This window comes from Pseudoalteromonas sp. SCSIO 43088 (genome assembly GCF_023650795.1).
Taxonomy (GTDB): domain Bacteria; phylum Pseudomonadota; class Gammaproteobacteria; order Enterobacterales; family Alteromonadaceae; genus Pseudoalteromonas; species Pseudoalteromonas shioyasakiensis.
The window spans coordinates 1-115,343 of record NZ_CP072676.1; the positions used below are offsets into that span (position 1 = coordinate 1).

Sequence of the window (115,343 nt, forward strand, 5' to 3'; positions counted from 1 at the left end):
ATATGTGCAAAGCGATAATGCGTTTTTCAACATAATTCCAATCCGTAAGGTCTTTTGACAAAGCTAGCTATACAGTGCTAGCTTACTCGCGTTTTTAAATGTTCCTTTTTTTTATAGCAAGCAACAAAAAGCTGCGCAAGCAATTTTCTAATATTTTTTTACAAGAGTGTAACAATATGAACATCCTTAAGGAGCAAAAGACTAAATATCAAACTTCAGCTTTTTCTTTGGTATTTGGTTTATTTTTCGCATCATTTGGCAGCAAAGTCTATGCAAATGATCAACAGCAAACGTTGGTCTTAGTCGGCGGATCTTTGACCACCTGCTCAAGTATGAGCCCTAAAAACTGTCTTTCTAATAAACAGATTAGTGGCAAACAAACTAATCAATATCGATTAAATAATGATGCTTTATCTGCAATAAAGACAAATTGGCCAACCAAGAATAAAAAAAATCGTCAGCAAACGCTTAAGGTATTAGCACAGATTGCACGTGAAAAGTCAGGCGTGATCACCAAAAGTGATATTTTATGGGCATGGCGTGATTTAGATAACAAGTTACTAAACGAACTCACTGATTCAGAATACAACTTTGTCATAGACTCACTTGAAGTCGCTGTATTAAATACAGATTCTACCCGCCAAAAAGAGCAGGTTAGTACAAGTGATAATAACGAACGTGCAGCCAATGATATTTTAGACTTTGTTGCTGCTTCATTAAAAACAACCACCGAATCACCAACAATTTTAGCGGTAACGGCTTCAAGCAGAGACCCATATGAATCAGCTGACTTTTATGAAGGGCTATTAGACTCTACTGGTGTAGAATCAAGCTGGTTACCTCTAACCCCCGCCTTAGCAAAAGCGATTACCAGTAAGCAATGTGAGAGTTTGGATTCTTTACGCACTGACTCTATCGGCGTTTTTAATCGTGAGACAATTTACCCTGATCGAATTAAGGCCGAAAAAGCGCTTTGTGATAAAGGGGTCGATCATTTAGTTAAACTGATTGAAAACGCGACGGGGATCATGTTTAACGGTGGCGATCAGAGTTTAACCAGAAAAGTACTGTTTGATGATAACGGTAAGCAATATCCTTGGACTCACGCAATTTTACAAAGACCATTACTTGTTGGCACAAGCGCAGGTACAGCGGTGCAAAGTGGTGGTAAAAATGCCTACGGCACAGTGCCGATGATTTCAAATGGTACAAGTTTAGCGGCAATGCGAGAAGGCTCGTTTGCGGTGTCTGCGCCGAGTGAGCGCTGTGAAAATGAATGCGGTGATAAGATTTCGGCTGATAGTCTTACCTATGAAAAACAAGGTGGACTTGGCAGCTTTACTTATGGTGTTCTTGATACACACTTTAGCGAGCGCAACAGAACAATGCGTTTGGCAAGATTACTAGCAGATACCGGGCAACAGCATGGCTTTGGCATTGATGAGACCACCGCCCTTGTATCAATTCGAGCTGGTGAAACCGCACTAATGACGGTGATTGGTAAAAGCGGTGTCGTGCATGTTAAATCTGACGCTAAAAACAACGGAGCAATCAGTTATTGGCCTGCTGGTGCAGTTATTGATGTAACAAAGGATGGTTTTACTCTAGCTAAACGAACTGTTGATAATGCACTCCCTAGTATTAAAATTCCGCCACTGCCAATGCAGCGTTTTGGCACTATTTTTTCAGATGCTAAATTACGTTCGCTTGTACAAGCTATGTGTTTAACTCAAGAACAACAAGCAGTCGCTCAGCACGATGAGTTTTTATTGGACTTAAATGCCACTGACAATACTCATTATTACCGTGTAAACACCAGTAGTACAGGCTGTGCGGTAGAAAACTTAGCTTTTAAAGTTAAGACATTTTAACGATGTAAGGTACTGAAAAAGTAGTGGATTATTTGTTCATTATTAGTTAGCGTAAGACTAATAATGAACAAACCATGGAATGGGGTTATGAAATATAACGTACTACTTTTATTTATTTTTGGCTGTTTATTTGCCTATTTATCTATACCAGTCATAGGTTATGGCTCGGCTATTGCGATTCCAACCGAAGTACTTTCAACCCTTTATGACTTGTCACCTAACTTTGCTTTATCAATGGTTGATATCGTTACTTTAGGTCTTCCTTTATTAGCGTTACTCTTAGTATTTTTACTCATTAGTAAGTCCCTGTACCTTAAAGATAAAGCGTATTCATACTTTATATTGCTGACACCATTTTTAGCGCTCCATTTATATTTTGCTGTTAACACCTTTTCTGCAAATATTGATAACAACACTTTACTGACTAGTTTGCCTAAGTATGTATTACTAGTGCTATTTGTTGCGCTTTTTTCTACGCATAAAAAACCAAGTTTTAGTTGATGTAAGTCATACGCGAAACTTCAACATATAAGCTAATCTGTAATTAATCAGTGAACGAAGTTGGTAACACAATGAAAAAATTACTGCTATTAACAAGTGGGGGTGATTGCCCTGGGCTCAATGGGGTGATCAGAGCGGTGGTTAAAGCAGCCGAACATGATGGCAATTGGCAGGTGTATGGTAGCCGAAGAGCATATTGTGGTGTGCTTGAAAAGCCAAATGATATTATACACTTAACCAGTGAAGTAGTGGCGGGTATTCATGTTCGTGGTGGAACAATTCTCGAAACTGTTAATAAAGGGAATCCTACCGCATTTCCTGCTGAAATAGCGGGTGAACAAGTGTTTATAGACCGCTCTGATGAGTTAATCAGTATTATTAAGCAACTTGGTTTTGATGCCGTTATAAATATTGGTGGTGATGGTTCACATAGGGTATCTCAGCACTTATTTGAACATGGCTTAAATATCGTAGGCGTGCCAAAAACTATTGATAATGACTTATATGGCACTGATTACACAATTGGTTTTCAGACTGCTGTCGATACAGCCACCGAAGCCATTGATCGTTTAATACCAACAGCGCAAAGTCATAACCGAGTGATTGTGACTGAAGTAATGGGGCGCGATGCCGGTTGGATTTGTTTGCACTCTGCTATTGCAGCTGGCGCAGAAGTCGCACTTATTCCAGAGATTCCTTACGATATTGAAGCTATTAAAGCCAAACTAACATCACGATTTGATAAAGGCCATGGATTTGCCAACATTGTCATTTCAGAAGGAGCAAAACCTGTTGCTGGTGGTGTTGTTAGTAAACAATCAAATGAACTTGGTTACGAAAACCCAGTGCTTGGTGGCATTGCTGAGCAGCTTGCTTCACAAATACGTGTGGCGCTAGAGCTTGATGTAAGAGTAACCGTATTAGGGCATATTCAACGTGGAGGCACACCTAATGCGTTTGATAGGGTGCTTGCGGCAGAGTTTGGGGTGCAAGCATTCGAGCTTGTTAAGAAAGGCCAGTTTGGTTTTATTCCTGTCAGTAAAGACGGTGAAATTAAACCAATCAGTTTAAAAGAAGCTACTTCTGAATATCGCGTCATCCCTCTAGAACATTCTTTAATTGCAAGTGCCCGCGCAATGGGCATGTGTTTAGGCGAATAATCTGCGAATTGATATAACTTCAATTCGCATAACTAATAGTTTTAAAACAACTTTCTCAGTTACGTTCGTAATAATTCAATTAGCAATTTATTTATTGCACAAAATTCATGCGTTAAAGCAAGCATTTTATTTAATGTAAAGTTCTTTAAAGATGGTTGATCTGTGCCTTTTTTAGTTTAGAATGATCGTTCACTCTAAACTAAGGAACTACACATGCAGCGCTCTCGCATTCCATTTTTTGCAGTGTCAGCTTTGGCTGGTGCTGTTTTATTATCAGGCTGCGGCCAATCAGAATCGGCTCAAGGGCAAACGCAGGCAGCTCAAGCTGTTCCTGTAGGCGTTATTGAGATGCAAAGCAAACCACTTACACTAACTAAAGAATTACCGGGTCGAGTGGCTGCTTCACGTATTGCGCAAATTCGTCCGCAGGTTAACGGTATTATTCAGTCTCGTATGTTTGTTGAAGGTGCTGAGGTTGAAAAAGGCCAAGCTTTATATCAGATTGACCCATCTACATTTGAAGCTGAAGTAGCAACTAGTAAAGCCGCTATTACTAAAGCTCAAGCAAGTATTGCAAATGCCAAAGCAAAAGCAGAACGCTATAAAGAGCTATTGAGCATCAAAGCAGTAAGCCAACAAGATTACGACGAAGCTGATGCAGCATACAAAGGTGCAAAAGCTGACTTACTGACAGCTCAAGCGCAGCTTAAAACCGCTGAAATCAATTTAAACTACAGCAAAGTGTTAGCGCCAATTAGTGGCCAAATTGGTAAATCAGATGTCACTGCCGGTGCCCTTGTGAGTGCAAATCAAGCAACTGCATTAGCAACCATTACTCAATTAGACCCAATCTATGTTGATTTAACCCAGTCAAGCAGTGAACTAACACGTTTGAAAAAAGCCATTGCTGCGGGTGATCTTGATAAAGATGCCGCTTTACATTCAAAAGTTGAATTAAAGATGGAAGACGGCAGTACTTATCAACATAAAGGTACATTGCAATTCTCTGAAGTGACTGTTGATCCAAGCACAGGCTCAGTAACCTTACGTGCTGAATTTCCTAACCCTGAAAAATTACTGCTGCCTGGTATGTATGTTCGTGCAGTGATTGTTGAAGGTGTGAAAAGTGATGCGATTTTAGCACCACAACGTGGCGTTAGCAGAAACACAAAAGGTGAGCCTACTGCCATGGTTGTAAGCAAAGACAATACCGTAGAAGCACGTGTGCTTAAAACTGATCGTACTGTTGGTTCAAACTGGTTAGTGACAGATGGCCTAAACAGTGGCGATAAGTTAATTGTTGAAGGTTTACAGAAAATCCGCCCAGGTGCACCAGTCAATGCAATGCCTGCAGAATCAGCAGCTAACAGCCAGTAACGGAGAAACTTAATGTCACGATTTTTTATTGATCGGCCCATATTTGCGTGGGTGCTTGCTATCGTTGTGATGCTGGCAGGTATCTTAGCAATTAGAAGTTTGCCGGTTGCGCAGTATCCATCAATTGCACCACCTGCAATTAGTATTCAAGCCACATACCCTGGTGCGTCGGCCCGTACTCTAGAAGATACGGTTACACAGGTTATTGAACAAAAAATGAAAGGGCTAGATGGCTTGCTCTACATGTCTTCAACCTCTGAGTCTAACGGCTCAGCGACGTTAACCTTAACCTTTAGTGCAGATACAGACCCTGATATCGCACAGGTTCAAGTACAAAACAAATTGTCGCTTGCAACACCGTTATTACCAGAAGAAGTACAACGTCAAGGTGTCTCGGTTGCAAAATCCGCTCGTAACTTCTTAATGGTTGTAGGCTTTGTATCTGAAGACGGCAGTATGAACAACATCGATATCGGTGATTATGTTTCATCAAACGTGCTTGATATTATCTCGCGTGTAAACGGTGTCGGTGAAGTGCAGCTGTTTGGCTCTCAATATGCAATGCGTATTTGGTTAGACCCAGCTAAATTACTGAAGTACTCATTAACTCCTGCTGATATTAGTGCTGCAATCAGTGCTCAAAATGCACAAGTTTCAGCAGGTCAATTAGGTGCGTTGCCAGCAGTAAGTGGCCAACAATTAAATGCAACGGTAACTGCACAAAGCCGCTTACAAACACCTGAGCAATTTAGAAATATTTTTGTAAAAACCAATGCTGATGGTTCAGTTGTTCGTTTAAGTGATGTTGCTGATGTTGAATTAGGTGGTGAAAACTACGGTGTTGTTGCGCGTTTTAACGGCAAACCGGCATCAGGTTTAGGTGTTAAGCTTGCCAGTGGTGCTAATGCACTTGATACAGCTGATGGCGTAAAAGCGGCCCTTGCTGAACTTGAGCCTTTCTTCCCTGAAGGTTTAACAACGGTTGTTCCTTACGATACGACGCCATTCGTCTCACTTTCGATTGAAAAAGTTGTCAGCACTCTAATCGAAGCTGTTGTGCTGGTGTTCTTGGTCATGTACTTATTCTTACAGAACTTCAGAGCAACACTTATTCCGACTATTGCAGTACCTGTTGTATTGCTAGGTACGTTTGCTATCTTGCAAGTGTTTGGCTTCTCAATTAATACCTTAACCATGTTTGCGATGGTACTTGCCATTGGTCTACTTGTAGATGATGCAATCGTCGTGGTTGAAAACGTTGAACGTGTAATGACCGAAGAGAACTTATCTCCTCTTGAGGCAACACGTAAATCAATGGATGAAATCAAAGGTGCCCTTGTTGGTATTGCGATGGTGCTGTCGGCAGTATTCGTGCCTATGGCGTTCTTCCCTGGCTCAACAGGGGTTATTTATCGTCAGTTCTCAATTACCTTGGTAACTGCGATGAGTTTATCAGTACTTGTTGCATTGATTTTAACACCTGCTTTGTGTGCGACAATGCTTAAACCAAGTCATGTACATAACGATAAATCTTTATTTGGTCGTTTCTTCCTTGGCTTTAACCGTGGTTTTGACAGAACGAACTCGGGTACACAAGGTTTTGTGTCTCGCATGATCAAGCACAGTAAACGCTATTTACTTATTTACGGTTTAATCGTGGGTGGCATGGTGTTTATTTTCTCACAATTACCATCGGCATTCTTACCAGATGAAGACCAAGGTATTTTGTTTAACCAAGTAAGCTTACCTGCCGGTGCAACAACAGAGCAAACTTTAAAAGTTGTTGAAAAGATGGAACATCACTTCTTAGAAGAGCAATCAGAAGCGGTTAAGTCTATCTTTACGGTAACAGGTTTCAGCTTTGCAGGTTCTGGTCAAAACGCGGCAATCGGCTTTGTGGGTTTAAAACACTGGGATGAACGTCAGCGTCCTGATCTAACCGTCGGTGCGGTTGCGGGTAAAGCCATGGGATACTTCTCAACGATTAAAGAAGCGTTCGTATTTGCTTTCCCACCTCCTGCGGTTGTTGAGCTTGGTACTGCAAACGGTTTCACCTTGTTCTTACAAGATAGGGTTGGTCTAGGTCACGAAAAACTACTTGAAGCACGTAACATGTTTTTAGGTATGGCTGCACAAAACCCGGTGTTATCAGGTGTGCGCCCGAATGGTCAAGAAGATAAACCTGAGCTAGAGCTTGACATTGATTTAGCGAAAGCCGAAGCATTAGGTCTTACTCAAGCAGATATCAATAATACGTTATCAACGGCTTGGGGTAGTAGCTATGTAAATGACTTTATTGACCGTGGTCGTGTGAAAAAAGTGTACTTACAAGGTACGCCTGAATCACGCATGGTGCCAGAAGACTTAGATGAGTGGTATGTACGTAACGCCAATGGTGACATGGTGCCATTTACAGCCTTTGCTCACTCTTATTGGACATATGGCTCACCGCGTCTTGAGCGTTATAACGGCTTTTCAGCGATGGAAATCCAAGGTGCGGCTGCACCCGGCTACAGTACAGGTCAAGCGATGGCTGAAGTTGAGAAAATGGTTAAGAAGTTACCACCGGGTGTATCGTTCGAATGGACAGGTATTTCATATGAAGAACGTTTAAGTGGTGGTCAAGCGCCATTACTTTATGCACTTTCATTGTTGGTTGTATTCCTATGTTTAGCGGCGTTATATGAGAGCTGGTCAGTTCCTGCAGCAGTTATGCTTATTGTACCGCTTGGTGTATTTGGTGCGTCGATTGCGTCATTTGTATTTAATTTATCAAACGATATTTATCTCCAAGTGGGTCTCTTAACCACCATAGGTCTGGCATCAAAAAATGCCATCTTAATTGTAGAGTTTGCTATTCATAAAATGGATGAAGGTATGAAACTTGTCGATGCCGCGGTAGCAGCTATTCGTCTACGTTTACGTCCAATCTTTATGACATCAATGGCATTTGTGTGTGGTGTACTACCATTGGCAATTGCATCAAGTGCAGGCTCAGGTGCACAAAACGCACTAGGTATTGCTGTTATTGGCGGTACTCTTGCGTCATCGACAATTGTGGTAATTTTTGTGCCGCTGTTCTTTGTACTGGTGCGCCGAGTATTCCCAGGCAAAACAAAATCAACTAATGAGGAGCAGGCATAATGAAAGCTAAACTTATCTCAGTGTCTGTTGCTGCACTGATGTTATCTGCATGTAATATGGCGCCAGATATGGAGCAACGTGAATTACCCGTTGCTCAAAACTATGATATCCAAGGTACAGCGGGTGATATAAATGCGCTCAATTGGCAGTCATTTTTCAGTAATGCGCAACTTCAACAGTTGATTGCGCTCACACTTGAAAACAACAAAGATATTAAAACTGCTGCACTGAATGTGCAGCAGGTTAGAGCAATGTATCAGATTGAAGATTCAGCGCTTTACCCAAGCATTGATTTGAATGCATCGGGTACGCGTCAGCGTCTTCCGGCAGATTTATCTGGTACTGGTCAAGCAACTATCTCTGAAAACTATACAGCAACTGTAGGCTTAACCGCTTACGAAATTGATCTTTGGGGCAAAGTACGCAACCAATCAGAGCAAGCATTACAAAACCTATATTCGGCTGAATACAGTTTAACCAGTGTACGCATTAGTTTGATCTCCGAATTAGTGAATGCATGGCTTAACTATGCGACGGATAAAGAGCTTTTGGCACTTGCAAACGAGACTTTGAAGTCTCAGCAGGAGTCTTTAGAGCTAACTCGTAAGACATTTGCTCTAGGTGCTGCTTCTCAGTTAACGCTATCGCAACTTGAAAGCACAGTAGCAACCGCTAAAGTCGATATTGCAAACTATCAGCGTTTACTAAAGCGAGATAAAAATGCCCTCGATTTTCTAGTAGGTAAAACCGTCACTGCAGATTTATTACCAAGTGAAAGTATAGATGATGTACTTAGTTTGCCTGATGTGCCAGTAGGGTTACCGTCTGAGCTATTGACTCAGCGACCTGATATCAAAGCTGCAGAGCATGATTTATTGGCTGCCAATGCAAACATTGGTGTGGCAAAAGCAGCATTCTATCCAAGCATCAGTTTAACCGCGAATGCGGGGACAGCTTCAGCTGACTTGAGTAATCTTTTTGACTCAGGCTCAGGTACTTGGAGCTTTGTGCCTTCGGTAAACTTGCCTATTTTTAATATGGGTCGTAATCAAGCCAATCTTGATGTTGCAAAAGCACAACAAGAAATGGCAATAACCAGTTACGAGCAAACCATTCAACAGGCATTTAAAGAAGTCTCAGATGCCCTTGCTGACCGTGAAGGTTATATGCATCAGCTAGATGCCCTTAATGACTTGTATCAAAGTAATGAGCTATCTTTTACTTTATCGGATGCACGTTTTCAAAAGGGCGCAGACAGCTACTTGCAAGTATTGGACGCACAACGAAATTGGTACAGTGCAGGACAACAGTTAATTTTGGGTAAGCAAGCGTATCTAGCGAGCCAAATTAATTTGTATAAAGCACTAGGTGGCGGCTGGAACGCACAAAAAACTGTGCAATAAATCAGCAAAAGCATAATTTATTTAAGGTTTTGCAGGTTCTTAGTTGTTTTGACTCTCCTCAAAGATTAAGATCCTGTAAACCTTGTTTAAATTAAAGTTAACCCTAGTCAGTAAAGCTTGGAGAAACCATGACGCAAAAAACGAAAAGACACAATGATCCTGCGCTTGCTGAGGCAAGACGTAATCAAGTGCTTTGTGCCGCAGCGGATTGTTTTCGACGTAAGGGTTATCATGGCGCGGGAATGGCCGAAATTTCTAAAACCGCGGGTATGAGTGCTGGTCATATCTACAATTACTTCGCCAGTAAAGAAGCAATTATAGAATCGATTGTTGAGCGTGATATGGAAGAAATGTTCTCAATCTTTAAAGAGTTTGCTGATAAACCCGGCGATCGTGTCACTGTATTACTTGATGGTCTAGGCAGAGGCGTTGAGCGCCATACCGATTTGAATCAAGGTGCGCTTGATTTAGAAATGCTCGCCGAAGCTGCTCGTAATGAAAAAGTGGCTAACTTATTACGTGAGTCAGATAGCCACGCTCGTGACTCTATGCGTGAATTATTAGTGGGTGAAAGAGGGCCATTACAAGGCACAGCACTTGAAGAAGTCAACGCCCGTATTGAAGTCATGTTTTCTGTGATGGGCGGCTTGTTACTGCGTAAAATGCTCAACCCAGATTTAGATATTCATGAGTTACTTAAAGCGCTACGTCCAACAATGAAAACCTTGTTGTTACCCTTTGAATAAAGCGCTTATTAAAAGCGCTCTATAGACCATTGGATTGCCATAATGGCAATTAGCACTGAGCCTGCTGGCATAATAGCTTTTTTGTACCAAGTGTTATTTCTAAGTAGCATTAGCAGTGGTAAACAGATTGCTAAAATAACCAGTTGACCAATCTCAACCCCTAAATTAAAGGCTAAAATACTCATTAGTTGGTATTCATTTGATAAACCAAGCTCACCTAAAACACTCGCAAACCCCATACCGTGTAATAGACCAAAACAGAATGTGATCCAGCCTAAACGCACTATCATTGGCCAAATATTATTTATTGCAGCAAATAATACAGAAAGCGCGATACCTAATTCTACCCATCGGGTGTTTGGCGATATGATATTCATAGCAGTCGCTGTGAGGGTAATTGAGTGAGCAAGTGTAAAAGCGGTGATGATCCAAGCTGTATCAATTAGAATTTGTTTTTTAGACTCGACACGTTGCCACTCGCCTTGCTTACGAACTAACACACAGCCCAGTAATAGCGCGATTAAAAACAAGATATGATCGGTGCCCATCCAAATATGTAATATGCCTTGATGTACATATTCAATAAACGTTGTGGTGAAGCTTTGCTCATTAAAGTTTATAACTTGTTTTGGCGTATTTTGTTCAAATACGCGGCTTGATTTAGCAATGGCAGCAATTGCTTGATGATGCTCATCTATATCAAATAGGGTAGTGTAATTAACCGTTATAGAACTATCAGATGGACAATCAACTTGTAGTGGCACATGGATATACGACTGATTAAAGTGGTTATCTATACTAAGTGCACCATCAAACGTGACCTGACAGTTTTGACTTTGTTGTAACACATTAAAATGGCTATTTAGATAGTCTAATACTGCTTGCTGATGTGATGTAATTTCATACCATGTAATTACATTATCCTGATTTTTATCGAAGCTGAGCGCTTTATCGAGATCATTCACCGAGGCTTGCCAAGAGCCTACTAGTGATAGCTTATTGCTCGTTTGTTGTTCTAAATTTAGATAAGCGGTGCTTTGCTGGTGGGCGTGACAGATAGAGCTAAAAATTAATAGAAATAGCGTAAACAACAACGACTTTTTCATTTTTATTCCTAAGATAATACAAGGAGACGAGTCTAATACTCGATTTACCGCCTATTTTTTAAGGCGGATATAAAAAGAGGCTGTCAGTATAGCAATTACAAAGGTTTATCTACTAGGTCATTTATCTTAGAAATACTGGCTTTGCTCGTATTTATAAATTGTTTCTACGCTTTGAAAGATTAGTTAGCATCGAGTACAGCTGTATAAATAATTTCACTTGGGCTACCTGATTGTGATCCGCCAATTGGCTCACGGCTTATTGCAAGTAAAGTGATATTTTGTGGTTTAAATAATGCGTTTCGGGCAATTTCTTTGCTATCTGTTTTTGGCAATAAAGCAATAGGGATGGCGCTCGGGTGGCCTTTTAAACGGATCCACAACTGGTAATCATAATCAGTTTGTAAACTCATGCCACTAGCCGCTTTAAGTAAAATACTGTGATGGCTTATTTCTAAATTCCAAACTGGATTATTTGCTGAGTCATAAAACGTTACCGAGTGAGTGATTTTATCACTAAACGACTCTTGCGGTTGCCAAGTAATTAATACCAACACAATACAGACCGCTGTTGCAATAGCAGCCCAAGCCTTAAATATTCCAAAGTTAGGGTCTTTTGCTTTCTTCTGTGTTGGTAACAAAAGTGGGTCAATCCGTTTTGTTATTTTATCCCAAACTTGCTGATCAGGTGGGTTAGATTCAATCGCGTTTTCTAGGTTTTTTATATGTCTTTGCCATAGTGAGGTTGCGTATCGGGCTCGAGGAGAAGTGCGCATTAAGCGGCTAAATCTATCTCGGGCATGGCCATGTAAAGTGCCTAAAACATATTCTGCTGCAAGTAAATTAAGTAGCGTTTGGTCATCGTATTTCATAACGAATTAGGCTCGGGTTGATTTAAATTTTTAACGAAAACTCTACTAAAAACCTGTGATTATTAGCATGGCTTTTAACTTAGACTAGCAGGGAAAGAGTAGTTGGCAAATCTATCCAATTGTTTCTATGTAAATTATTGTAAGTTATTCATAAAATAGTGAAAAAATGTCCTAAACTAAATTAGTAAGCTTTTTTATAAATGCTAAGTTACTGATTTTAAATAGCCAGTAGGGGTAATTTAACGGCTTTTACTGGAGTGAAACTTGCAACGTGTTATGCAATTAGAATAACAAGGAGTGATTATGTGGGCAGCATTTAGTTACTTAGCTTTAGCGATTGTATTTATAATTGCGGCTATTCGGGTAGAAACTGTTTACTTTGCGCTGTTTTTTTATTGGACGGCTTTGTCGTTGCTATTGGTGAGTGGCGCATACTTTTTTAATATCGCACGTATTTTCAGAAAACGTGAAAATGGCGTTATTCCTATCTATATTCGTTGGGCTTTTATTCCATTTTTATTGGGTGCACAACTTTACAATGCTTGGTCGAGAAAACACGACAAAGTGCCACCATTACAACAAATTAATGAGCATTTATTTTTAGCCTGTCGTTTATTTCCTTCAGATATAGACACCATGAAAGAAATGGGTATTACAGCTATTTTAGATGTAACTTGCGAGTTTGATGGCCTTGAATGGTCTTCTACGCAAGAGAATATTCGTTATTTAAATATCCCTGTTCTTGATCATAGCGTGCCAACACGCGCGCAACTACACCAAGCGATTAATTGGATTGACCATCAAGTAAAAGCAGATAGACGTGTCGTAGTTCATTGCGCTTTAGGGCGTGGCCGTTCAGTATTTGTGATGGCAGCTTACTTACTTAGCCAAAACAAAGATGCCGATGTCCACCAAGTACTCGCACAAATTAAAGAGACACGAGAAACTGCAAATTTAAACAAGCGCCAGCTGCGTCATCTTGTGCGTCGCCATCGAAGAGGTGACTTACTAATCAAAAATAAAGCTGTGCTCATTGCTAATCCTGTTTCTGGCACAAAACTGTGGGAAGCTAAACGTAAGCAAATTACCTCTCGTTTGTCTGAGTATTACGATTTAACTGTTTACACCACGTCAGAACAGGTAAATGGTACTGAGTTGGCCAATGAAGCACTTGAATTGAACCCTGATGTAGTCATCGCCTGTGGTGGCGATGGCACAGTAACAGAGGTTGCAAGTGTACTTGTAAATACAGAGTGTAAACTGGGTATCATTCCTTTAGGTACTGCCAATGCGCTCGCTCATGTGTTGATGGGTATACAATCGAAGCTTATTCCTATTGAGCAGGCTTGTGAGCTGATAATTGAAGGGCAGGCGAGTCGGATAGATACCGCTGTATGTAATGGCGAGCGTATGTTATTACTTGCAGGAATTGGTTTTGAACAAAAGATGATTGAAAAAGCCCATCGTGATGCTAAAAATGAGTCTGGGCAATTAGCTTATTTACAAGGGTTTTGGCAAGCATTAGGTGAACATGAAGCTCAAGACTACGTTGTTACTCTTGATAATAACGATGAGCAAACAATCAATACCACCAGTTTAATCATCGCCAACGCCGCACCATTTACTACCTTACTTGCTCAATCTGCAGGGCAGCCAGATCATCAAGATGGTTTACTTGATGTAAATTGGCTAACACCTAGTGCCGATTCTAAAGCGAGTACCTTAAGCATTGCGGAATTAGTGTTCTCGAGCATTACGCAAACTAGTTTTGCCATTAACAGTCACCACACAAATGCTAAACGAGTAACAGTAAGCGCAGAAAAAGGATTGAGCTATGTTATTGATGGTGAGGTGAAAACCGCAGATAAACTAGAGGTGGAGATATCACCGAAATCGCTTTCGGTGATTGTAGCTGCTGAAGATTAAGTGGTTACTTTTTGATGCTTTTCCATTGGAATATGCCATCATCAGCTTGGTCATTATTGATAAAGGTATCAATATATAACTGCTCTACTTTTTCTCGTGCCCAAGGGGTCTTTCGTAAAAATTTAAGGCTCGACTTCACACTTGGGTCATTTTGAAAGCAGCGTACGTCTACGTGCGCTGCCATACCTTGCCAACCAAGTTTTTCTTCAAGTTTAGTAACGATGTCGGCTAGTTTAACGCCATGTAACGGATTATTTGGTTGATTGTCCATGATAAATCTTAGGTTATTTGCAACCGCGCAATAGTACCCTATCTGTGCGTTTTAAGCTAATTGACGTGAATCGTTTTCGCTTGTTTAGGGTAAATAATCTCGCCATTAGCATTTAGTCTGAGCCAAGCCAAATCACTGTTTGAAAAATTAGGCTGTTTAGCAGTGCAAATTAACCTAATATCGCCAACGGCAATATACGCGCCTTCGGTATAGCGTTTATTTTCATACCAACACACTTTTTGATTGTTTAATGCCTCTTGACCATCAAGCACGATTAGTGGTTTTTCCTTTGCTAGTGCTTGGTTTAGAAACCCTAAAGTAAACAAAGTACTTAACAGTAAAATTTTCTTTAACAAAATACGCCTCCCGTTGGGCAGATCTGTATAACTACACTAAGCTTATGACAAGGAATAAATAATAAAAAGGTGAACACATGCAATTTGATAAAAATATGATCGACGAACTAACCCTGCTTGCAAAATTTCCTCGCAACTCTCAAATGCAGGGAATTAAAATTCATTCCGATGCCGAAAGTTCAATTAAAGATGCAGCAAAACGTCTTTATGATAAAGGTATTACAGATAGTCCTGATGGGGGCTACTTAACCGACTTAGGCCTCGATTTAATTAACCATGTGAGTGTGATTAACTCAGCACTTAGATAAAATATAAAAAAGGCCCGAAGTGTTCGGGCCTTTTTAACTACAAATCTTAAAGCTTAAATTGCATCTGGCTGATTTTGTGGTGCAGCATCAATAAAGGCATCAAGTTTATTACATTGCTCATATACCGCAGCAATTTTAGGGTACTTGGTCATATCAACTTTAAAGCGCAAGGCATTAAATACTTGCGGCACTAAGCACACATCAGCAAGCGTTGGTTTGTTGCCCACACAAAAAGTGTTCGCTTCATCAAGTAGTTTTTCGATACTCTCAAAGCCCACTTCTACCCAATGCTTATACCAGGTCGTTTTTGCTTCTTCATCAACACCAAGATCGTTAGCTAAGTACTTTAATACACGCAAATTATCGATAGGGTGGATATCGCACGCTACGGCATAACATAAATTACGGATCTGAGCTTTTTGCCATGCATCACCAGTCAACAAAGGTGTTTCTGGATGAGTTTCTTCTAGCCACTCTAAAATAGCCAGCGATTGCGCAAGCAATCCTTGCTCAGTTTCAAGTGCTGGCAATAACCCTTGTGGGTTCTTAGTTAGGTACTCGTCGCTTTGTTGCTCTGATTTTAATAAATTAACCGTCACTAACTCGTGATCAATGTTCTTTAAATTAAGCGCAATGCGAACTCGGTATGCAGCTGATGAACGAAAATAGCTATAAAGTTTCATTATACGTCCTGTTTACCTGTGAAATGTTTTTTAATAGTGCGCCAACAATCTGTGTAGTTAGGCTGACGCTCTTTACCTTCAAGGGCATATTTAGTTGGTGAAATAACGTAACGCGATTCGAACATAAATGCCAAAGTGTTTTCGTAGCGTTGTGGTTCAAGCTCAGCATTTGATGCTTTTTCGAATACATCTGCTTCTGGACCATGTGGCGACATACAGTTATGTAAACTAGAACCACCTGGTACAAAGCCATGTTCTTTGGCATCGTACACACCTTCGATTAAGCCCATAAACTCACTCATAATATTACGGTGGTAATAAGGTGGGCGGAATGTGTTCTCAGCCACCATCCAACGTGGAGGGAAGATAGCAAAATCGATATTAGCGACACCTTCTGTACCCGATGGTGATGTTAATACAGTAAAGATTGATGGATCTGGGTGATCGTAACTTACTGTATTCATAACATTGAATCGAGCAAGGTCATACTTGTAAGGTGCACTGTTACCCGTCCAAGCAACCACATCTAATGGCGAGTGGCCAATATCACAACGGAACATATTGCCATTGAATTTAGCAACGAGTTCAAAATCACCTTCAATATCTTCGAAAGCCGCTACAGGGTAGTGGAAGTCACGGTCATTAGCATAACCATTGGCACCCACTGGGCCGCGCTCTGGTAAAATATAGGCATGGCCATAGTTTTCACAGATGTAGCCTCGTGCTGTATCGGTGAGCAAATCAACTGCGAACTTAATGCCACGAGGAATTACGGCAATTTCTCCTGCACGAACGGTTAGTTGCCCGCACTCGGTTCTAAGTAATAGCTCACCTTGTTGCGGCACAAATAACATTTCACCATCAGCATTATAAAAGTAACGGTGTTGCATTGATTTATTAGCGACATAAATATGAATACCAATACCTGTTTGTGCATTGGCACTGCCGTTGGCAGCCATAGTGACTAAACCATCTATAAAATCAGTTGGCTGTGCTGGAATTTCAATTGGATCCCAACGTAACATTGTCGGTGGTGTTGGCACTTCTGTAATAGGAGCGGTACGAATAAGGCCATTATCAATTGGCGTGTAATCACCTTGTATTACTGACGGGCGAATGCGGTAAAACCAAGTACGACGGTTATCAGCACGGGGGGCTGTAAATGCCGTTGTGCTGAACTGCTCTGCATATAAATCGTATTTAACTTTTTGCGGGCTGAATTGACCGATAGGTAATGCACCGGATAATGCTTCGGTTTCAAATTCATTACCAAAGCCTGTCATATATTGTAATTCGTTATTCATCACTAGACTCCTGAAAGGTTTTAGGTAAGATACTCTCATGTGAGACTAAATTCAAACTACACTGAATTTACTTGTGTAAATATTCTTTGACAGTAGTGCAGCCATGACGACAGATAATCAAACAACGCTCGATTTAAAACAGTTCTTACCTTATTCATTAACCAATATTGCAATGCAAATGAGTGAGCAGTTTAGTGAGCTATATCAACAGCAGTTCGATTTAACCGTGCCACAATGGCGTATAATTGCGAATTTGGCCCAATATGGCGAGCGTACTGCCAAAGAATTATGTGATATGGCACAAATGGATAAATCAACGGTGTCTCGTGCAGTAAAGTCGCTATTGACCAGAAACCTTATAATAGCCAAAGAAAACCCTAAGGATAAACGCGCAAATTTATTATCACTATCCGTTGAGGGGAACCGTTTGCATGAACAAATTGTGCCATTAGCAAACGAGTGGCAAGCCGGTTTAGTGAGTGACTTAGATAGCCAAGAACTTAAACAATTTATGAACACTCTTAGTAAGCTTTCCAATCACTTAAATAAAAATGTGTAATTCTGTAATCAAGGCTTTATAGCAATTGATTTAGACAATCGATACGTATATGATAATGGCTATCATTTACAATTAGAAACTTGGATGTCCCCCTATGAAATTAGCGTTAAACACCGTTAAAACACTAGGTCTTAGCCTAGTATTAGCATCTACTTTTATTGCCCAACCTGTATTGGCAAATGGCCCAATTGGTGAGCACGTTAATCATCTAAAAGAAAATTTAAAAGATTACTCAGAAGACGTTGAGTGGATGATCGGTAAAGTTGACACCATGGTTACCGATTATGAAACAAAAGGCGCAAAAGCAGTTAAAAGCGATGATTTAATTGAATACTGGGAATCAGTAAAGTTTCACAGTGCGATTGAAACGAATTATGTACCGGTTTATGCATCAATCTGGCAAGGCATTTATGGTATCAAAATGGCCATTGATGACAAAAAACCAGCAAGCGAAGTACGTGAGCACCAAAAGGCCTTAAATGCTGCCTTGTGGCAGGGTCTTGGAGCTGTTAAACTTGCTGCCGACTTCCAGCAAAAAGGCTTATTAAAAGCTGTAAAAGCAACTGCTTCTGAAACAATGACGCAAAGCGCTACTATCGATGAGATCAAACATAAATTAGACCGTGTTGTTGCAAAATACGCAGAACGTTTAAGCGATGAAGCAACGCAAATTGTACATGATACTTACCTTCACTTATTCGAAGGTGTTGAAGGTACACTTATCGAAAAAGATGCGAAGTTAGTAGAAGTTCTCGAAAAAGATTTTAACGTAACCCTGCCTAAAGCTATTTCTGACAAAGGGTCTGTTGACCAAGTACGTGCAGTGGTTGTTGATATGCAAGAAAAACTAGATCGCGCTAAGGTGTTACTAGAAGAAGCCGAAAAAGCACGTAAGGATGTATTTTAGTGAAGCGTAGGACCTTTATTCAAGGCCTGGCTGCGTTTGGGGTAGTGGGCGCAATGCCACTACCTCTTTCTCGTGCCTTTGCAGCCTCTGCTGCAAGCCCAATTTCAGTGAAAGACTTACCGGCCCTAGAGGGTGACTTAACCTTATATTTAGGCCGTGGTGAAGGTGGTTTGTACGAAAACGTACTGCAATCAATCCAAAAGAAAAACCCAAAACTTAATTTATCTATTCGTCGAGGCCCAACTGCTGCACTTGCCAACATGATTGTGGCTGAAGCGAAAGCGGGTGTTAAACGTGCTGATTTATTTTGGGCCGTTGACTCAGGCGCGATTGGCTTAGTAACAGACGCAGGTTTAGCTAAACCGCTACCAAGTGACTTAGAAGCGCAATTACAACCGCAGTTCCGCTATCCGGGCTGGGCACCTGTAACAGGTCGTATTCGTACATTGCCTTATAATACTAAGCGTTTATCAAAAGATCAGATCCCAGATAGTATTATGGCAATTGCTGATAGCGATTTATCAATTGGTTGGGCACCGGCTTATGCATCATTCCAATCATTTGTCACGGCAATGCGTATTCTTGAAGGTGAAGATAAAACGGCTAAATGGCTTAAGAAAGTTCAAAAACGTTCGAAAACCTATGCCGGAGAGCTTGGCGTAGTGATGGCCGTTGAACGTGGTGAAGTGGATATTGGTTTTGCAAACCATTATTACACGTTACGTCTTAAATCAGGTAAACCAGATGCAAACCTTGATCTTGCTTTTACCAATCAAGATGCCGGTTGTTTAGTTAATGCATCAGGTGTGTTATCGCTGACAGATAACCCGAACGCAATGAACTTTATGCGCTACTTACTAAGTTCAGAAGTACAAAGCTACTTAGCACGTGAAGCCTACGAAATTCCATTGATCCAAGGTATTGATCAGCCAGCTGGATTACCAGCCTTAACGGATGTGTCACCGCCGAAAATCGATTTAACTCAATTGGCAGATTTAAGGCCAACCCTCGACCTTATGCGCAGTAGCGGTGTTTTATAATGCGCATACCTGCTTCTTATCCCATGGCGCTGCTTGCAGCGCTTTTGGCGTTAGTGCCAGTTTATATTCTGATCACTTTAGCAAGTGATGCGACGGCTGTTTTTGATAGTCACAATTTAAAAATTCTAGGTAACACTTTATCACTTATGGTGTTAACTGTTTTAGGCTCTATTTTAATTGGCGTGCCTCTGGCGTTTATTAGTGCCTATGTTCAACTTCCTTTTAAAAAGCTTTGGCTTGTTTTGTTTGCAGCTCCACTTGCTATTCCAAGCTATATTGGTGCGTTTACTTTATATGCAGCTTTTGGCCCCGGTGGTGAAATTAATCAGCTGTTAGGCTTTGAAACTCCGCCTATGTATGGCTTAACGGGTGCTGCCATTGTAATGACGCTGTACACGTTTCCATTTGTAATGCTAACAACGCGTTCGTCTTTACTTAGTCTAGATGCCAGCATGGTAAACGCGGCTCGCACTTTAGGTATGTCGATGCCAATGAGTGTGTTTAAAGTCATATTACCGCGTGTAATAAACGGTATTGCGGCGGGTTCATTACTGGTTGCACTTTATACTCTGTCCGATTTTGGTACACCGGCAATGATGCGCTTAGATACCTTTACTCGCGTGATCTATGTTGAATATAACGCCTTTGGTCTAAGCCGAGCAGCGATGTTATCGCTACAATTAATGGTGATTGTAGGCTTTTTACTGTTCATCGAATCACAAATTAAAACTGCTTCTGAGCGCCACGGTAGACCGCTAATGTTATTTCCATCTAACGGGCAAAAGTTAGCAATGTTAGTGACTTTTCTACCGGTTTTATTACTTGCAATTTGTTTACCGTTAGCTATTTTTACCCTTTGGCTTGCCCGCGATGGTGTTGCTGATTTTGATTTCAGCATTGCGTGGAACTCAGCATATGCATCTGGCATTGCTGCTATTGTCGCTGTTGTGGTTGCTGTGCCTGTAGCTCATGCTGCCTTAAGTGGTAAAGTAGGGCGCATTATGGAACGGGTTACTTATTTCGGATTTGGTATCCCGGGTATAGTGATGGGTACTGCACTTGTTTATGGTGGCCTGCAATTACCGCTTTTATACCAAACTCTGGCATTATTAGTTATTGCCTACGTGCTACGCTTTTTACCGCTGGCAGTTGGCTCTGTGCGTACAAGTACAGAACACTTAGACTCGAGTTTAATCAAATCGGCACGTGTATTAGGTGCCAGCCCTCGTGAAGCATTTATGCGTATTACCTTGCCTTTAACACTACGCGGTATCATTGCTGGTGCAGCCTTGGTATTTTTAGAATCAATGAGAGAGCTTGAAGCGACCTTGTTACTTGGCCCAACAGGCTTTGAAACACTATCAACCTATTTATGGCGAGTTTATGAAGCAGGTTATTTCGGTCGCGCAGCCATTCCTGGGCTCTTGTTAGTAGTGATATCAGCATGTGGCTTAGCTATAATGCTCTCAGGCGAAAAGCGCAGTCAATTAGAACATTAAGGATCAGTTTAATGCTATCAGTTAGTAAGCTGTCTATCGATTATGGTAGCAATCGTGTGGTAAGTGAACTTAACTTATCACTAGGGGAAAGTGAGATCCTCATGCTAGTTGGTCCAACTGGCTGTGGTAAAAGTACAATTTTACAAGCGTTAGCTGGGCTTATACCTATCAGTGAAGGCGAAATTAATTTAGGCTCATGGCGAGCTACCCCAAAGTTAAAAGTTCCACCAGAAAAACGTAAAGTGGGTATGGTATTTCAAGACTTTGCGTTATTCCCGCATTTAACAGTGCAGCAAAATATTTGCTTTAGATTAACCGATACCTCAAAAGCTGATCATTGGATTAAGTTACTGGGTCTTGAAGCATTTCGTGATAAAAAGCCCGCTACTTTATCGGGTGGTCAAAAGCAGCGTGTAGCACTTGCCCGTACATTAGCTCACGAACCAGACTTTGTATTGCTTGACGAGCCGTTATCAAACTTAGATGCAGCTTTAAAAGACACCCTTCGTTGGGATATTCGTAATGCATTAAAAGATGCGGGAGTACCTGCTATTTGGGTAACTCATGACCAAGAAGAAGCCTTATCTGTCGGTGACCGTGTTGGCGTACTTAAAGAAGGCATTATTCAGCAAATCGATACTCCTGAACGCTGTTTTAGCTTACCAAGCAATCGCTTTGTAGCGCGCTTCTTAGGTGAAGCAAGTTTCATTGCCGGTAATTGTGAAGGTGATATTGCCACAACTGATTTAGGTAATGCACCAGCGATTAGGGTTGATCATGATACTGCAAAAGTTGATGTATTACTTCGCCCTGATGATATTCACCTTATTCAAAATGCAGCTACTAGCAACGGTAAAGTGACTTGGGTTCGTTATGAAGGTGGCAGCCGTTTATGCGCTGTAAAATTAGCGTGTGATACTGTAGTGACAAGCCGTGTTAGCCATGAAGTGATGGTACGCCCAGGTGATGCAGTGCATGTATCTATTAATACAACACATCCACTTGCGGTTTACGCAGCTTAAATAAAAATATCTTTGCAGGTCTCATTGGCCTGCATTTTTTAGAAAGCTTTCAGCTGTCAGCCATCAGACGCAAATAAAATCTGCTACCTAGCAACTTGCTAACTTTCCCCTAGTAGCTTTACTCTCGTAACTAGCAACTCGTTAACTTCTCCAAAACGTAAAAAGCCCGCCAGTAGGGGCGGGCTTTTGTTTTATAACAAGGTTAACTCGTTATTAGAATGTGTAACGTACACCTACACGCATTTCCCAAACTGATGCACCGCTTTGAGTTGCAGTTTTACCATTGTTAGGGCTGAAGTCAGAGTATACGTAACGACCTTGGTCATCGATTGATGTTTTGATCATACGGTTACCAACGAAGTTACCTTTCTTAAGTACGCCCCAGTCATCATTTAACATATTTGTTAAGTTATCGATAACGAAGAATACTTCACCTTTGTGACCAGGCATGAAACCAGGTAACTCTTGAGTCATCTTGAAGTTAACTTTAGTGAACCAATCAGCATTTTGGCTGTTACGACCAACGATTTCACCACGTTCAAGGCCTTGAGCAGAAATCCACTCATTGAACTCAGTTACTTCTTCTGGTGTCATGTCATAAACAACGTTAGGGTCATTCACTTCTGGGATATACATTAGCTGACGGCTGCGGTTTGAGTTGCTATCACCCCAAACACTGTCGCTACCGTTATATGTATAGCTGTAAGGAAGACCTTTGAATGTTTCGCTGAATAGGTTGAAACGAGTGTTGTAACCATCAAACAATTCAGTTGTGTAGCCTAATGTCATAGTAAAGCGGTGCGGGATCTCGTAATCAGATGTGTGTGCACCTGGATTAGTAGGATCGTAAGTCGCCATGTTACCGTAGTTTGAGCTAGCTACCGAGCTAGTCATAGGGTTAACGTCTGTTGAGTCAGTGTAAGCATATGCTAGTTGTACGCTAATACCGTTATCAAAACGCTTGCTCATTGCAGCAGAAATGATGTGAGACTCACCACTGTCACCACTTACGTTTGTAAGTAATAAGTCACCGCTACGGCCTTCGATAGATTCAAGAATTGGACGACCATCAAATGTAGTGTTACCAGAATCTTGTAACGCGATGTCCTGTAAGATTGCAGCATCTTTACGTTTAGTGAATAAGTAATCTAGAGAGAATACGTACTCATCTTCAGTTGTGTATGTTGCACCTACTGAGTATTTCCACTCTGATGGCATTTCGAAATCTGGGTCAACAGCATTTACAGACGAGTCACCTGCACCAATTGTTGTATTAGCAACTTCATCATACATTTCTTGAGGTACTTCGTAACCTGGAGTACCACCGTTTACTGTTGGAGTATTAAATAAATCTACACCAGCACGGAAAGTACCAATGTTTGTAATACCGTCGTTTGAGTATGAGTTAGATAACCATACGTTCGGGTTACCACCTGAGAATAGGCCAACACCTGCACGTACTTCTAATGCATCAGTTGCGTACCATTCAAAGCCAACACGTGGTTGAATTAAATCGATGCCGTCGAATGTACCTTGGTTGCTGAAACCGTATCGGTTAGTGAAGTTTTCATTGTAGTTAGGTGTGTCGTCACTTGTGTATTTGTCGTAACGTAGACCAAACGTTAATGTAGCATCTAAATCTGTGAAGCTGTACTCATCTTGAACGTATAATGTATGTTGAGCGTATGAGAAACTTGCAGCAGCATCTGTTGGATCGTTTGTACCAGCAGCATTGTTATAATAAATACGTGCAGCTTGGCCTGCTTCAAAATCATCTACAGAATCAAAACGCCACTCACCTTGAGTGTGCTGAACGAATTGGTTAAATACGTCTAGCTTTTCATACTCATAACCACCAGTAATCGTGTGTTGATCAAGGTAATAAGTACCTGCAAGTTTTACAGTCGTTGTTTCGTAGTCTAGGTCGTTTGATTGACGAGAGTCATCAGGACCAATGAAGATAGTACCGCCGTCAGCAGTATCGATTTGCATTTCACCAAAGCTGCTGGCTGCATCTAAAGATTGTACCGTTGCATCTAGCTCTGATTTACCAATACGAACTTCAGTAGAGAAGCTGTCTGACCAATCTGAGTATAATGAACCGATGATTGATGTAAACTCAGCACCTTGCTTATAGAAGTGGTTGTCTAAAGCTACTGTATCGCTATAAGCATCTGATTGAGATAGCGTGAAAGCGTCATTGTAGTTGTAGATTAAGTTTGCACGGTGATCGTCATTGATGTTCCAGTCAAGTTTAACTAAGATTTTTTCATCTTCAACTGGTGCGCTTGATGGCATGCCACCTGCGTCATAACCGTAAACGTCTTGTGCGATTTGTTGTACACGAGCAACGTCTGCAGCTGAAACACTACCTGTATTTAAACCGCCGTATTCGTACTGTTTAACACCTTCAACTTTCTCATAAGATGTGAATAAGAAAAGATTATCTTTGATTAGTGGTAAACCTACGTTGAAGCCGTAACGTTTTTCAGTGTAATCACCGTTGTCGTAGTCTTCACCTTCAATTTTATCGCCTTTCATTGAATCATTTGTGTAATCGAAGAAAACACCGCCGTGTACTTCGTTACCACCTGATTTAGTAACAGCGTTGATGTTACATGATGTGAAACCACCATATTGTACATCAAAAGGTGCTAGCTCAACTGCAACTTGCTCGATTGAATCGAAAGAGAAAGGAGCACCGATAGTTGGGTAACCATTTGAGCTTAAACCGAAGTTATCGTTCATACGAACGCCGTCAAGCGTTAAGCTGTTAAAACGTGGGTTACCACCACCACAGTTGATTGAACCGCGGCTATCATCGATTGTTACACGTGGGTCGATACGGATGATATCTTTTAAGTCACGGTTGATAGCTGGTTGGTTTTCTAAATCTTCAAGTGTGAACGTTGCAGCAGGGCCTGTACCACCAGACATACGGCTGATAGGACGACCAGTAACTACGATTTGTTCTACATCAGATTGTCTCTCTAACGTAACATTAACTGGGTAGTCAGCACCAACTTGTAGGTTGATGTTGTTGAATGTTTGATCTGCGAATACGTCAGAATCTACAACAACGCGGTAAGGACCACCTACACGTAGGCCTTTTGCTGTGAAGTAACCCGCATCGTTCGTTTCAGTTTCTTTAGTTGAACCTGAAGGTAAGTGAACGATAGTAATCTTAGTGCCTGCAGCAGGGTTGCCGCTAGGACCTTTGATTTGACCCTTGATAGCAGATGTTGTTTCATTTGCTAACGCTGCACCACTCACACCAACACATGCTGCAATAGCAAGTGATAGAGCTGTTTTGCGGAGTTGGATTTTCATTATGTTATTTCCCGTGTTAGAGGTTATGTTTCATTTATAGTTTGCTGTCAGTTGGCATCTTAAGTGCCTTTACTAACGGTTTTGCTGATTTATCAAATAGATTATTTAATAAACCTGCCAATCTTATCCCGCCTTGTTGTAGGCGAGTTTTAACAATCGGTAAGTTTTTATAGATATAACTATAACTTACGTTTGTTTCATTTTCTTTATACAGAGAGTTTGCAATATTATTTGATTCGATTAACCAATCGCTAGGTGAACTGGCAAGATAGTCCGTTATTAACGCTTGATTTGTTGTATTTATAAATTGCGCAAACTCAGTATAGGACAAATTTTCATTTTCAATGAGTTTTGTGTCCCACAAGCTATGTAAATTGGTATCTTGACCGAAGAATGTGACAGAAATATTGTTGCCGCCACGATCTTCACCGCGACCGGCATGAAAAGGTTGATGGCTATCACCAACGAGGTGAACTAAGAAACGCAGTGCGAACTGTTTTTCACCTAGAGAAGCTTTTTGGTTTTGTAATACTGAGATTGAATATTCCATGCCTTCGAGGATATCTGACACGGTTTCTTTGTTATGGTGGGCATGTGAGTCGTAATGAGGTTTAGCATCGCCTTCTTTAAAGTTAATGTAATGCCAGCGCGAAGATTTCTTTTGCCAGAATTTTTCTGGAGCAGAACGCATTTCATCAGCCCACGTTGCTACCTGTGGTAAAGAATCACCATCAAGTAAAGGAACTAATGCTTGCTTGGTGGTGTCTGTAATATGCTTAGATGCAATTTCACCAATAATTCGGTGACCATTCTGACCCCATGCATTAGCTGGGTTACTTAACACCGCAGAAATAACTGGTGTCGATAACAGCAACATTTTTATTGTTTTTTGTAACATTGACTCAGTGTCCAAAAATGAATGTGCCCTGAAGCACGATTTCTTGATGCATATTTTCCTGAATTTAAAAGCAAATAGAAAGGACTCAATAAGATTCATAATTTCTTGTTCATATATGTTATTTATCAATAACTTAAAATATTCAGGTAAAATTACTTGTTGTAATAAGTAAGAATAATTGTTCAAATAGAGACAACGGAGCGTTGTTGGCTATTAAAATTGAATTTAAGAACAATACTAATAAAAAAATCGTCGATTGTTACATTTTTGTTTCTAGCAGTTATTTTGTTTTTTTATATCGGAATTTTGCAGGGCAAACCGGCTGTTTCTGATATCGATGCATTTATTGAAACGTCTTTTCAATGTGATACTAAATCAGAGGTTAACCTTAACGAGTTGGTGGTGTATTCATCGGGCAAAGTATTGGCTGAGGATGTCGCTAAAACTTTGTGCGCTGATGACATCATTAGTAAACAATACGGCAAGGTCACCTCTTATTGGGGTTATAAAACATCTGACACAATTGAGTTTTTAGGTAAAGGGATAGCAGATTTGATCCTGGCTAAAGAAAACTTGATTAATGCCTTTATGGCCGAGTCAACCTATAACTACCAAGCAGTTGTTGGCTTTCCTGACTACACTGCTTATTTAATTTCTAGTAAAGAAAAGCCACGCATTGAAAAAAGCTACTTTTTAGATAAACGTATTGGTTTGCTTGATTACCCAACGAGCCGTTCTGGACACATTCTCCCTAAACAATTATTTAAAAAATTAGATATCAACCTAGAAAACCTTAATATCACTTACGCAAGTTCCCATACTGAATTAAGAGAGCTGCTTGCAAGTGGTAAGGTCGATTTAATTTCTTCTTATTGGCAAGACAGCGACCAGCAACGTTTTTCTAAAAACTACATTACGCCTATACGCGACAATATAAGTGGTAGTCGTTGGTATTTAAAAATGCAGGATGAAAACACCGACCTTTTATGTGCAGTTCAAGCGCAGTTAACCCAATTGGCACACAATCAAAATTCTCATTACTTTAATCATGTTGAGTCTTTTTGGGAATGTGAGTCGACTCAGCAAACAATGAAAGTAGGGGATAGCAATGCTGCCAATTAGAGTAAAACTTGCTTATGGCGGAGTATTTATAAGCTGTTGCTTGGTTTTATTTGCCAGCTTTATTACAGCAAAAGCTTATAAGACAACAACTAATGATGCCCTGACTCTAGCAAAAGTTGAAAACCGCATTGCCCTTGATTTAAACCATTTAAATTTACCTGATGATTTTTTAAAGCATTCAGGTAGTAAAGATATGGTACTCAATTATATCGCGCGTCTTAATGCACAATTAGCTGACTCAGGCGTGATGGTTTACTCCATTGAGGGGATCTCTGATTATCCTGCTCGTGCAGATTTAATCACTAAGCAATTGCATGCACCACAAAAATCATTAACTGTTAGCTTTGTTGTGGCATCGTCTTTATTTGCTAAAGATGATATCGCTGTGTTGATTTTGGTGTGTTTATTTGCAGCTGCATTTACTTATTTATTATTTATAAGTGAACGCACTAAAATCCAAATTGCTAAACACGAACCAGAAGTTGCAATTCAGGCAGAAGAAAAGCCTAAATTGATAGTCGATCTTCAAAATAAAACCTTGGCTGCTAGCTGTGCTGTTGATAAAACAGTGGCGCTTGCTAATAAACCGCTGTGCTTTTACCTTGCATTGGTTGAGTTTTGTATTGAACATCCGGATGTAGTGCTTAATCAAAATAAAGATGTACCAGAAGAATTACTGACTTTAGCAAACAAGTATTTTTACCGGTTAGTAGAGCTTGGTCATACAATACGTAAGCGCCCAAACTTTACCAATAGTTTAGAAAAAACATTAAGTGAAATTCGGGCTGCACTTGATGAAGTTTGGCAAGAGCAGCCTGAGATAAAAGAAACCTATTATCCACCTAAGGCCCATGGTGAAGGCTCCCGTTCTCGATTACATCATTACGGATTGAAAGCGATTGAGATTGCCGATATTGAAGTCATTGGGAAGTAATCTAGTTTAAAAGTAAAAGGGAAGTCACTGACTTCCCTTTTTCTATTTAAGTAGTCTTTATTTAGGGGCGTAATCAGCCGCTTTAACAGGACTATTTTGCTCAAAGAAGCGTTTTAATGCCTGTGCATCTGTATCATCTGTACTCACAAAGCCTTTTTTACTGGTAAGAGTAGGGTAACCATCACCACCAGAGGCATTATAGCTGTTAATGCTCATACGATAAGTTTTAGCCATATCAAGTGGTTTACCAGCAATTTTAACATCAGATAAAGTGTCGTTATCGCGTTTAAAGCTTAGCTTATAATATTGTAAGTAGGCACCTGAATCAGGAGGGAAAGAAGTAACAACTTGTAAGTAGTCAAATAGCTCTTGGCCTGTCATATCAATATAGGTGATACGGTTTTTAAAAGGATGAACTTTTAAAATATCTTTATAACTTACATCGCCTGCTTGAATGCTATCGCGAATACCGCCACCGCTTATCAAACCAAAATCAGCACCCACTGACTGCATTTGTGCAGCAATAATAACGCGTGCTAAGTTTACTTGCTCATAGCGTACTTTATTGCGGTCACCTTCAAGTTTTGCATCCACGTTACCTATTTTACCAGCAATTTGTGCTGCGCCTTTTTGCTGATAAACCGCAAGGATGTCTTGTAAGTTTTTGTTTGGTTCAATGTACTCAGCCGCTAGCTTTTTATTACCATTTTCATCATCGATATAAAGATTTACCGGAATAAGTGAGTAATTGAGCAAAGTTAATTCATCGTTTTCTAATTTGAATTCAGCTTTACCAACATATTTACCCCACTCATGGGCTTGCATGATCCAAGTACCATTTTGTTGGTCAGGCTTACACTCTTTACCTGGCATAAAGCTTTTGTCAGCAACATTGGCTTCTTTCATACACACAGGCTCTTGTGAATGACCGCCAACAATAATATCAAGCATCCCTTTTGGTAAGTTGCGCGCCATAGTCACATCACCGGGTGCATTAATACCAAAGTTAGCATCAACATAGTGACCCATGTGAGTAACAGCGATGGTAATATCTGGGTTGTACTGTTTATCAATTTCTGGAGCTAACTTTGCAGTAACGTCTGTAGGGTCTTTAAATTCTAGGCCACCGATATATTGCGGGTTACCGATTTTAGCGGTATCTGTGGTAGTTAAGCCGATTACAGCAATTTTAAGCCCATTCTTTTCAAAGATTTTATAGCCTTGGTAACGAGCTTCACCAGTTGTTTTATCGATGATATTGGCTGATAAAAAAGGGAAGTTTGACCATTTTTGTTGTTGATCAAGTACTGCCAGTGGATTATCAAACTCATGGTTACCAATTGCCATGGCATCATAACCAATTAACGACATACCTTTAAAATCTGGTTCCGCGTGTTGTAAGTCAGACTCTGGAATACCCGTATTGATATCGCCACCAGAAAGCAGTAAAACAGCATGACCTTGTGCTTTGGCTTCGGCTTTTAGTTGATCAATTAAAGTCTTACGAGCAGCCATGCCATATTCACCTTGTTCGTTATGCCAAAAACGACCATGGTTATCATTAGTATGAAGCAGAGTTAAATATTGGGCTGAATCAGTATTATTAGAAGAGGAGCTACATGCGGTTAGGGTAACCAGTAGCGATGTTAGTAAAAAAAAGCGCATAATTGCTTGCCTGAATAGAGCAGTAGGTTAATTATGCGCTTAGTTTAAACGACTTAAGTTTAAATTAAATGTCTTTTATAAACTTTTGTCGCTATTTTCTGTATTTAGTTGTCCTGTTGCGGCAAGTTGTCTGCGTTGTAGTTCTTGTTCTGCGTAATGAGACTTTTGATGATTATTGCCGACCATCCAATTTAAAAAACTAGCGGGTAACTTACTGTAAGGCTCACCTTGGTGTAGGCCAAAATCGCATATTGCGTTCTCTTCATTCGCCATGGTTCATTCCTGTGTGTTCATTGTTGTCGTGCAGATACTAACAAACTGAGCCTATTTGATAAGACGATTTTGATTTATTCTTTAAATTTTTTATAACTATAATGAATACATGGTGTAAATTAATGTAACTGAGATGTAATTGCTTTGGCGCGTTTTGTGTAACTGTTTTGTTTGCTATTTAAGCGTCTGTCTATTTTGTTTAAGCTTCTTGCAGTTTTATAATAAAAATTATCAGGAAAGATAAACAATGAAAAAACATCTACTTGCAACTGCTTTATTGGCTAGCTGTTTTACAGCCAATGCTACTATTGTTGAAATGCAGACAGATCTGGGCAGTATTACTGTTCACCTTTATGATCAACATACACCTGTTACCGTTGAAAACTTTTTAAACTATGTTGCAGATGGCAGCTACGACGGTACGGTTATCCATCGCTCAGTTGATAACTTTGTTTTGCAAGGTGGTGGTTTTAAATTTGATACTGATTTTGAGGCGATAGAAACTGCTGACGCTATTACCAATGAGCCAGAGCTGTCGAATGTTAAAGGTACCATTGCAATGGCCAAGCTTGGTGGTAATGCTAATAGTGCGACAAGTCAGTGGTTTTTCAATTTAAAAGATAACAGCGCTAACCTCGACTTACAAAATGGTGGCTTTACTGTTTTTGGTGAAGTAACTGTACAGAGTATGGATGTTTTAGAACAAATCACCTCTTTAGTTCACTGTGGAGAAATCCCAGTAGTAAATCTTAATGAAGAGCAGTGCCCAGATACAACATCAGGTTTCAGTGGTGAAAACTTATTTTACATTAACAGTGTGACTGTGATTGATGATGATCCGAATTCGTCTGCTTCTTTATCACCAAAAGAGAACACGCTAATTGATGAAGATAACTCTTCAGACAATGGCGGTGGTAGCTCAGGCGGGAGTCTTGCGTGGATGCTATCTTTATTAGCTCTTGCAGGCTTTAGTCGTCGTAAATAATTCCAACCAACAAAGTAACGCCTTGATATTAAGCTCCTGAGAAACGCTGAATTCTGCATCTTGAGGTGGCTTGGGTATATATAAGGCGCTAAAAAGCGCCTTATTTCTTTGTATTGATGATTATTAGAAGATTCTAACTAAAATAAGCACCCACATTACTAGCATTATAAAGCAACTGACAACAAAACTATAATAGCGCGCCTTCAAGGTGTTTGAAGTTAAGTGTATTACGCTATGAATAATTCTTAATGCAACATAAACCCAAGCAAGGGCAACAAATACAGTACCTACAGCATTGACTTGCAGAGCTGTTAAACACGCAATAAAAAACAGCACAGGCATTTCGAATTGATTGATAAAGTTCCGATCTGCTACGCGAACATTATCCCCAGCCTTTTCAAGCTCCATTGTTAAGAAGTCTTTCATCTCGATGGTTTTTTGTTTTGCCGCACGAAAACGACGCTTACCCATAATGTACATGACTGTAAAAGTCAGAAAGACCTGAGTGAACATTGCTACAATTAGCCACTTTTCCATAGCTCATCCTTTGTTATAGTTATTGCTATTAATCTTAACCGTAAGTATTGCATTTTCACAATGTGTTACAAAGTTTTGCTGTAACTTAGCTAAAAAGCATTGAATTGCGGCGCTCGAAAACACATGATAAATAAAAATTTATTCAATTTCTAATGGATACAAAATAATGAAAAAAATAATTGGACTCAGTGCAATCGCTTTTGCAGTGTTAGCTGGTTGTTCTTCTACTTCTACCACAACGCCTCCTGCAGCTAATACTAACCTTATTCCTGACTCGTTAGTTATCAGCCCAAACGACACCCGTGAGTACAAAACATTACAACTAGATAACGAAATTGATGTAATTTTAATTTCAGATCCTAGTGCTGATAAATCAGCTGCTGCTTTGAGTGTAGGCGTTGGTTTATTGCACGATCCTATGTCGCAACAAGGCATGGCGCACTACCTAGAGCATATGCTGTTCCTTGGTACAGACCGCTACCCAGACACTAAAGGTTACAGTGATTTCATGACCAAAAATGGTGGCGCACATAACGCTTACACCTGGTTAGATATCACAAACTACATGTTCAAAGTGAACAATGATGCCTACGACGAAGCACTTGACCGCTTTGCAGACTTTTTTAAATCACCAAAGCTTTACCCTGAATACACAGACAAAGAAAAAAATGCGGTAAACGCAGAGTGGTCAATGCGTCGTGAAATGGACTTTTTTGGCCAATTTAAACTGGCACGTCAAATGATGGGATCACACCCTGCAAACCGTTTCTTAATTGGTAACCTAGAAACTTTAGGGGACAAAGAAGGCAGCAATCTGCATAAAGAAACCGTTGCTTTCTATAACAAATATTATTCATCGAACATTATGAAAGTGGCGATGATCTCAAATCGTCCACTTGCTGAAATGGAAGCAAAAGCTAAACAGTATTTTGCTGATATTGAAAATAAAAAAATCGAAAAACCAACGGTGACTGATAAGTTAGACTTTTCTGTTGCTGGCGGAAAGCGTGTTTACTACTCACCAAATGAAGATGTAAAACAACTACAGTTAGAGTTCACAATTGCTGATAACAGTTCACAGTTTGCGGTTAAACCAAATCGTTTTGTTTCATACCTCTTAAGTAACGAAATGCAAGGTAGTCCTGCGCAAATCTTGCGTGATAAAGGCTGGGTGTCACGTTTATCTGCTTCTGATGCTCCAACACAATATGGTAACTACGGCAGCTTAACGGTTAATATTGAATTGACTGATGCTGGCATGCAAAACCGAGAAGAAATTGTGGCTATGGTTATGCAGTACATTGCGCTTATTAAAGAGCAGGGTGTTGATAGCAAATACTTTAATGAAATCCGTACATCGTTAAACAATGAATTTCAATTCCTCGAGAAAGGTGATGAGTTTGGTTATGTAAGTAACTTAACTGATAGCATGCAAAAGTTCCCTGTGAACAACGCAATTAATGCACCTTATTATTATGCTAAGTTTGATGCAGACGCGGTGCAAAATGTGCTGTCGCAATTAAACGAAGATACTTTACGTATTTGGTATATCTCTCAACAAGAAGAAACAGATTCACAGCTACATTTTTACGATGGTAAATATCGTATAGAAGACATCAGTGAAGCAGAAGTTGCAAGTTGGAGCAAACCGAGCGAATACGCTTTAGCATTGCCAACAGTTAACCGCTTATTACCTGAAAGCTTTGCAATTAAAACAGCTGAGTTTAAACAACAAGCGCATCCTGAACTAGTATTTGATAAGCAGGGTGTAAAAGTTTGGCGTCAAGCAAGTCAGCAGTTTGCTGAGCAGCCAAAAGGTCTTGTTGAAGTTTACATTAATACGCCGGATGCCCTTGTGAATGTTAAATCACAAGTTCTTTACTCAATTTGGGCTGATCTTTATAACTTACAACAAAGCAAACTTAGCACAGAAGCAGCTGTTGCAGGTATGAGTTTAGGACTACAGCCTAGTAACGGCCTTGTGTTATCGCTAAGTGGTTTCACTGATAAACAAGATGTACTTTTAGCTCAGGCGCTCGAAAACCTAACGTTAGATGTGTCTGAAGAAGGTTTTGCCCAAGCAATCGATCGTTTTAAGCGTGATTTACTAAATCAGCAAAAACAGTTCCCGTTCTATCAAGCATTTGGTGAGTACTCTAAGCTTACTCGTAGTGGTAAATTTGACACCGAAACCTTGATTGCAGCGGCAGATACACTAACCCTTGCAGATTTTGCTGCCATTAAACAATCTACACTTGCTGCCAATGATCTACGCGTATTCACTTTTGGTAACTATAACCAAAACGATGTTGAATCTATTGCGAGTAAGCTAACTGCAATTTTACCTAAAGGTCATAAAGCAACTGAGTTTGCCAGAAGCAAAGCCTGGTTACCTCAGCCTGGTGAACGTATTGTACTGCAAAAAGATATTGATGTAGCGGATGTAGCAATTATTGATATGGTTGTTCACCCAACCCCAGGTTATAAGCAAAAAGCACAGGCACAAATTTTACAAAGTCACTTTAGAACCGTAGCGTTTGATAAGTTACGCACTGAAGAGCAATTAGCTTATGCGGTTGGTGCATTAGCGCGTCCTATCGAAGACTACTCTGCATTAGGTCTATATATTCAAACACCGGTTAAAGGCCCTAAAGAAATGCAAGCGCGTTTTGATGAGTTCAAAAAGCAATACGCTGTTGAGCTTGATAACATGACAGAAGAAACATTTGCACAACTTAAAAATGCAACGTTTGTGTCTTTAAAAGAGCAACCTAAGAATTTAAGTGATGAAATGTCACCGCTTATTTCTGATTGGTATCGTGAGAACTTTAAGTTTGATTCTAAAGAAAAGCTTATCGCTGAAGTCGAAAAAGTGACATTGGCTGATCTGAAAGATTACTATAAGAAAACGATGCTCAATAGTGAAGCTGCACGTTTAAATATTCAAATGCGTGGTAGTAAGTTTGCAGATAAGCCATTTGCTGATCTGAAAGACCAAACAAAAGTTGAAAACTTAGAGAGTTATTACAAAGGCATTAAATTCCAAAAGTAACCTAATAGTTGATAAACAAAAGCCCAAGCAATTGCTTGGGCTTTTTAATTTATGCGATAAGCAAAAATCCTATAAATGCAGCCGTTGCAGCAAGTAAGGTATATGGCAGTTGCGTGATAGCATGGCTGACTAAATCACATCCTGAGCCTTGTGCAGCAAGTACCGTGGAGTCAGAATAAAAGCAGGCTTGACTACCAAATGATGACGCCGACAACAAAGCACCAATCACTAAAGGAATATTGGCATCAATTGCGTAAGCCAGTGGCATTACTATAGGAATAGTTACTGCGAAAATCCCCCAGCTTGAACCCGTTGCAAAAGCAAGGACTGCCATTGCTAAAAACACCACGGCAGGTAAGTACTGCGCTGTCATATAAGGGCTTAATGTATTAATGACATATTGCGGAAGCATTAATTGGTCACACACATCTTTAAATATAAATGCTGCAACTACAGTCCCAATAGCGGGGATCATGCTTTTAAAACCATCGAGCATACGCTCAACGAGTTCTGACAATGTCATTAACTTTTGTAACATGTAAAAAGGTAAAACAACGGCAAAGGTTGCAAGCAACCCTTTAAATACGTCAATGTCAAAGTAAACAGTAAACGCAACAAGTAAAACTATCGGCACTAAAAAGTTATAGAGTTTGCCGTTTGATGCTGCTGTTTCAAAGTTTTCTTCCGCTGCTTTCACTGCGTATTCATCTGCTGTTTGAATATCTGTGTATTGGCTATTCGAGATCTCGATTTGATTATTCATGGCACGTAGTTGTGCTTTTTTCATCGGACCAAAAGCAGGGATCATATTTAAGCTAACCAGTGATACCACAATGACTGCAAACCAAGCGTATAACATATAAGGGATTGCTTGAATGTAGACGGCAATACCTTGGCCTTCTGGTGCAACATTATTATCAACTAACAATCCGCCAAAAAATACGGCCCATGTAGAGAGTGGTACAAGCACACAGATAGGCGCAGCCGTTGAGTCAACAACATAAGCGAGCATTTCACGGCTAATTTTAAACTTATCGGTGATACGTTTCATGGTTTCACCGACGGTTAACGCATTTAAGTAATCATCAATAAAAATAATCACACCTAGCACAAAGGTCATCACTAACGATGAGCGCTGGCCTTTGGCAAACTTTAACGCTAATTCGGCGAAGGCACTTGCCCCCCCGGTTCTTACTAATAAAGCGATTAATGCACCAAATCCACCACAGACTAAAATTAGCCAGGCAATGGTTTCGTCTTGCATTACTTTTAATGAAATTTCAGCAAAATTGGCTAACACAGCGGTTGGGCCTAGCATGGCTAAACCAAACAAAGATCCAATTAGTAAAGATAAAATAGGGCGGCGTAAAAATACGGCCAAAACCACCACCAATACTGGCGGCAGTAAACTTAACGCAGAAGGTTCTTGCATTATATTTTTCACACAGTTAAGCATTGCGAGATTGCTTACAGAAATCAAAAGTCTATCGACTCAAATAACTGCTTTACGCGAACACACTTTTATGGACCCATTAGGGAAAGTGCCTGCGTTGGCTGGCGCCAGACAGTATAGAGGGTATACTGCTTTTGTTTTGCCCAAAACATCGCATGAAAAATAATCCTGAATATTAATTTAGTCAATAACAATTTTTATTGGAGTGATAATTACTTTACACTCATCAATAACGTCACTTTTTATTAATTGAGCAAAGGGATTATGGCATTTTCAGATACTTACAGACTCAGTAGCCATGCGGTTATCACCAACAACCAAGGTCAGGTGTTATTACTAAAAGCTGATTACGGTCAAAAAAGTTGGGGGTTACCTGGCGGCGCTTTAGATAAAGGTGAAACCATTCATCAAGCGTTACTTCGCGAATGCCAAGAAGAACTTAATTGTGACGTAGAAATAGCTTATTTAAGTGGTGTTTATTATCACACAGCGTTTAACTCTCATACGTTTATTTTCCGTGCTTATATAGCTGAGGACGCTGAGATAATGTTGAGCGATGAGCACACTGAGTATGGCTATTTCGATATTGACGAGTTATCTAAAGTACAAAAAGAGCGTGTTCTTGATTGCCTTAATTTTACCAATGATGTCGTTAGTAAGGTGTTTTAATAAATGTTAGATATATATTTACGTGCCGGACAGCCTGATGATGCCGCGTTTATCGTAGAGCTTTTAAATCAAGCAACATTTTTAGAGCACATAGGTAATAAAAATATTAATACGCCCGTACAAGCTGAGCATTATATTCAACAAACCTTTATAAATAGCCACCAGCAATTGGGCTTTGGCAGTTATATTGTTTGTTTAGCTGATGATACACCGGTTGGAATGGTGGGGCTCTTTCAGCGTGATGCGTTAGCTATCCCCGATTTAGGATTTGCCTTGTTAGCTAAATATGAAGGCAAGGGTATCATTACAGCTGCTGCTCGGTTATTGATGGCCAAAAAACACGTATTAGAGCTTGGTGTGCTTGCTGCAATAACCTCGCAAACAAATATTGGTTCACAGAAGGTGTTACAGAAACTTGGTTTTGAGTTTTTAGGCGATGTCATTATTAATGATGACAACCAGCCTCTAAAACTCTTATTAAAGAGCAAGCTTTGATACTTCGTTTGCAACCTGTTTGTTGACCTTTAGCCAGGTTGACTCAAGTGTTGCAACAAGCCCTTCGTAATCACTGTCTTGTAATGGCGTAAGCTCATTAAAATAATTGACCGCTTTTAACTTTCGGCCCGACTCAGGGTTTGTATAGTACAAACGCCAAAGCCCGGCAATGTTGGCATTGCCTTGTTCATCGCCGTTGAAGTGATGTAGCTCATATTCTAATTCATAGAAACTTTGCTGATCTAAATCGGTTATCACCGGTAAACCTTTTATTACCATCCAATTATCAAGGTCAGTGTAAAGCTGTTGATGGGCACTGGCGGTTAACATTAAATCAGGTGATTCGCTCCATAAATGGTAGTTAGCTGCATTGACTCGGTTGTTGTCGAGAACCATAGCAATACCACGATTATTAAGCGCACCACGTAACTGTACGGTGTTAATTCTGAGCTGAGCTTGCGTATTCTCAGCTAAGCGCTGCATTGCAACAATTGGCTGCGAAAATTGATAATACTCAATGGTTGAGAACGAAGTCTGACTGCAGGCCGAAAGTAACAGCACTGATGCCACTGAAGCACAGAGTTTATAGTTCATTATTGTTTCCTCGGCGTTGGGTCTGCTGGTAGCTCTTTATCAAAGATCAACATATTAGGTTGCTGGTTTAAACCTCGTGTGAGTGGCTGCAGCTCTTCACTTAAACGTTTAAATTCAGATAAAGTTGTTTGCAACTGCTGGTGGAATGTTGAACCTTGCTCATAACTTGCCATAGTTTTTTCAAATTGTTTCATGGTTTTATCGAACTGTTGCATGCTCTTAGTCATTTCTGCAAAGTTGCGATTAATATCACCCGGTAAGTCTTGTGTATCTTGCTTATTTAGTAGCTCTCTCATGTCATGAGCAAGCTCTTGGTACTCGGCAAAGGTGGTCTGCATTTGTGCCAAGCTATCTTCAATTTTAAGGTTATTGACTTTATTTAATACATCAGAGACTTGGTCGGCTATGACTGTAATACCGCTTGATACACTCGGGAATACGGTGTACTCGGCTATTGTCTTTAATTCGGCAGGCTCTGCATTATCGTAAATATCTAAGTCAACGTACACGGCGCCAGTGAGTAAGTTACCCGGCTTTAAAGATGCTCGAAGACCATTTTTGATCCAGCTATTTAAACTCGAATGCCAAAACTCGCGTGCTGCTGTACTGTCGTGGTAGAGGCGCCCATACTCAATCTTTATCAGGGCAGGTACTGCGGTGTTATCAGTTCTAAAGTGTGCAGGCTTACCGTCTATTATGACACTTGCAGGTGCTTCAACTACACTACCGATACGCATACCTCGGTATTCTACAGGAGCGCCAGCGCGTAAGCCGCGAATTGATTGCTCAAAGTCGATTAAGTAGTAGTCAAAATCGTAAAATCGTTCTTCTAAGGCGGCTTTGTAGCTATTACTTAAAGAAAAACTATGGCCGTTACTGGCAACTTCACCGGGCGCTTGTTGCTCAGGAATACCAACAGAAATACCGCCTTTGAGCAATTTACTTAACGAGCCTGTATTAACATTAATACCATCTGCAGAGAGGTCTATTTCGATGCCTGAGTTTACCCAGAAAATAGAGTTTAAGGTGATCAAGTTTTGATATGGCTCATTGATAAAAATGCCATATTTCATCGCTTGGTTCTTCCAATCAAAGGTGGCGGTTTCTATTTGGCCTATTTTGTAATCTTTAAAGTAAATACCGGTACTCACATCAAGCACTTCTGCGTTATAACTTAACAGTGTGAAGCGCCCACCTTTTACATCTTTACCAATTAAAGCCGGTTCATCTTGTAGCTCAAATTTTTCGGCTAGCTTTTTACTCTCACCCGGTGCAAATTCTAAATACACACCAGATAGAAGGGTACTCATGCCGCTTATGCCGGTATCGTCAATCCGTGGTTTTACAACCCAAATTTTCGCATCATCAGTGAGTAAATCGTCGTAATGTTTATCGATTTGCGCCCGTGCGATAACGCTATTTTGTTTATCTGATAAACGAACATGGTCGATTTGACCAATCTTCACGCTACGTACTTTTATTTCTGTTTTACCAGCCACAATACCCTCTGCATGAGGCATTTTGATAAAAATGGTGGTGCCTTTATTTGCTTGATACTGGTACAACATCCATGCGCCAATTAATAAGGCAATAACTGGAATGATCCAGATGGCCGATATATTTGGCGCTGTTTTTATTTTAGCGGTTTCGCTCATGCCAAGGTCTCTTGTTTCGCAGTACTTAAGTTATCTGGGTTATCCCACAATAGACGGGGATCAAACGCATGGGCTGCCAACATCTGGCAAATAACCATGGTTGTAAAAAATATTGTGCCAATGCCAGGTGTTACTGACATTAAGTTTCCGAGTTGCACTAAGGCTACTAGAATCGCCACAACAAATACATCGATCATTGACCATTTACCAATAAATTCAGTCAATTGGTAGATACGTGTATAGCTTTTAGTTTGTCTGTTTGCTGGCCTCATCACCATAAAGCATAAAAAACTTAATATTAGCGCTTTGGCAAGGGGTACAACCACACTCGCTAAAAAGATGATCATTGCGATAGGGTACGAGCCACTATTCCATAAAATCATTACGCCACCAATAATAGTTGATGGAGTTTCATCGCCAAGGCTTGTGGTGTACATAATAGGATAGACATTAGCAGGAATATAACAGGCCACTGAGGTTAATAACCATGCTGCGGCTTTTTGCACACTAAAAGGGTTACGACTGTAAGTTTTAGAGTCGCAGCGTGAACAGATTTCGGTCGTACACAGTTGTCCACAAACATGACATGCTCTTAATCCTTGATCAATAGCACGCGTATTTGGCTGTGTTTGCTCTATATATTCTGGTTCTTTTAATTGTTGCCATAAGGTGTGCTTATTTAATTTTGCTGTGGCTGCCACATAACAGATAACAAAAGCGCTATAGGCCCAAAAGCTTACACCAAATTCAATATCGGCCATCGACATGATTTTAACCATACTGACCATCACACCAATTAAAAAAATCTCAGACATGATCCAAGGCTCTAACGCAAAGGTGGTTTTTAACAGTCTTTTTCCCCATTGATACGGCAGCGCTTTTAGTAAGCCTAAATGCAGAGGAATTATGAGTACTAATAAAAGTAGTGGCAGACCAATAATACTGGTGTCGATGAACAAACCTAAAAAGTCGTTGTCGTAATTAAAGAGAATACGTGCGGCATCGGGTAAGGTGATTGTTTGGGTAATACCACTACTGGTAAAAGACAGAAATGGGTAAAACATACTACTCAGTAGCATAACAATAGCACTTAAACTTAGTGCGACCACCATACTATCTTGGTTAGCTTGCGATGCCGAAAGCTTTGTATTGCAATGAGGGCATATTGCCACTTGTTTTGCACTTAAGTGTGGGATCTCAATGACAAGATCGCAGCTAGGACAGGCTGTTTGCAAACTTAGGGTCTCTTAAACAAGAACTTAGTTAAGTTTGCATCAAATAGTGTATAAATTCAAATGCACCTTTGTTTAATATAAGCTAATATTTGTACAAAGCGATTACGCTTTTTAATACATTTAATTCTTTAAGGTGAGCAGTGAAGCAATTATTTATCCTTTTAATGTTGTTTGTTAGTGTTAAAGGTGAGTGTTTATCTGAGCCAAATACGCAAAAGCCTATAGTTGTTGCTGCAAGCGCCTCTTTGCCTCCTTACGTCATTCAAGACACTAACAGCGGTATTCAACTCGAAATATTGAAAGCTGCTTTTAAATCGCAAGGCATATCTAATATCGATATCCATTACATGTCTAATAAGCGTGCTGAGCAGCAGCTTATGCAGGGCAAAGTAGATATTGCATTAAATTTTCCATCCGTACTCACGCCGCATGTTTATAAAAGTGACGAGCTACTGAGCTACCAAAATGTGGCGGTTAGCCTTGCCAATAAAGAGCTGAAAATTAATAGTATCTACGATTTAGCAGGTAAAAGCGTGCTTGCCTTTCAAAATGCGACGAATTTCATTGAAGCACCTTTTAAATCGGTTACTAATATTTTGCGTTCTTACGAAGAAGTAGTTAATCAAGAAGCACAAGTTGATCACCTTATGAAAGGCTGGGTCGATGTAATTATTTTAGAGCGCCGAGTGTTTTTATATTATTTAGAAAAATATAAACAAAGCGCTGAGGTAAAACCTTTTATTGTGCATGCAATCTTTAAAGAAGCACCAAGACCTGCGTTTTTTTACAGTAAAACTTTAAAAAACACCTTTAATTTGGGTCTTGGTGAGATCATTGAGTCAGGCCAATACCAAGCAATTATTCGCCTTGATGGTACTGAGTACGCGCAACTTTCAGAGCCCGAGTTACGCGAATAACGCGACGGTTTGGCGGCTCAGCGCAATTAGCTTACCATCTTCACTCCAAATGCAGCCTGACGTGGTCAACCAAATTCAGACACCTCAGTTAAGCAACCATAGTTAATTCTTCAGCCACCAATTCAAAGTTATTTGGACTTTGATAATTCAGATAAGAATGAAGCCGTTGGCTGTTGTACCACATCGTTATGTAATTCATAACATCTTGCTGCGCTGCATAGCGGGTTTCATAGTGACGCCAGTGAACACGTTCCTGTTTCAAACTGCCGAAGAAGCTTTCTGCAACCGCATTATCCCAGCAGCAACCTTTTTTACTCATGCTACCAATAAAGCTATGTTTTTCTAATAATCGCCGATATTGATGGCTCGCATATTGAACGCCTTGATCTGAATGAACAATCAATCCCGATAGTGGCTGACGTTGCCAAATAGCCATAGTCAACGCATCACAAACCAGTTGAGCTTTCATTCTCGCTCCCATACTCCAGCCGACCACTTTACGAGAATATAAATCAATGACAACCGCTAGATATAACCAGCCTTCGGTTGTCCAAACATAACTGATATCCTGCACCCACGCTTGATTGGGTGCTGCAACAGTAAAATTTTGCTTCAGTTCATTGGCGTAAACAGGCTTATTGTGGTCACTGTTTGTTGTCACTTTGTATTTCTTTTTATAACGAACCCATACACCCGCTTCTTTCATGAGCTGCGCGGTTTTTTGCCGACTCACGGGATAACTCAGCGCGTTTAACACTTTTTGAATACGTCGCTCGCCATAGGTGTTATCGCTGAACTTGGCAATATCTTTGACCCAATCAAGCATTTCTTGATGCGTTGGGTCTTCCGGTTTGTTAACGTTACGTTTTTGATAACTATAATAATTATTACTCTTAACACCCAGTACATGGCACATTATGACCACAGGCCAGATCTTCTTATGTTGGGCAATAAACGAATACTTTACTTCGTTTCTTTGGCAAAGAAGACCGTTGCCTTTTTTAATATTTCACGCTCCATTTCGAGGCGTTTTACTTGTGCTTTTAAGCTGCGGATCTCTTCTTGCTCTGGGGTTAGTTTGCCATTCCCCCGAAAAGCATGACCATCATCATTTTCGGCTTCTTTGATCCAACGGCCGAGCATGTTGGGATTAATCCCCAGGTTTCTCGAAGCTTCCGCTTGACTATAGTTTTGCTCAACGACCAATGCAATCGCATCCAATTTGAATTCTTTTGAATATTTTTTACGTTTTGTCATTTTCGATCTCCAATTAAGATTATTATCTCTTAACTGGGGTAGTCGAATCCATTAAACCACGTCAGCCATCTTCTAGCCCATAGCCATCCTTACTATGGTGTGTAACCGCTTCGTAGCCAATCCAAGCATCATGGGCAATTGCAGGCTCTTCTACAAATTCTATGTACCACGACATACTACTTGCTGGTGCAGGTTGCTTATACATTTGTAATAAGGTTGGTGGCCATGCATCTGTTAGGGCGATGATATGGGCTTCAGTCATTTGCTCTGGCACATGTTTGAATTTCATCCAGCCACCTAAATGTGAGGTATCTGCTCCAGAGAAAGGCATATTGCCGTCTTGTAAACACAATGCCACATGCTGGAAAAATGCCGGCATGACGCCTTCTTTATAAGGTAGGGTGAAACGCTCATCAACCGGTTTTAGCTGCATGGTTTTAGTGACATCTACACGAACATCGGACTGACGCTCAGCACCAAAACAGGCTTGTGTAATAACACAAACATCGCCATTTTGAATCACTTTTGCTAGTACCTGCGCACTGTTTTTGCCTTCGCGTAAAACGTCAACTTCGATTGAAAAATCATTGTCAGCGATTAACGGGCCAACAAAGTTAGTGCTTAAAGATAATAAACGGCGAGAGCTATCGATATGCTGACGTATAGCTTGATATAATAAAGCTGCAGATAATCCACCAAACGCTGTGCGACCTTGGCACCAGTTTTCTGGAAACTGCATTACTTTTGTTTTGTCTTTGCCTAGTTCAGCTGCCATGGCGAGTAATTGTTCAAAATGCATAATTTTCCTTAACATTTATTGTTATGGTGTTTGTTATAGCATAGCTAAAGTCATCAGACCAGTTTGTTTATCCTGCAAGCAGGCTGAGAAAACAGCGCTTTTTGTGGAAAAAACGCCCATTTCGAAAATATTTCAAAAAAAAGTAATTTTTTTTCATTTTTACAGTTGAATTCAGTTTCCTGCACCCCTATCTACTAGTCATCGAACGTTTTAACGAATTTTGAAGTTGGAGAAGATTCATGGGTAGAATTATTGGAATCGATTTAGGTACTACTAACTCTTGTGTAGCAGTACTAGACGGTGATAAAGCACGCGTTATCGAAAACGCGGAAGGCGATCGCACAACACCATCGATCATTGCATATACGCAAGACGGTGAAACATTAGTTGGTCAACCTGCAAAACGCCAAGCAGTAACTAACCCAACTAACACATTATTTGCAATCAAGCGTCTAATTGGTCGTCGTTTTGAAGACGAAGAAGTACAACGCGATATCGGTATCATGCCTTTTAAAATTGTAAAAGCTGATAACGGTGATGCATGGGTTGAAGCACGTGGCGAGAAACGTGCTGCACCACAAATTTCAGCAGAAGTGCTGAAAAAAATGAAGAAAACAGCAGAAGACTTCCTAGGTGAAGCGGTTACTGAAGCAGTAATCACAGTACCTGCATACTTCAATGACTCACAACGTCAAGCTACTAAAGATGCTGGTCGTATTGCAGGTCTTGAAGTTAAACGTATCATCAATGAGCCAACTGCCGCTGCACTTGCATACGGCATGGACAAAAATAAAGGTGAAAACGTTGTTGCAGTATATGACTTAGGTGGTGGTACTTTCGATATCTCTATCATCGAAATCGACGAAGTTGAAGGCGAGCACACATTTGAAGTTCTAGCAACTAACGGTGACACTCACTTAGGTGGTGAAGACTTCGATAACCGTGTTATCAACTACTTAGTTGAAGAGTTTAAGAAAGATCAAGGTATCGACCTTAAAACTGATCCACTTGCAATGCAACGTGTTAAAGAAGCTGCTGAAAAAGCGAAGATTGAACTTTCTTCTGCACAGCAAACAGAAGTTAACTTACCGTACGTGACTGCTGACGCAACTGGTCCTAAGCACATGAACGTTAAAGTTACTCGTGCAAAACTTGAGTCACTTGTTGAAGACTTAGTAACTAAGTCAATCGAGCCACTTAAGCGCGCACTAGCTGATGCTGACTTATCAGTAAGCGACGTAAATGACATCATCCTTGTTGGTGGTCAAACACGTATGCCTTTAGTACAAAAAACAGTTGCTGAGTTCTTTGGTAAAGAGCCTCGTAAAGACGTTAACCCAGATGAAGCAGTTGCAGTAGGTGCAGCGATTCAAGGTGGTGTACTAGCTGGTGACGTTAAAGACGTACTACTACTTGACGTATCTCCGTTATCACTAGGTATCGAGACTATGGGTCAAGTAATGACAGCTCTAATCGAGAAAAACACGACGATTCCTACTAAGAAATCACAAGTTTTCTCAACAGCTGAAGACAACCAATCAGCGGTAACTATTCACGTACTACAAGGTGAGCGTAAGCGTGCAAGCGATAACAAATCACTAGGTCAATTTAACCTAGAAGGTATTCGCCCAGCACAACGTGGTACTCCACAAATCGAAGTAACATTCGACGTAGATGCGGACGGTATCTTACATGTATCTGCTAAAGATAAAGATACAGGTAAAGAGCAGAAGATCACAATCCAAGCTTCTTCAGGTCTAAGCGATGATGAAGTAGAAAAAATGGTTCGTGATGCTGAAGCGCACGCTGAAGAAGATAAGAAATTCGAAGAGCTAGTAGCGACTCGTAACCAAGCTGATGCAATGGTTCACGGTACACGTAAGCAAATCGAAGAAGCGGGTGATGCATTACCTGCAGAAGATAAAGAAGCAATCGAAGCTGCGCTTACAGAGCTAGAAGCGGCGATTAAAGGTGACAACAAAGAAGAGATTGAAGCGAAAACACAAGCTCTTGCCGAGAAGTCACAAAAGCTAATGGAAATTGCACAAGCTAAAGCACAGCAACAACAAGGCGGTGCGGATGCAGGTGCTGAGCAATCTTCTGCAAAACAAGACGACGATGTTGTTGATGCAGAGTTCGAAGAAGTGAAAGACGACAAGTAATTGCTTGTTTCGCTTCTGCCTAACGTAATAATGGCTGCTTTGTTTAGCCAATTAAGTTAGGATGAAATGATTTAGGCGCGCCAGCGATTTCGCTTGACGCGCCTTTTGCATGTATATAAATGGTAAATTGATAAGTTGCTAATCTTCTTAAATGGTCATGACCATTATACGATTTGTATCAGTCGATTTACCTTACGCAGTGTAGCTGCAGTAAAAAGAGTAGTGTGATAGATATGTCAAAAAGCGATTATTATGAAGTTCTCGGCGTGAGCAAAGATGCTAGCGAACGAGACATAAAAAAAGCGTATAAGCGCTTAGCGATGAAATATCATCCAGACCGTACCGCAGGCGATAAAGACCTTGAAGCTAAATTTAAGGAAGTAAAAGATGCCTACGAAGTACTAACTGATCCGCAAAAGCGTCAAATGTATGATCAGTATGGCCATGCAGCCTTTGAACAAGGTGGTGGCGGTCATGGCGGTGGCTTCGGCGGCGGTCATGGTGATTTTGGTGATATTTTCGGTGATGTGTTTGGAGATATCTTTGGTGGTGGCGGTGGTCGTCGTCAATCGCGTCAACAACGTGGTTCGGACTTACGTTACAACATGGACTTAAGCCTTGAAGAGGCTGTTCGTGGTAAAGATGTCGAAATTAAAGTACCAACCTGGGTTAGCTGTAAGCCATGTGACGGTAGCGGTGCAAAAGCTGGTTCTAAACCAAAAACATGTACTACCTGTCATGGTGCAGGCCAAGTACAAATGCGCCAAGGTTTCTTCGCGGTTCAGCAAACGTGTCCTACGTGTCAGGGCACAGGTCAAATTATTTCTGATCCATGTGACAGCTGTCATGGTCAAGGTCGCGTAGAAAAAACTAAGACCTTATCAGTTAAGATCCCAGCGGGTGTTGATACAGGTGACCGTATTCGTCTATCGGGCGAAGGTGAAGCGGGCATGCATGGAGCACCAGCAGGTGATTTATACGTTCAGGTTTCTGTACGTGAACATCCGATTTTCCAACGTGATGGTAATAACTTGTATTGTGAAGTGCCTATTGGCTTTACAACAGCAGCACTGGGCGGTGAAATTGAAGTTCCGACACTGGATGGCCGTGCAAAACTGAAGATCCCATCAGAAAGCCAAACGGGCAAGATGTTCCGTATGCGTGGTAAAGGCGTTAAGTCTGTACGTAGTGGCGCTCAAGGTGACTTGATCTGTAAAGTGGTTATTGAAACGCCGGTTAATCTTAATGATCGTCAACGTGAATTGCTTGAAGAACTTGAGCAAAGCATGGGTAAAGATGGCTCTAAAAACCGTCCAAAAGAAAAAGGTTTCTTTGACGGTGTGAAGAAATTCTTCGATGACCTAACTAAGTAACTCTAGTTAAGCAACTTTAGTTAGAGAGTAAAAAAGGCGCTAATAAGCGCCTTTTTTTATTGGTAATTGCCTACTTTAGTGATCTAAGAATAGGTAGTTTTGCCAACTTTTCATTCTGATCAATACTTTACGCATTACTGATACGTGCTCGAAGTGTTCTGAATAAACAGCGACTTCTGTGCTTGTCCCCTGTGGTAGGTGATATTCACTCATGTCGTCTGTGATTTTTAAGGTGACAATTGCGCGGCCTTGGCGAGCAAAAAACTCAGTGCCCATCAGTGTGCCTTGTGCTTGTACTTGCCCTTCACCAATAGCAGGTAATACATCGATTACTTCACCAGCAAAGGTTTTGCCAGGAATAGCTTTAAAGATAAAGTCTGCTTTGTAGCCTGGTTCGAGTCTTAATAGTGAATTTTGTCTAAATGCAGCGACGTAAACGGTATCTTCTTTGTGCACAAAGGTCATTACTGGGCGTAGTGGCATTGGTACTGCAATCATCCCAGGGCGTAATGTTAGTTGTGTAACATAGCCATCGGTAGGTGCATAAACGCTTGTGCTGTCTAAGTTAAATTGAGCTTGCTCTAAATTAGCGCGAGCTGCGGCAATTTTAGTTTGTTCGCCGTTTATTTCAGACTCAAATGCAAGTTTTTGACGTAACTCTTCGGCCTGTGCTGCTTCGTAACTTGCCTTTGCTGCTAAGTATACACCTAATTTATTATCAACTTGGCCTTTTGAGTAAGCACCGCTTTTTGCGCCTTTTTCATAACGTTCGTATTCTTTCTTACTGCGATCATATTCAGCTTTAGCCATTAGGGCACTGGCTTGTGCTGATTTATAGGCCGCTTCTAAACCGAGGACTGACTGTTTTGCATCTTGTAAAGCGGCAATCGCTTGATTTAGTTTGGCTCGATATAAGGTATTGTCTAGGCGAAACAGTAAGTCTCCTTTTTTCACAGGCTGATTTGGTTTTACTGCAACTTCTTCAACGGTACCGCGTACATTTGGCACAATAGGTGTTGTGACATAGGCACTGCTGGCCATATTTGAATGTGGGTGGTTATAGTTCATTAACAGGATCAAAGCGCCGATCAGCACTACACCACCAAGTACCGCGGTGGGTACCGTCCATTTATTAAGTGGGATTTTAAAAACTTTAAAGATACCAATGCACAATGCTGTATAAGTAAGTATTAATAACAAATCCATATTCTATTTCTCTTTATTATTCGATTGAGCATTTATTTGTGCTTGTAGCGCTGCCACTGTGGCTGTCAGGCTTGCCACTTTTTCAGCTAAGTCCTCTTGTTCCTTTTGGATCTGGTTAAAACCCCAACCGCGGTCATCACGCCATAATGTCGCCCAAACCCATAAAAATGGCCACAGCACGTGTAGGGTAAATAGGCTAACCCAGCCTGCATAATGGATGGCATCTTGATGAGGGTGATTACGCTTTTTGGCAATTTCGTAGGGAATATCGTGAATGGCAATAACACCATAAAATATTACTACCGTTACAAACACTAGCATGACCAGTGCAAAGTAGTCTAAAAACATGTACTTTCCTTTGTTTAACTTATAATCAATTTAATAATACGTGAAATTTACCTAATTCCTAGTCGGTATTTTCAGATTTAGTTCAGCACAACGTAGTAGTCGGTATCAGCAAGGCAACGACATAAAGTCACATCCTCTGAAAATGTAGTGTTTTGTATTCGGCCTTTTTCTAAGCCAAGCGTATGGCATTTGCTCTGACAATCCATGTAAGCATTCCATGCTAGGTATTCGTTGCACACAAAATTCACTGCATACAATAGGGTGAGTATGATAAATAACTGTTTGGCTAGATAGAGCCCTGTGTGTCTAGACATGCTTGATACCCTGCCCAGGATTCATTTCTTTAGTGTAGTCGAATTAGGCCTATTTAGTGTGTTTTGTAGTGGTTTTTCTATTGCCTTATATTCCTTGTTCACGGTATGTTTCATAAAGTGACTGCTAATTAATTAGTTATAGGAAAATCAATGACGCCGGCTATAAACTTACTGAAGAAGAAAGGTATTAGTTTTGATGTGCTCAGCTATCAGCATGAGCCTTCGCAACAACAGTTTGGCCTTGAAGCGGTTGAAAAGCTTAAGCTACCTGCTGAGCAAGTATTTAAAACATTAGTACTTGAAGATGCTGACCACCAGCTTTTGGTTGCTATTGTGCCAGTTAGCCAGCAAGTTAACCTTAAAATGCTAGCAAAAGTGGCAAAGGTTAAAAAAGTACAGATGGCTCCACAACAAAAAGTCGAAAATACCACAGGTTATATTTTAGGTGGGGTGAGCCCGCTAGGTCAGAAAAAGCGCCTTAATACCTATGTGCATCAATCTGCAGATAGCTTTGATGTGATGTATGTTTCAGCAGGTAAACGAGGCCTTGAGATTGCTTTGGCACCTAAGGATTTATGCAGTTTATTAAATGCTAAGCTGGCAGACTTTTAGCAATGTATTTTTGGTAGGTTATGCCAGCGGGTTGTGTAATGAGGCGATAAGTACGCGCGCTTCATATGCCAACGGGTCGTTGGAGTTTCGCTGGCTATGGCAAGGGTACCCACGCCATAACGGGTGTTAATGCTATCAAGACACTTCATCAGTTTTGGGTTATCGATAGGCGCTTGAAATAGATCAGGCTGCTGAAACATTTGGCTTGATAACTCAAGAGCACCTACACCACATTTATAAAATCGTACCCCAGGTTTATAGAGATGATCAAATACCTCGCTGATAGCATTGGCAAACACGCAACTATCGGCGGTGGCGACACTAAACTCATAAATATAGGACTTTTTATAATAGCCATCTTGGTGAGGAGAACTGGCCACAAACATTAATAAGCGTTGAGTGTGTGAGCCTTGCGCACGTAGTTTTCTTGCTACAATGACACAATGATTGATCAGTGCCGTTTTCAGTGCTGTGGCGTCAGTGATACGCTCTCCAAAACTACGGGTCGAAAAAATCTCTTTTTTGTCTTGGCGTACTTCATCCCAGGCTAAACAGCTTTTACCCCGTAACTCGTTCACTGTGCGCTCTAATACAATACTAAATAGGCGTTTCATTTTTCGTGGGTCTTGCTCGGCTAAATCAAAGGCTGTATTAATATTCATTGCTTTGAGTTTTTTAGCTAAGCGTCGACCAACGCCCCAAACATCTTGTACGTCCATGGCTTTTAAAATGGCTACCCGTGAAGCTTCTGAGTCAATCACTGCAACGCCATCAAAGCCGGGGAGTTTTTTCGCCGCATGATTGGCGGCTTTGGCTAGGGTTGCTGTTGGGCCAAATCCAACCCCAACAGGTAGCTTTGTTTCGCGCCATACGGTACGGCGAATATCATGGCCATAACGATGCCAATCATGGATAAGCTTGTTGAAACCAGTAAAGTTTAAAAATGATTCATCAATAGAGTATATGTGTTGATTATCGCAAAAGCGGCCAATCACGTTCATCATCCGCTCGCTTAAATCCGCATACAGCTCATAGTTAGATGAGCGGATCACCACTTGGTTATCTTCGAGTATTTTCTTTACTTGAAAATAAGGCTGAAATTTTGGAATAGCCAGCTTTCGTGCAATAGGGCACACGGCACAAATACAGCCATCGTTGTTAGTGAGGACCACAACCGGTTTACTACGAATAGCTGGGTCAAACACTTTTTCGGCGCTGGCATAAAAGGCCACCGCATCGACTAAGGCGTACATGCTAATAGCTCTTTACTACTGCGATGTAAGCGAATTGAGCGAGTGACCACGCCTTCTAATTGAAATTCATCCGATTGGCGTAGTTGCACTGCGGGGTATTTAGGTGAGGCTGATAATAACTGTGCATTGTGTTTATCTAATAGCTTACAAACAAATAAACCATTTAGATTCGCGACAATGACATCGCCATTTTTAACATCTTCGGCGCGATCAACCAGTAATAAGTCACCATCAAAAATCCCCACACCTTGCATTGATTCGCCAGAGGCAATACCAATAAATGTTGCATCAGGGTGTTTAATCAATAGCTGATCTAATGATAAGCCTAGCTCTTTGTATTGTGCTGCCGGTGATTCAAAACCACATACGCCAGCTTCGATATAAATAGGAATAACACGCATAACAAAACCACTACACTGTACATTTGTACAGTATAGTGGTTTGTGGTTATCTTGCCAATAAGATCACGGGGTGTTGTGATTGATATTTTCGATCATGGTTGTGGCAATAGCGATAAAATCACGTACTTGCTGATCAGTTAAACCGTGGCAAAGTTTGGCATCAACCTCTTGCTCTGCAACTTCTAAACGCGAGAACAGGGCGTTACCTTGATCAGTAAAGGATAAAATTAAACAGCGTTTGTCATTTTCGTCAGCACATTTAGAAACCAGTTCAAGCTTTATAAGCTCTTTTACTAAGCGTGCTATTTGTGCTTTATCACGACCTGTTTTGGCAACAATATCATTGGCAGTACAGTGCTGTGTTTCGGCAATGATATGTAAGCAGCGTACATGCAGTGCGTTAAGACCAAGCTCGTTGGCGTTAATGGCTTCGCGAACAGTGACACGGTAACTTTGTGCCAGTGTAAATAAAGCAGAAGAAAGAGAGGTTTGTGGCATGGTTCACCTAAGTTAAGCAAGTTTGCATTAGTTGACAAAGTCAATTAAAAGCGTATAGTTGACTATATCAACTATTGGGGCGTTGTGCAATTTAACCAGCTAGGAGACCAAGATGGCTAGAAAAGTTCGTCGTGCAAACGTATTAAGTACTACACGTATTTCCCCGCATCTACAAAGAATTGTTGTTGGCTCAGAGGAGTTTGCCGATTTTCCACAAGATGCAAAAGGTGCGTACGTAAAGGTATTACTCCCGCATGCCGGTGAATCTAAGGTTGAACTTGATTTACACGCTGAGCATCCTGCATTAATGCGCTCTTACACTATTCGTGATATCAACCCAATTAACGGTGCAATTACCCTCGACTTTGTGGTTAACCAACATCAAGGCGTGGCAACCAACTGGGCACAAAATGCGTGTGTAGGCGACGAGGTAGGCATAGCAGGCCCAGGCCCTAAAAAACTCACTGATTTTACGCAAACACATTATTTAATGCTGGCAGATTTAACCTCTGTAAATGCAATCAATGGCTACTTACAAGCCCTGCCACAAGATGCCACTGTCGATGTCATTATTCATGTTGCTGATAAAGCCGACATCATTGAACTTGAGCAAATTAAAACACATACCCAACACAGTGTTGAATGGTTAGTTACAGATGAGCCAGAAACCGATCTACTCGACCAAATAACACGCTTATGCGCAGGTTATAACACGCAACCTATGGTGTTTATGGCGCTAGAAGCAAATTTGGTGAAGGCAATTCGCCGTTTAATTACAAGCAGTTTTGAAATTGATCGTGAACACATAGTTGCATCGGCCTATTGGAAGCGTGGTATTGATGCCGATGGCCTAAAGGTGGAAAAACAGCAACAAAGCCGTGCCTAATTAGCATTTGAAAAATAGCCATTCGCTCTCATTAACTAAGTATAAAGAGTTAAACTTTGGAGAGCGAATGTCAGATCTTAGCAACACACCTTTTTCATTGCTTGAATTGAGCCCAATGAAAGAGCATGAAACCGTTTCGCAAACACTAGCTAACAGTGTTACCTATGCACAAACAGCCGACAAACTGGGTTTTAATCGGTTTTGGATGGCAGAGCATCATAATATGCGCGGTATCGTGTGTGCCGCAACTTCAGTACTAATAGGTCATATCGCAGGTAAAACTCAGAATATCCGCGTAGGTGCAGGTGGGGTGATGTTACCTAACCATCCACCGCTGGTGGTTGCTGAGCAATTTGGCACCCTAGAGAGTTTATACCCCGGTCGCATTGATTTAGGTTTAGGCCGAGCACCAGGTAGTGACCCAATTACCAGCCGTGCTTTGCGCCGTGACGAACAACGCGCTGAACACTTCAATGATGAAGTAACGGAGCTGCAAGCTTTACTTGGCCCATATAAAGGTGACTCTCCAGTACGCGCAATCCCAGGTGAAGACACTAATGTCCCAATCTGGTTACTGGGCTCAAGCCTTTATAGTGCTGGGCTTGCTGCTAAAAAAGGTTTGCCATATGCATTTGCGGGTCATTTTGCGCCACGCTTTGTTGAAGATGCCATAGCATTGTATCGCAGAGAATTTCAACCATCTGAGGTATTAGATAAGCCATACGTCATGCTTGGTTTGCCTGTTGTTGCCGCTGACACCGACGAACAAGCACAGTTTTTAGCAACCACAGCGAAACAACGTATCTTAGCACTTATGCGCGGCAAGCCACTTTGGCTTAAAGAGCCTGTTGCAACAATGGAAGGATTGTGGACAGCGCAAGAAAAAATGCAAGTAGAAAGCTTTTTAGGGCTTTCAGTTGTTGGCGGTCAAGCGAGCGTTAAGCATAAGCTGAGTATGATTAAACAAACGCTACAGGTTGATGAGTTTATTTTTACAAATGACCTGTATGAATTGAGTGACAGACAACATGCGCTGGAAATATTAGCAAGCATCATGCACTAATACGGTTTAGCATATAGTTAATGCGTGTAATGAGTTTTTATGCGCATTGCTTAAGCCCTGACACTCATTTATTAAACGGTTTTATAGATTAAATCAATTTATATAATCCGTTTTAAGGATTGAATTTAACTTTATACAATACATTTATTAACTATTACCCTAGGAAGGTGCACCGTGAAATCTCAAACAATTGCCGCAGTAGAACCACAAACAAAAACAGCATTAATCGCTGAGGGTGGTGGGCAACGAGGGATTTTTACCGCAGGTGTACTCGATGTGTGGTTAGAAAATAATTATGATCCATTCGATTTATTCATTGGTACATCAGCAGGCTCACAAAACTTAACAAGTTATTTAGCGCGTCAAAAAGGCTATGCAAAACGTTTGATCAGAGGCCTTTCTCGTCATAAACGTTTTTTCCAACTTGGCCGCGGGCTGTTTGGTAAAAGCATTGTTGACCTTGATTGGTATTTTGATAAAACCAAAGAGGTAAACCGTGCCCTTGATTTTAAAACAGCAACACAAAGCCTAGGTAAACGCGAACTGTTGATTACAACCACAAACGCGGCTGACCGTAAACCCTATTACTTGAGCCCAAATGGTGAAGATACACAATGGTTGGCCTTGTTAAAAGCATCAAGCGCATTACCCTTTTTATATAAAGACGGCGTTAACTTAACACCTTGGTTAACAACAAAGGCCGCAAACGATGCCATTATTCAAAGCTCTAATACTGATTTAGTGCATGATATGTATTTAGATGGTGGCTTAGCTGCACCTTTACCTGTGAAAGAAGCTTATAACCGTGGTGCTCGTGATATTGTGGTTATTAGAACTGTTGATGAAAACTTTCAAGTACAATCTGAATGGGTAAATAAGTTAAAGTCACTGGTTTGCGTATCAGGTTATTGCCCTAAAACCATTGATTACTTGGTTCAACACGAACAAGCTTATCAAGATGAACTGGATTTCATTGCCAACCCACCAAGTGATGCCCGTATCACGCAAATTTTTGCAGGCGATAAATTACGCAGTAAGCTACTGGGTAGCACAGACTATGATCTTCGTTATGATCACAAATTAGGTTTAGCGGCAGGTCGTGCCTTTTTACAGCAACAACTGCTAAATTAGTTGGTAGCAGGCTCAGTTAATTAATCCCATTGCCTACTTGAGATATTTGTAAATAGAGTTAAAGTGGTTAGCTATTCATTTTTTGTGATTTTTTATCTACAAGAACAATAAAGGCTTACCATGTTTAACAGTGCTGTATCGACAATCAATGGTCTTCTTTGGGGAGAAGGCCAAATTCTTATCTATATTCTTCTGTTTGCTGGGATCTGGTTTTCGGTAAGGCTAAAAGCGATTCAATTAGTTAAGTTTCGCCATATGTTCAGCCTATTAAAGTCGAGTAGCAGCACCGATAAAAACTCAATCAGTTCGTTTCAAGCTTTATGTACAGGTCTTTCAGCACGTGTAGGTACTGGTAACCTTGCAGGGGTTGCCGTTGCAATTTCGTTAGGGGGCAGCGGTGCAATATTTTGGATGTGGGTGATTGCCATTTTGGGCATGGCCACTGGTTTTGCTGAGAGCGTACTTGGGCAAGTCTATAAAGTTAGGGATGCCAATGGCGAGTTTAGAGGCGGTCCTGCTTATTATATTCAGCAAGGCTTAGACAGCAGAGCGCTTGCAGTGTGTTTTGCTTTTTGCTTATTCCTTGGTTATGGCTTTACGTTTAGTGCCATGCAAACGAATACCATTACCGATGCCCTTAATTACGCATTTGAAATTCCAACTTTGTATTCAGGTATTGTGATCACGATACTGGCAGGCTCTATTATTTTAGGTGGCTTTAAAGCTATTGCCCGCTTTGCTGAACGCATTGTACCAGTCATGGGCATATTATTTGTACTCGCCGCCATTATTATTACTTTATTGAATATCGGTAAAGTGCCTGCGATGATTGAAGATATTTTACTCTCCGCTTTTGGCTTACAAGAGGCCGGCGCAGGGGCAATGGGCGCAGCAATTAAAAATGGTATTCAGCGAGGGCTTTATTCGAATGAAGCCGGAGCGGGGAGTGTGCCGCATGCATCTGGCTGTGCATCACCCGTACCAAATCACCCAGTCACTCAAGGCTACATTCAAATGCTAGGGGTGTTTTTCGATACCATTGTGCTGTGTAGCTGTACGGCAGTGATTATTTTATTAGCTGACATTGATATTAGTGGCGAAATGGAAGGAATACGCTTAACTCAATCTGCGATGACAGCACATATGGCCGCTGGGGGCATTTATTTTGTGGCAGCTGCAATTTGTTTATTTGCATTTACTTCTGTGGTTGCAAACTATGCCTATGCAGAAAGTAACCTACATTTATTTAAACTAGATAATAAACTCGGCCGAGGTATTTATACCTGTTTATATTTATCAATGATGATTTGGGGCGCATCGGCCACCATTAAACAGGTGTGGGATCTTGCAGACATTGCTTTAGGTTTAATGACAGTGGTGAACGTTATCGCTATCATACGCTTAACGCCAACCATCTTATCTGTGACAAAAGACTATCATAGTCAACGTGAAGCAGGGCAAGAACCGAGTTTTGATTCTGAAAAAGTGCAGGTTCAAGGTCAAACAGAACAAGGGATTTGGCGCAAATAAGCTAAAACAATAACGAGAAAAGTAACCATGATAGATATTTATGCAGGGCCTAGTGCTGCAAAAGTAATTCAAGAGCAAGGCCTGTCTGCCGATTTGTTTAATACCTTTTTAGGAGCAAGCGGCGGGCCCAAGTGGTTTACATTATTTGGTTTGGATAAATATCTATTTGGTGAATTTTTTAAAGGCCGTACCACACCTTTAAACTTATTAGGATCAAGTGCCGGGGCATTTAGATCTGCTTGTTTTGCACAAAATGACCCTGTTGCTGCAATATCTCGATTAGCAAAGTCTTACTCTGAAACACGCTATTCATCGAATAAAGCAAAACCAGAAGAAATAACAACAAAAGCGCGAGAGTTGTTAAGCACAGTTTTTGCTGAAAATGGTATTCAAGAAATCATTAACAACCCTATTTTTAAAGCCCACTTTATAGTTGCAAAATCGAATGGCTTTACAGCATCAGAAAACAAAGTGATGCAGTTAATGGGTTTATCTAAAAGCTACTTAGTCAATCGAATGAATAGACGTTTGTTAAGTAAGCAATATGAACGTTATGTATTTCAGCCTGCGGATAGTCAGTTATCTTTTTCCGATAATAATACTTTCAATACCCATACTATTGAGCTAAGCGAAGATAATTTAGCGGATGCGTTACTTGCTTCAGGCTCTATTCCATTAGTCATGCAGGGTATTAAAAATATAACAGGAACACCGCCTGGTATGTATCGTGATGGCGGTATTATCGATTATCACTTTGACTTAAGTATTCATAATGACGGGCTTATTTTATATCCGCATTTTAATAACAGCCCTAAAGCAGGTTGGTTTGATAAGAGCCTAAAGCGTGGTATTACCCCGAGTAACTATGATAACGTAGTGATGATCACTCCATCAGCTGACTTTGTTGCTTCATTACCTTATGGCAAAATCCCTGATCGTAAAGACTTTACAGAACTTGATGCTGATACACGCATTAAATATTGGCAGCAGGTATTCAAAGAAACAGAACGGCTAGCAGAAGCATTCGATGCGGTGTGTACTAATAAGCACACACCGAAAATAAAGCTTATTAAATAGTATTGCTTTCGCTACTTAAACTGATTAATCAAGGAAGTTTGCTCTGTCACTTTACTGAGGAGCGCTTCGCAAAGTTGCTGCGAAGTATGGCCAAGCTCTGTACACTCATGAGCAAAGTCTTGTGCTGACGTTAAGTTGGTAGCAATAACTTGGCTTGCTGTTAGTTGTTCGTTCATTGCATGCGCTATGATGCTATTGAGTTCACTTAGTTTGATAGACTGAGCTTTAATATGGTCTAAACTATCACCACTTTGATGTGCAAGCTCAACACTTTTAGCCGACAAATTAAGTCCATCTTGCATGGCAAGTTGTGCTTGTTTTGAGGCGTGTGTGAGCTGATTTAATACATTGTTTATTTCTTCTGTGGATTGCTGAGTACGTGAGGCCAATGCACGTACTTCACCAGCAACAACGGCAAAGCCACGGCCATGGTCGCCTGCTCTGGCAGCTTCGATGGCCGCATTTAAAGCAAGTAAATTAGTTTGATCAGCAATGGCGTTTATCTCAGATAAAATTGCAACAATGTGTTGATTGCCTTCAATTAAGTTTTCTACTTGGCTACTCGCTGCTTTGAGTTTTTCATCAAGCTCACTAATTGAAGTTATCGTTTGTTTGACCGCAAGTGAGCCTTGTTCGGTTGCTTGGTTTGACTCTTCAGCAGCTTGATTAGATTGCATTGTACTCGATGAAAGCTCATTGATTGATGCCGTCATTTGCTCTGTGGCAACAACAATTTGAGAGACTTCATCTGTTTGTTTATTTAAAAGTTCAGTCACGTTATGACCAGACTCTGCACATTGTTGCGCGTTGTGATTAACGCCCATGGTCACATCATTTACACGACCAACAACCGCTTTTAATTTAGCTTGTTGCATCTCAAGGGCAAGATGTAAAAAGCCAGATTGATCATTAGTACCAGAGTAGAGGTAGGCCATTAAAGGGTTATCAAACACTTGTTTTGCTTTATTTATAAGCGCTAAATATTTTTGACGCCAAAAATACATAAGCCCATTAGCTGATGCTAAAAATAGAACTAGTAGACAATTAAAAATATCAAACCCAGAGCTAAAAACGGCAGTCAGCGAACCTAAAAAACTAATGAATAATAGGGCACTTATGTACAGAGTGGCATCGAACTTGGCTGCTGTAGAATGAGATTTTTGATTATTGTTTATTTTAGCGTATTCAGTGGTCGCTCTTTGTACGACCTCATCACTTTGTTTAGTTCTGACTGATTGAAACTCAACGGTACGACCACTTTTATCTTTAATCGGTGTTACAAAGGCATTAACCCAATAATAATCACCATTTTTACAGCGATTTTTAACAGGCCCCATCCAAGATTGACCATTTGTTAGATGTTGCCATAAATCAGCGAAAGCCAGTTTTGGCATATCAGAGTGACGAACAAGGTTATGAGGCTTACCTAGCATTTCGTCTAGCGTGAAACCAGCTATTTTGCAAAACTCATCATTGGCATAAGTAATATGACTTTGTAAATCTGTAGTTGATAAGAGGATGTCAGATTCAGAAAATTTAACTTCGGTATCGGTATTAATTCTATGTTTCACGTTAAAATCACCCAAGTACAGCTTTAAGTTCAGAAAGTAAATTAGCGGAGTAAAAACAGTCTGAACTAGAAAGAGGTAGTGTTAATTTGAACACTAATGTTTATAAACAATTTAGCGATAAATTCGTGATAAAGAACTAGGAAAATTCCGGTTTTATGTTACAAAAGTTAATATTATTTAACTAAGAAAAGTTGGGTAGATGGGTTAAAAGTTAGCTAAATTGTAAAACTTAGCCAACTTGATTTTTAAAATACATTAATCTCGCAAAATAAAATCACTCTGGCAGGGGGCTTCACCAGGGCTTTGATCTAACTTTGTGTTAGGGCAATTTTTAGTAAAAAATAACGCTTCTTCTAGAGAGTTCATTTGGCTGCAATATTGTCGGCCATCACATTCATACTCTGGCTTTTCATAATCAGATATTGTGATATCTCGATTATGGCTGTAATTTGATTTTACGGGATCAATAATTTTTGTTTGAAGCGTTTGTGTTGGTGAGATACCCCCATAATTAACTGCATAATAATCCCATGCGAAATAGCCAATTATGATGATTAGAAAAAACTTCCTCATGATGAATCCTTGTTATTATTGTTTAGACTAATGTGATTCGTGAGCGGTATTGAGGCCTAAGCCTTATGGCCCAACCCGAAAGTCTTACTATAATAAGATGAAGAAATAATATTAAGTAAAATTAGTGGCTTATGAATTAAATACGAAATTTCTGATAGCATAGATAAATAAAAAGTTTGAAATGAACAGCAGTTTTAAGTATTAAATCATTAGAAATGTGAATTTAGAAAACTAGTCAATTTAATAGCCTATACCTAAAGATTAAAATATAAAAACTACCCATAAATTACGTTATGTTAAATAAAGTGAAATAATTAAAAGCGGGAGTTAGGTTGCTAACTAGCCCACTTTTAGAAGGGTTTTAAATAGCTTAATTTAGCTCAGAATCTACCCAAAACTTAGTGCCTTTCAGTACCGCAAGGCCATTTTCGGTTAAAGAGTAAACAGTTACTTGGTCTGCAATTGCTTCGGCAACTAAAGCGCCACCTTTATCTTCATATTTTGCTGCTGCATCTGCATTTCCTCCGAATGCCCAACCATGTTCAATAAAGCGATTTACTGCTGCTTGGTTATGAAAGACCATCACAACATTAAAGTCTTTAACACCTAAACCTAGACCTAAACCCGCTTCACCCATATTCATGTAAGTTGATTTACCGGTTAGGTTGTTTTTAACAACACCATAGCCACCGCCAAAACTGGCTAAAACAACATTTACATTGGCATTATCAAAAACCGCATAACCAGCAGAGTTGGCAATTTGTTGTTTAACATCAGGCTTTTGAGTGTAAAGCTCACTTAATGTATTGTTTTTCATGCTTTGTACTAAAGCACGTTTTTCATCGGGAGATGCACTGCCTGTTGTAGCACAACCGGTTAAAATTGAAGTGATTAAAACTAAACTAATAGCGATAAACTTTTTCATACATATTCCTTGAATATTAGTATGGCAATCTAGTTAATGTTGCAAATACTAAAGATATATTAAGTCCAATACTAGACAGTATCGGACTTTATGGTAATCTTATAACTAGCTATTATACAAGATATTACATCATTATGCTCGTTGCTCTCGTCGATACACTAAAACAACTGCGTTACCAAATTGCCCATCTTGAAGATGATACTCTTGCAACAGAATATCCAGAACTTGATAACTTTATACATCACGTTGGATTGACTGTTGCTGAATCAAAAAATGACTTAGTTTTTCTTTATCAGTTTTTATATGTGTATGGCCGAAAATCAGAAGCCACATTTAATCGATTTCGAAATGAGCTTGAGCGGTTCTGTTTATGGTCATGGTTAGTCGCTGAGAAATCGGTTTTTGAACTAAAGCGTGAAGATATCGAAGCCTATGTTGATTTTATGGTTGAACCAGATTCGGCCTGGTTGTCAAACTCAGTGCAATGGCGTTATAAAGATGAACAAGGAATAAGACGACTCAATACAAATTGGCGCCCTTTCATAAAAAAAGAAAATATAGCTAGCCAACAAACACTCGCCGCTATGTTTACAGCACTCAATGTTTTTTATAAGTTTGCAATTTTAGAAGAAAAAACCTTTGCTAACTTTGTACCGGTTGTTAAAAAGAATAGCCCTTACTTAGTGGTGCAATCGCAAATTAAAATTCCCGATACACTCAGTGATATTCAATGGGAATATGTTTTTGGTGTTACTCGGGATTTATGTGAACAACAACCTGATTTAGAAAGAAATTTATTCACTCTTGCTTGCTTAAAAGGATTGTACTTACGAATATCTGAGTTATCAGAACGCCCTCAGTGGTCGCCCGTTATGTCACATTTTTGGCAAGATAATGATGGTTTTTGGTTTTTAAGAATTATGGGTAAAGGTAATAAATTACGTGATGTTACTTTAAGTGAAGATTTTATATCATATCTAAAACGTTATAGGCTTTACCGAGGTTTACCTGCCCTGCCCCGTGTTGATGAAGCTGAGCCGCTAGTTCATAAAATTCGTGGCAAAGGTGGAATGACTGTTCGTCAAATTCGTCGTTTGGTACAACAAAGTTTTGACTTAGCAAAACAATCTCTTTTACAAGACGGCTTTAAAGATGATGCGGAACAACTTGAAGCGGCGACTGCTCACTGGTTAAGGCATACTGGTGCAACACACGATGCTCAAACAAGACCGCTAAAGCATTTATCTGAAGATTTAGGTCATGCAAAAATTGCTACGACAGATCAAATTTATATTCAAACAAATATAAAAGAACGTGCAAAGTCTGGAATAAAAAGGAAAGTTTAATGGAATATACAATACTGGCGTTAGTCGGTTTAGCTTTATTATTTTACTCACTGACGATTCGGCAATTAGAGCGAACAGAAATTACCGGGCCAATGTTTTTTGTGTTGGTCGGAATTGCAATGTCTTACTTTTTACCGAGTGAGTTTAAGTTAGGCGAAGCCGGACTCAGTGACATTTTACCTTTGGTTGAATTAACCTTAAGTATTTTTTTATTTACCGATGCCGCCAAATCAAAACTTCCCGTATTAAAACATAGTTATCAGTACCCTAGCCTGTTACTTTTTGTGGCTTTGACGATGACTTTACTGTTAGGTGTAGCTGGTGGGTTGTTTTTCTTTTCGGAGTTATCACTTTTTCAATCTGCCTTGATCGCGATTATTTTAACACCAACGGATGCTGCGCTTAGCAAAGGAATTTTAGAATGTACATCGGTACCAGAAAAAGTTCGCGAAGGAATAAATACGGAAAGTGGTTTGAACGATGGCCTTTGCGTTCCCATTTTTTTAGTTTTACTTTTATTAGTTCAAAACCCAGAAAGTGCTGTAACGACAATTGATACTTTACTTGTTTTTGCAAGAGAGTTAGGTGTTGCACTGGTTATTGCAGGCGTGTCGATGGCAGTATTTATTCCACTTTTAAAAACTGCATTAGCACGTCATTACTTTGCAAATAATAGCAGTCCATTTTTGTTGATTGGTTTAGTCATGGCCATTTTCTCTTTAACACAAAATTTTCATGGCAGTGGTTTTATAGCTGTTTTTGTTGCGGGACTTTTATTTGATTACTTAGCACCTAAAAAAATACGTTCAACATTAGTTAAAGACTCTGAGCATATCGCAGAATTCGTTGCGCTACTAATTTGGTGTTTATTCGGTTTTGTATGTGGTCACTTAATTGTGAATGATATTACCTGGCCAATTGTTTTTTATGCGATATTAAGTGTGACGATTTTTAGAATTGTGCCGGTACTACTTTCACTCATGTTTACTAATCTAAATTTCAAAGACAAATTTACATTTGCATGGTTTGGTCCACGAGGTTTGGCGTCTATTGTTTTCACATTAATGGTGATGGATACAGCAATTACAAACAAAGAGCAAATTGCCACCGTAACATTAACAACCATTTTATTTAGTGTGTTTATTCATGGCATGAGCACCAAGCCCATCGCAAAAAGTTACCAATAAAAAAGGCGCATTAAGCGCCTTTATTATTTTTTAAAACTTACAGTAGCTCTGCAATTAATTGCAGTGGATGCTTTGGTTTAAATTTTTCATAGCGTTTCACTTGGCTACGACAAGAAAACCCAGTTGCTAAAATAGTTTCAGGCTCATTATTAGAAATAATTGGTTGCCAACTCATTTCATAAAGTGCGCGTGAATTTTCTTGGTTTTGTTTTTCATGGCCATAGGTTCCTGCCATACCACAACAACCTGTACTAGTCGTATCTAGTTGTAAATTTAAATCAGCAAAAATGGTTTGCCAAACTTTAGATGCATTCGGCATTGCTGTTGTTTCAGTACAATGACTCAATAATTTAAATGGCGAACTCGTTTTAGTGGTAAGATTAACTTGTTTAAAGTTTTGCGTTTGAAGCCATTCATGAGCTAATTCAACTTTAAAGTCACCACGCTGATCTTTTAATATTGAGACATACTCATCTCTGTAACACATAACCAAAGATGCATCGAGCCCAACTAAAGGAGCGTTGATTTCACTTAGTGAATTTAAAAACTCAGCTGCATTTTTTGCTGTTGTTTTAAATTCATTTAAAAAACCTTTTACATGTTGAGCTTTACCATTTGGTCTGAATGGTAATAACATCGGTTTTTTGCCTAGCGCTTTAATCACTTTAATAAAGCTTTCGACTAATTCAGCTTCGTAAAAACTAGTGAATGGATCTTGAACTATTAGTACATACTCTGCTTGTTGTTCTGTTGAAAGCGAATTAAGTAATTCAAAATTAAATTGCTGATCTTTAGAAATACGTTTAGAAAGTTGCGGTACGCTTAAGCTTGGCGTATCAACATAACCAATGGTATTTTTAATTAAACCAGAAACAAGTTTTGTATTTACGATTGGATTTACCACTTTAGCAAACTTTGCCATCACCGGCGCAGTTTGTTCGATGCCTGCAACTAAGTAATCTTTAGCGGGACGAGCATAATAACTGTGGTAGAAATTTAAAAAGCGTGAACGGAATGTTGGTACATCAACTTTTATCGGGCATGCTGTAGTACATGCTTTACAAGCTAAACATTCATCCATAGATTCTTTCACTTCGTGAGAGAAATCATAAACACCTTTTTTCTTATCGCGACTATGTTGATAGCGCTCCCACCAAGTGATTACTTCACCATTAACTAATTCTTTTTCAACATTGAGTAAATCAATATTTTCAGACTCTTGAAGTCGCAACCATTCGCGCATTAAACTTGCGCGACCTTTAGGTGAATATCGGCGGTCACCTGTTACTTTATAAGATGGACACATTGGTGATTTTTCATCGTAGTTAAAACACAGACCATTACCATTACAGGTCATCGCGTTATTAAATTCTGTTTTAACATCGATAGAAATTTGTTTGTCGAACCAGGCACGTTTTTGATCATCAACAGAAACGAGTGACTCTTTACTTTCAATTGGCGTACAGATTTTACCTGGGTTTACTCTGTTATTTGGATCAAATGCCGCTTTGATTTTTCGAAGTTGTGTAAATAAATGCTCGCCGAAAAATTCAGGGCCATATTCACTTCGATATCCTTTGCCGTGCTCACCCCACATCAAGCCGCCATATTTTGCAGTCAGTTTAACGACTTCATCTGAAATATGACGAAGTAATTTTTCTTGCTCAGGGTCACACATATCTAGTGCAGGTCTTACGTGTAATACGCCGGCATCAACATGACCGAACATACCATATTGTAGGTTGTGGTTATCGAGAAGTTCACGAAACTCCACTATAAAATCTGCTAGGTTTTCTGGAGGTACTGCAGTATCTTCAGCAAAAGCTAACGGTTTTTGACTGCCTTTTACATTACCTAAAAGGCCTACTGATTTTTTACGCATTGCATAAATATTTAAAATATCAGCTTTGTCATTCGTTAACTGATAACCGATCACACCATTAGTTTGTTTTTCAACACATTCATCGAGTAGCTTACAAAGAGTGTCTACTTTATCTTTAATGTCTTCTGGTGAAACCGCATTAAACTCAACCATGTTGAGCCCTTGCATATCTTTGTTTTCAACATCGGTTATTAAGTCCGATACTGAGTGCCAAATAATATCTTCTCGAGCAAGGTTAAGTACTTTGCTATCGACTGTTTCTACAGAAGTTGCATTTGCGGCAACTAGAAATGGTGAATGACGAAGTGCAGAATCAAAGCTATCGTATTTAATATTGATTAATGTTTTAAATTCAGCAATGGGCGTAATATTTAGTTTTGCTTCAGTTACAATACCTAATGAACCTTCGGAGCCTGTAATTAATCGGCTCATATCAAAGGTTTGTAAATCATCAGAAAAAATATGTTCTAAATCGTAGCCGGTAAGAAAACGGTTTAAGCGTGGGAATTTTTCTAAAATAGCGTCTCGATTCTCAAGGCCAATTTCGAGAACTGTTTTATATAACTTACCTACAGTGGTGTTTTGTTCAGCAATTAATTTTGCCTTTTCAACAGGCATAGGGGTTGTTGACATTTCAGTGCCATCAACAAGATAAGTTGTCAGTCCTAAAACGTGATCACTTGTTTTGCCATAAACCAAAGAGCCTTGACCTGATGCATCTGTATTTATCATTCCACCGATTGTTGCACGGTTACTTGTTGATAAATCTGGCGCAAAGAAAAAACCATAAGGACGCAAAAAGTCGTTTAATTGGTCTTTTATTACACCCGTTTGCACGCGCACCCAGTTTTCTTCGACATTGATTTCTAAGATTTCACGCATGTAGCGAGATAAATCAACAACTATACCCGGGGTTAGCGATTGTCCATTAGTACCTGTACCGCCTCCGCGTGGACCAAAAGTCAGTGATAAAAATGGATCACGTGAAGCAATTTGCATAGCAAGTTGTATGTCTTTTGCTGACTTTGGAAAGATGACACCTTGAGGTACCTGTTGGTAAACGCTGTTATCGGTCGATAAACTTAAACGTGTAGAAAAGCTTGCATCGGTATCACCACTAAAACCTTGTTTTTGTATTGTATCTAAGTAATTAGAAACGAGTTCTGTGGCGGCTTGTTGTTGGCTTATTGTTGCTATCATGACGGTGATAAATTAAGGCATTTTGCAAATTATATCATGCTAATAGCTAAGATAAATTGAAGATTTTACAGTTTGTAACACTCTTTTTATCGATTTCGGGGGCAATACTTTTATACTGTGTATTAAAGCAGCAAATGAGATAGTCAGATGAAAAAAATTGCATTAATCAGTTTAGGTGCCTTGTGCATGTTATTGGGTTTAGTTTTTGTCATTATTCCCGGACCGTCGCTGATCTTCTTTATTGCAGGACTTTTCTGTTTATCTTTTTACTATCCTAAAGCGCGTGATTATTTAACCTTGAGCCAAAAGGCTCTGACTAAGTCATGTGCCTATATTGATAAAAAACTTGCTCGCTGATTTAAAGGGCGTGTTGTCCTTTGTAGATTAGACTTTGTTCACTCTAGGGGCGATTTAATCGCGGCGCGAGATTTGCAACCTAGTGGGCTAAGTAAAAATCGAGCAAAGCTACCGCGTCCTGCTCACGCCCCTTACCTACATCCATGTAGGTAACAAAGAGTTAATCGCCCCTAGAAAGAACCCGAAGGGCAGCACGTGTTTGGCATTGATGCTGCGTTATCACCTATTTATGTGGAACAACCACACTACACAGGCTCTGCCTTGCCTAAATACCAAACACACTGCTGCAAAATCAATCATAAAAGGACAACACGCCCTTCGAAGTAACAAAAATGCCAGCTAAGTGCTGGCATTTTTTATATCAGAATCTTTATTTTAATTAAATAAAGTACTTAGTCGGCTAATTTCTTAGCAAGATATAACCAAGTTTCTAATACTGTATCTGGGTTTAGAGAAACAGAATCAATGCCCTGCTCAACTAACCAAGCTGCAAAGTCTTCATGATCTGAAGGACCTTGACCACAAATACCTACGTATTTGCCTTTTGCTTTAGCAGTTTGAATAGCCATTGATAATAGTTTCTTGATTGCAGGGTTACGCTCATCAAATAGATGCGCAATTAAACCTGAGTCACGGTCAAGACCTAATGTTAACTGAGTTAAGTCGTTTGAACCGATAGAGAAACCATCAAAATATTCTAAGAACTCATCTGCAAGTAACGCGTTTGATGGTAATTCACACATCATGATTACTTTCAGACCATTTTCGCCACGTTTAAGGCCATGTTCTTCAAGTAATTCAATAACGCGCTTACCTTCTTCAAGCGTACGAACAAATGGGATCATGATTTCAATATTAGTCATACCCATTTCGTTGCGAACACGTTTAATCGCTTCACACTCTAACGCGAAACAGTCACGGAAATCTTCAGAGATATAACGTGCTGCACCACGGAAACCAATCATTGGGTTTTCTTCTTCCGGCTCATATTGCTGGCCGCCAACAAGGTTTGCATATTCGTTTGACTTAAAGTCAGACATACGAACAATGACACGCTCAGGTGCAAACGCACAACCTAGTGTTGCAATACCTTCAACAAGCTTAGAAATATAGAATTCTACAGGTGATTCATAACCTGCCATCATTTCTGAGATTTCAGCTTTTAACTCGTCAGATTGAGCATCAAAGTTAAGAAGTGCTTTAGGGTGAACACCAATCATACGGTTGATTACGAATTCAACACGCGCAAGGCCAACACCTGCATGAGGTAAGCGTGCAAAGTCAAATGCACGATCAGGGTTACCTACGTTCATCATAACTTTCATTGGTAACTCTGGCATTTCATCAACACGTGAAGTAAGTACTTCGTAATCTAAAATACCTTCGTAGATATAACCTGTGTCACCTTCGGCACACGAAACAGTTACATCTTGGCCTGCTTTAATTAAATCAGTTGCATTACCACAACCAACAACTGCAGGAATACCTAATTCACGAGCAATGATTGCCGCGTGACATGTACGACCGCCACGGTTTGTAACAATCGCAGCGGCACGTTTCATGATTGGCTCCCAGTCTGGGTCAGTCATGTCAGTAACTAGAATGTCACCTTGTTGTACTTTGTCCATTTCATCAATTGAATCTAGTACGCGTACTGTACCTGAACCAATCTTGTGACCAATCGCACGGCCTTCAGCAACAACAGTGCTTGTACCATTTAATTGGAAACGCTCCATTACGTTAGCGTCTTCGTTGGAACGAACTGTTTCTGGACGAGCTTGAACAATATAAAGCTTACCGTCGTTACCGTCTTTTGCCCACTCGATGTCCATTGGACGACCGTAGTGCTTTTCGATGATCACAGCTTGCTTTGCAAGTTCTTGAACTTCAGCATCTGTGATTGAGAATTTGTTTGAAAGCGACGAATCAACGTCAACAATTTCAACTTGCTTACCATGTGATTCATCCGCAGAGTAAATCATTTGGATTGCTTTTGAACCAATATTACGGCGAACTACTGAAGGCTTACCGTTAGCAAGTGTTGGTTTATGAACATAAAATTCATCTGGGTTTACAGCACCCTGTACAACCATTTCACCAAGACCATAGCTTGAAGTTACAAATACAACATCTTCAAAGCCAGATTCAGTATCAATACTGAACATAACACCTGAAGCTGCTTTATCTGAACGAACCATGCGTTGGATACCAGCTGAAAGTGCAACACCACGATGGTCATAACCTTGGTGAACACGGTAAGAAATAGCGCGGTCATTAAATAGTGAGGCAAACACGTGTTTGATAGCAGTCATTACTGAATCAATACCACGTACGTTTAAAAACGTTTCTTGTTGTCCTGCGAATGAAGCGTCTGGCATGTCTTCTGCTGTAGCAGATGAGCGAACTGCAAATGAAACATCTTGTGATGCGTCGCCGTGTAGTTGGCTATATGCGTCGCGGATGGCTTGGTCTAGGTTTGGTTGGAATGGTGTATCGATAATCCATTGGCGGATTTCGGCACCGACTTTAGCGAGTGTATTTACATCATCCACATCCAATGTGTCTAAAATATCGTGGATTTTTGAGTTTAAACCAGATTGCTCTAGAAACTCATTGAATGCATCAGCGGTTGTAGCGAAACCACCTGGCACTTGAACACCAGCGTTAGCTAGGTTTGAGATCATTTCACCTAGTGAAGCGTTTTTACCGCCAACACGAGGAACATCTTGCATACCAAGCTCTTGATACCAGAGAACGTATTCTTGCACGGATCTTTCTCCATAAACAAATTGTAGTACTAACTGTGAGAGTTAAGAAAGAAAACCTTCTAAAAAGGTCATAGTCATTCTACACTGGCAACAGACCTCACGTAAACCGTGAAGCCCCTATTTTGCAGATAAAGGTAATAAAAGGGTTAAATATGAGAACTGCATTTTATATTTCTGATGGAACAGCAATCACCTCTGAAGTCTTTGGTCATGCGACCTTATCTATGTTTCCTGTTGAGTTTAATCACAAAACAATTCCTTTTGTTGAAACTGAAAAAAAAGCAATTGAAGTTAAGAACTTAATTAATTCAACAGCGCAACGTGATGGAGAACAGCCACTCGTGTTCTTCACTTTTGTTAACCACGAGCTAAGTGAAATTATTAAATCGTCTTGCGCGGTGTGTTATGACTTTTTATCACAATACAGTGATAAAATTTCTCAAGAGTTAAAAGTTGCGCCGGTACCTAAGGTTCATAGAACGCATTCAATGCACGAGAAAAGTTATGATTTTCGTATTGATGCGGTTAACTATGCGTTGACCAATGATGATGGCGCTAACATTAAAAACTACTCTGAAGCTGACATTATTTTAGTGGGTGTTAGCCGAAGCGGTAAAACACCCACAAGTTTATACCTAGCATTACAATATGGTATTAAAGCAGCCAATTACCCGCTAACAGAAGATGATTTAGAAAGAGGCACCCTGCCTGAGTGTTTAAAAGCTTACAAACATAAACTTTTTGGTTTAACGATTGACCCTGTTCGCCTTGCCGATATTCGCCAGCGTCGTATGGCAAATTCAAAATATGCGTCTTTAAAACAGTGTCGTATCGAAGTACGTGAAGTAGAAATGCTTTATAAAAAGCAGAAGATTCAATTTTTAAATTCAACTCATCATTCAGTAGAAGAAATTTCTGCAAAGATTATATCTGATACTGGACTTGAAAGACGTAAGTACTAACTTATTTAGTATCGGACATTAAAAAAGGCTGCAATATGCAGCCTTTTTTGAATAACTTAGTGTTACTTACGTGCGTCTTTTAATAAGTCAGCAACTAAGAAACCTAGTTCTAAAACTTGATCCGCATTTAAGCGTGGGTCGCACTGTGTGCGGTAGCGTTGTGCTAAATCTTCATCAGATAATCCATACGCACCACCAGTACATTCAGTCACGTGCTGGCCAGTCATTTCAAGGTGAACACCACCTGGGTATGAACCTTCAGCTTTGTGTACTGCGAAGAACTGGCTAATTTCACGAAGAATATTATTAAAGCTACGCGTTTTATAACCTGAGCTTGCTTTCTCTGTATTACCATGCATTGGATCTGAGCTCCAAATAACTTTACGGCCTTCTTGTTGTACTTTACGTACAAGTGCCGGTAGTTTCTCTGGAAGAACATCAGCGCCCATTCGTGTAATTAACGTTAAGCGACCTGGAATGTTATCAGGGTTAACTGCATCAATAAGTTTGATTAGCTCATCTGGGTCCATGCTCGGGCCAACTTTCACACCGATAGGGTTTTTAATACCTTTAAAGAATTCGATGTGTGCATGATCAAGTTGACGTGTACGTTCACCAATCCAAACAAAGTGTGCAGAACAATCGTACCAATCACCTGATAAGTGGTCACGGCGTGTTAGTGCTTCTTCATAACCTAATAACAACGCTTCGTGTGATGTAAATAAGTCTGTTTCTTTTAAGCTCGGTGCAACGGTTGAGTCGATACCACACACTTCCATAAATTCAAGCGCATCTTGAATTCTGTCAGCTAGCTGTTGGTATTTTTCTTTAAGCGGATTTGCTGCTACAAAACCCATGTTCCAACGGTTTACTTGGTGTAAATCGGCTAAACCACCTTGTGCGAATGCGCGTAATAAATTTAGCGTTGCAGCACTGTGATGATATGCCGTCATCAATCGCTGTGGATCAGGTACACGGGCTTGCTCTGTGAATTCAAAATTATTGATGATATCACCACGGTACGAAGGTAATGAAACACCATCGATTGTTTCATAATCTGATGAGCGAGGCTTAGCGTACTGACCTGCCATACGCGCAATTTTAACTACAGGGCATTTACCACCATAAGTTAAAACAACGGCCATTTGTAAAAGTGTTTTAAATGTATCGCGGATATTTGCGGCATTAAAGTCACTAAATGACTCTGCACAATCACCACCCTGTAATAAGAAGGCTCTACCTTCACATACAGCTTCTAGTTGTTTGTATAAGCTACGCGTCTCTTCGGCAAATACCAAAGGTGGTGCGCTTTTTAATTGCCCTTCAACAGATTTAAGGGCTTCTTGATCTGGGTACTCTGGCTGCTGAAGTATCGGCAGTTTTCTCCAGCTGTCTGGGTTCCACGATTGCATGTTCTTTCCTCATTCCTAACATAGACCGTTAACGAAAACTAACTTATTGCACGTACTAAGTTCAAGGACAATATTCAGCTATTTACGATTATTTCGTTATTTGATAAATAGTTTCGATATTAACAATTAGGGTTCCAACATTTTATTGTTTCAAACCAGTCAGTTACACATCTTTGACACCTTATTCGTTACCGCACAGCACAAGAACACATCTTACCTAGTTAAAGCCTTACTGTAACCTCAGCTTTACATGCTTAAAATATACTTTTTGAGTTCTACATTGATCAAATTAAAAACTTGTACTATTGGAATGGGAGGAACACATCATACTAAATTTTATTAAAATGTAAGGTCAGCTATGTGGAAAATTTAAACTACAAAATACCAAAGGATAAGGTTACAATTGAACTAACAATAAGTAAGATGTGTTCCTATGAGTACGAAGTTAGAAATACGCAGTCAGTTTGATTTAGTAAGTGAGTTAACTCATTTGTTTTGTGAAGAATTAAAGGAAGTGGGTTTTCATAAGGCATCATATTATCAATTGCCAGATATCGACATAAACGACGAAAAGAAAGTCCCTTCTTCAATTAGTGTACAAAAAATTGAAGGCGATGATGCTCATAAGTTAATTCTAAATTCCTTTGGTGATTTTTATAAAAAGACAGGATTAAGTAGTCGAGTATTAAAAAGACATCCAGGTTTATTAGTTTTAAAAGATGTCGATAAGCAACATTTCATTGCAAGGATAAATCAGTTAAATAAAGCCAAAGCTGATTTTAAAAATAGTGTAATAGCTATCGATAATAATGATGCGCGATTTGAAGCGGTTCACAATGCTGTGCCTAATCTCATTACACTTGCTGCATATCGTAAGATCCATTTTGAAACTGAATCGCCCTACTCTGTTCGTTTTACTTGGATGCACAAACACTCAACTAAAACGCTAACTAAAAAAATGGCCTTAGCAATGCTCGATAAATCGGCTAGTTATTCTAATCCAAGAATGATCGACCAACACTCTTGGCAAGCGCTAGTTGCACAAGAACAAAGTCGTGTTGCAAGTTTAGGTGATAAAGAAAAATTACGAATTCGTAGACCAACAAGAGTTAGTCCACAAGTTAATGTGAGGTATACAGCTCAAAACCGATATCATGTTAGTGCTGCTTTACCTTTTATTTTGATAAACCCAGAACCAGATGTAAAACTGGGTACATTAACTGATTATCAAAAACCAGAAAGTCATCCTCGAAAAAGAGAATATGATTTCTTAGTTGATAGACTTTACTTAGAACAAGTAACAGATTGATTATGTTAAAAAGGCCACATCAGTGGCCTTTTATTTGTAGTTAGTAGTATTAAAGAAATTAGTCTTCGACTATTTCTTCAATTTTATCTTCATCGATTAAAACTGCATTTTCAACAATGCGTTTCCCACCTTGAATTTCGATTCGTTTGTTATGCTTATTAAGCGTAAGAATCTCATCACAAAATTGATCAGATGGATGCATCTCATATGTGTAATCAATAATATTACCCGTTTTGTCATCTTTGACATTGGTAATGTTATATTCAGAGATTGCACCTTTCTCAATTAAGTCTTTCATTGTCGTAGTCATATCACGACGCAAAGCTTTTAATTTATTCTCGGTAATTTCGTCTGTTGAATAAATAGAGCCATATTTTTCCATAATAGATAATAGTCGGAAATGGTAGGTCTTACCCGGTGCCGCATAACGCCATAGATGATATAAACGAAGCATCATCCAACGAGATAAACCACGTTTTAATTCTTGAGCACTATTAAAATAGTAACCTTTGTATTCAAGGTTGTCGATCATGTTATGAACGAAGGCATTCAAACAAGCTACACATTTTACGTTACCACCCTGACCTTTTTTGCCACTAAAATGAAGCGACGATAAAAAGTTCATGTTCGATTCGTAAAATGAGTCATCAATATCAGAGTTACGAGTATCTGTTGCTGAATATTTAAAAGAAAGTTTAGAACCTTGTAATGCTTCTAATGATTCTTTGATTTGCGGATAAGGCATCGACTGACCAACAGCTTTCAGCTCTTGCGCTAATTCATTCATTGAAAAAACAACCGCGTATTGAATACCAGACTTAAAATTGATTTTTACAATTTTACCTTTTGAGGCTAAACGAATTAAGGCACGTTCGACCTTTTCTTCACGATCAGATGGCCAAACAAGATATTCAACATCTTCACCATCTTTTCTTGTGCTTACTACCGCTGGTGTAATTTTGATTTCACCATCATAAAGAATGCCGTCTACTTTTTCAGAGATTTTTCGTGTAACGATGGTTTTCTTTGGTGCTTCTTCAACCGGAAGCTTCTTATGACCAGAACGGACAAATCGTCCCCATAGATCATAATGATTAAATGTATTTGAGTAAGCTCTCAAACCATGTGCAGCATTTTCAATTGAAACACGCACATCTTTGTTGTCTGTAAATAGTGCAAGACTTTCATTATCTATTGCACTTTCCACCCCGTGGATCTGCCCGCGTAATGTATCGGGTAAGTTATCTACCGAGATGTTGACCTTTCGGCTCATTGTTCTTATTTCCAATTTTTCTTCGACAGTTAATAACAACACATAAAACTTCAAAAGTTAAATGTTTAAGTTAGTATAAACTTGATCCGATCATAATTAATTTCTTCGGATCAAGTTTATACTAACTGTTTCGTAATTGCTGATTTTCAGATCAGATTTTTACTAAGTTATAGTTGATAGGTCGCGATTTTACTAACTCAGTTCAAATTATGTCCTGTTAATCACCTTTTTAAAGCGATTTAACACGACATAAATCGCTTTTTTAAAACTCCATGTGGATAAACAGCTCTTAAGTTAGCATAGATCTGATCTGTACCAACTATAGATCAGATCCATACCAACTTATTCTGCATTTTAGTCATGCTCTCGGTGCATAACTTTATAATTTAGTTAGTAAAAAGTTGATCTACACCACTATTTTTGTGAGTAAACCAGTGGTTAAACTGTGCATAAGTCGAAGGCTCATTTTTTGCTTAGTAATTGGCTGATCTGCGAGTCATTAAAGATCTGATCTTTACCAAGTAAAATCACGATCTGGCTTTTTAGTAAATATTCAATGAAATCAGTCATATATTTCACTATTTTAGCATCTTAACCTTATATACCTATATACTTAACCGATATTAAACTTACTTATTTATACTTAGCATCAGTAAAGTTACAAATTTTTATTAAATGTCTTATAAATAAAAGGTATGTCGCCTTAAATACTTGTTTACAGCAATTTTAATGGACATTATACTTAAAGCATAACTTTGAGGAAGAAAGTATGTCTATCAATAATAATGCGCTAGCCACTTATAGGTTACTAAAAGCGACAGCAGAAGTTGCTGAAAAATCGCTAGAAGGACGTATTCAACATTATCGTGCCCATTTAAAGTCTGAAGAAAAAGAACTTCGTACTTATACGCAAAAAGCAGCCGCTGACTTATTAGGCTGTAATAATCGTACCTTAAAACGACGTCATGATAATGGTGATTTTGATGCACTTGATATCAAACGTGGTGCAAATGGCCACTACGCTTATACCTTAGTAAATATCTTTGCTATGGCTGATATCATGGATATTAAGCCTGATCACCGTACAGTTGATGATAAATTACAAGTTATCGTTATTAACTCATTAAAAGGTGGTTGTGGTAAAACTACCAGCATTGTGAACATTGCCGCTGCACTTGCTACTACCAATATTAAACGATACAGAATTGGTATTATTGACCTTGACCCACAAGGTTCTTCATCAAGCTTTTTCCCACCTAGTGAGCCAGACCCAATTACTGTGGGCGACTTAATGCGTGATTGCATTGAGCTTGAAGAAAATGAAACCTGGGATGAGTTAGTATCGAACTCTTTCTTACCTACCCATATACCTAATATTCGCATTTTACCTTCAGGTATGGATGACTTTTATTTCGAGCATGAAACAGCAACTTTATTAAAAGATAGCTCTAGTTACGATAAAACACGTCACTATCATAAACTGCTCGAAAAAGTTATTGAACCGGTAAAAGATCAATTTGATATTATTCTAATTGATACAGCTCCATCACTTAACTTTATGTTTTATAATGCATTAATGGCTTCTACATCGATGCTTATCCCAGTTCATCCTGAAGCTGTAGACTTTGATGCAAACAATAAATACTTAAAGCGATTAGGCGAGATTTACCATACAGTTGCTGCGCTTGGCCACCAAGGTTGGGACTTCATGCAATTCTTAGTAACTAACTATGTTAAAGGGAACCATTCACAGCGCGACATCGTTAAAGATGTTCGTAGTGCATTTGGTCGTCAAGTAATGAGTTACCCAATTAATCATAGCTCGGCAATTACCGCCAGCTCATCTTCTTTTAATACCATTTTTGATCAAAAAACGTCAGATAGCTTAGCTAGTCGTGAGTCACTACTTCGTGCGCAAGAAAATATCAAAGATGTTGTTGATGAACTTGAAATGCTGATCCGTTCTAATTGGCAGTCAACTCAATCGTCTCTAAATACAGCTAAGTAAGGTAATTAATAAAAATGGCTAAAAAACGTAAAAACGATACCAGCTTAGACCCTTTTTCAACGTCTATCGAAAGTAGCAGTCTAGATGCTTTGCTAGAGCAAGCTTCAGCTGGTGATGTTATCAGTATGCCTGCTCCAAGCGATCCTACACGTCAAATTACTTTGGTGTGTAAGGTTATTCCAAGCTCAGAAATTGAAGCTAAAACAAAGGTCTATGGTAAAAACCGCCGTGTACAATCATTACTAAATGAAAAGTCAGTTGCCGATATCCTTCCTGCAATTGCCGAAGACGGCCGTAACCAGCACCCTGCCCTATGTTGGGATAAAGGTGACGAAATGCTTGTATTAGCAGGTTCTCGTCGTCGAAAAGCATGTATCTTAAGTAACTCTGATTACTTAGTTTTAAGCTCTGAAGATTTCACAGATCAAGATGCTAAAATTCTTGCTGTATCATCTGATCAATACATTGCCCCAAGTCTATGGGAGCTAGGTCAAGCATATCAACAGACCCGTGATGAGCTTATTGCTGAGGGGAAAAAAGGCTCTTATCGTGAGATTGCGGCAATTGAAGGTGTATCACACACTGCTATTGCTGATGCTATTAAAGCGTTTGAGAATCTACCTTCTGAGGTTTTAAGTCTTTACCCAACTGCGAATCATGTTGGCCGTGAAGTAGCTAAAAAGCTTATTAGTGCCAAAGAGCGTGATGAGCAGCTGTTTACCAAGCTTGTAAATGACGTAAGTAGTGATAGCGAAATAGCGCAAATCAGCAGCGATGATAAACGTGCTCTTGCAATTACCAAGCTATTAACTGCTGAGCCAGCAGCGCCAAGCCGTCGTGAAGCCCTTATTGATAGTGAGTTTGTCAGCGTACAACGTAACATAAAAAGCGGTGATTTATCTGTGAAAATCGATAATAAAGTGATGACAGACAAACGCTTAGAGCAGCTAACTAAGCTATTAAATAGCTTTAATTAGTTAGTAAAAGAATGATCTCTCACGCTTTTACTGTTAGTAAAAGCGTGATCTCCCCTTCCCTTTCGTTAGTAAAATATTGATCTATTACCAGTAAAATTGGTACTTATTACACTCTCAGATCAGTTTTTTACCAACTAATAACCCCTTTACAGGTTTTTTACTCTCATAATTAGATTGCTTAGTAAAAAATTGATCTGTAAAGCCCCTACCTTGTTATTAACCTGTTTATATCTTGTGCGATTGTTGTTTGTTAAATACTCAGCATGTCAGTTTTCAGCTTTGATTTTATTTTAAAGCAGATTTTTACCAAGTTATCAGCTCCAACCAGTCCAATATTGCTCAATAGTGCTTTAGCTCTGGTCCGATAGATCATATACTGGCAGAATTATTTTTTGTTTTTACTGCCAAAAGCGTTATGTCTGCTAACTTATCCAAAAATGACTTATTAGCTATCTTTGAAGAAATCAAACAAGAGCAAGAAACTCAGTTTCCTCTGTCTGAGCGCTTCATTAAACAGCTATTTAAGCCGCATGTGTTAAGTAAAGCAAAAGAGTATCACCAGAACGGCCAAATCAACTGGTTAGAACATAACAGTGATTTTAGCGTTATTGATGCATCTATGTTTGGTAACGAAGGGAATACTTTTACTCAGCATATTGAGATCAGTAAATTACCAAGTGGTTTTTCGGTTGATTCGCATTGTACTTGTGGCTCTAAAACTAAATGCCGTCATATTGCAGCTGTGCTCCTAAAACTCAAAATTGAACATTCAGGTGACTATGGTGAAGACTACATCATTAACGATTGGTTTAGTGAGCTAAAAACCCTTAAGCAAGTTGCTAGTGACAATGCCAAACAGGTTTTATTATTTGTTCTTGATGTAGAGAAATCAGTTGTAACCCTTACCCCTAAAATAGCTAATTATGACGCTGAGCATAACTATACGCTTGGTCGTAACCTTACCGAGCAGCAATTAAATAGTTTTGTAACCCCCACTGATTTATTAGAATCGGATTTTCGGTTATATAGCTGGATCCGTTCTCAAAATGCCCTTGGTAAACTAGAGCTTAAAGGTCAATGGGGCTTTGCAGCACTACAGCAATTAATTGCCACCCAGCGTTTGTTTTTAGGCCGTTCGCGCCAAGCAATTAAAGCTGACAGTATGCAAGCGTTAGAGTTTGATTGGAAACAAAACAAAGACTTAACGTCATTGAGCATGACGCTTGCTGGGCAAGATAATTGGTTATTGTTAAAAACAACGCCCCCTACTTACCTTGACCCTGAAAAGCTAAAAGTAGGCCGAATTCGTACTCCGTTAACGGCTGATGAAATAGCGCTACTTGCCAATATGCCTGCTATTCACACAGAGAACTTTGACCGCGTTTATCAACAGCTCAATGATAATTTTGGTGAAGGTGTGATCCCTCATGCATTTAAGGAAAGCAAAAAAAGCCTAGCTCGAACTGTATTCCCTGTCATCAGTATTAATAATGACGAGGGCACAATCCGCTTAGGATTGCAGTTTAATTATCAAAACTCTTTGTATGATTTAAGCCATGCGCCAGCTGATATATTAAACCAGTCATTAGAAAACACCGTTGTAAATGAATTAACTAACCTTGGCTTTGAATTATGTAAAGGGGCTTTACAAACAGAGTTTATCTTTAATAAACAATCGGTTATTCATGAGCACTGGTTAAAGTTTGAAATAATTCCAAACTTATTAAAACGCGGTTGGAAAATTAATGATGAGTTAGCCGTCGGCAAAGTCCTTAAACAGCTTTCACTGCAAGTTGAGCGTGGTAAAGGTCATCAGATAGTTAGTAAAATCGTGATCTCTGGTGTTAAAACTCAACAGTTGTTTGTCACTGATAACAATACTTATCAATCGCTTAATCGACAAAGTGAGCGTTTTTATTACTTTACTGTAGGAAAACGCTTTGCTGTGGTTGAAAAGGCCGCGATGATGCAGCTTAATGATTATCGTGAACGTTTTGAGCATATTAAAACCCGTGACGAAATCTTAATGCCTTTGTCGTTTTTGCCTAAGCTCATCGAGCAAAAAGCAATTAAGGTTAATATTGTTGACGATGCTCTAGATGCTTACCTAGCTGAATTAAATAGCTCACAACAGCTTATTAAAAAGTCCGATATTCAAGGCTTAAACCAGGGTGTGCAATTGCGTGAGTATCAACAACATGGTGTTGATTGGCTTAACTTTTTAAAACGTCACCAGCTTGGTGGTATTTTGGCTGATGACATGGGGCTAGGTAAAACTCTACAAGTTATTGCCTTTTTAGCTAATGCCAAGCAATCACCACAAGCAGGCCCCACGTTAATTGTTTGCCCAACCAGCTTGGTTGGTAACTGGCAAAGTGAAATTAATAAATTTGCGAGTAACTTAAAAATTACCACCGTCTTCGGTGCTGCGCGCAGCGACCAATTACAACAGTTGTCGCAAGCAGATTGTATTTTAACAACTTATCCTCTATTGAAGCGTGATATTGCCTTTTATTCGCCGCTGTATTTTGAAAACATCATTCTTGATGAAGCGCAATATATTAAAAACGACGCTGCGCAGGTTTCACGCTTGGTTAAGCGCCTTAATGCTGACTTTAAGCTCTGCTTAAGCGGCACGCCTATCGAAAATAACTTATTTGAGCTTAAATCTTTGCTCGACTTTGCAATGCCTTCTTTACTTGGTTCGCAAGCACATTTTAAGAGCTATTTTCAAACGCCAATTGAGCGTGATAACGACGTTGCCCGAGCTGATGAACTTAAGTCGTTGATCATGCCATTTATCTTGCGTCGTACTAAAGCACAGGTAACGCAAGAGCTACCAGAGAAGACTGAGCTAGTTAAAGAGTTTGAATTTGAGAGCAAACAAAAAGAAATTTACAACGGTATAACTGAATCTTTAGAGCAGAAATTAGTCGACCTATTTGCACAGCAAGGAGTACAAAAAAGTAAGCTAGCCTTTTTAGATGCATTATTAAAGCTCAGACAAATCTGTTGTCATCCAAAATTGATCGACCCTAGTTCACAGGCTGGTAGCGCTAAACTTGAATGGTTATCTAAGCATTTGCCTATCATGCTTAGCGAAGGTCGTAAGGTGATTATTTTCAGTCAATTCACCATGGCACTTGATGTGATAGCAGAGCGATTAAATGAATTAGGCATCAGTTTTAGTATGCTTACCGGGCAAACAAGACACCGCGACCGTGTTATCGAAGAGTTTACTCAAGGTGATACATCCGTGTTTTTAATTAGCTTAAAAGCCGGCGGTACAGGGTTAAACCTAACTCAAGCCGATACTGTGATTCATTTTGATCCTTGGTGGAACCCTGCTGTTGAGAAACAAGCGACAGATCGTGCCTACCGTATTGGCCAAACTAACCCAGTGTTTGTTTATAAATTGATTATGGCTAACTCAATTGAACAAAAAGTATTTAAAATGCAGCAGCATAAGCAAGCCCTTGTTGATGCATTATTTACCGAAAAATCAATGAGTTTCACTCAGTTTGATGAAGAGCAAATGCTTGCTCTGATAAAAAATTAAATTTTTTTAAAGTTTTTTTGAACTAATCAAATTTTGGGGCGTCTATTATTATGCTTGTTGTTAAATTGCAGTTTACATAAGCATTATGTTGATTTCCCATTTGGTTACTAAATTTTAGTAATGTTAGAGCCAGCTCACTTTGAGCTGGCTTTTTTTATGCCTAAACCCCCTACTCTGCTGAGCACTAATTCGTTATGATGATGTGTCTTTAAGTTATTGAGTTTTCGTTATGATTACAGAGCTGATTGCACAGATTAATTGGCAAAGTGGTGTGCTTGGTGCTGCTGTAGGTGCTGTTGCAAGTGGTGTTATTTTTGCCTTACAAAAAAGTCGCTTAAAAAATCAGTTAACCGAACTGCAAAATAGTCAGCAAATCCAGCAAAATCATTTAGAACAAAAGCAGCTGCAACTTGAACAAAGCCAACTTACGCTTTCGCAGTTACAGCAAGATTACGCTGAGCAACGTGATGAGTCTCAACACTTTAAAACCCGCTTTGTAGAACAAGAAAAACAAGCACAACAATACAACCAGTTTTGGCGTCAAGTTGAAGCTGAGCTTGCTGATACTAAAGCTGCACTCAATCAGCGCGATGTTGATTTAAGTACCTTAAGAAGCACTATAGAACAAAAAGAACTGCATTTTAAAGAGCAGCTTAGTCATATCAAAGAAAGCAAAGAGCAACTCAAAAAAGAGTTTGAAAATCTCGCTAATCAAATCCTTGAAGAAAAATCGCAACGTTTTAAAACCTTAAACCAAGAAAGTATTGAGCAACTTTTAAAACCGGTTCAGGGAGAGCTAAAAGGCTTTCGCGATAAGATGGAATTGATCCACGTGGAAGATCTAAAGCAGCGTGCAGCACTAAAAACGGAGTTATTGCATTTACAGGCTAAAAGCCAAGCTATCACCGAACAAGCAGATAGGCTGAGTACCGCATTACAAGGGCAAAAGAAAACCCAAGGTAATTGGGGGGAGTTAATGCTTGAAAATGTACTAGACAGCGCAGGGCTGCGTGCTGGAGTAGATTATCAGCGAGAAGTGTCGTTTAACACCGAAGATGGCCGTTTACGCCCAGATGTTGTGGTGTATTTACCTCAGCAACGTCATTTAGTTATCGATGCTAAAACCTCTTTAAACGCGTATACACGCTATGTAAATGCCGATACAGAGCTTGAAGCGCAGCAAGCGCTTAAAGAGCACGTAACGGCGGTGCAATCACGTATAAACGAGTTAGCAAGCAAAGCCTACGACAGACTACCTGGTATTAACTCCCCCGAAGTGGTGATCATGTTTGTACCAATAGAATCTGCATTTGTTGAAGCGCTTAAGTACCAGAGTGATATTTATCAGCAAGCAATCGAAAAAAACATTTTAGTTGCAACTCCAACGACCTTATTGACTAGCTTGAATATCGTAAAACAACTGTGGCGTTTTGAAGAGCAAACTAAATACTCAAAAGAGCTTGCCGCCCGTGCTGAGCGTTTTTACAACAAGCTCAATGGTTTCCTAACCAGTATGGAAGGGGTTGGTAAGCAATTAGACCGCGCCAAAGAAAGCTATGATAAAGCGTTTTCTCAGCTGTACCGCGGTAAAGGAAACTTAATTAAGCAAGCTTCTGAGTTCAAAGAATTAGGGGTTTCTGTTCAAAAAGAATTACCCGCAGAAAGTGTTGAAAAAGCCCAATTAGAGTTAGATTAATATGCAGGTTTTAAAGCGCATCGGGTTTGTTGTCTTGGCATCTGTATGTTTTGCAAGTAATGTCAAAGCTGCAAATTATGATTACGACAGCCAACTTAATAAAGCGTTACACGCTAATAAACTCGTTGCGATTGGTGATGTTCATGGCAGCGAGCATGTTGTTACTAGGCTTATTAAATACTTAGATGAGCCTAGTAACTGGCAGCAGATTGATGATCTTGTCGTTGAGTTTGGTAATGCGCGGTATCAAGATTTAGCTGATCAATATTTGTTGAGCAAACAGAATATAAGCATTGATGACGTAAGGCACATTTGGCGCGACACCCTGTATTTTATGGCATGGCAATATGATGTTTATGAGCAATTAGTTTTAAAGTTAAAACAGCTTAATAGTTCCCGAGAACATAAAGTTCGTCTTGTCCTTGCTGAGCCTGCAATGAACTGGCAAACCCTCTCTAAAGAGGATTGGCAAAAGCTAGAGCGTAGCCGTGAAACTGGCTATTTAGAGGCTATAAATCAGCATGTTTTCGCTAAGCAGCGCCGTGCAATCTTACTCTTTGGTGCATTTCACACGTTTAAAAAGCCGGTAGTTATAAGCAATCAAGCTTCGCCTTTTAGTTCTGTTATTGCATTACTTGAGCAGCAAAAACCGGGCTCCACATACACTGTTTGGCCTGCGATGAAAAACGATGGTCTTCCATCATCATACCCTGCGGACAGCTTGATCCCTTTATCGGCTAATAGTTCGTTGAATAAGCCGTTAGCGTCAATGTCTAAACGCTTTGCTACAAGCAATAGTATTAGCCTTGCGGATGTTGTAGACGCCTATTATGTGCTAAAAAACACAGACAGAAACGCGCCATTAAGTGATGCGGCTTTAAATGATCTGGCGTGGCATAAAGAGTTAAAACGTCGTGCTGAAATAGTGTCACCAAGAAGTGCTAAACAAATCCACTCTTGGCTTAGCCAACATAACTAATAAAAAGCCAACTTCATGTTGGCTTTTTATTAGTTAATAAGTTCTGCTGAAACAATATCGTTGAGCATCAAAAAGTGGTTAAGTACAGACTCTTCAAGTTCGAATACCTGCGCTAGTTTTTCGCCACTTGCTGACATCCCTGTTTGCGCACCAGCAAACTCAATATGCAACCCTAAACGCTTCAGGGTTTGGGCGTCGTAACTATAAATAGCAGAATCACGTTTCTCTGTAATACCAGGCATCATACCTATGATAGTAACTGCCTGTTCAACATTAATGATATCGAAGAATTGTCGCTCTGCGGCTTGCCATTTTGCTATATAGCTAGCGACCTCAGGCGGTTGCTCCATGGGCACGTATAATGGCTGTAATGAGCCCCCATGCCAGCCGATAACGGCTTGCTCTTCAACGAGGACATGTGGGCTTGCGGTAAGTACATAGTTGGCACAAGACGATGCACAAAGCTCCTGTACCACAACATCGAGTTGATATTCATGAACTAAGCCACCTAAATGTAAACCCGCCATCACATCACCACCTCGGCTATTAATAACCAAGGTGTTGATTTGTTGATCGCTACTTACTAATAACTGTTCGAACTTTTCAACATTTTGCTTTGATGTTTCGCCCTGAAAATAAATAGTGCCCGGCGATACTTCACTAATTTCAGCAACGCTTTGCTGTGTTGTTTTACAACCAACCAGCAGCACGCTCAATAAGAATAAAAAACGCATTAACAATGCCTTGAAGTTTTGTTTGTATACAGTGCGCAATTTAATAATATGTCATTAACGAACTGCAAAAATGGCATAGTACGTTTTTTTACTTGAGAAATAAATCCACATAATAGGAATAATTGTATGAATATTGGAATTTACATCTATGATGATGCCGAAGTACTCGATTTCTCAGGTCCGTTTGAGGTGTTTAGTACTGCTAAGCGCCTAGCGAATAATGATTGGCAAGTGAGTTTAATTGCCAAAAGTGATAGTCCTGTACTTGCCCGCGGTGGTTATAGTGTAAACCCCCATTACAGCTTTGCTGACTGCCCTTCGCTTGATCTCCTTGTTGTGGTTGGTGGCGACCATACACGAGAGCTAGAAAAAGCAGAGGTTATTACTTGGTTAAAACACACAGCTACTAACACCAAGCGTGTTGCGAGTGTTTGTACGGGAGCGTTTTTGCTTGCCAAAACAGGGCTTTTGAACGGTAAAAATGTCACGACTCATAGGCAAGATCAACCTGAGCTGGCTGCTACGTTTTCTAAGCTCAATGTGATTTCAGATACTCGTTGGGTCACCGACGGTAAGTTTACCAGCTCTGGGGGAATTTATGCAGGCATTGATATGAGCCTAGCGTTAGTCGCTGAGTTTATTAGTTACGAACATGCCCTACTGACCGCCAAACAGATGGAATATAAATGGCAGACGTTATAATTTCTCAGCCATGTAGTCAGTTATAAACTGTTTTAAACAGGCAGCCTTTTTACTCAGTAAACGTGCGCTTGGCCAGATGGCATAAATGTCGCGTTTTTCCCCTCGCCAGTGTGGCAGTACTTGAACTAGCTGCTGAGATTTTAATTCATCTATAACCTCAAACCGAGGTAACAAAGCGATACCTTGCTCATCACAAACTAAGTATTTTACAAATCCGGTATCGTTAAAAGTAGTAGCAAATCGGCACATGTGAGTATAAGTTGCATTTGTTTGTGTATTGGTTAGCTGCCACTTACTTCTCAACGTGGTACCAATTAACCTATGCTGTTTTAAATCAGTTGGCTCTTCTATGGTAGGTGCCGAATCAAGGTATGCTTTTGTGCTTACAAATAAGGTATCAACACTGCCTAACTTTTTTTGATGGAGGATAGAATCAGCCTGCGGCCCGACTCTTATTGCTATATCAGCTTGGCTTTTACTCAGATCTTCAACTTTATTATTAAGCAATAACTCAAGTTGAATATCAGGGTACTGTTTAGTAAATGCGAGCCACATCGGCTTTAAGAAACCATGACTAATATTCAGAGGTGCTAAAACTTTAAGCTTTCCTGATAATTGTGCTTTTTGATCATTAAGCTGGCGGTGAGTTTGTTCAAACTGCTCAATTAATTCAACATAACTTTGAAAATATACCTCTCCTGCTTGTGTTAACGTGCATTGCCTTGCTGAGCGATTTAAAAGCTGCTCGCCTAGGCGTTGCTCAAGTCGTTGCAAGCGTCTCGATACAGTTGCGGTAGGCAACGACAAGCTCTCAGCCGCATTACTTAGGCCACCTTGTTTAACAATCTGTATGAATAGGGCAATATCGTCAATCATGTTCTCATTTATGCAATCATAGTTTGTTTATCTTGCTATTTTTATCACTTTTGTAATTAGTTATCATGTTTTTATTGAAACATTTTAGGAGCAACTAATGGACGCAAAGCATTGGCATCAACGCTGGGAAAATAACGAAATTGGTTTTCATGAAGGAGACGTTAACCGTTATCTAGATCAGTATTTTACTAACTTGAATTTGCAGCAAGGCGATACTGTTTTTGTACCACTGTGCGGAAAAACTCACGATATTCATTATTTGCTAGCGCAAGGTATGCGTGTTGTTGGGGCAGAACTTAGTGAGATAGCCATTAAGCAGTTATTTGATGAGTTAAAGCTAGAACCCGAAGTTAGCCAACACGGCGAACTATTACGTTACCAAGGCGCAAATCTAACCGTTTGGGTAGGTGATATTTTTGCACTTACTGCAGCTGATCTTGGCCCTATCAACGCAGTTTATGACCGTGCCGCTTTAGTTGCGCTACCAAAGCCAGTGCGCATTCGCTATACCCATCATTTAATTGAATTAACTAATAGAGCTAAACAATTAGTGGTGGTATTTGAATATCAGCAAAGTGAGTTTTCGGGTCCGCCGTTTAGTGTGGTCGCCGATGAGCTACATCAGCACTACGATGCTTTTTATCAACTTACATTACTGTGTAAAGAGCCTCTCGAAGGTGGCTTAAGAGGGCAAGTCCCTGCCATGAACGTAGCTTGGAGTCTAAGTTAGTGCTTACAAACTCATAATGTGTAAATTCACACTCTAGTTGTGCGTTTTTCTGGCTAGTTTTTGTATCTCTGTGCGTGCACTATAGTGAAAAGTGTATTTAAGGAGCACATTTATGCAAAAGCCACGCGTTTTCTTTGTTTCTCATGGCGGCGGTCCTATGCCTTTACTTGGCGATCCAAGTCATGCCGATATGGTCACTTGTTTGCAGTCTATTGCTGCAAAAATTCAAAAGCCGTCAGCTATTTTGATGGTGAGTGCGCACTGGGAAGCGAACCCTATTAGCATCACTTCGAGCGCTACTCCTGAGTTAATTTATGATTACTATGGTTTTCCTGAGCCTGCTTACAGTATTGAGTACCCAAGCCCAGGTGAACCAGCCCTTGCCGAAAAAGTACATCAGGCATTGGCAAAAGCTAATATCGATAGCACATTAAACCCATCTCGTGGCTTTGATCACGGTATGTATGTGCCTTTGAAAATTATGTATCCAGAAGCAGATATACCTTGTGTGCAATTGTCGTTACATCCAAGCCTTGAGCCGAGCTTACACCTAGCGATAGGTGAGGCTTTACAACAGCTTGATTACGATAATTTATTGATCATTGGTTCTGGCTTTACTTTTCATAATATGCGCGCATTTTTCACCCCTGAAACCGCTGAAATTAAAGCGCAAAATATGGCTTTTGAGCAATGGTTAGTCAATGTGTGTGGTAATACTGAGCTGAGTGAAAAACAGCGACAAGCTAAGTTATTAGAATGGCAAATGGCCCCTGCGGCGCGTTTTAGTCATCCTCGTGAAGAGCACTTATTGCCGTTACATGTTTGCTATGGTGCGGCGATGCGCCCTTGTAGTGATATCTACGAACTACGTATTGCCAACAAGCAAGCTAGTATGTTCTTGTGGGACGATTGAGTTTAAGTTCAACCCCCCTGATAACACGATAAAAGCTCAGATTTTATAAGTTTATTTTGGTACGCTAAGTAAGTTAAAACCTAGGAACAACAAAATGAACATAATAAAAACATCAACCCTTGCGTTTGCTGTGGTTGCGGGTTTAGGTTTGCAGGCATGCTCAAGTACAGAGCAAGTAAGCACCCCATCAGCAACAGTGAACGCAACGGCTAATCCGCTCTCGCTTGAACAAATTTATAAAGAAAAAGACTTTAAAGCTGAACGTAGCACCTATTTTACGTGGCTCGATGATGGTACTGGTTATACGGTACTTGAAGAGCGCGAAAGCGATAAAAACAACCAAGACGACAAAGCTAAAGACGATGAGCACGGCGTAAAAGGCAATGATATTGTGTTTTATAACGCTGATGGGACGGGTCGTAAGGTACTGGTTAGCTACGAAAAATTAATTCCAAAAGGTGAGAAAGAGCCACTCACTGTTGAAAGCTATCAATGGTCTAAAGATGGTAAATGGCTGATGGTTTTTAGCAATGGCGAGCAAGTGTGGCGCTCACGTAGCCGTGGTGATTTTTGGCTTTTAAACCTCGAAACTGATTCGCTATATCAGTTAGGTGGCGAAAACATCGAAGCGAAAAAGCTGATGTTTGCTAAGTTCTCACCAGATAGCTCAAAAGTAGCTTACGTGCGTGATAACAACATCTACATGGAAAAAGTGGGTAGCAAGGCTGTGACTGCCTTAACCACTGACGGTAACGACACCATTGTTAATGGTAATTTTGACTGGGTATACGAAGAAGAATTTACCATTCGTGATGGTTTCCGCTGGAGTCCAGACAACAAATCAATTGCCTATTGGCAGCTTGATACCAGTGGCGTGAAATACTTCACCATGATCAATAACACCGATGATCTCTACCCTACCCTTAAAGAATTTCCGTATCCAAAAGCCGGCGAGATGAACTCTGCGGTTAAAGTGGGTGTGGTCAGTCTTAACGATAAGAAAACTCGCTGGGCTGAACTAGGTGGCGATAATCGCGATCGTTATATTCCACGTATTAGCTGGGCAGGCACAGGTGAATCTTTGATGATCCAAGATCTTAACCGCCCGCAAAGTCACAATAAGGTTTGGTTATTCGACTGGCAAAAACAACAGCTGACTAAAATTCTTGAAGATAAAGACGATGCCTTTATTGAATGGTTTTATAAAGCAAACTGGTCAAAAGACGGTAAGTTCTTTATTTGGCACAGTGAGCGTGATGGCTGGCGCCATTTGTACCGTGTATCTCGCGATGGTAAAACGATAGTCGATTTAACACCGGGCGAGTACGACATCATTGATATGTTAGCGCTCAACGAAGATAAAAACGTTATGTACTTTACTGCATCACCGGATGATCCGGGCCAGCGTTACTTATTCCGTACCTCGCTTGATGGCAGCTCTAAACCGGTGCGCGTAACGCCTGCGTCATTTGATGGTTCAAACAGCTATTACATGTCTAAAGATACCTCTTGGGCAATGCATACTTTCTCTAAATTTGGCACCCCACCAATGAAAGAGATCATTAAAGTAAGCGATCACAGTAATGTGAAAACCTTAGTTGAGAACAAAGCATTAAAAGAGAAATTAGCGACTGAGCAATTACCGACTCACGAGTTCTTTACGGTTAATGCTCGCGATGGTGTTGAGCTTGATGGCTACATCATGTTCCCAGCGAATATGGATAAAAGCAAAAAATACCCAATCGTTTTCTATGTTTACGGTGAGCCATGGGGCTCAACAGTACAAGATCGCTGGGAAGGTAACAGTTACTTATACAAGTCGTATCTAACTCAGCAAGGCTTTATTGTTGCTTCAGTTGATAACCGCGGCACGCGCGCACCAAAGGGCAGAGATTGGCGTAAGTCTATCTACAAAAAAATAGGCTCTATAACCGTGCGTGACCAAGTTGACGCCCTAGATGCAATGGTAAAACGTTGGGATGTCATTGATACCGACCGTGTCGGTGTATGGGGTCACTCAGGTGGTGGTAGTTCAACGCTTAATTTGTTATTCCGCCATGGCGATAAATATAAAGTTGGGATTGCCTCAGCCCCAGTGCCAGATATTCGCTTGTACGATACTATCTACCAAGAGCGTTATGCAGGTAACCCAAATACCGATCCTGAAAGTTACGACAACACGTCTCCGATCACCTTTGCAAAAGATCTGCAAGGTAAGTTGCTACTGATCCACGGTACCGGAGATGATAATGTACACTACCAAGGTTCAGAGCGTTTAATTAACGAATTAGTTAAGCACAATAAACATTTCGAGTTTTTTTCTTACCCGAACCGTTCTCACAGCCTCCGAGAAGGTAAAGGCACTACCCTTCACTATCACACTATGATGGCTAACTTCTTCGAAAAGCATCTACTTAACAAGTAAATATGCTTTATTAAAAAATACCGCAGCTTAGACGTTAAGCTGCGGTTTTTTATGCAAACTGTAAACCCCCGTTACAGATAAAAAGCGGTACATTTTGGGCTATTCGCATTGAGCAACACAAAATAACTCGCACCAATTTAAAAGTATGAAACTAGACCTTAGGCCTCATTAGATGGGCTTATTTCGTGAATAAAACCCCATAATCTGCTTGTTGATCTACACATTTTCTACACTTTTCAATCTTGGCTCTATGGTAATTTTTTAATCAATAATTCATGCAGGGAATTTGGTTATGAAATTAAGTAAAAAGGTGTGGCAGTCACTGGCAGTGCTTGCGTTATTGGCAAACTTAGCGGCTTGTGGTGACAGTGACTCATCGTCGTCATCAGATACAGATACATCGACTAGCGATAGCAGTGGTACTGATAACAGCGGTACTGACAACAGTGGCTCTTCAAGTAGCTCTGGTTCAATTAGCGTCAGTGATTTCAGCGATATCAGTCTAGGTGACTGTGAGCTCGATACCAGTCTAGAGTCACTCGTGTGTGCTGCAAATGCATTAATCGACACATTAGATGAAGATGAACTAGCTGATTTACAGCTTGATTATTCAGACTCTGAAGCAAGAACTGTGTGGTCAAACTTACCGACGGGCAATGTAAGTCGTAATGGTATTGAACTTGGGGCATTAGACGATGAATCACTTGAAGCAGCGATGATGGTTGCGAAAGCGGCACTGAGTGATGATGGCTACCAAGATTTCTTAGGGGTTATTGCTGCAGATGATTATTTAAATGAGCTAGGTGGTGGTTCTGCTTACTCATCTGGTAAATATTATCTGGCGTTTTTTGGCGACCCAGATGTGAGCGGCGACTGGATGTTGCAGTTAGGTGGTCACCACTTAGCTTATAACATTACTTACTTAAATGGCGATGGTTACCCTGTGCCAAACCATATTGGTACTGAGCCTAAAGTCAGCTTTGAACTAGACTCAGCAAGCTATGCTCCACTTGCTGATGAAGGTGACGCCCTCGTTGCTATGTTTGATTCGTTAAGTGAATCAGAACTTGAAGAAGCCTACTTAAGCGGTGAAAGCTATTCTGATGTATTAGTGGGCCCAGATAACGGGAGTGGTACGTTACCAACTGATTACCCTACAGGTGATAATCGTAAAGGGTTACTTGTTTCAAGTTTAACGCAGGATCAACAAGCACTGGTTACAGCAGCAATCGAGCAGTGGATCAACGACTACCCTGAAGAAGTGGTTGAAAACTTAACGCTTAGCTATGTAACGAGTTCTGCTTATGCAGATACCTACATTGCGTGGGCTGGCACTGAATCGGCAGGTGTTGATGTGGATGTTGCCGGGACTTATATGCGTATTGATGGCCCTAACCTTTGGATTGAGGTAGCGTGTCAAAATGGGGTGATTATCAGTGATGAAACTCATTACCATACAATGTTCAGGGATAAGAGCTGGGATTATGGTAATAATTTATAAGCCATGAAAACAGTAATTAATCTCCTATTTGGGCTGACCTTTTTGGTCAGCCTCTTTTGTACAAAAGCCTTTGCTCATTCTGCTTCAACGAGTGCTGTGTTTATTGATACACATAAACCACAGATTGAACTCGAAATTTATTTACCCCTCGATCAATTACGTTTAGCTGATGAAAGCCTATTCCCTTCACAAAGTGATGCTCTAAATAAGGTTAATTTCTCGGCTTTACAAGACTACATGCAAACACATGTAAGTATCACAACACAAAATTCTCAGCCGTTAACAGCACAAAAGGTTGATGATTTTGCTATCCATGAATTTGATAACGTACTTTTTATGGTAATGAAGATGCAATTTATCAAACCAGATAATTTTGATACCAGTGGTTTTTCTTTGCATTACAATGCCATTTTACACCGAGTTGTTACTCACAAAATTTATGTTTCGTATCGCAACGATATGCATGAAGTACTGAAAGCAAGTCAAGACATAGCAACCATAGGGCTGATCCGCTTTCAGCGCGAAACCTTATTTATAGAGCCTGAAAAAATTACTGCATGGTCTCAGTTTAAGCTGATGTTTGTAAATGGTATGAGCCATATTGCAGCGGGTATAGATCACTTGCTGTTTTTATTGTGCTTAATTTTGCCCGCCCCTCTAGTTAGTGCCAATAAGCGCTGGCAATCAGTGGCACCTATGCGCCAATGTGTTATGTCGGTAGCTAAAATTGTCTCCTTCTTTACACTCGGACACTCATTAACGCTAGCCCTGACGTCGCTTGGGTATATTTCATTTCCTGCAAAGCCAATTGAGATTTTGGTAGCGGCCTCTATTTTAGTTTCGGCGTTAAATGCAATCTGGCCGATTTTTTCGCAGTCAGCTATGTGGATAGCATTTATTTTTGGGCTTATCCATGGTCAAGCATTCGCGATTGAAATGAGCCATATGGGGTTTGATACTCAGGCTATTATCGTTGCATTGGTTGCATTTAATCTGGGTATTGAAACTGTGCAGTTGCTGATCGTTATTTGCGTTGTACCCGTGCTAGCAATGCTTGCCAGAACTTATTTTTATAGTGCTATTCGAATTACATTATCAGTGCTGGCAATGGCGGCTGCGAGCTATTGGATTATCGAGCGAAGTGTGTAATGAAAAGGGCCTTATTTGGCCCTTTTTACTTTCAAAACAAAATTACAAATAGCTGTTAAACCAATTAACTAGCTCTGATTCAAGTTGTTCTTTATGGTTCATTAAAAAGTGATTATCACCTTCATACACCACAAGTTTATGGGGTATTTGATGCTTATCTAGCGCTTTGGCAAATTGAATTGAGTTATCGACCGATACTCGTTTATCGTCACTGCCATGTATAAGTAATATGGGCACTTTTGGCGATAGCTTATCAACCCAGTTCATAACAGAGCGTGCTTCAAGCTCTGCTTGTTTGTTCTCTTTATAATTGGGAATACGACGCACATAGACGTTTTTTTCCATGTTAGGTCTAAACGTAAGCTCTTTGACTAAATCGGTCGGCCCCGCAATGGTTGCAATGGCTTTAACCTTGTTTGTGTGTTGCATCGCAAGGTGGGTTTGCATGCCGCCTCTACTTACTCCTAACATGCCAATGCGGCTTTCATCTGCACCTGCTATGTGAGGAATAAAATCTATAAGCGCAAGTACGTCGTTAACATCTTTGCCACCAAACTCATCTAAATCATCATTTTTAGTTAATGTACCGCGGTATTGGCTGCCGATAACCACAAAGCCTTGCTCTGCTAAAGGAAATAAATTGCGCATCATTGCAGCAAAATAAACACTGCCAAAATTACCGTTACCGCCGCGGTTATAAATTAATACCGGGAGCTTATTCTTGATGACTTTAGGTTTGATGATATAACCAAGCACCTCAACATTATCGACCTGATATTTAAAATTATGGCAGGTTAAATTAGCTTTAAAGTTATCGAACATATCTTGTGGAAAGGTTTGTTCAAAGGCTTTAATGCGCTTTAAGTATGCTTCTTCGTTTTTAGCTTTGCGTTTATTCTTTTGCGCAATAAATTGATGCCACGAATCATAGTCAGCAAAGATAGCTGTGAAGCAGTCTGTTTCTTTTGTTACGTGTTCATCATCGATAATTTTAGCTGCGCTGGTAGAAAAAACAGTGAGAAATAGGCTGGCAAAGAGTAGTAATTTATACACAACAACATCCTTATTGGTGACTAAAAGTTACTAAACCACAGTAACTTAAATGATGGTTATTTGTACATCATTAATTCAGTAACCGCTCAAGCCATTCAATCACAATATTATGTATAGATGTTTCGTAGCGAGACTTTTCGGGAATGTAGTAACACAGTTTTGATTCAACATCTTGACTATTAAACGATGTTAGTAACCCTGCATCTAGGTAAGGTTGTACTAAGGTGTTTGAGCAAAACACCACACCTTTATTGGCGAGCACCTGATTTATACCAAACAGCTCTTGATCGAATGTTTTTACCTTGAAACATGAATCACTTAGGTTATTTACTTTGAGCCACCGCGTTAATGGTGGGGCTGGTAGGGCATTATTTTTCCATTGGCTGGTGTATAAAGTAACCTGTTTATCAAGCCAAGGGGCGCTTTGTTGCGCGTTTGCCGCAAACATATCAAAGCGCTCATATTTGATGATATCTGCTTTGTTTACTTCCTCACTATTTCCTAACCTAACAGGCAAGGTATGCAGTTGCTTATCTAAAGTTTCACTGGTTGATATATCAAGCTGTAAATGTGGTTTCTCGCTATAAAGCTCATCTAAAGCGGGTATTAATCTTAGGGCTGCTAGAGATGATGTTGTGGTGATGCGTACTTGGTTATGTGCTTGGCTCAATTGTTCTATTGCCGCAAAAATAAGCTTAAAGCCGCTAGTTGTGTTTTTGCTCAGGTACTCGCCTGATGGAGTTAAGGTAATCTTTCTCACTTCGCGATGAAATAAGTCAATATTTAAGCGGCTTTCTAGGTTCGCAATGTGGTGCGATACCGCTGTAGGTGTAATCGCAAGCTCAGCGGCGGCTGCTTTAAAGCTACCTAGTCTCGCAGCTGACTCAAAGGCTTTTAAAGCTTGTAATGATATGTGCATAGTTAAACCCACCTAAATTTATAGGTGAGTATAACTTACTTATAGTGAATAATAACTCGTTTGTTAAATATCCCTTATTTATTGATGATACCAACTCATTAACTAATGAGGTATTTACTATGACTACTCTGCTACACATTGATGCCAGTGTGCGTTCAGCTAAAAATGCAAACCCTAACCACGACTCAATCTCTAAAAATATTGCTAAACAATTTGTAAATCATTTACAGCAAAATAATGCTATAGCTGAGTATATTTATCGTGATGTTGGGATTAATCCACCTTCCTTTATTAATCAATCTTGGATTGGTGCTGTGTTTACGCCAGCCAACAAGTTAACACTTGAGCAAAGAGAAGTACTGGCCGAATCAGATGAATTGATAAATGAGTTGGTTAAGGCTGATACCTTAGTGATATCAACGCCCATGTATAACTATGGCATGCCTTCACAATTAAAAGCATGGTTTGATCAAATCGTTAGGATCAATAAAACGTTTGATTTTGACTTGCAGCGGGGGGATTTTCCTTTGCAACCATTGTTAACAGGTAAACGTTTGCTGGTTATTACCTCAACGGGTGAGTTTGGTTTTGAGGTCGGTGGTATACGCGAGAGTATGAGCCATTTAGTGCCGCACATTAAAACCTTGAGTAAGTATTTAGGTGCTGAGCACATTGATGAAATTGCCTGTGAGTATCAAGAATTTAACGACCAAAGACATCAACGTTCTTTGACTAATGCCTATGCTAAAGCAGAACAATTAGCGCTTAGATACGCAAATTAAGATACACAACAAAGCCGCAATAAGCGGCTTTATCTGTAATGGGGCTTTACACTAAAAATAGGGTTTGGCGTTATTCAACTGAAATGAATACTTCAACTTCTTCACTGCTTTTATAAAACTCATAGTCAGTTTTATATGCACGAATATGAGGGCACTGTTCATTACTAAAGTACTGCCAAACTTGACCCCAAACATCGATAACGGTTTGTGGCATTGCACCTTTGCCGCTAAAGCGAAGGTAGTTACCAGTGGCGAGTGTAGTTTGTTCTATCTCTGGCAAAGTGACTTGCATGTCAGTACACGCAAAGACATCAAACTCCCCTGTGACATCAGATTCATAATGAGTGTACACGCCATAAACTTGGCTAGATGGCGCTAATTTTGGCGCTATGTCTGTGTAAAACTGCTGCCATAGGCCCGCTATTTTGGCACCTTCCCCACTCATTTCATTCATATTGCTGGTGCGAACTTTGAGGCCAAATAACGTTGTCGGGTTGTCGATATTGAGGTGTGTTACTTGCTGATCCATTGCATTTATCCTTGCTTAATTTGTTCCCTGTAAAATACCAGAGCACATGTACTTTAACCTAGCCTTTTTAATTATTTATTTTAAAAAGACTATATTTTGTTAACGGCCTTTACAGCTTAAAAAACGGTCATGGCATCCTTATCTGCATCAGGTTAAGATGGGTAAAATAACAACAAAATCAGCGGGTGTTTAATGAATAAAATCAATGCGCTTATCTACTTTTTAGCCTTTAGTAGCGGCTTTTGCATTATGGGAATTGAGCTTTTAGGCGGGCGAATTTTAGCGCCGTACTTTGGTAGCAGTGTGCATATATGGGGCAGTATTATCACTGTATTTATGTTGAGCTTATCTTTCGGCTATTTACTTGGCGGTAAGCTCTCAACCCGCAATCCTTCGTTAACTAAATATGGTCTCATTTTCTTTGTAGCGAGTATTATGGTGGTGCCAATAGTATTGTTTGCTGAGCCAATTATGACCTTTATTTTCACCCATATTGAAGACAGTCGTTACGGCTCGTTGCTGGCATCAACGGCATTGTTTTTTATCCCTACAACAATACTCGGCATGATCTCACCTTACTCAGTGCGATTATTGGTTACCGATCATGAAAAAAGTGGTCAGGTTGCCGGTGGTTTGTATTTTGTGAGCACCCTAGGAAGCGCCCTTGGCACGATTATTACCTCTTTTTATATGGTGTTAGCGTTTGATGTTAACGACATCATTAAAACCTTTGCAGCGGTATTAGGCGCGCTTGGTTTGCTTGCAATTGCTGTTAGTCAAATAAAAACAAAGGAGCGTACTGTATGTTTAGAGTCTTAACGCTTTGTTTGATCATGACACTGCCTTTTAGCAGCTTGGCAGAAGTAATACATAAAGAGCGCTCGCTTTATCGCAATATTTTAGTGGAGAAGACTGGCGATTTACTGTGTTTAAAATTTAACGAAAAAACCCGTAAAAGTACGCAAAGTTGTATGTATAAGAGTGAGCCTAAAAAGCTGGTGTTTAATTACACCAAAATGACGTTCGCAAGCTTACTATTTATTGATGATCCTAAAAATGTACTGATCATAGGTTTAGGAGGAGGTTCACTCTCTAATACCATTCATGAGCTTTACCCTAGCGCTCATATCGAAAATGTCGAAATTGACCCTGCGGTAATAAAAGTTGCCCGTGATTATTTTAGCTTTGTAGAAACCGATAACGTGACGTCAAAAGTGCAAGATGGCCGTATTTTTATTAAACGTGCCGCACTTAAAAAACAAAAGTACGATTGGATTATTCTTGATGCCTTTAACGGCGATTATATCCCTGAGCACCTCCTCACTAAGGAGTTTTTTGCGGAAGTAAAAAGTGTTTTAGCTGATGGTGGAATTGTCGCTGCAAATACTTTTTCATCGAGTAAGTTGTACCAGCATGAGTCGGCAACTTACTTCGATGTGTTTGGTGACTTTGTTAATGTTGTGACCGATGAAAATTCTAATCGCATTATTTTAGCTGGTTTCGAGACTATGCCTAGCCAGCAACAGTTAGCCGAACGCGTCAACAAACTCGCAATTAAGTTAACCCCTTACGATGTTGATTTGCAGTTACTCAGCGAGCGTTTGTTTTATACTAAGGGTAATCAAGATTGGCCAGCGGATACCAAGGTGCTCACTGATCAATATTCACCAGCGAACTTATTAAATTATCAATGATCAAATACGCCTTAATAGCCTTTCTTTTAATTACGAGCTCTGCTGCTATGGCAGAGCACCCTTCACCCCCTCCTTTAGCTGCAAGTCAGCAGCAGTTGTCTAAACTATTGAATCAATACAAAGGGCATGTCGTGTTACTCGATTTCTGGGCGTCTTGGTGCAGCCCTTGTCGACGCTCGTTTCCTTGGTTTATTGCCATGCAGAGCAAGTATCAACAGCAAGGGCTTAAAGTGATTGCTGTAAACATTGATGTTGAACGCAGTGATGCAGATGCATTTTTAGCTGAGTTTGCAGTGAACTTTAATATTATTTATGACCCAGACGCTGTTATTGGCAGGCAATACCAACTTAAAGGGATGCCGAGCAGCTTTTTAATTGATAAAGAAGGCATAGTACGATTCCAACACACAGGATTTGTTGCTGATAAATTAGACCTCTATGAAAGCCATATCAAAGAGTTAATTGCTAAATAGTGTTATCTATCAGATAACTTTTGCTGTTGTTCGCTTTTATCGAACGCAGCTATCTATTTTATTAATTGCACCAATATTTACTTAGCATGCTAACTATATTAAAATGGTTAGCATGCTAAGTAAATGGAGCGCATCATGTCTTCCACTCCCCCTTTTCACGAAACTCTTGATTTAACATTATGCGGCAGTATGGGCCGTGTGCATCGTTTATGTCGCGATGCTGTCACTTTGGCGGTTGAGCCTTTAGGCCTTACTCAATCTCGCTGGACTGCGATGATGCACCTGTTTCATTTAAACCAAGGTTGTACGCAACAAGAGTTGGCAAATAGCTTAGGCATTGAAATGCCTTCACTAACTCGCACTATTAAGCAGCTTGAGCAACAAGAGATTATTGCTCGTAAAGCTGACGCTGAAGATAAACGCAGTAAACGTCTGTACTTCACTGAGCAAGGTCTACAATTGTTAGACACATTGCAGGTGATTATTGCCGATGTGAAAGAGCACCTTTATGCCGATTTAACCACTGAGCAACTCGATACCATGGCGCATGGCTTAATTCAGATGGAACAGAATGCTCGTCAGTGTATCCGTCATTATTCAGGAGATAAGTAACGTTATGACACCAGATCAAAAGTTTGCCCGTTACGTAAAAATCTCTTTAGCGGGTTTTATTGTTTTATTTTTATATTTTGTGATTGCCGATTTGTATATGCCTGTTACACCGCAGGCCCGTGTGTATCATCCGGTTGTGCAAGTGACCCCACAGGTAAGTGGTCGTGTGACTGACGTGTTAGTGACTAATAATCAAGCCGTCGAAAAACAGCAAGCCTTGTTTAAGATTAACGATGAGCCGTTTGAGCTTGCCGTGCAACAAGCTGAACTTGCATATGATGATGCAAAACTACAAAACCAACGTTTAGATAGTAGTGTGAAGGCAATAGAAGCACAGTTAGCGGCTGCTCAAGCTAAGCTACATGAGCAAACGTTGCTGTTTGAACGCGGTGAGTCGCTATTGAAAAAGCGTTCTATTTCAGAGCAAGAGTACGAAACTATCAATGCGAACTATCAATCAAGCAAAGCCAATGTGGCTGCAATTGAAGCCCAGCTTAGCGAGGCTAAATTAGCGCGCGGTAAAATAGGGGATGACAATTTAGCGCTTCGTCATGCTCAAAACCAGCTTGAACAAGCGAAACTAAACCTGTCGTACACCACAGTGACAGCTGATACCGACGGTAAAACAGCAAACTTACAAGTAACGCCGGGTACCTATGCTAATAAGGGCCAGCCGTTAATGGCGATTGTTGCTAATAAAGCTGATTTAGTGGCTGATTTTCGTGAAAAGTCTTTAGTTCACGTGCAAATTGGTAGCACTGCAAAAGTCAGCTTTGATGCGCTACCGGGCAAAGTGTTTACAGGCAAAATTGTTAGTTTTGAAGCGGGTGTGAGTGATGGCCAGCTTAATGCTAACGGTTTACTCAGTGCCACTGAAAGCAGCAACCGTTGGGTACGAGATGCACAGCGTCAACGTATTCATATTAAGCTAGATGAACACCAGATGCTGGCAAAATTTCCAAGTGGTGCGCGTGCAACCGTACAGCTTTTGCCTGACTCTAGCATTGGCAGTTGGTTTGCAAGCATGCAAATTCGCTTTATTAGTGTTCTGCACTTTATTTACTAAGGCTGGGTGAGTTATGTCAGTATTGCAACTCGATGGTAATGGCTTACGCCAAGCGCTACGTATTGCCACGGGCTCAGCATTAGGGTTCGGACTGGCAAAATTGATGAACTGGCCGAATGGCATCTTTTTTACTGTTTACCCTATGCTACTACTCGGTTTAGTGCCTGTGCTTAACATGCACATTATTCGTCAGTTCTACGCAGGCGCGGTGTTCAGTGCGCTGTTTGTGCTGGTTGTACAAGGATTGTTTGCACACTTGCCTGTTGTAATGACGATGATGAGCTTTATAGCCTTTGCCTTTTTGTTCTATCAAATGAGCCGTGGTGCTAACTTTTTATTTGGTGCCACAACGGTGGTGAGTTTGTCGATTCAATTACATTTTTCGACCTACACCGGCGGTGATGTCAGTATTTATCCGCTGATCATTAGTAACGCCGTTGCAGTTGTCGTAACTGTGCTGTTTTCGATGCTAATGCATGGTTTATTCCCTGATGTTGCACCACGCCAAGGTCGGGTAATGCCAGAGAAAGCAAAAGAAAGTGTGCGCCACGAAGTATTACTTTGCTCAACCGTAGCGACTTTATCATTTGTTGTATTTCAGGTCTTTGATTTGCAAGACTCTATCTCTGCTCAAGCAGCCTCGGTACTGATATTGTTTTCATTGTGCTGGAAAGCAGCGGGTATGGCAGCATGGCAGCGCGCGATAGGCACCTTAATCGGTTGTAACTTAGCGTTAGTGGCACAGTTATTTTTGTATAACCATACCGATATTTTGATATTTCCTGCGTTAATTCTGTGGATTTTGACCTTTATCTTTAGTCGTTATCACATAATTGGTGGCGGTATTCCGGGTGTTGGCTTTGGTATTATCACCACATTTGGTATTTTATTTGGCCAGTCATTAGGGCCGGGGCAAGATCTGGTTTACAGCGCGCTCTATCGCTTTTCGTCGGTGTCTGTGGCCATACTATTGAGCTTATGTGCGGTGTATATAATGCATCACATCTTAAATCGCTTTGCAATGACTAGGCATCACACGTTTGATTAAAGATTAAAAAAGGGAGTTAATCAGAACTCCCTTTTTTATTGATATTTGGTTCGAAAATTGTAGGTAGAGACTTAAGTAAATCGTCTTGTTTCTTTACGACACTCTGTACACAGGTTTTTGAGGCGACATCTGCAACCCAAGCGCCCCATTGTGAACTGCCAGGCTCTTCTCCTGGGGTTGCCCACCATCTGGCTTTATAAAGAATTTCGTTGTAACAGGTTTCACTACCTTGCGGATACGCGCTTCCGGCTTGCCATGAATCTACAGCAAAACTCGACATAGGCAAAGCTGACAGCGTTATCATTGCAGCGGCAACAATGCGTGATTTCTGGCCCATACGCGGCTCCTTCATTAATGGTGAGATTGTATGACTATTATAGACGCGGCAGGATTAACCATCAATTAACTTTGTTAACAAGTTACACTTCTTTACAGTTCTGCTTATTTTTGACACGATCTTCTGATGTGAAAGTTAGGATTTTACATTTTTTCTTAATGCTTTTGTTTGTCCTCTTTTTGTTTTAGAGTCCATGCGCTTTCTCTGAGAATTTTTACTTGGTTTTGTTGCTCTTCGTTTCTTTTGTATTTGTGTTGCATTAATGATTAATTCTTTCAAACGATTAAGCGCATCTTCTTTGTTCATTTCTTGCGTGCGATGACTTTGCGACTTTATGACAATAACGCCCTCTTTGGTAATTCGAGAATCATTTAAATTAAGTAAACGTTGTTTGTAAAAGTCAGGTAACTTTGAGCGATTAATATCAAAACGAAGATGAATAGCTGTAGCTACTTTATTGACGTTCTGCCCGCCTGCGCCTTGCGAGCGGATCGCACTAAAGTCGAGTTCCCATTCATCAATTTTGACGGTATTAGAAATAATTAACATCAGGTTCAGTTAGCTATGGTAAAAAAGGTATTGTAACATTTGTAATTGGCTAAACATAATAGCTCGACTATTTGCGCCGGTTGCTAACCATTTTGAAAGAAAGGAGATCACGATGAAAGCACTACTTATTTCTATGAGCCTACTTGCGATGAGTTTTTCTAGCTTCGCAGAAGATATTACTGAAAGCCAGCTACAGCGTTATATAAAAGCCTTACCTGCTGTGGTCAATTGGTCACAAAATCAGTCTGAATTAGATACTGTAAATCTCGGTGGTATGCTAGGTAGTTCTGATGGTGTTGACAGTTCGTCAGTAATGGATGCATTAGGCCACATTAAAGATCACGAGCTATACACAGAGTTTGAAGCCCTGACCAAGCAATATGGTTTCACACCTGAGCAGTTAGTTACTGTTGGCTCAGAGGTATCAATGGCGTATTTAGAAAACCTTAAAGCGGGTATGTCAGAAGAGAACAAGCAACGTGTAAATCAAGCAATGAGTGGTTTACAAAGCCTTACAGCATCTTCATCTGATGCGGGGACTCGCTCAATGGCAGGTGCTTTAGAAGGTGTTAAAGCAAGTACTGCAACAGCAAATGTTAGCGAAAGTAACGTTAACTTAGTTAAGCAGTATATGCCGCAGTTAAAAGAATTGTTCGCAATGTTGCAGTAACTGCACAATAAAATAAAGAAAGCGGCTAAGAAGCCGCTTTTTTGTGCTTACTTGAATACCATAGGGTTTTTTAGATGCTGCTTTTGTTGTGCAGTTGGTAAAAATCCAGTTTGTACAAACTCATTAAGGCTTGGGTGACGTTCAAAGTATAAAATATCTAGGGCGAAACGATTCATACCGTATAAGCCCCGATGGATCATATTTGCCGAAAATATGAGTAAGTCACCTTTTTTGAGTGCTACACTTTTACCACGAGTTAGTGAGTCACTATTTCGAGCGCCCTGCTGTTCTAATCTAACTATTAATTCTTCATCTGAATCCCAGTTTTTATGGCTGCTTGGTATTAGCTCTATTCCCGGCTCATCTTCAAAAGCAACGCGGCAATGCAACACTTCAGGGCCGCTAAGAGCGGCCTTTTGCGCATCAAGCTCTAAGTGATACTGCATATCGCGATGCCAATAATTTGCTTGTTTAGGGTTGTAAGGGTTAAAGAATAGTTGAGTATTCATAAACTGAGGATCAGCAACAATACCCTTAACCTGTTTCAATAGTGTGTTGGCGCTGACAAACTCAAAAAGAGCAAACTTTTCCTCAACACTTAAACATGCAGCACCAGTCAAACCTGAGCTATTAATCCCTCTGGATTGGTAAAAAGATTGGTTTTCTTGCAACCAGTGATGATGAAATTTATTGAGAATTGCCCTTACCTTGCTAAGCTCACTCTCTGTGTAAAGGCCCTTTACATGGTAGTAGCCGTTTTCAGCAAAAAAGTTATTTTCCATTTTTTACCTTGCTAAAATTGCACGTATTTTACTACTAAGCTCAGGCAATACTTGTTGCTCAAACCACGGATTTTTCTTTAGCCAGATATTATTGCGAGGGCTTGGGTGAGGAAGTGGCAAGTAATTTGGCCAATATTCACGCCACGATTTTACTAACTCAGTTAAGGGCAGCTGCTTAGTGTGGGGTAAATGATATGCCTGCGCGTACTTACCTAAGATAATGGTGAGCTCAATATTATTAAGTTGCGCTAAGAGTTTTTCACGCCATGCAATCGCGCACTCTTTTCTTGGCGGTAAATCACCTGATTTTCCTTTGCCCGGGTAACAAAAGCCCATCGGCAAGATAGCAAAATTGCGCTCATCGTAAAACTCATCACTCGTTACACCAAGCCAAGAACGAAGCCTTTGCCCGCTTGCATCATTAAAAGGTTTGCCACTTTCATGCACTTTAATTCCCGGTGCTTGACCAGCAATTAAAATGCGAGCCTGTGGATTAAACTGAATAACGGGCCGTGCTCCGAGTGGCAAATGAGGCTCGCAGATCACGCATTTACTAACTTGTTCTAATAATGATTGAGTACTCATGAGTTAGTAAAAATATGATCTATGCTTGTTTTGACCAAACTGCTAACTCATTACCACTTGGCTCTGTGAAGTGAAAACGACAGCCTCCAGGAAAATCAAACAAGGGTTTAATAATTGTGCCGCCGTGTTTTTCTACCTGTGCTTGAGTCTCTTTAATATTATTTGAATAAAGCACCAGTAGCGCGCCGCCATTATTGGTTAAGCTAGTTAATGGGGCTTGATAAAAACCGCCATCAAGGCCCGCTGATTCAGCGCTAAAAGCCGTGTATTCAGGGCCGTAGTCGGTAAATTGCCATTTAAACACCTGATGAAAAAATGCCTTTGTTGCGGCTAAATCTTTAGCAGCAAATTCAACATAATTTAAGCTATGGTGGTTCGACATGGTGTGCTCCTAATTTAAACTATTCTCAAGCGCCATAGCGCAATGAAGTGCTGTACTATCAAGTAATGGAACAGATGTATCTGATTGTTGAACTAACAGCGCTATTTCGGTGCAACCAAGAATAATGGCTTCAGCACCTTGCTGAGTTAGATCATCAATAATGGTTAAATACTCAGCTTTAGATTCTGGGCTGATGATGCCTTTACATAGTTCATCATAAATCACACGATGCACTGTTTCACGCCCCTGTGCATCAGGAATTAACACGTCTATGGCGAATTTATCAGCTAGGCGTTGCTTGTAAAAGTCTTGTTCCATAGTGAATTGGGTACCCAACAAAGCCACTTTTTTAAAGTTATTCTGGATCAGGTTTTCACCAACTGCATCTGCAATGTGTAACAAAGGAATTGCAACCGCAGCTTGCACTTGCTCAGCTAGTTTGTGCATGGTGTTGGTACAAATTAATAAATAATCCGCGCCCGCAGCTTCAACTTGCTTAGCGGCCTTAATGAGTATCTCGGCCATCTGTGCCCAATCTTGTTGCTTTTGCATAGCTGCTATGTGGGCAAAATCGAGGCTAACGAGTACTATCTTGGCACTATGCAGCCCCCCAAGTTTGTTTTTAATGCCTTGATTTAAAAGCTGGTAGTAACTTTGTGTAGACTCCCAACTCATGCCACCGATTAAGCCTATTGTTTTCATTGCAGCTCCCTTTTTATTTACTTAACACCATATGATATTGCACAGAACAAAGCTAGCAGATCATTATTTTACTAACAGATCGAGTTAGTTGGTTTTGTTTCATTATTTAATACGTGCATGCAAATGATAACTACTATCTTTTCTGTTTGTCGGCGATATAATACGGGGTTTTCTTCTCGTGTTATTTTTTAAGGGATTATCATGCATTCTCAATCATTAGATGCAGTGACTACCAATCGCCCTAAAAATACAGCTAAAAAGCGCTCTGTGAGCCTATCTTATCGTGTTGCTGTGTTTTTGCGTTTCGTTGCAGCCATCATTGGTGGTTACGCCTTTACCAGTGTGCTTATTTCATTACTAGCTGTGTTATTACCACTTAATAAACTCGACAGCGTGCTGTTAACCACGACTCTATCGGTATTTTTTTACTGTTGTGTGTTTATTTGGGTGTTTTCAGTTAAGTCTTTAAAGACTGTTTGGATCACTATTTTACTAACAACTGGTGGGCAATTGCTGGCCCTTTCATTGATTAAGGATTGGTTATGAAAGAGAGCTTTTTCCGCTCAATGACTTGGCTTCATACCTGGGTTGGCTTGCTGGTATGCTGGCTACTGTTCTTAATCTTTTTTGCTGGCACCATCAGCTTTTTTAAAGATGAAATCACTATTTGGGCCAAGCCTGAAACGCACCATGTGCAGCATCAAGCACAACGGGTTCAGTCTCAAGCTAAGCAAATTAATTATGTGTTTGCGCAATTACAGCAACAGGCACCTAATTCATTATCTTGGCGGATAAACTTACCTGAGCCGCGTAACCCTGTTTTAAGCTATGGGTTTGCTGAGCCTAAACAGCCTGGTCAGCGCCGTGCACCTTTCAACTATACGCATCTAGATCCAAATACCTTAGAGCAATTACCCGAACCTCGGGAAACTAAGGGGGGTAACTTTTTCTATCGCTTACACTTTGATTTACATTACATAGATGTATTTACTGCACGGATAATTGTTTGTTTAGCCTCATTATTTATGTTGGTAGCGCTTATAACAGGCATAGTGATCCACAAACGTATTTTTAAAGATATGTTTAGCTTTAGAGCAAACAAAGGCAGCCGAAGTTGGCTCGATGCACACAATGTTTCGTCGGTGGGGGCACTGCCATTTCATATCATGATCACCTACACGGGGATTATCACGTTGATATTTATGCTGTTCCCCTACCCTGCCGAGACTGTATATGAAAATGGCTTAAGGCAAATGTTTGATGAGGCATTGCCTATTAATAAACGTTCAAAGCCCAGTGAAGAGCAGCGCCCTATGGTGGCAATCAAAGATGTGTTAGATCAGATTTATACTAAGTCACCGAATGCCGACATTAGCTACGTGTTTGTTAGAAATGCCAATACAGCGACCTCACAAATCGTGGTTTATTTGGCAACCGGCAAAGAGGTTGTAGATAACGGACCACGCTACTTATTCAATGGTGTAACAGGTGAGCTTGAAGCCAGTTCAGGCGAAGATTGGAGCGCTTCGGCGCAGTTTTATGACTCAATGACAGCATTACATAGTGGTCGTTTAGCCGAGCCGTTGCTGCGTTGGTTGTATTTTTTCTGTGGCGTAGCTGGCTGTGCCATGATAGCTACAGGCTGCATCATGTGGGCAAAACGCTTACGCGAGAGGCTCAAAGCAGAGCAAAAACCAAGCTTTGGGCTTAAGCTCGTTGAGACACTAAATTTAGCCACCCTGATGGGTTTACCAATTGCAACCGCAGCGTTCTTCATTGCTAATCGATTATTACCTTTAGGGTTAGCCGGGCGTGCCGATAAAGAAATACTCGTGTTTTTCTTAGCTTGGCTGGCGATGCTAATCGTTGCTGTGATCGGCCGAGAAAAACGCCACTGGCGCTATAGTGCTTGGCTTAACGCTGCTGCTTGCTTATTAGTACCTGTGGTAAATGCGTTGACAACAGATGGTAATTGGATCACGTATTTACTAACTCAGCAGTGGGCCTTATTCGGTATTGATAGTGCGTTTATTTGTGCTGGGCTGCTGTTTTTACTACAAAGCAAAAAAATACCTAGCCATAAAACCGCTACAAATAAGACTAAATTAAATAAAAACAGGCTGTTAAAGGAGCAACAAGGATGATGGAGTTACTGCAATTTAGTCTCTGCTTTTTAGGTTTTAATTGTTTTGCACTTGCAAAATTCAATCATTTCCGTGATGTATTTAAAAAGAAATTAACCGAAAAACAGCGAAGTCGCTTTTTATTCAGCGGCTGGATCAGTATTTTACTAAGTTTGGTGCTTTGCGTGCTGTCAGATGCTGGGTACGGCGCATTGCTATTTTGCGGTTATATGGCTTTAAGTGTACTTATGCTCATGATTTTATACAGTTTTACTGTTTCATGGGTAAAGCATGTCAGTGTATTAACTATGTCTGTTTTGCTGTTGAGTGGCTTTTCGGTGATGATTTTGTAGTGTAGTTAGTAAAAAACTGATCTCATGCCAATTTGCAATAGTGCTTAATTAAGTAATAAAAAAATGGGTAGGCAATGCCTACCCAAGCAGGGGATTAAATTGGGGGATCACATGTTGCTTCAATTTAACGACGCTAAGTTTGCCTAGCATCCATTACAGTTGTGTTGCACATTCGTGATAGTTTAAAGACAGTTGTAAAGCCCCTTTACAAGCGACTATGGTCAACATAAATAAGCTCGTCTGTTTTAAAACCATATTCTTTTGCTGTGTTTATAAAGTCCTGCATTTGCTGTTCTGTCACGGTCGGTGTGCGCGACAAAAACCATAAATACTCTTTGTTATAACCTGTGATATAAGCGTATTGATAATTTTGCTTATCTAATTCAAATACCACGTAAGAGCTGTAAAATGGTCCAAAGAATGAGACTTCTAAGTGACCTATGTCTTGTTGCTCTGCAAACTTCGCTTTACCTTCAGCTTGCTGCCATTCTTTATCTTCGGCGCTGTAACCTTTATTGATAACTTTTACACTGCCATCAGGGTTAATTGAGTATTCAGCGGTAATGCCCTCAAGGCCGCGTTCAAATGAATGATCTAAACGTGCAATTTCGTACCAGGTTCCTGTGTATTTGTTTAGCTCAAAATTATCTACGGGTTTGATGTTGTCTGGCACGCCTGTACACGCAGATAAAATGGCTGTGATACATAAAACCCCGATTAACTTTAATGATGTTTGCACGTTTTTACTCCCTTTAAAAATTAAACAAATTAATACGTTAATAGCACTAATTTAGTTCAATTACGGTAAACTATTAATGTCTAAAATTAAAGATTGAGAACAGCATGAAGATTTGGGTTGATGCAGACGCCTGCCCCGTCGTTATTAAAGAAATATTGTTTCGTGCCGCAGAGCGCACACAAACCTTTACCACATTAGTGGCGAACCATGCGATGCGAGTGCCACCCTCAAAGTTTATTAGCCGTTTGCAGGTATCTTCTGGGTTTGATATTGCCGATAACGAAATTGTTAAGCGCATCGAGCCAAATGATTTGGTGATCACCGGTGATATTCCTTTAGCTGCTGAAGTTATCGAAAAAGGTGCCCAAGCGCTTAATCCACGCGGTGAGTTGTATACGACTGAAAACATTCGCTCACGTTTAAATGTTCGTGATTTTATGGAAACAATGCGCTCAAGTGGCGTTGAAATGGCCGGTGGCCCGCCGCCGTTAAGCCAAGCTGACCGCCAAAACTTTGCAAATAACCTAGATCGAATCCTCGCTAAAAAGTCATGAGTGTCGTTAAAAGTATGCCACTGCAGGGTTTTGGTGATGAAGCCTTTAGAGTCGCTGTTTATATAGAAAAGCGCCCGCCGATGCCTGCTTGGCAACAGCTTGACCATTTGCATGCAATGCAACCCGGCCAAATAAACGAAATAAACCAAGCATGTGGAAATGGTTGGCGCAAAGTTTTTAACGTGTATGGTAAAGTGCTGTTTGCACTACCAAGTGAATATTATGATTTTGCAAAAAGAGCACCTGATTGGCAGAGCTTTCGCGATGAACAACTACTGCAAACACATAGCCAAACTGCATTACTGTTTAGCCCACCGATATTAGGCAAACCAGAGCAATTACATATAATTGCAGGGAGAACTCATGCTAAGCAGCTTATAAATGACGGGCTTTTGCATTGCCAGCTAACTTGGCTTGACGATGAATTTGCTATTAGTAAATCAGATAAAGTGATTGTTTGCCCCTATTTTGATTACCGCCAGTTGAGCAATATTAAAATTGCACGACTTAGCCAGCTTGTTGCAGATATTTTTTCTTAGTTTCTGGTTTATTGCGTTATTGAGTTAGCAAACTAAGCTTTAAATACTGTAATACTTAATAGTACTTTAGATGAAAATACTGGTCGTTGACGATATGCCACTTATGCGCCATGTGTTGATAAACATGTTGCGTAGGCTTGAATATAAGGATATAACGGAGGCGACTGATGGCGCTCAAGCGTTTGATTTACTAGAAAAACACAGCTTTGATCTGGTGATTACTGATTTGCATATGCCGAAAATGGATGGCAAATGTTTGCTTAATCATATTCGTGAAAACCCAGTCCTAAGTGATTTACCTGTATTGATGGTAACCTGCGAAGACAGTAAACAAACAGTAAGCGAGATGATCACAGCAAAAGTGAACGGTTTTATCATTAAGCCTTTTTGTTTAAATACACTGCAAAAGCAGTTAAGTCGAATTGTTAAACCAGAATAACCTGCAAAAACTGGAGTTAAGAGCGATGTTTAAGCATTTAACAATAGTGAGTTTATTCACTGCCAGCACTGCCATGGCGAGTGCAGAACAATTGACTTTATACACCGAAGTATTCCCTCCCTATAACTTTGTGCAGCACAATCAACTCACCGGTATTAACACCAAAATCATGGAATCTTTGTGCGAAAGAGCCAAGTTGAGCTGTACGTTTAGTGTATTGCCTTGGAAGCGCGCAATGTCACTAACACTCGCCCAACCCAATGCTGGAATTTATTCTACTTCACGCACCGCAAAGCGAGAAACTCAATTTTACTGGGTTGGCCCTTTGGTATCTGGACATTCATGTTTATACCGTTTAAATGCTCGCAACGACATTAAAGTGACAAGTACACAGTCGTTGCAAAACTACACCATTGGCGTATCTCGTGGTGATGTTTATCAAACCGTTCTTGCTGATTTTAGCCTTACTGAAGGCCAGCAATTTTTAACTTACTCAAAAAAGTTTGAAGAGCTAAAAATGTTTAAGCAAGGTAAGCATGACTTGCTGATTGGCTCCTCTCTCACTCTTTCATCACAGTTGATGAATGTAGGTATGAGCCCAGACCAAGTCACGCCGGTATTTGAGTTAAAGCACCCTGCCTTAGTGGGTAATTACTTAGCACTTAACAAAAATACATCGCCAGAGGTGGTCAATAAGCTGCAACACGCCCTCGATACCATGAAGCAAGAAAACCTGATTGACCCTCTTGTTGATCAGTTTGTAGCAGAGGATATGCACTCTCACGGCGAAACATTGACAGTTGCACAGCAGTGCTTAAATGGTTCTGCTATTTACTAAATTGGAGTGGTTTTAGGTAAGTTAGCCGCTATTTTTCTTATTTTTGAAGTCAATCGTGATTTTTCGCGCTAGAACGCAAAGCCATTGCCTCATCTTTAATTGCTTTTTATAGTGATAAAAATAACAAAAAGGGCAAAAAATTATGAAACCAACTCCACTATTTAAAAGCTTAGTGCTAGCAGTATGCTTAGGCGCAACAGGCGCCACTCAAGCTTACGATCGCATCACTGGCCATAACTTTGCTAGTCGTTCTGAAGTCATCGCACAATCAGGGATGGTTGCAACATCACAGCCGTTAGCTACGCAAGTGGGCTTACAAGTATTAAAAGACGGTGGTAATGCCATTGATGCAGCTATTGCGGCAAATGCAGTGCTTGGTCTGGTTGAACCGACTGGGTGTGGAATTGGTGGTGATTTATTTGCCATTGTTTGGGATAACAAAAGCAAGCAACTTTACGGTTTAAATGCCTCAGGTCGTTCACCACAAAGCTTGTCTTTTGATACTTTAAAAGCACAAGGTGACTACATTCCTGCTTATGGGCCATTGCCTGTGTCGGTACCTGGTGCAGTAGATGGTTGGTTTGAGTTACATAAAAAGTTTGGCAAAACACCAATGAAAGCCTTACTCCAACCTGCTATCGACTACGCTGAAAATGGCTTCCCTGTGTCTGAACTGATTGCTTATTACATGCAAAAAAGTGTGGCTGCACGAGGTAAATACCCAGGCTTTAAAGATGTATATATGCCTGATGGGGCAATGCCTGAAAAAGGTGAAATCTTTAAGAACCCTGCCCTTGCAAACACCTATCGCAAAATTGCCAAAGGCGGCCGCGATGCCTTTTACAAAGGCGATATTGCTAAAGAAATTGGTCGCTATATGAAAGAAAACGGCGGCTACTTATCGTATGAAGATTTAGCTACGCACCATAGTGAATGGGTTAAGCCTGTGAGCGCCGATTATAGAGGGTATACGCTTTGGGAATTGCCACCAAATGGCCAAGGTATTGCTGCACAGCAAATTCTGAATATTCTTGAAGGTTACGATATTAAAGCAATGGGCTTTGATAGCCCTGAATACGTACACACCTTTGTTGAAGCGAAAAAACTCGCGTTTGCAGATCGTGCTAAGTACTACGCCGATCCAGCGTTTAACACTATTCCCATACAAACACTTATATCGCAGCAATATGCTGACCAAAGACGCAAACTGATAGACCCTAATAAAGCCGCAAAACGCGACCATGCAGGCCCCGTAGAAGGCGATACCATTTATATGACGACCGCCGATAAAGACGGCAACATGGTTTCACTTATTCAAAGTAATTACCGTGGCATGGGCTCAGGTATGACACCGGCAAAATTAGGTTTTGTATTGCAAAACCGTGGCGAAATGTTCGCCCTTAAAAAAGGCCACATGAACCAATATGAGCCAGGCAAACGACCATTTCATACAATCATTCCTGCTTTTGTCACCAAAGATGGCAAGCCATATATGAGTTATGGCGTAATGGGCGGCGCCACACAGCCTCAAATGCACGCTCAAATACTTATCAACATGATTGATTTTGGCATGAACCTGCAAGAAGCCGGTGATGCACCACGTATTCTGCACACAGGTTCATCGCAGCCAACCGGTGAGATTATGGAAGACGGTGGTTTTGTTAGCTTAGAGTCAGGTTTTTCAATGGAAACCCGCCGCGAGTTAATGAAAAAAGGCCACACTTTACAAGACGCGGTTGGCCCGTACGGTGGTTATCAAGCAATATTGAAAGACCCAAAAACCGGCGTTTATTACGGTGCATCTGAAACCCGTAAAGACGGCCAAGCCGCGGGGTATTAGGCTTTCGGAAGTTAGCGAGTTTCAAGGGGAAAGTTAGCGAGTTAAAAGAGCTGTCAGCTATCAGCCGTCAGCTCTCAGACTCAAAACCATCACCTAGCGAGTTTCAAGAGTAAAGAGTAAAGTTACATCGCGTAGGCGTGAAATTTATTTCGCGCGATGGTTTGTAGGTTGGGTAGAGCGGAGCGAAACCCAACAAGCTAGCGAGTTTCAAGGGGAAAGTTAGCAAGTTAAAAGAGCTGTCAGCTATCAGCCGTCAGCTCTCAGACTCAAAACCATCAGCTAGCGAGTTTTGAGGTAGCAGCGATTTTACATCGCGTAGGCATGAAATTTATTTCGCGCGATGCTTCATGGCTCTCTAACTCCCAACCACATACCCTGCAAATATGATAAAAATCAGCGCTGAGCCATTTTTCTTTCTGAACATCTTTAGTATCAATAAAAATTTATAGTTAGCAATGCATTACCTTCTTTGGTAATAATAGAATTATCAAATATATGAGCGTGATATCAGCTGAAATACGCGCGAAGCGCACAATAAAATTGTTAGGTGGCTAAGAGTGTCATATGAACAACCTAGAGTATTGGATTCCAAACTGTTCTCCTTACATATCGAGAATGCTCTATGACATCGATAACCGAACTTTTACGATTGAATTTGTAAATAACGTGAATGACTTCAAGCCATTGTTGAAATTTGTCTGTAAATCCGTTCTTTCATATTCTGAAAATACAGTGGATGAAGATTACGATGACGACCTAATAGATGGTGTTATAGACATTGCTTGGAATGAAGTTGATAAAACTCTAGTGGTGTTAACTGATAAAAAGGAAATGATACTCAAGCTTGGACAAGCACCCATTTGTGAAAACGTCACGTAACAAACTTATAAACATTCGTTGCCTGTTATGCGGGGGATATAAGTTTCTAGAGTAGGAGTGAATTAAGTGCCTGAAGAAGCAATTATGCTTGCGGAAAAATTACTGAAAAGCGATGAAAATTACTTAGATAACGTAATTGCACTTTGGCGTATTGGAAATCAAAAATATGGTCAGTGCTGGGACACTGAATTTCACATCTTTGGTGAAATTGAATCTGAAACAGACCATTTGCCTATAAATCATGTTAGATCGAAGTGTTCAGATGAGTTTTTGGCCAAAGCTGACAAAGAATTAGAAGAAACTATCGAATATTATCGGGCTAATGTTGTTAAAGCTTGCAACATAATTATCGGTAGCAAAAACCTATAACAAACGCATGAAAGGATGTCTTAAGCTTGGCTTGCGCTCGTTCATAGTTAATTTTAGCCAAGTTTAATACGCCCCATATTGCGGCGTTGCCTTTTGGAGATATGGAAATGAATTTGGATAATAATCAAGAATGCAGTAGCCGTAATATTCCATTACCAATTCAGAGAGAAGTTCGGCAGCGTTGTGGTTTTGGGTGCGTAATTTGCGGAATGCCTCTTTATGAGTACGAACACATGGAGGAATGGGCTGAAGTTAAACGCCATGTGGCAGAAGAAATTACCTTACTATGTGATCAACACCATAGGGAAAAAACCGGTGGGTTACTTCCAAAGGAAGTAGTAAAAGAAGCAGACAAAAACCCTTATAATTTAAGAAAAGGTGTATCCAAACCATATAACTTACATTTCGCAGGAAAAGAGGCGAAAGTTGAAATCGGAGGTAATAGTTTTACTTGCCAAGATCGAGGTTATGGCACGGCTATGGTTCCAATAAGCGTGGATGGGACTCCTTTAATTGGTTTGGTATTAGCTGATGGGCATTTGTTACTTAATGTTGTCATATTTGATGAATTTAATGCTCCCGTATTACATATTAAAAATAATCAACTTTACTACTCTACTTCTCCATGGGATATACAATTGGTCGGAACAAAGTTAACCTTAAGAGAAGCACATAGAAAAATTTTACTAGAAATCGATTTCTATCCCCCTAACAGGGTTGTCATAGAAAGGGGGAGATTTTTAAGAAATGGCGTAGAAATTTTAGTGCGCCCTTCAAATTTACTAGTTACCAATAATTCAACTTTGTTAAGCGGTAACCATGCTCATAATTGCTATGGTGGGTTGATTATTGGTTACCACGAAAAACCTATTGGGGGTTTTATGGCTATCGCAGGTGTACCACGTTATTTGGGTGACAGAAAAGAAGCCCTTAAATTTGAGCGAGAGTCATTGAGCCGAATTGAACAAGCCTCTCCAAAATGACAAAAACGCTCGACGCTTTTTACATCTTAGTTTAGCCATAGCCCTTAGAAATTTCTATGCCAAATTCATCTAATAGTCATGAGCTAAAATGCTTTTTTCTAAAATGGTTGAACGACTCAAGGTGCAATGCTCGTAACTTTACTCTTTCCCCTTGTAGCTCGCTAACTTGTTGGTTTCAATCTGAGAGCTGACGGCTGATAGCTGAAAGCTCCACAACGTAGCTAACTCCCAACCACATACCCAGCAAAACCAAGCACTTTAAAATACTGTTTTGGGGTGCTGAAGCGAGTTTCATTCATTAACTCTGCAAAACGAATGCGGTCTAATGGGTAAAACTCGTGCTCAAGGTTGTGGCGCATGCGTTCTACGCCGACTTCGGTCAAACCTAACTGCGTACAGAGCTGTAGTTGAGACTCGCGCTCAAAAGCGGTTTCAGGGCGCATTAAATCGGCAATATATAAGTTGCTCGATTTTTTAAGTTTGCTGTGAATCGCTTTTAACAGCGCTTTTTTATCGCCGTTATCTTCAACAAAGTGCATTACCAGTAAACACAGTGCGGCGTCACATTGAGTGTCGATGTTGTTGATATCACCGCAGTGAACTGTCACGCGATCGCTGATGTTATGCTGGCCAAACTGTTGCTCGGCAATATCAAGCATGTCTTGTGAAATATCTTGAGCAATAAATTGCCAGCTTGGTTTTAGCGCCGCTAAT

General features: G+C 40.2%; 109 protein-coding genes (1 of these 109 running past the window's edge). 65 read left to right on the forward strand and 44 right to left on the reverse strand.

The window, feature by feature from the left end:
• The first annotated feature begins 176 nt into the window (after positions 1-176).
• The 7 genes from J8Z28_RS17860 to J8Z28_RS17890 all read left to right on the forward strand — a co-directional run bounded on the left by J8Z28_RS17860 (position 177) and on the right by J8Z28_RS17890 (position 10,202).
• Complete coding sequence (locus tag J8Z28_RS17860; RefSeq protein ID WP_250660650.1) at positions 177-1,871, forward strand: cyanophycinase; 1,695 nt, start codon at positions 177-179, stop codon at positions 1,869-1,871.
• 87 nt (positions 1,872-1,958) lie between these two features.
• Entirely contained in the window at positions 1,959-2,372 is a 414-nt protein-coding gene (locus tag J8Z28_RS17865) for a hypothetical protein (RefSeq protein ID WP_250660651.1), read from the forward strand.
• Positions 2,373-2,443: 71 nt separating this feature from the next.
• Entirely contained in the window at positions 2,444-3,532 is a 1,089-nt protein-coding gene (locus J8Z28_RS17870; protein WP_250660652.1) for a 6-phosphofructokinase, read from the forward strand.
• 213 nt (positions 3,533-3,745) lie between these two features.
• On the forward strand, positions 3,746-4,909 hold the full coding sequence (locus J8Z28_RS17875; protein WP_055198854.1) for an efflux RND transporter periplasmic adaptor subunit: 1,164 nt from the start codon (positions 3,746-3,748) through the stop codon (positions 4,907-4,909).
• Between the two features lie 12 nt (positions 4,910-4,921).
• A complete protein-coding gene (locus tag J8Z28_RS17880; protein WP_054563051.1) occupies positions 4,922-8,053 on the forward strand; it encodes an efflux RND transporter permease subunit in 3,132 nt (1,043 codons plus the stop codon).
• Positions 8,053-9,456, forward strand: coding sequence for an efflux transporter outer membrane subunit (locus J8Z28_RS17885; RefSeq protein WP_250660653.1), 1,404 nt, complete (start codon positions 8,053-8,055; stop codon positions 9,454-9,456). Before J8Z28_RS17880 ends, J8Z28_RS17885 begins: the two co-directional genes overlap by 1 nt.
• A gap of 128 nt (positions 9,457-9,584) precedes the next feature.
• Positions 9,585-10,202 (forward strand): TetR/AcrR family transcriptional regulator, encoded by a 618-nt coding sequence (locus J8Z28_RS17890; RefSeq protein WP_058584303.1) that lies wholly within the window; start codon positions 9,585-9,587, stop codon positions 10,200-10,202.
• Positions 10,203-10,210: 8 nt separating this feature from the next.
• Here the strand turns inward: J8Z28_RS17890 and J8Z28_RS17895 are convergent, their stop codons facing one another.
• Complete coding sequence (locus tag J8Z28_RS17895) at positions 10,211-11,308, reverse strand: HupE/UreJ family protein (RefSeq protein WP_250660654.1); 1,098 nt, start codon at positions 11,306-11,308, stop codon at positions 10,211-10,213.
• Positions 11,309-11,487: 179 nt separating this feature from the next.
• Positions 11,488-12,177 carry an anti-sigma factor gene (locus J8Z28_RS17900; RefSeq protein ID WP_058584305.1) on the reverse strand — a complete coding sequence of 230 codons (690 nt, stop codon included), beginning with the start codon at positions 12,175-12,177 and terminating at the stop codon, positions 11,488-11,490.
• Positions 12,178-12,480: 303 nt separating this feature from the next.
• On the opposite strand from J8Z28_RS17900, the gene J8Z28_RS17905 reads away from it, so the two are divergent.
• Positions 12,481-14,103, forward strand: a complete 1,623-nt coding sequence (locus tag J8Z28_RS17905) for a diacylglycerol kinase family protein (protein ID WP_250660655.1) — start codon at positions 12,481-12,483, stop codon at positions 14,101-14,103.
• 4 nt (positions 14,104-14,107) lie between these two features.
• On the opposite strand, the gene J8Z28_RS17910 is transcribed toward J8Z28_RS17905, so the two are convergent.
• Complete coding sequence (locus tag J8Z28_RS17910; protein ID WP_250660656.1) at positions 14,108-14,374, reverse strand: VF530 family protein; 267 nt, start codon at positions 14,372-14,374, stop codon at positions 14,108-14,110.
• 56 nt (positions 14,375-14,430) lie between these two features.
• Positions 14,431-14,730 (reverse strand): DUF1496 domain-containing protein, encoded by a 300-nt coding sequence (locus J8Z28_RS17915; RefSeq protein WP_250660657.1) that lies wholly within the window; start codon positions 14,728-14,730, stop codon positions 14,431-14,433.
• A 77-nt stretch (positions 14,731-14,807) separates the two neighbouring features.
• Between J8Z28_RS17915 and J8Z28_RS17920 the strand changes: the two genes are divergently transcribed.
• Positions 14,808-15,038, forward strand: a complete 231-nt coding sequence (locus J8Z28_RS17920) for a TIGR02647 family protein (RefSeq protein ID WP_054563059.1) — start codon at positions 14,808-14,810, stop codon at positions 15,036-15,038.
• A gap of 53 nt (positions 15,039-15,091) precedes the next feature.
• Here the strand turns inward: J8Z28_RS17920 and maiA are convergent, their stop codons facing one another.
• Positions 15,092-15,721: a maleylacetoacetate isomerase gene (gene maiA, locus J8Z28_RS17925; RefSeq protein WP_250660658.1), complete on the reverse strand. Its 630-nt coding sequence runs from the start codon at positions 15,719-15,721 to the stop codon at positions 15,092-15,094.
• Positions 15,721-17,025, reverse strand: a complete 1,305-nt coding sequence (hmgA, locus tag J8Z28_RS17930; RefSeq protein WP_250660659.1) for a homogentisate 1,2-dioxygenase — start codon at positions 17,023-17,025, stop codon at positions 15,721-15,723. Before hmgA ends, maiA begins: the two co-directional genes overlap by 1 nt.
• Before the next feature lie 103 nt (positions 17,026-17,128).
• Between hmgA and J8Z28_RS17935 the strand changes: the two genes are divergently transcribed.
• From J8Z28_RS17935 to J8Z28_RS17955, 5 genes are all read left to right on the forward strand, one after another.
• Positions 17,129-17,584 (forward strand): MarR family winged helix-turn-helix transcriptional regulator, encoded by a 456-nt coding sequence (locus tag J8Z28_RS17935; RefSeq protein WP_175081443.1) that lies wholly within the window; start codon positions 17,129-17,131, stop codon positions 17,582-17,584.
• A gap of 94 nt (positions 17,585-17,678) precedes the next feature.
• Positions 17,679-18,491 (forward strand): hypothetical protein, encoded by an 813-nt coding sequence (locus J8Z28_RS17940; protein WP_062565497.1) that lies wholly within the window; start codon positions 17,679-17,681, stop codon positions 18,489-18,491.
• Positions 18,491-19,531, forward strand: coding sequence for an extracellular solute-binding protein (locus J8Z28_RS17945; RefSeq protein WP_054563064.1), 1,041 nt, complete (start codon positions 18,491-18,493; stop codon positions 19,529-19,531). Before J8Z28_RS17940 ends, J8Z28_RS17945 begins: the two co-directional genes overlap by 1 nt.
• Positions 19,531-21,030 carry an ABC transporter permease gene (locus tag J8Z28_RS17950; protein WP_054552193.1) on the forward strand — a complete coding sequence of 500 codons (1,500 nt, stop codon included), beginning with the start codon at positions 19,531-19,533 and terminating at the stop codon, positions 21,028-21,030. Before J8Z28_RS17945 ends, J8Z28_RS17950 begins: the two co-directional genes overlap by 1 nt.
• Before the next feature lie 11 nt (positions 21,031-21,041).
• Complete coding sequence (locus J8Z28_RS17955; protein ID WP_054563066.1) at positions 21,042-22,052, forward strand: ABC transporter ATP-binding protein; 1,011 nt, start codon at positions 21,042-21,044, stop codon at positions 22,050-22,052.
• Positions 22,053-22,265: 213 nt separating this feature from the next.
• On the opposite strand, the gene J8Z28_RS17960 is transcribed toward J8Z28_RS17955, so the two are convergent.
• Complete coding sequence (locus J8Z28_RS17960) at positions 22,266-25,382, reverse strand: TonB-dependent receptor (protein WP_250660660.1); 3,117 nt, start codon at positions 25,380-25,382, stop codon at positions 22,266-22,268.
• Positions 25,383-25,416: 34 nt separating this feature from the next.
• Positions 25,417-26,280, reverse strand: a complete 864-nt coding sequence (locus tag J8Z28_RS17965; protein WP_130167514.1) for a S1/P1 nuclease — start codon at positions 26,278-26,280, stop codon at positions 25,417-25,419.
• Positions 26,281-26,499: 219 nt separating this feature from the next.
• Here J8Z28_RS17965 and J8Z28_RS17970 point away from each other — a divergent pair, with 219 nt between their 5' ends.
• Together J8Z28_RS17970 and J8Z28_RS17975 are read left to right on the forward strand one after the other, a co-directional pair.
• Positions 26,500-27,402 carry a type 2 periplasmic-binding domain-containing protein gene (locus J8Z28_RS17970; protein WP_054563069.1) on the forward strand — a complete coding sequence of 301 codons (903 nt, stop codon included), beginning with the start codon at positions 26,500-26,502 and terminating at the stop codon, positions 27,400-27,402.
• Positions 27,389-28,336, forward strand: coding sequence for a hypothetical protein (locus J8Z28_RS17975; protein WP_250660661.1), 948 nt, complete (start codon positions 27,389-27,391; stop codon positions 28,334-28,336). The genes J8Z28_RS17970 and J8Z28_RS17975 overlap by 14 nt, the downstream gene beginning before the upstream one ends.
• Before the next feature lie 57 nt (positions 28,337-28,393).
• On the opposite strand, the gene ushA is transcribed toward J8Z28_RS17975, so the two are convergent.
• The 3 genes from ushA to J8Z28_RS21935 form a co-directional block, all read right to left on the reverse strand.
• On the reverse strand, positions 28,394-30,001 hold the full coding sequence (ushA, locus tag J8Z28_RS17980; RefSeq protein WP_250660662.1) for a bifunctional UDP-sugar hydrolase/5'-nucleotidase UshA: 1,608 nt from the start codon (positions 29,999-30,001) through the stop codon (positions 28,394-28,396).
• A gap of 75 nt (positions 30,002-30,076) precedes the next feature.
• A complete protein-coding gene (locus tag J8Z28_RS17985) occupies positions 30,077-30,274 on the reverse strand; it encodes a hypothetical protein (RefSeq protein WP_054563072.1) in 198 nt (65 codons plus the stop codon).
• Between the two features lie 231 nt (positions 30,275-30,505).
• Positions 30,506-30,574 (reverse strand): hypothetical protein, encoded by a 69-nt coding sequence (locus J8Z28_RS21935; protein WP_350338400.1) that lies wholly within the window; start codon positions 30,572-30,574, stop codon positions 30,506-30,508.
• Here J8Z28_RS21935 and J8Z28_RS17990 point away from each other — a divergent pair.
• Positions 30,552-31,259 carry a peptidylprolyl isomerase gene (locus tag J8Z28_RS17990; protein WP_350338401.1) on the forward strand — a complete coding sequence of 236 codons (708 nt, stop codon included), beginning with the start codon at positions 30,552-30,554 and terminating at the stop codon, positions 31,257-31,259. The two genes, J8Z28_RS21935 and J8Z28_RS17990, sit on opposite strands and share 23 nt — an antisense overlap.
• Positions 31,260-31,382: 123 nt before the next feature.
• Here J8Z28_RS17990 and J8Z28_RS17995 read toward each other — a convergent pair whose 3' ends face one another.
• Positions 31,383-31,796: an MAPEG family protein gene (locus J8Z28_RS17995; protein ID WP_250660663.1), complete on the reverse strand. Its 414-nt coding sequence runs from the start codon at positions 31,794-31,796 to the stop codon at positions 31,383-31,385.
• A gap of 166 nt (positions 31,797-31,962) precedes the next feature.
• On the opposite strand from J8Z28_RS17995, the gene J8Z28_RS18000 reads away from it, so the two are divergent.
• Positions 31,963-34,848 carry an insulinase family protein gene (locus J8Z28_RS18000; protein ID WP_250660664.1) on the forward strand — a complete coding sequence of 962 codons (2,886 nt, stop codon included), beginning with the start codon at positions 31,963-31,965 and terminating at the stop codon, positions 34,846-34,848.
• A gap of 49 nt (positions 34,849-34,897) precedes the next feature.
• On the opposite strand, the gene J8Z28_RS18005 is transcribed toward J8Z28_RS18000, so the two are convergent.
• Complete coding sequence (locus tag J8Z28_RS18005; protein ID WP_250660665.1) at positions 34,898-36,280, reverse strand: Na+/H+ antiporter NhaC family protein; 1,383 nt, start codon at positions 36,278-36,280, stop codon at positions 34,898-34,900.
• Here J8Z28_RS18005 and J8Z28_RS18010 point away from each other — a divergent pair.
• From J8Z28_RS18010 to J8Z28_RS18020, 3 genes are all read left to right on the forward strand, one after another.
• Complete coding sequence (locus J8Z28_RS18010) at positions 36,165-36,467, forward strand: hypothetical protein (RefSeq protein ID WP_250660905.1); 303 nt, start codon at positions 36,165-36,167, stop codon at positions 36,465-36,467. The two genes, J8Z28_RS18005 and J8Z28_RS18010, sit on opposite strands and share 116 nt — an antisense overlap.
• 98 nt (positions 36,468-36,565) lie before the next feature.
• Entirely contained in the window at positions 36,566-36,970 is a 405-nt protein-coding gene (locus J8Z28_RS18015; protein WP_063529376.1) for an NUDIX hydrolase, read from the forward strand.
• A gap of 3 nt (positions 36,971-36,973) precedes the next feature.
• On the forward strand, positions 36,974-37,465 hold the full coding sequence (locus tag J8Z28_RS18020) for a GNAT family N-acetyltransferase (RefSeq protein ID WP_250660666.1): 492 nt from the start codon (positions 36,974-36,976) through the stop codon (positions 37,463-37,465).
• On the opposite strand, the gene J8Z28_RS18025 is transcribed toward J8Z28_RS18020, so the two are convergent.
• From J8Z28_RS18025 to J8Z28_RS18035, 3 genes are read right to left on the reverse strand one after another with little or no spacing between them, the layout of a single operon-like run.
• Positions 37,448-38,059 carry a PqiC family protein gene (locus tag J8Z28_RS18025; RefSeq protein WP_063529374.1) on the reverse strand — a complete coding sequence of 204 codons (612 nt, stop codon included), beginning with the start codon at positions 38,057-38,059 and terminating at the stop codon, positions 37,448-37,450. The genes J8Z28_RS18020 and J8Z28_RS18025 overlap by 18 nt on opposite strands.
• A complete protein-coding gene (gene pqiB / locus J8Z28_RS18030) occupies positions 38,059-39,714 on the reverse strand; it encodes an intermembrane transport protein PqiB (RefSeq protein WP_250660667.1) in 1,656 nt (551 codons plus the stop codon). Before pqiB ends, J8Z28_RS18025 begins: the two co-directional genes overlap by 1 nt.
• On the reverse strand, positions 39,711-40,949 hold the full coding sequence (locus tag J8Z28_RS18035) for a PqiA/YebS family transporter subunit (RefSeq protein WP_175080623.1): 1,239 nt from the start codon (positions 40,947-40,949) through the stop codon (positions 39,711-39,713). The genes pqiB and J8Z28_RS18035 overlap by 4 nt, the downstream gene beginning before the upstream one ends.
• Before the next feature lie 140 nt (positions 40,950-41,089).
• On the opposite strand from J8Z28_RS18035, the gene J8Z28_RS18040 reads away from it, so the two are divergent.
• Complete coding sequence (locus J8Z28_RS18040; protein ID WP_250660668.1) at positions 41,090-41,866, forward strand: substrate-binding periplasmic protein; 777 nt, start codon at positions 41,090-41,092, stop codon at positions 41,864-41,866.
• A gap of 88 nt (positions 41,867-41,954) precedes the next feature.
• On the opposite strand, the gene J8Z28_RS18045 is transcribed toward J8Z28_RS18040, so the two are convergent.
• Positions 41,955-43,123, reverse strand: a protein-coding gene (locus J8Z28_RS18045) for an IS3 family transposase (protein WP_502934611.1) whose coding sequence is annotated in 2 segments (ribosomal slippage) — positions 41,955-42,877 and positions 42,877-43,123 — 1,170 coding nt in all. Because the reading frame shifts where the segments join, the coding sequence is not laid out codon by codon here.
• 61 nt (positions 43,124-43,184) lie between these two features.
• The gene (locus J8Z28_RS18050; RefSeq protein ID WP_250660669.1) at positions 43,185-43,922 is read right to left on the reverse strand and encodes a thioesterase family protein; all 738 of its coding nucleotides are present in this window, start codon (positions 43,920-43,922) and stop codon (positions 43,185-43,187) included.
• 239 nt (positions 43,923-44,161) lie between these two features.
• On the opposite strand from J8Z28_RS18050, the gene dnaK reads away from it, so the two are divergent.
• Both dnaK and dnaJ read left to right on the forward strand, forming a co-directional pair.
• Entirely contained in the window at positions 44,162-46,084 is a 1,923-nt protein-coding gene (gene dnaK, locus J8Z28_RS18055; protein WP_055021216.1) for a molecular chaperone DnaK, read from the forward strand.
• Positions 46,085-46,317: 233 nt separating this feature from the next.
• Positions 46,318-47,457, forward strand: coding sequence for a molecular chaperone DnaJ (gene dnaJ, locus J8Z28_RS18060; RefSeq protein ID WP_054563084.1), 1,140 nt, complete (start codon positions 46,318-46,320; stop codon positions 47,455-47,457).
• Positions 47,458-47,532: 75 nt separating this feature from the next.
• On the opposite strand, the gene J8Z28_RS18065 is transcribed toward dnaJ, so the two are convergent.
• The 3 genes from J8Z28_RS18065 to J8Z28_RS18075 all read right to left on the reverse strand — a co-directional run bounded on the left by J8Z28_RS18065 (position 47,533) and on the right by J8Z28_RS18075 (position 49,325).
• A complete protein-coding gene (locus J8Z28_RS18065; RefSeq protein WP_055198877.1) occupies positions 47,533-48,663 on the reverse strand; it encodes an HlyD family secretion protein in 1,131 nt (376 codons plus the stop codon).
• A gap of 3 nt (positions 48,664-48,666) precedes the next feature.
• Positions 48,667-49,011: a DUF3302 domain-containing protein gene (locus J8Z28_RS18070; RefSeq protein WP_054552213.1), complete on the reverse strand. Its 345-nt coding sequence runs from the start codon at positions 49,009-49,011 to the stop codon at positions 48,667-48,669.
• Between the two features lie 77 nt (positions 49,012-49,088).
• A complete protein-coding gene (locus J8Z28_RS18075; protein WP_130167504.1) occupies positions 49,089-49,325 on the reverse strand; it encodes a hypothetical protein in 237 nt (78 codons plus the stop codon).
• A 150-nt stretch (positions 49,326-49,475) separates the two neighbouring features.
• Between J8Z28_RS18075 and ybaK the strand changes: the two genes are divergently transcribed.
• Positions 49,476-49,937 (forward strand): Cys-tRNA(Pro) deacylase, encoded by a 462-nt coding sequence (ybaK, locus tag J8Z28_RS18080; protein WP_250660670.1) that lies wholly within the window; start codon positions 49,476-49,478, stop codon positions 49,935-49,937.
• Here ybaK and J8Z28_RS18085 read toward each other — a convergent pair.
• From J8Z28_RS18085 to J8Z28_RS18095, 3 genes are all read right to left on the reverse strand, one after another.
• The gene (locus J8Z28_RS18085; RefSeq protein ID WP_250660671.1) at positions 49,934-51,190 is read right to left on the reverse strand and encodes a Y-family DNA polymerase; all 1,257 of its coding nucleotides are present in this window, start codon (positions 51,188-51,190) and stop codon (positions 49,934-49,936) included. The two genes, ybaK and J8Z28_RS18085, sit on opposite strands and share 4 nt — an antisense overlap.
• Positions 51,178-51,591, reverse strand: a complete 414-nt coding sequence (locus J8Z28_RS18090) for a LexA family protein (protein ID WP_054552219.1) — start codon at positions 51,589-51,591, stop codon at positions 51,178-51,180. The genes J8Z28_RS18085 and J8Z28_RS18090 overlap by 13 nt, the downstream gene beginning before the upstream one ends.
• A gap of 63 nt (positions 51,592-51,654) precedes the next feature.
• On the reverse strand, positions 51,655-52,089 hold the full coding sequence (locus J8Z28_RS18095; RefSeq protein ID WP_054563088.1) for a MarR family winged helix-turn-helix transcriptional regulator: 435 nt from the start codon (positions 52,087-52,089) through the stop codon (positions 51,655-51,657).
• Between the two features lie 112 nt (positions 52,090-52,201).
• Between J8Z28_RS18095 and J8Z28_RS18100 the strand changes: the two genes are divergently transcribed.
• The 5 genes from J8Z28_RS18100 (at position 52,202) to J8Z28_RS18120 (ending at position 57,776) form a co-directional block, all read left to right on the forward strand.
• Positions 52,202-52,975 carry a siderophore-interacting protein gene (locus J8Z28_RS18100; protein WP_250660672.1) on the forward strand — a complete coding sequence of 258 codons (774 nt, stop codon included), beginning with the start codon at positions 52,202-52,204 and terminating at the stop codon, positions 52,973-52,975.
• A 67-nt stretch (positions 52,976-53,042) separates the two neighbouring features.
• The gene (locus J8Z28_RS18105) at positions 53,043-54,038 is read left to right on the forward strand and encodes an LLM class flavin-dependent oxidoreductase (protein ID WP_175079959.1); all 996 of its coding nucleotides are present in this window, start codon (positions 53,043-53,045) and stop codon (positions 54,036-54,038) included.
• Positions 54,039-54,212: 174 nt separating this feature from the next.
• A complete protein-coding gene (locus J8Z28_RS18110) occupies positions 54,213-55,169 on the forward strand; it encodes a patatin-like phospholipase family protein (protein ID WP_250660673.1) in 957 nt (318 codons plus the stop codon).
• A 120-nt stretch (positions 55,170-55,289) separates the two neighbouring features.
• Positions 55,290-56,699, forward strand: coding sequence for an alanine/glycine:cation symporter family protein (locus J8Z28_RS18115; protein ID WP_250660674.1), 1,410 nt, complete (start codon positions 55,290-55,292; stop codon positions 56,697-56,699).
• A gap of 27 nt (positions 56,700-56,726) precedes the next feature.
• Positions 56,727-57,776: a patatin-like phospholipase family protein gene (locus J8Z28_RS18120; RefSeq protein ID WP_250660675.1), complete on the forward strand. Its 1,050-nt coding sequence runs from the start codon at positions 56,727-56,729 to the stop codon at positions 57,774-57,776.
• An 11-nt stretch (positions 57,777-57,787) separates the two neighbouring features.
• Here J8Z28_RS18120 and J8Z28_RS18125 read toward each other — a convergent pair whose 3' ends face one another.
• The 3 genes from J8Z28_RS18125 to J8Z28_RS18135 form a co-directional block, all read right to left on the reverse strand.
• Positions 57,788-59,347: a methyl-accepting chemotaxis protein gene (locus J8Z28_RS18125; RefSeq protein ID WP_250660676.1), complete on the reverse strand. Its 1,560-nt coding sequence runs from the start codon at positions 59,345-59,347 to the stop codon at positions 57,788-57,790.
• A 255-nt stretch (positions 59,348-59,602) separates the two neighbouring features.
• Positions 59,603-59,920, reverse strand: a complete 318-nt coding sequence (locus J8Z28_RS21975) for a hypothetical protein (RefSeq protein ID WP_054563095.1) — start codon at positions 59,918-59,920, stop codon at positions 59,603-59,605.
• Between the two features lie 370 nt (positions 59,921-60,290).
• Positions 60,291-60,845 carry a lipid-binding SYLF domain-containing protein gene (locus tag J8Z28_RS18135; RefSeq protein ID WP_250660677.1) on the reverse strand — a complete coding sequence of 185 codons (555 nt, stop codon included), beginning with the start codon at positions 60,843-60,845 and terminating at the stop codon, positions 60,291-60,293.
• 134 nt (positions 60,846-60,979) lie between these two features.
• Here J8Z28_RS18135 and J8Z28_RS18140 point away from each other — a divergent pair, with 134 nt between their 5' ends.
• Positions 60,980-62,191 (forward strand): tyrosine-type recombinase/integrase, encoded by a 1,212-nt coding sequence (locus tag J8Z28_RS18140; protein ID WP_250660678.1) that lies wholly within the window; start codon positions 60,980-60,982, stop codon positions 62,189-62,191.
• Positions 62,191-63,378 carry a cation:proton antiporter gene (locus tag J8Z28_RS18145; RefSeq protein ID WP_250660679.1) on the forward strand — a complete coding sequence of 396 codons (1,188 nt, stop codon included), beginning with the start codon at positions 62,191-62,193 and terminating at the stop codon, positions 63,376-63,378. The genes J8Z28_RS18140 and J8Z28_RS18145 overlap by 1 nt, the downstream gene beginning before the upstream one ends.
• A gap of 37 nt (positions 63,379-63,415) precedes the next feature.
• Here the strand turns inward: J8Z28_RS18145 and ydiJ are convergent, their stop codons facing one another.
• The gene (gene ydiJ, locus J8Z28_RS18150; RefSeq protein ID WP_250660680.1) at positions 63,416-66,460 is read right to left on the reverse strand and encodes a D-2-hydroxyglutarate dehydrogenase YdiJ; all 3,045 of its coding nucleotides are present in this window, start codon (positions 66,458-66,460) and stop codon (positions 63,416-63,418) included.
• A 147-nt stretch (positions 66,461-66,607) separates the two neighbouring features.
• On the opposite strand from ydiJ, the gene J8Z28_RS18155 reads away from it, so the two are divergent.
• Complete coding sequence (locus tag J8Z28_RS18155; RefSeq protein ID WP_250660681.1) at positions 66,608-66,817, forward strand: PGPGW domain-containing protein; 210 nt, start codon at positions 66,608-66,610, stop codon at positions 66,815-66,817.
• Positions 66,818-67,209: 392 nt separating this feature from the next.
• Here the strand turns inward: J8Z28_RS18155 and ppsA are convergent, their stop codons facing one another.
• The gene (gene ppsA / locus J8Z28_RS18160; RefSeq protein WP_250660682.1) at positions 67,210-69,585 is read right to left on the reverse strand and encodes a phosphoenolpyruvate synthase; all 2,376 of its coding nucleotides are present in this window, start codon (positions 69,583-69,585) and stop codon (positions 67,210-67,212) included.
• A 152-nt stretch (positions 69,586-69,737) separates the two neighbouring features.
• On the opposite strand from ppsA, the gene ppsR reads away from it, so the two are divergent.
• Positions 69,738-70,547 (forward strand): posphoenolpyruvate synthetase regulatory kinase/phosphorylase PpsR, encoded by an 810-nt coding sequence (gene ppsR, locus J8Z28_RS18165; RefSeq protein ID WP_058584340.1) that lies wholly within the window; start codon positions 69,738-69,740, stop codon positions 70,545-70,547.
• A 62-nt stretch (positions 70,548-70,609) separates the two neighbouring features.
• Here ppsR and J8Z28_RS18170 read toward each other — a convergent pair whose 3' ends face one another.
• Complete coding sequence (locus J8Z28_RS18170) at positions 70,610-71,959, reverse strand: class II 3-deoxy-7-phosphoheptulonate synthase (RefSeq protein ID WP_062565467.1); 1,350 nt, start codon at positions 71,957-71,959, stop codon at positions 70,610-70,612.
• Positions 71,960-72,392: 433 nt separating this feature from the next.
• Between J8Z28_RS18170 and J8Z28_RS18175 the strand changes: the two genes are divergently transcribed.
• A complete protein-coding gene (locus J8Z28_RS18175) occupies positions 72,393-73,268 on the forward strand; it encodes a DNA replication terminus site-binding protein (protein WP_250660683.1) in 876 nt (291 codons plus the stop codon).
• A 58-nt stretch (positions 73,269-73,326) separates the two neighbouring features.
• Here J8Z28_RS18175 and J8Z28_RS18180 read toward each other — a convergent pair whose 3' ends face one another.
• On the reverse strand, positions 73,327-74,541 hold the full coding sequence (locus tag J8Z28_RS18180; RefSeq protein ID WP_054563104.1) for a hypothetical protein: 1,215 nt from the start codon (positions 74,539-74,541) through the stop codon (positions 73,327-73,329).
• A 769-nt stretch (positions 74,542-75,310) separates the two neighbouring features.
• Between J8Z28_RS18180 and J8Z28_RS18185 the strand changes: the two genes are divergently transcribed.
• From J8Z28_RS18185 to J8Z28_RS18205, 5 genes are all read left to right on the forward strand, one after another.
• Positions 75,311-76,549, forward strand: a complete 1,239-nt coding sequence (locus J8Z28_RS18185) for an AAA family ATPase (protein WP_250660684.1) — start codon at positions 75,311-75,313, stop codon at positions 76,547-76,549.
• Between the two features lie 14 nt (positions 76,550-76,563).
• Entirely contained in the window at positions 76,564-77,526 is a 963-nt protein-coding gene (locus J8Z28_RS18190; protein WP_062565464.1) for a hypothetical protein, read from the forward strand.
• 415 nt (positions 77,527-77,941) lie between these two features.
• A complete protein-coding gene (locus J8Z28_RS18195; RefSeq protein ID WP_250660685.1) occupies positions 77,942-81,085 on the forward strand; it encodes a DEAD/DEAH box helicase in 3,144 nt (1,047 codons plus the stop codon).
• 229 nt (positions 81,086-81,314) lie between these two features.
• Complete coding sequence (locus J8Z28_RS18200; RefSeq protein ID WP_250660686.1) at positions 81,315-82,781, forward strand: DNA recombination protein RmuC; 1,467 nt, start codon at positions 81,315-81,317, stop codon at positions 82,779-82,781.
• A gap of 1 nt (position 82,782) precedes the next feature.
• Complete coding sequence (locus J8Z28_RS18205) at positions 82,783-83,760, forward strand: hypothetical protein (RefSeq protein ID WP_250660687.1); 978 nt, start codon at positions 82,783-82,785, stop codon at positions 83,758-83,760.
• 29 nt (positions 83,761-83,789) lie between these two features.
• Here J8Z28_RS18205 and J8Z28_RS18210 read toward each other — a convergent pair whose 3' ends face one another.
• Positions 83,790-84,494 carry a hypothetical protein gene (locus J8Z28_RS18210; protein WP_250660688.1) on the reverse strand — a complete coding sequence of 235 codons (705 nt, stop codon included), beginning with the start codon at positions 84,492-84,494 and terminating at the stop codon, positions 83,790-83,792.
• A gap of 126 nt (positions 84,495-84,620) precedes the next feature.
• Here J8Z28_RS18210 and J8Z28_RS18215 point away from each other — a divergent pair, with 126 nt between their 5' ends.
• A complete protein-coding gene (locus J8Z28_RS18215; RefSeq protein ID WP_250660689.1) occupies positions 84,621-85,196 on the forward strand; it encodes a DJ-1/PfpI family protein in 576 nt (191 codons plus the stop codon).
• Here the strand turns inward: J8Z28_RS18215 and J8Z28_RS18220 are convergent.
• Positions 85,191-86,072, reverse strand: a complete 882-nt coding sequence (locus J8Z28_RS18220) for a LysR family transcriptional regulator (RefSeq protein ID WP_250660690.1) — start codon at positions 86,070-86,072, stop codon at positions 85,191-85,193. The two genes, J8Z28_RS18215 and J8Z28_RS18220, sit on opposite strands and share 6 nt — an antisense overlap.
• A gap of 97 nt (positions 86,073-86,169) precedes the next feature.
• On the opposite strand from J8Z28_RS18220, the gene tmpT reads away from it, so the two are divergent.
• The 5 genes from tmpT to J8Z28_RS18245 all read left to right on the forward strand — a co-directional run bounded on the left by tmpT (position 86,170) and on the right by J8Z28_RS18245 (position 92,790).
• Entirely contained in the window at positions 86,170-86,802 is a 633-nt protein-coding gene (tmpT, locus tag J8Z28_RS18225) for a thiopurine S-methyltransferase (protein ID WP_250660691.1), read from the forward strand.
• A 112-nt stretch (positions 86,803-86,914) separates the two neighbouring features.
• On the forward strand, positions 86,915-87,715 hold the full coding sequence (locus tag J8Z28_RS18230; RefSeq protein WP_250660692.1) for a DODA-type extradiol aromatic ring-opening family dioxygenase: 801 nt from the start codon (positions 86,915-86,917) through the stop codon (positions 87,713-87,715).
• A 94-nt stretch (positions 87,716-87,809) separates the two neighbouring features.
• The gene (locus tag J8Z28_RS18235) at positions 87,810-90,140 is read left to right on the forward strand and encodes a S9 family peptidase (protein WP_250660693.1); all 2,331 of its coding nucleotides are present in this window, start codon (positions 87,810-87,812) and stop codon (positions 90,138-90,140) included.
• 292 nt (positions 90,141-90,432) lie between these two features.
• Entirely contained in the window at positions 90,433-91,641 is a 1,209-nt protein-coding gene (locus tag J8Z28_RS18240; protein WP_250660694.1) for a DUF3500 domain-containing protein, read from the forward strand.
• 96 nt (positions 91,642-91,737) lie between these two features.
• Positions 91,738-92,790: a HupE/UreJ family protein gene (locus J8Z28_RS18245; RefSeq protein ID WP_250660695.1), complete on the forward strand. Its 1,053-nt coding sequence runs from the start codon at positions 91,738-91,740 to the stop codon at positions 92,788-92,790.
• Between the two features lie 42 nt (positions 92,791-92,832).
• On the opposite strand, the gene J8Z28_RS18250 is transcribed toward J8Z28_RS18245, so the two are convergent.
• Both J8Z28_RS18250 and J8Z28_RS18255 read right to left on the reverse strand, forming a co-directional pair.
• Positions 92,833-93,843, reverse strand: a complete 1,011-nt coding sequence (locus J8Z28_RS18250) for an alpha/beta hydrolase family protein (protein WP_250660696.1) — start codon at positions 93,841-93,843, stop codon at positions 92,833-92,835.
• Between the two features lie 70 nt (positions 93,844-93,913).
• The gene (locus J8Z28_RS18255) at positions 93,914-94,762 is read right to left on the reverse strand and encodes a LysR family transcriptional regulator (RefSeq protein WP_250660697.1); all 849 of its coding nucleotides are present in this window, start codon (positions 94,760-94,762) and stop codon (positions 93,914-93,916) included.
• Positions 94,763-94,881: 119 nt separating this feature from the next.
• Between J8Z28_RS18255 and J8Z28_RS18260 the strand changes: the two genes are divergently transcribed.
• On the forward strand, positions 94,882-95,544 hold the full coding sequence (locus tag J8Z28_RS18260; protein ID WP_250660698.1) for an FMN-dependent NADH-azoreductase: 663 nt from the start codon (positions 94,882-94,884) through the stop codon (positions 95,542-95,544).
• 70 nt (positions 95,545-95,614) lie between these two features.
• On the opposite strand, the gene J8Z28_RS18265 is transcribed toward J8Z28_RS18260, so the two are convergent.
• Positions 95,615-96,073, reverse strand: a complete 459-nt coding sequence (locus tag J8Z28_RS18265) for a GyrI-like domain-containing protein (RefSeq protein WP_250660699.1) — start codon at positions 96,071-96,073, stop codon at positions 95,615-95,617.
• Positions 96,074-96,265: 192 nt separating this feature from the next.
• Between J8Z28_RS18265 and J8Z28_RS18270 the strand changes: the two genes are divergently transcribed.
• The 6 genes from J8Z28_RS18270 (at position 96,266) to J8Z28_RS18295 (ending at position 100,966) form a co-directional block, all read left to right on the forward strand.
• On the forward strand, positions 96,266-96,892 hold the full coding sequence (locus tag J8Z28_RS18270; RefSeq protein WP_054563122.1) for a fused MFS/spermidine synthase: 627 nt from the start codon (positions 96,266-96,268) through the stop codon (positions 96,890-96,892).
• Positions 96,877-97,767, forward strand: a complete 891-nt coding sequence (locus J8Z28_RS18275; RefSeq protein ID WP_250660700.1) for a spermidine synthase — start codon at positions 96,877-96,879, stop codon at positions 97,765-97,767. The genes J8Z28_RS18270 and J8Z28_RS18275 overlap by 16 nt, the downstream gene beginning before the upstream one ends.
• Before the next feature lie 47 nt (positions 97,768-97,814).
• Positions 97,815-98,240, forward strand: a complete 426-nt coding sequence (locus J8Z28_RS18280) for a TlpA disulfide reductase family protein (protein ID WP_250660701.1) — start codon at positions 97,815-97,817, stop codon at positions 98,238-98,240.
• A 135-nt stretch (positions 98,241-98,375) separates the two neighbouring features.
• A complete protein-coding gene (locus tag J8Z28_RS18285; RefSeq protein WP_058584360.1) occupies positions 98,376-98,852 on the forward strand; it encodes a MarR family winged helix-turn-helix transcriptional regulator in 477 nt (158 codons plus the stop codon).
• 4 nt (positions 98,853-98,856) lie between these two features.
• Positions 98,857-99,918, forward strand: coding sequence for an HlyD family secretion protein (locus tag J8Z28_RS18290; RefSeq protein ID WP_063703812.1), 1,062 nt, complete (start codon positions 98,857-98,859; stop codon positions 99,916-99,918).
• A gap of 13 nt (positions 99,919-99,931) precedes the next feature.
• A complete protein-coding gene (locus J8Z28_RS18295) occupies positions 99,932-100,966 on the forward strand; it encodes a DUF2955 domain-containing protein (protein ID WP_063530450.1) in 1,035 nt (344 codons plus the stop codon).
• 16 nt (positions 100,967-100,982) lie between these two features.
• Here J8Z28_RS18295 and J8Z28_RS18300 read toward each other — a convergent pair whose 3' ends face one another.
• Positions 100,983-101,303 (reverse strand): hypothetical protein, encoded by a 321-nt coding sequence (locus J8Z28_RS18300; protein ID WP_062565448.1) that lies wholly within the window; start codon positions 101,301-101,303, stop codon positions 100,983-100,985.
• A 135-nt stretch (positions 101,304-101,438) separates the two neighbouring features.
• On the reverse strand, positions 101,439-101,852 hold the full coding sequence (gene arfB, locus J8Z28_RS18305; RefSeq protein WP_250660702.1) for an alternative ribosome rescue aminoacyl-tRNA hydrolase ArfB: 414 nt from the start codon (positions 101,850-101,852) through the stop codon (positions 101,439-101,441).
• A gap of 112 nt (positions 101,853-101,964) precedes the next feature.
• Here arfB and J8Z28_RS18310 point away from each other — a divergent pair, with 112 nt between their 5' ends.
• A complete protein-coding gene (locus J8Z28_RS18310; protein WP_062565446.1) occupies positions 101,965-102,522 on the forward strand; it encodes a hypothetical protein in 558 nt (185 codons plus the stop codon).
• Positions 102,523-102,569: 47 nt separating this feature from the next.
• Here the strand turns inward: J8Z28_RS18310 and J8Z28_RS18315 are convergent, their stop codons facing one another.
• The 4 genes from J8Z28_RS18315 to J8Z28_RS18330 are packed head-to-tail and all read right to left on the reverse strand — an operon-like array spanning position 102,570 to position 104,973.
• The gene (locus J8Z28_RS18315; RefSeq protein WP_250660703.1) at positions 102,570-103,304 is read right to left on the reverse strand and encodes a phytanoyl-CoA dioxygenase family protein; all 735 of its coding nucleotides are present in this window, start codon (positions 103,302-103,304) and stop codon (positions 102,570-102,572) included.
• A gap of 3 nt (positions 103,305-103,307) precedes the next feature.
• Positions 103,308-103,889 (reverse strand): uracil-DNA glycosylase family protein, encoded by a 582-nt coding sequence (locus J8Z28_RS18320; protein WP_054563130.1) that lies wholly within the window; start codon positions 103,887-103,889, stop codon positions 103,308-103,310.
• 19 nt (positions 103,890-103,908) lie between these two features.
• Entirely contained in the window at positions 103,909-104,271 is a 363-nt protein-coding gene (locus tag J8Z28_RS18325; protein WP_062565443.1) for a VOC family protein, read from the reverse strand.
• Positions 104,272-104,280: 9 nt separating this feature from the next.
• Entirely contained in the window at positions 104,281-104,973 is a 693-nt protein-coding gene (locus tag J8Z28_RS18330; protein ID WP_250660704.1) for an aspartate/glutamate racemase family protein, read from the reverse strand.
• A gap of 201 nt (positions 104,974-105,174) precedes the next feature.
• Here J8Z28_RS18330 and J8Z28_RS18335 point away from each other — a divergent pair, with 201 nt between their 5' ends.
• From J8Z28_RS18335 to J8Z28_RS18345, 3 genes are read left to right on the forward strand one after another with little or no spacing between them, the layout of a single operon-like run.
• Positions 105,175-105,519: a hypothetical protein gene (locus J8Z28_RS18335; protein WP_250660705.1), complete on the forward strand. Its 345-nt coding sequence runs from the start codon at positions 105,175-105,177 to the stop codon at positions 105,517-105,519.
• Positions 105,516-107,117, forward strand: coding sequence for a PepSY-associated TM helix domain-containing protein (locus J8Z28_RS18340; protein WP_250660706.1), 1,602 nt, complete (start codon positions 105,516-105,518; stop codon positions 107,115-107,117). Before J8Z28_RS18335 ends, J8Z28_RS18340 begins: the two co-directional genes overlap by 4 nt.
• Positions 107,114-107,449 carry a DUF3325 domain-containing protein gene (locus tag J8Z28_RS18345; RefSeq protein ID WP_250660707.1) on the forward strand — a complete coding sequence of 112 codons (336 nt, stop codon included), beginning with the start codon at positions 107,114-107,116 and terminating at the stop codon, positions 107,447-107,449. The genes J8Z28_RS18340 and J8Z28_RS18345 overlap by 4 nt, the downstream gene beginning before the upstream one ends.
• A gap of 205 nt (positions 107,450-107,654) precedes the next feature.
• Here the strand turns inward: J8Z28_RS18345 and J8Z28_RS18350 are convergent, their stop codons facing one another.
• Complete coding sequence (locus J8Z28_RS18350) at positions 107,655-108,188, reverse strand: lipocalin family protein (protein WP_250660708.1); 534 nt, start codon at positions 108,186-108,188, stop codon at positions 107,655-107,657.
• A gap of 104 nt (positions 108,189-108,292) precedes the next feature.
• On the opposite strand from J8Z28_RS18350, the gene J8Z28_RS18355 reads away from it, so the two are divergent.
• The 8 genes from J8Z28_RS18355 to J8Z28_RS18390 all read left to right on the forward strand — a co-directional run bounded on the left by J8Z28_RS18355 (position 108,293) and on the right by J8Z28_RS18390 (position 114,629).
• Entirely contained in the window at positions 108,293-108,742 is a 450-nt protein-coding gene (locus J8Z28_RS18355) for a YaiI/YqxD family protein (protein ID WP_062565438.1), read from the forward strand.
• Positions 108,739-109,281 (forward strand): DUF6942 family protein, encoded by a 543-nt coding sequence (locus tag J8Z28_RS18360; protein WP_244269387.1) that lies wholly within the window; start codon positions 108,739-108,741, stop codon positions 109,279-109,281. The genes J8Z28_RS18355 and J8Z28_RS18360 overlap by 4 nt, the downstream gene beginning before the upstream one ends.
• A gap of 70 nt (positions 109,282-109,351) precedes the next feature.
• Positions 109,352-109,720 carry a response regulator gene (locus J8Z28_RS18365; protein ID WP_055198910.1) on the forward strand — a complete coding sequence of 123 codons (369 nt, stop codon included), beginning with the start codon at positions 109,352-109,354 and terminating at the stop codon, positions 109,718-109,720.
• 25 nt (positions 109,721-109,745) lie between these two features.
• Entirely contained in the window at positions 109,746-110,558 is an 813-nt protein-coding gene (locus J8Z28_RS18370; protein WP_250660709.1) for a substrate-binding periplasmic protein, read from the forward strand.
• Positions 110,559-110,700: 142 nt separating this feature from the next.
• Positions 110,701-112,398 (forward strand): gamma-glutamyltransferase, encoded by a 1,698-nt coding sequence (gene ggt / locus J8Z28_RS18375; protein WP_250660710.1) that lies wholly within the window; start codon positions 110,701-110,703, stop codon positions 112,396-112,398.
• Positions 112,399-112,962: 564 nt separating this feature from the next.
• Positions 112,963-113,277: a hypothetical protein gene (locus J8Z28_RS18380; protein ID WP_130167489.1), complete on the forward strand. Its 315-nt coding sequence runs from the start codon at positions 112,963-112,965 to the stop codon at positions 113,275-113,277.
• 66 nt (positions 113,278-113,343) lie between these two features.
• Positions 113,344-113,646 carry a hypothetical protein gene (locus J8Z28_RS18385; RefSeq protein WP_240701526.1) on the forward strand — a complete coding sequence of 101 codons (303 nt, stop codon included), beginning with the start codon at positions 113,344-113,346 and terminating at the stop codon, positions 113,644-113,646.
• Between the two features lie 101 nt (positions 113,647-113,747).
• The gene (locus tag J8Z28_RS18390) at positions 113,748-114,629 is read left to right on the forward strand and encodes a cell division protein (RefSeq protein WP_240701525.1); all 882 of its coding nucleotides are present in this window, start codon (positions 113,748-113,750) and stop codon (positions 114,627-114,629) included.
• A 221-nt stretch (positions 114,630-114,850) separates the two neighbouring features.
• On the opposite strand, the gene J8Z28_RS18395 is transcribed toward J8Z28_RS18390, so the two are convergent.
• On the reverse strand, positions 114,851-115,343 hold the 3' portion of the coding sequence (locus tag J8Z28_RS18395; protein ID WP_250660711.1) for a class I SAM-dependent methyltransferase. It continues 170 nt past the right edge of the window; only the last 493 of its 663 coding nucleotides appear in the window; its start codon lies beyond the right edge, outside the window; the stop codon is at positions 114,851-114,853.

Coding starts and splice junctions, on each gene's coding strand:
- J8Z28_RS17860 (WP_250660650.1), top strand. CDS start 177: ATGAACATCCTTAAGGAGCAAAAGACTAAATATCAAACTTCAGCTTTT.
- J8Z28_RS17865 (WP_250660651.1), top strand. CDS start 1,959: ATGAAATATAACGTACTACTTTTATTTATTTTTGGCTGTTTATTTGCC.
- J8Z28_RS17870 (WP_250660652.1), top strand. CDS start 2,444: ATGAAAAAATTACTGCTATTAACAAGTGGGGGTGATTGCCCTGGGCTC.
- J8Z28_RS17875 (WP_055198854.1), top strand. CDS start 3,746: ATGCAGCGCTCTCGCATTCCATTTTTTGCAGTGTCAGCTTTGGCTGGT.
- J8Z28_RS17880 (WP_054563051.1), top strand. CDS start 4,922: ATGTCACGATTTTTTATTGATCGGCCCATATTTGCGTGGGTGCTTGCT.
- J8Z28_RS17885 (WP_250660653.1), top strand. CDS start 8,053: ATGAAAGCTAAACTTATCTCAGTGTCTGTTGCTGCACTGATGTTATCT.
- J8Z28_RS17890 (WP_058584303.1), top strand. CDS start 9,585: ATGACGCAAAAAACGAAAAGACACAATGATCCTGCGCTTGCTGAGGCA.
- J8Z28_RS17895 (WP_250660654.1), bottom strand. CDS start 11,308: ATGAAAAAGTCGTTGTTGTTTACGCTATTTCTATTAATTTTTAGCTCT.
- J8Z28_RS17900 (WP_058584305.1), bottom strand. CDS start 12,177: ATGAAATACGATGACCAAACGCTACTTAATTTACTTGCAGCAGAATAT.
- J8Z28_RS17905 (WP_250660655.1), top strand. CDS start 12,481: ATGTGGGCAGCATTTAGTTACTTAGCTTTAGCGATTGTATTTATAATT.
- J8Z28_RS17910 (WP_250660656.1), bottom strand. CDS start 14,374: ATGGACAATCAACCAAATAATCCGTTACATGGCGTTAAACTAGCCGAC.
- J8Z28_RS17920 (WP_054563059.1), top strand. CDS start 14,808: ATGCAATTTGATAAAAATATGATCGACGAACTAACCCTGCTTGCAAAA.
- maiA (WP_250660658.1), bottom strand. CDS start 15,721: ATGAAACTTTATAGCTATTTTCGTTCATCAGCTGCATACCGAGTTCGC.
- hmgA (WP_250660659.1), bottom strand. CDS start 17,025: ATGAATAACGAATTACAATATATGACAGGCTTTGGTAATGAATTTGAA.
- J8Z28_RS17935 (WP_175081443.1), top strand. CDS start 17,129: ATGACGACAGATAATCAAACAACGCTCGATTTAAAACAGTTCTTACCT.
- J8Z28_RS17940 (WP_062565497.1), top strand. CDS start 17,679: ATGAAATTAGCGTTAAACACCGTTAAAACACTAGGTCTTAGCCTAGTA.
- J8Z28_RS17950 (WP_054552193.1), top strand. CDS start 19,531: ATGCGCATACCTGCTTCTTATCCCATGGCGCTGCTTGCAGCGCTTTTG.
- J8Z28_RS17955 (WP_054563066.1), top strand. CDS start 21,042: ATGCTATCAGTTAGTAAGCTGTCTATCGATTATGGTAGCAATCGTGTG.
- J8Z28_RS17960 (WP_250660660.1), bottom strand. CDS start 25,382: ATGAAAATCCAACTCCGCAAAACAGCTCTATCACTTGCTATTGCAGCA.
- J8Z28_RS17965 (WP_130167514.1), bottom strand. CDS start 26,280: ATGTTACAAAAAACAATAAAAATGTTGCTGTTATCGACACCAGTTATT.
- J8Z28_RS17975 (WP_250660661.1), top strand. CDS start 27,389: ATGCTGCCAATTAGAGTAAAACTTGCTTATGGCGGAGTATTTATAAGC.
- ushA (WP_250660662.1), bottom strand. CDS start 30,001: ATGCGCTTTTTTTTACTAACATCGCTACTGGTTACCCTAACCGCATGT.
- J8Z28_RS17985 (WP_054563072.1), bottom strand. CDS start 30,274: ATGGCGAATGAAGAGAACGCAATATGCGATTTTGGCCTACACCAAGGT.
- J8Z28_RS17995 (WP_250660663.1), bottom strand. CDS start 31,796: ATGGAAAAGTGGCTAATTGTAGCAATGTTCACTCAGGTCTTTCTGACT.
- J8Z28_RS18000 (WP_250660664.1), top strand. CDS start 31,963: ATGAAAAAAATAATTGGACTCAGTGCAATCGCTTTTGCAGTGTTAGCT.
- J8Z28_RS18010 (WP_250660905.1), top strand. CDS start 36,165: ATGGCTAAACCAAACAAAGATCCAATTAGTAAAGATAAAATAGGGCGG.
- J8Z28_RS18005 (WP_250660665.1), bottom strand. CDS start 36,280: ATGCAAGAACCTTCTGCGTTAAGTTTACTGCCGCCAGTATTGGTGGTG.
- J8Z28_RS18015 (WP_063529376.1), top strand. CDS start 36,566: ATGGCATTTTCAGATACTTACAGACTCAGTAGCCATGCGGTTATCACC.
- J8Z28_RS18020 (WP_250660666.1), top strand. CDS start 36,974: ATGTTAGATATATATTTACGTGCCGGACAGCCTGATGATGCCGCGTTT.
- J8Z28_RS18025 (WP_063529374.1), bottom strand. CDS start 38,059: ATGAACTATAAACTCTGTGCTTCAGTGGCATCAGTGCTGTTACTTTCG.
- pqiB (WP_250660667.1), bottom strand. CDS start 39,714: ATGAGCGAAACCGCTAAAATAAAAACAGCGCCAAATATATCGGCCATC.
- J8Z28_RS18050 (WP_250660669.1), bottom strand. CDS start 43,922: ATGCATTTTGAACAATTACTCGCCATGGCAGCTGAACTAGGCAAAGAC.
- dnaK (WP_055021216.1), top strand. CDS start 44,162: ATGGGTAGAATTATTGGAATCGATTTAGGTACTACTAACTCTTGTGTA.
- dnaJ (WP_054563084.1), top strand. CDS start 46,318: ATGTCAAAAAGCGATTATTATGAAGTTCTCGGCGTGAGCAAAGATGCT.
- J8Z28_RS18065 (WP_055198877.1), bottom strand. CDS start 48,663: ATGGATTTGTTATTAATACTTACTTATACAGCATTGTGCATTGGTATC.
- J8Z28_RS18070 (WP_054552213.1), bottom strand. CDS start 49,011: ATGTTTTTAGACTACTTTGCACTGGTCATGCTAGTGTTTGTAACGGTA.
- J8Z28_RS18075 (WP_130167504.1), bottom strand. CDS start 49,325: ATGTCTAGACACACAGGGCTCTATCTAGCCAAACAGTTATTTATCATA.
- ybaK (WP_250660670.1), top strand. CDS start 49,476: ATGACGCCGGCTATAAACTTACTGAAGAAGAAAGGTATTAGTTTTGAT.
- J8Z28_RS18085 (WP_250660671.1), bottom strand. CDS start 51,190: ATGTACGCCTTAGTCGATGCGGTGGCCTTTTATGCCAGCGCCGAAAAA.
- J8Z28_RS18090 (WP_054552219.1), bottom strand. CDS start 51,591: ATGCGTGTTATTCCTATTTATATCGAAGCTGGCGTATGTGGTTTTGAA.
- J8Z28_RS18095 (WP_054563088.1), bottom strand. CDS start 52,089: ATGCCACAAACCTCTCTTTCTTCTGCTTTATTTACACTGGCACAAAGT.
- J8Z28_RS18100 (WP_250660672.1), top strand. CDS start 52,202: ATGGCTAGAAAAGTTCGTCGTGCAAACGTATTAAGTACTACACGTATT.
- J8Z28_RS18105 (WP_175079959.1), top strand. CDS start 53,043: ATGTCAGATCTTAGCAACACACCTTTTTCATTGCTTGAATTGAGCCCA.
- J8Z28_RS18115 (WP_250660674.1), top strand. CDS start 55,290: ATGTTTAACAGTGCTGTATCGACAATCAATGGTCTTCTTTGGGGAGAA.
- J8Z28_RS18120 (WP_250660675.1), top strand. CDS start 56,727: ATGATAGATATTTATGCAGGGCCTAGTGCTGCAAAAGTAATTCAAGAG.
- J8Z28_RS21975 (WP_054563095.1), bottom strand. CDS start 59,920: ATGAGGAAGTTTTTTCTAATCATCATAATTGGCTATTTCGCATGGGAT.
- J8Z28_RS18135 (WP_250660677.1), bottom strand. CDS start 60,845: ATGAAAAAGTTTATCGCTATTAGTTTAGTTTTAATCACTTCAATTTTA.
- J8Z28_RS18140 (WP_250660678.1), top strand. CDS start 60,980: ATGCTCGTTGCTCTCGTCGATACACTAAAACAACTGCGTTACCAAATT.
- J8Z28_RS18145 (WP_250660679.1), top strand. CDS start 62,191: ATGGAATATACAATACTGGCGTTAGTCGGTTTAGCTTTATTATTTTAC.
- ydiJ (WP_250660680.1), bottom strand. CDS start 66,460: ATGATAGCAACAATAAGCCAACAACAAGCCGCCACAGAACTCGTTTCT.
- J8Z28_RS18155 (WP_250660681.1), top strand. CDS start 66,608: ATGAAAAAAATTGCATTAATCAGTTTAGGTGCCTTGTGCATGTTATTG.
- ppsR (WP_058584340.1), top strand. CDS start 69,738: ATGAGAACTGCATTTTATATTTCTGATGGAACAGCAATCACCTCTGAA.
- J8Z28_RS18170 (WP_062565467.1), bottom strand. CDS start 71,959: ATGCAATCGTGGAACCCAGACAGCTGGAGAAAACTGCCGATACTTCAG.
- J8Z28_RS18175 (WP_250660683.1), top strand. CDS start 72,393: ATGAGTACGAAGTTAGAAATACGCAGTCAGTTTGATTTAGTAAGTGAG.
- J8Z28_RS18180 (WP_054563104.1), bottom strand. CDS start 74,541: ATGAGCCGAAAGGTCAACATCTCGGTAGATAACTTACCCGATACATTA.
- J8Z28_RS18185 (WP_250660684.1), top strand. CDS start 75,311: ATGTCTATCAATAATAATGCGCTAGCCACTTATAGGTTACTAAAAGCG.
- J8Z28_RS18190 (WP_062565464.1), top strand. CDS start 76,564: ATGGCTAAAAAACGTAAAAACGATACCAGCTTAGACCCTTTTTCAACG.
- J8Z28_RS18195 (WP_250660685.1), top strand. CDS start 77,942: ATGTCTGCTAACTTATCCAAAAATGACTTATTAGCTATCTTTGAAGAA.
- J8Z28_RS18200 (WP_250660686.1), top strand. CDS start 81,315: ATGATTACAGAGCTGATTGCACAGATTAATTGGCAAAGTGGTGTGCTT.
- J8Z28_RS18205 (WP_250660687.1), top strand. CDS start 82,783: ATGCAGGTTTTAAAGCGCATCGGGTTTGTTGTCTTGGCATCTGTATGT.
- J8Z28_RS18210 (WP_250660688.1), bottom strand. CDS start 84,494: ATGCGTTTTTTATTCTTATTGAGCGTGCTGCTGGTTGGTTGTAAAACA.
- J8Z28_RS18215 (WP_250660689.1), top strand. CDS start 84,621: ATGAATATTGGAATTTACATCTATGATGATGCCGAAGTACTCGATTTC.
- J8Z28_RS18220 (WP_250660690.1), bottom strand. CDS start 86,072: ATGATTGACGATATTGCCCTATTCATACAGATTGTTAAACAAGGTGGC.
- tmpT (WP_250660691.1), top strand. CDS start 86,170: ATGGACGCAAAGCATTGGCATCAACGCTGGGAAAATAACGAAATTGGT.
- J8Z28_RS18230 (WP_250660692.1), top strand. CDS start 86,915: ATGCAAAAGCCACGCGTTTTCTTTGTTTCTCATGGCGGCGGTCCTATG.
- J8Z28_RS18235 (WP_250660693.1), top strand. CDS start 87,810: ATGAACATAATAAAAACATCAACCCTTGCGTTTGCTGTGGTTGCGGGT.
- J8Z28_RS18240 (WP_250660694.1), top strand. CDS start 90,433: ATGAAATTAAGTAAAAAGGTGTGGCAGTCACTGGCAGTGCTTGCGTTA.
- J8Z28_RS18255 (WP_250660697.1), bottom strand. CDS start 94,762: ATGCACATATCATTACAAGCTTTAAAAGCCTTTGAGTCAGCTGCGAGA.
- J8Z28_RS18260 (WP_250660698.1), top strand. CDS start 94,882: ATGACTACTCTGCTACACATTGATGCCAGTGTGCGTTCAGCTAAAAAT.
- J8Z28_RS18265 (WP_250660699.1), bottom strand. CDS start 96,073: ATGGATCAGCAAGTAACACACCTCAATATCGACAACCCGACAACGTTA.
- J8Z28_RS18270 (WP_054563122.1), top strand. CDS start 96,266: ATGAATAAAATCAATGCGCTTATCTACTTTTTAGCCTTTAGTAGCGGC.
- J8Z28_RS18275 (WP_250660700.1), top strand. CDS start 96,877: ATGTTTAGAGTCTTAACGCTTTGTTTGATCATGACACTGCCTTTTAGC.
- J8Z28_RS18280 (WP_250660701.1), top strand. CDS start 97,815: ATGGCAGAGCACCCTTCACCCCCTCCTTTAGCTGCAAGTCAGCAGCAG.
- J8Z28_RS18285 (WP_058584360.1), top strand. CDS start 98,376: ATGTCTTCCACTCCCCCTTTTCACGAAACTCTTGATTTAACATTATGC.
- J8Z28_RS18290 (WP_063703812.1), top strand. CDS start 98,857: ATGACACCAGATCAAAAGTTTGCCCGTTACGTAAAAATCTCTTTAGCG.
- J8Z28_RS18295 (WP_063530450.1), top strand. CDS start 99,932: ATGTCAGTATTGCAACTCGATGGTAATGGCTTACGCCAAGCGCTACGT.
- J8Z28_RS18300 (WP_062565448.1), bottom strand. CDS start 101,303: ATGGGCCAGAAATCACGCATTGTTGCCGCTGCAATGATAACGCTGTCA.
- arfB (WP_250660702.1), bottom strand. CDS start 101,852: ATGTTAATTATTTCTAATACCGTCAAAATTGATGAATGGGAACTCGAC.
- J8Z28_RS18310 (WP_062565446.1), top strand. CDS start 101,965: ATGAAAGCACTACTTATTTCTATGAGCCTACTTGCGATGAGTTTTTCT.
- J8Z28_RS18315 (WP_250660703.1), bottom strand. CDS start 103,304: ATGGAAAATAACTTTTTTGCTGAAAACGGCTACTACCATGTAAAGGGC.
- J8Z28_RS18320 (WP_054563130.1), bottom strand. CDS start 103,889: ATGAGTACTCAATCATTATTAGAACAAGTTAGTAAATGCGTGATCTGC.
- J8Z28_RS18325 (WP_062565443.1), bottom strand. CDS start 104,271: ATGTCGAACCACCATAGCTTAAATTATGTTGAATTTGCTGCTAAAGAT.
- J8Z28_RS18330 (WP_250660704.1), bottom strand. CDS start 104,973: ATGAAAACAATAGGCTTAATCGGTGGCATGAGTTGGGAGTCTACACAA.
- J8Z28_RS18335 (WP_250660705.1), top strand. CDS start 105,175: ATGCATTCTCAATCATTAGATGCAGTGACTACCAATCGCCCTAAAAAT.
- J8Z28_RS18340 (WP_250660706.1), top strand. CDS start 105,516: ATGAAAGAGAGCTTTTTCCGCTCAATGACTTGGCTTCATACCTGGGTT.
- J8Z28_RS18345 (WP_250660707.1), top strand. CDS start 107,114: ATGATGGAGTTACTGCAATTTAGTCTCTGCTTTTTAGGTTTTAATTGT.
- J8Z28_RS18355 (WP_062565438.1), top strand. CDS start 108,293: ATGAAGATTTGGGTTGATGCAGACGCCTGCCCCGTCGTTATTAAAGAA.
- J8Z28_RS18360 (WP_244269387.1), top strand. CDS start 108,739: ATGAGTGTCGTTAAAAGTATGCCACTGCAGGGTTTTGGTGATGAAGCC.
- J8Z28_RS18365 (WP_055198910.1), top strand. CDS start 109,352: ATGAAAATACTGGTCGTTGACGATATGCCACTTATGCGCCATGTGTTG.
- J8Z28_RS18370 (WP_250660709.1), top strand. CDS start 109,746: ATGTTTAAGCATTTAACAATAGTGAGTTTATTCACTGCCAGCACTGCC.
- ggt (WP_250660710.1), top strand. CDS start 110,701: ATGAAACCAACTCCACTATTTAAAAGCTTAGTGCTAGCAGTATGCTTA.
- J8Z28_RS18380 (WP_130167489.1), top strand. CDS start 112,963: ATGAACAACCTAGAGTATTGGATTCCAAACTGTTCTCCTTACATATCG.
- J8Z28_RS18390 (WP_240701525.1), top strand. CDS start 113,748: ATGGAAATGAATTTGGATAATAATCAAGAATGCAGTAGCCGTAATATT.